At 47.9% G+C, this 115,343-nt stretch carries 103 protein-coding genes (2 of these 103 cut by a window edge); 28 read left to right on the top strand and 75 right to left on the bottom strand.

All coding sequences use genetic code 11. The features are described 5' to 3' along the window. The 3 genes in view from B160_RS0125545 to B160_RS0125535 are tightly spaced (at most 37 nt apart) and all read left to right on the top strand, a layout consistent with a single transcriptional unit that may run on beyond the window. Positions 1–272, top strand: partial view of an RNA polymerase sigma factor gene (locus B160_RS0125545; protein WP_026310028.1) — the 3' end only. 280 nt of this gene lie to the left of the window's left edge; only the last 272 of its 552 coding nucleotides appear in the window; the start codon falls outside the window, past its left edge; its stop codon occupies positions 270–272. A gap of 37 nt (positions 273–309) precedes the next feature. Further along, entirely contained in the window at positions 310–879 is a 570-nt protein-coding gene (locus tag B160_RS0125540) for a hypothetical protein (RefSeq protein ID WP_018630809.1), read from the top strand. Further along, the gene (locus B160_RS0125535; RefSeq protein ID WP_018630808.1) at positions 879–1,256 is read left to right on the top strand and encodes a hypothetical protein; all 378 of its coding nucleotides are present in this window, start codon (positions 879–881) and stop codon (positions 1,254–1,256) included. Before B160_RS0125540 ends, B160_RS0125535 begins: the two co-directional genes overlap by 1 nt. A gap of 146 nt (positions 1,257–1,402) precedes the next feature. On the opposite strand, the gene B160_RS0125525 is transcribed toward B160_RS0125535, so the two are convergent. Together B160_RS0125525 and B160_RS0125520 are read right to left on the bottom strand one after the other, a co-directional pair. Beyond that, complete coding sequence (locus tag B160_RS0125525; protein ID WP_018630806.1) at positions 1,403–2,155, bottom strand: MBL fold metallo-hydrolase; 753 nt, start codon at positions 2,153–2,155, stop codon at positions 1,403–1,405. 117 nt (positions 2,156–2,272) lie between these two features. Continuing rightward, entirely contained in the window at positions 2,273–4,135 is a 1,863-nt protein-coding gene (locus B160_RS0125520; RefSeq protein ID WP_018630805.1) for a beta-L-arabinofuranosidase domain-containing protein, read from the bottom strand. Positions 4,136–4,276: 141 nt separating this feature from the next. On the opposite strand from B160_RS0125520, the gene B160_RS0125515 reads away from it, so the two are divergent. Continuing rightward, the gene (locus tag B160_RS0125515) at positions 4,277–6,964 is read left to right on the top strand and encodes an alpha-L-rhamnosidase (RefSeq protein ID WP_018630804.1); all 2,688 of its coding nucleotides are present in this window, start codon (positions 4,277–4,279) and stop codon (positions 6,962–6,964) included. Here B160_RS0125515 and B160_RS0125510 read toward each other — a convergent pair. From B160_RS0125510 to B160_RS0125475, 9 genes are all read right to left on the bottom strand, one after another. Then, positions 6,939–9,521 (bottom strand): phosphoenolpyruvate carboxylase, encoded by a 2,583-nt coding sequence (locus tag B160_RS0125510; RefSeq protein WP_018630803.1) that lies wholly within the window; start codon positions 9,519–9,521, stop codon positions 6,939–6,941. The two genes, B160_RS0125515 and B160_RS0125510, sit on opposite strands and share 26 nt — an antisense overlap. Positions 9,522–9,813: 292 nt before the next feature. Beyond that, positions 9,814–10,365, bottom strand: a complete 552-nt coding sequence (gene rplQ / locus B160_RS32485) for a 50S ribosomal protein L17 (protein ID WP_018630802.1) — start codon at positions 10,363–10,365, stop codon at positions 9,814–9,816. A gap of 120 nt (positions 10,366–10,485) precedes the next feature. After that, entirely contained in the window at positions 10,486–11,487 is a 1,002-nt protein-coding gene (locus tag B160_RS0125500; protein ID WP_018630801.1) for a DNA-directed RNA polymerase subunit alpha, read from the bottom strand. 95 nt (positions 11,488–11,582) lie between these two features. Further along, entirely contained in the window at positions 11,583–12,188 is a 606-nt protein-coding gene (gene rpsD / locus B160_RS0125495; RefSeq protein ID WP_018630800.1) for a 30S ribosomal protein S4, read from the bottom strand. A 226-nt stretch (positions 12,189–12,414) separates the two neighbouring features. Next, entirely contained in the window at positions 12,415–12,816 is a 402-nt protein-coding gene (gene rpsK, locus B160_RS0125490) for a 30S ribosomal protein S11 (RefSeq protein WP_018630799.1), read from the bottom strand. A gap of 188 nt (positions 12,817–13,004) precedes the next feature. Next, a complete protein-coding gene (rpsM, locus tag B160_RS0125485) occupies positions 13,005–13,385 on the bottom strand; it encodes a 30S ribosomal protein S13 (protein WP_018630798.1) in 381 nt (126 codons plus the stop codon). Positions 13,386–13,464: 79 nt separating this feature from the next. After that, positions 13,465–13,581: a type B 50S ribosomal protein L36 gene (gene ykgO / locus B160_RS31255; RefSeq protein WP_071597075.1), complete on the bottom strand. Its 117-nt coding sequence runs from the start codon at positions 13,579–13,581 to the stop codon at positions 13,465–13,467. A 25-nt stretch (positions 13,582–13,606) separates the two neighbouring features. Beyond that, positions 13,607–13,828 carry a translation initiation factor IF-1 gene (gene infA / locus B160_RS0125480; protein ID WP_018630797.1) on the bottom strand — a complete coding sequence of 74 codons (222 nt, stop codon included), beginning with the start codon at positions 13,826–13,828 and terminating at the stop codon, positions 13,607–13,609. A 116-nt stretch (positions 13,829–13,944) separates the two neighbouring features. Beyond that, the gene (locus B160_RS0125475; protein WP_018630796.1) at positions 13,945–14,340 is read right to left on the bottom strand and encodes a hypothetical protein; all 396 of its coding nucleotides are present in this window, start codon (positions 14,338–14,340) and stop codon (positions 13,945–13,947) included. Positions 14,341–14,727: 387 nt separating this feature from the next. On the opposite strand from B160_RS0125475, the gene B160_RS0125465 reads away from it, so the two are divergent. Continuing rightward, positions 14,728–15,420 (top strand): hypothetical protein, encoded by a 693-nt coding sequence (locus B160_RS0125465; RefSeq protein ID WP_018630794.1) that lies wholly within the window; start codon positions 14,728–14,730, stop codon positions 15,418–15,420. A gap of 73 nt (positions 15,421–15,493) precedes the next feature. Beyond that, positions 15,494–15,985 carry a metallophosphoesterase family protein gene (locus tag B160_RS0125460; RefSeq protein ID WP_018630793.1) on the top strand — a complete coding sequence of 164 codons (492 nt, stop codon included), beginning with the start codon at positions 15,494–15,496 and terminating at the stop codon, positions 15,983–15,985. Positions 15,986–16,163: 178 nt separating this feature from the next. Here the strand turns inward: B160_RS0125460 and B160_RS0125455 are convergent, their stop codons facing one another. The 5 genes from B160_RS0125455 to B160_RS0125430 all read right to left on the bottom strand — a co-directional run bounded on the left by B160_RS0125455 (position 16,164) and on the right by B160_RS0125430 (position 21,029). Next, a complete protein-coding gene (locus B160_RS0125455) occupies positions 16,164–16,634 on the bottom strand; it encodes a hypothetical protein (RefSeq protein ID WP_018630792.1) in 471 nt (156 codons plus the stop codon). Between the two features lie 251 nt (positions 16,635–16,885). After that, positions 16,886–17,344 carry a hypothetical protein gene (locus B160_RS0125445; RefSeq protein WP_018630790.1) on the bottom strand — a complete coding sequence of 153 codons (459 nt, stop codon included), beginning with the start codon at positions 17,342–17,344 and terminating at the stop codon, positions 16,886–16,888. 43 nt (positions 17,345–17,387) lie between these two features. Next, entirely contained in the window at positions 17,388–19,361 is a 1,974-nt protein-coding gene (locus tag B160_RS0125440) for a methylmalonyl-CoA mutase family protein (protein WP_018630789.1), read from the bottom strand. Between the two features lie 119 nt (positions 19,362–19,480). Further along, positions 19,481–19,606, bottom strand: a complete 126-nt coding sequence (locus B160_RS32445; RefSeq protein WP_018630788.1) for a hypothetical protein — start codon at positions 19,604–19,606, stop codon at positions 19,481–19,483. Positions 19,607–19,622: 16 nt separating this feature from the next. Next, positions 19,623–21,029: a cobalamin-dependent protein gene (locus tag B160_RS0125430; RefSeq protein WP_018630787.1), complete on the bottom strand. Its 1,407-nt coding sequence runs from the start codon at positions 21,027–21,029 to the stop codon at positions 19,623–19,625. Between the two features lie 495 nt (positions 21,030–21,524). On the opposite strand from B160_RS0125430, the gene B160_RS0125425 reads away from it, so the two are divergent. Together B160_RS0125425 and rpiA are read left to right on the top strand one after the other, a co-directional pair. Continuing rightward, positions 21,525–22,715, top strand: coding sequence for an aspartate aminotransferase family protein (locus tag B160_RS0125425; RefSeq protein WP_018630786.1), 1,191 nt, complete (start codon positions 21,525–21,527; stop codon positions 22,713–22,715). Positions 22,716–22,767: 52 nt separating this feature from the next. Beyond that, the gene (rpiA, locus tag B160_RS30125) at positions 22,768–23,445 is read left to right on the top strand and encodes a ribose-5-phosphate isomerase RpiA (protein ID WP_018630785.1); all 678 of its coding nucleotides are present in this window, start codon (positions 22,768–22,770) and stop codon (positions 23,443–23,445) included. Positions 23,446–23,885: 440 nt separating this feature from the next. Here the strand turns inward: rpiA and B160_RS0125415 are convergent, their stop codons facing one another. Next, positions 23,886–26,351, bottom strand: coding sequence for a DUF5686 family protein (locus tag B160_RS0125415; RefSeq protein WP_245562282.1), 2,466 nt, complete (start codon positions 26,349–26,351; stop codon positions 23,886–23,888). Between the two features lie 164 nt (positions 26,352–26,515). On the opposite strand from B160_RS0125415, the gene B160_RS0125405 reads away from it, so the two are divergent. After that, positions 26,516–27,160 carry an MBL fold metallo-hydrolase gene (locus B160_RS0125405; protein ID WP_018630782.1) on the top strand — a complete coding sequence of 215 codons (645 nt, stop codon included), beginning with the start codon at positions 26,516–26,518 and terminating at the stop codon, positions 27,158–27,160. Positions 27,161–27,267: 107 nt separating this feature from the next. Here the strand turns inward: B160_RS0125405 and B160_RS0125400 are convergent, their stop codons facing one another. The 3 genes from B160_RS0125400 to B160_RS0125385 form a co-directional block, all read right to left on the bottom strand. Then, entirely contained in the window at positions 27,268–27,768 is a 501-nt protein-coding gene (locus B160_RS0125400) for an RNA polymerase sigma factor (RefSeq protein ID WP_018630781.1), read from the bottom strand. A 168-nt stretch (positions 27,769–27,936) separates the two neighbouring features. Next, positions 27,937–28,677: a tyrosine-protein phosphatase gene (locus tag B160_RS0125395; RefSeq protein WP_018630780.1), complete on the bottom strand. Its 741-nt coding sequence runs from the start codon at positions 28,675–28,677 to the stop codon at positions 27,937–27,939. A gap of 170 nt (positions 28,678–28,847) precedes the next feature. Beyond that, on the bottom strand, positions 28,848–30,113 hold the full coding sequence (locus B160_RS0125385) for a glycosyltransferase (protein WP_018630778.1): 1,266 nt from the start codon (positions 30,111–30,113) through the stop codon (positions 28,848–28,850). Positions 30,114–30,300: 187 nt separating this feature from the next. Here B160_RS0125385 and B160_RS0125380 point away from each other — a divergent pair, with 187 nt between their 5' ends. From B160_RS0125380 to B160_RS0125365, 3 genes are all read left to right on the top strand, one after another. Then, on the top strand, positions 30,301–31,653 hold the full coding sequence (locus B160_RS0125380; protein ID WP_018630777.1) for a hypothetical protein: 1,353 nt from the start codon (positions 30,301–30,303) through the stop codon (positions 31,651–31,653). A gap of 269 nt (positions 31,654–31,922) precedes the next feature. After that, complete coding sequence (locus tag B160_RS0125375; protein ID WP_018630776.1) at positions 31,923–32,606, top strand: HAD family hydrolase; 684 nt, start codon at positions 31,923–31,925, stop codon at positions 32,604–32,606. 776 nt (positions 32,607–33,382) lie between these two features. Continuing rightward, complete coding sequence (locus tag B160_RS0125365; RefSeq protein WP_026310026.1) at positions 33,383–34,600, top strand: glycosyltransferase; 1,218 nt, start codon at positions 33,383–33,385, stop codon at positions 34,598–34,600. A gap of 62 nt (positions 34,601–34,662) precedes the next feature. Here B160_RS0125365 and B160_RS0125360 read toward each other — a convergent pair whose 3' ends face one another. The 19 genes from B160_RS0125360 to B160_RS0125260 form a co-directional block, all read right to left on the bottom strand. Continuing rightward, positions 34,663–36,990 carry a DUF4838 domain-containing protein gene (locus tag B160_RS0125360; RefSeq protein ID WP_169540133.1) on the bottom strand — a complete coding sequence of 776 codons (2,328 nt, stop codon included), beginning with the start codon at positions 36,988–36,990 and terminating at the stop codon, positions 34,663–34,665. A gap of 71 nt (positions 36,991–37,061) precedes the next feature. Continuing rightward, the gene (asnB, locus tag B160_RS0125355; RefSeq protein WP_018630772.1) at positions 37,062–38,969 is read right to left on the bottom strand and encodes an asparagine synthase (glutamine-hydrolyzing); all 1,908 of its coding nucleotides are present in this window, start codon (positions 38,967–38,969) and stop codon (positions 37,062–37,064) included. Between the two features lie 60 nt (positions 38,970–39,029). Next, the gene (locus B160_RS0125350) at positions 39,030–40,010 is read right to left on the bottom strand and encodes a UDP-glucuronic acid decarboxylase family protein (RefSeq protein ID WP_018630771.1); all 981 of its coding nucleotides are present in this window, start codon (positions 40,008–40,010) and stop codon (positions 39,030–39,032) included. Positions 40,011–40,192: 182 nt separating this feature from the next. Then, complete coding sequence (locus B160_RS0125345) at positions 40,193–40,852, bottom strand: nucleotidyltransferase family protein (RefSeq protein ID WP_018630770.1); 660 nt, start codon at positions 40,850–40,852, stop codon at positions 40,193–40,195. Positions 40,853–40,855: 3 nt separating this feature from the next. Further along, positions 40,856–41,806, bottom strand: a complete 951-nt coding sequence (locus B160_RS0125340; protein WP_018630769.1) for an SDR family NAD(P)-dependent oxidoreductase — start codon at positions 41,804–41,806, stop codon at positions 40,856–40,858. Continuing rightward, positions 41,803–42,693, bottom strand: coding sequence for a glycosyltransferase family 2 protein (locus tag B160_RS30910; protein ID WP_018630768.1), 891 nt, complete (start codon positions 42,691–42,693; stop codon positions 41,803–41,805). The genes B160_RS0125340 and B160_RS30910 overlap by 4 nt, the downstream gene beginning before the upstream one ends. A gap of 6 nt (positions 42,694–42,699) precedes the next feature. Further along, positions 42,700–43,815, bottom strand: a complete 1,116-nt coding sequence (locus B160_RS0125330; RefSeq protein ID WP_018630767.1) for a glycosyltransferase family 4 protein — start codon at positions 43,813–43,815, stop codon at positions 42,700–42,702. Positions 43,816–43,911: 96 nt separating this feature from the next. After that, positions 43,912–44,823, bottom strand: coding sequence for a glycosyltransferase family 2 protein (locus B160_RS0125325; RefSeq protein WP_018630766.1), 912 nt, complete (start codon positions 44,821–44,823; stop codon positions 43,912–43,914). A gap of 99 nt (positions 44,824–44,922) precedes the next feature. Next, the gene (locus B160_RS0125320; protein WP_018630765.1) at positions 44,923–46,443 is read right to left on the bottom strand and encodes an oligosaccharide flippase family protein; all 1,521 of its coding nucleotides are present in this window, start codon (positions 46,441–46,443) and stop codon (positions 44,923–44,925) included. A gap of 302 nt (positions 46,444–46,745) precedes the next feature. Continuing rightward, positions 46,746–47,759, bottom strand: coding sequence for a Gfo/Idh/MocA family protein (locus B160_RS0125310; protein WP_026310025.1), 1,014 nt, complete (start codon positions 47,757–47,759; stop codon positions 46,746–46,748). Between the two features lie 80 nt (positions 47,760–47,839). Next, positions 47,840–48,415, bottom strand: coding sequence for an acyltransferase (locus B160_RS0125305; protein WP_018630762.1), 576 nt, complete (start codon positions 48,413–48,415; stop codon positions 47,840–47,842). A gap of 166 nt (positions 48,416–48,581) precedes the next feature. Continuing rightward, entirely contained in the window at positions 48,582–48,992 is a 411-nt protein-coding gene (locus tag B160_RS0125295; RefSeq protein WP_018630760.1) for a WxcM-like domain-containing protein, read from the bottom strand. Between the two features lie 107 nt (positions 48,993–49,099). Continuing rightward, positions 49,100–49,957 carry a glucose-1-phosphate thymidylyltransferase RfbA gene (gene rfbA / locus B160_RS0125290; RefSeq protein WP_018630759.1) on the bottom strand — a complete coding sequence of 286 codons (858 nt, stop codon included), beginning with the start codon at positions 49,955–49,957 and terminating at the stop codon, positions 49,100–49,102. A gap of 67 nt (positions 49,958–50,024) precedes the next feature. Continuing rightward, positions 50,025–50,384 carry a four helix bundle protein gene (locus tag B160_RS0125285; RefSeq protein WP_018630758.1) on the bottom strand — a complete coding sequence of 120 codons (360 nt, stop codon included), beginning with the start codon at positions 50,382–50,384 and terminating at the stop codon, positions 50,025–50,027. Between the two features lie 222 nt (positions 50,385–50,606). Further along, positions 50,607–51,674, bottom strand: a complete 1,068-nt coding sequence (gene rfbB, locus B160_RS0125280; protein ID WP_018630757.1) for a dTDP-glucose 4,6-dehydratase — start codon at positions 51,672–51,674, stop codon at positions 50,607–50,609. 199 nt (positions 51,675–51,873) lie between these two features. Further along, a complete protein-coding gene (locus B160_RS0125275) occupies positions 51,874–52,836 on the bottom strand; it encodes an SDR family oxidoreductase (protein ID WP_018630756.1) in 963 nt (320 codons plus the stop codon). 3 nt (positions 52,837–52,839) lie between these two features. Continuing rightward, entirely contained in the window at positions 52,840–55,215 is a 2,376-nt protein-coding gene (locus tag B160_RS0125270; protein ID WP_018630755.1) for a GumC family protein, read from the bottom strand. Between the two features lie 41 nt (positions 55,216–55,256). Beyond that, positions 55,257–56,099, bottom strand: coding sequence for a polysaccharide biosynthesis/export family protein (locus tag B160_RS30115; RefSeq protein ID WP_018630754.1), 843 nt, complete (start codon positions 56,097–56,099; stop codon positions 55,257–55,259). A gap of 9 nt (positions 56,100–56,108) precedes the next feature. Then, on the bottom strand, positions 56,109–56,603 hold the full coding sequence (locus B160_RS0125260; RefSeq protein WP_018630753.1) for a UpxY family transcription antiterminator: 495 nt from the start codon (positions 56,601–56,603) through the stop codon (positions 56,109–56,111). A gap of 173 nt (positions 56,604–56,776) precedes the next feature. Between B160_RS0125260 and B160_RS0125255 the strand changes: the two genes are divergently transcribed. After that, positions 56,777–57,958: an acyltransferase family protein gene (locus B160_RS0125255; protein ID WP_018630752.1), complete on the top strand. Its 1,182-nt coding sequence runs from the start codon at positions 56,777–56,779 to the stop codon at positions 57,956–57,958. Positions 57,959–58,362: 404 nt separating this feature from the next. On the opposite strand, the gene B160_RS0125250 is transcribed toward B160_RS0125255, so the two are convergent. Continuing rightward, entirely contained in the window at positions 58,363–58,935 is a 573-nt protein-coding gene (locus B160_RS0125250) for a 2'-5' RNA ligase family protein (RefSeq protein ID WP_018630751.1), read from the bottom strand. A gap of 728 nt (positions 58,936–59,663) precedes the next feature. Between B160_RS0125250 and B160_RS0125235 the strand changes: the two genes are divergently transcribed. The 3 genes from B160_RS0125235 to B160_RS0125225 all read left to right on the top strand — a co-directional run bounded on the left by B160_RS0125235 (position 59,664) and on the right by B160_RS0125225 (position 62,112). Further along, positions 59,664–60,365, top strand: a complete 702-nt coding sequence (locus B160_RS0125235) for a penicillin-binding transpeptidase domain-containing protein (RefSeq protein ID WP_425411200.1) — start codon at positions 59,664–59,666, stop codon at positions 60,363–60,365. Between the two features lie 140 nt (positions 60,366–60,505). After that, entirely contained in the window at positions 60,506–61,510 is a 1,005-nt protein-coding gene (locus tag B160_RS0125230) for a VWA domain-containing protein (protein WP_018630747.1), read from the top strand. Continuing rightward, the gene (locus B160_RS0125225; protein WP_018630746.1) at positions 61,507–62,112 is read left to right on the top strand and encodes a tetratricopeptide repeat protein; all 606 of its coding nucleotides are present in this window, start codon (positions 61,507–61,509) and stop codon (positions 62,110–62,112) included. Before B160_RS0125230 ends, B160_RS0125225 begins: the two co-directional genes overlap by 4 nt. 172 nt (positions 62,113–62,284) lie before the next feature. Here the strand turns inward: B160_RS0125225 and B160_RS0125220 are convergent, their stop codons facing one another. Then, positions 62,285–63,544 (bottom strand): DUF4861 domain-containing protein, encoded by a 1,260-nt coding sequence (locus tag B160_RS0125220; protein WP_018630745.1) that lies wholly within the window; start codon positions 63,542–63,544, stop codon positions 62,285–62,287. Between the two features lie 14 nt (positions 63,545–63,558). Then, positions 63,559–63,996: a nuclear transport factor 2 family protein gene (locus B160_RS0125215; RefSeq protein WP_018630744.1), complete on the bottom strand. Its 438-nt coding sequence runs from the start codon at positions 63,994–63,996 to the stop codon at positions 63,559–63,561. 643 nt (positions 63,997–64,639) lie between these two features. Here B160_RS0125215 and B160_RS30105 point away from each other — a divergent pair. Then, positions 64,640–65,215: a C40 family peptidase gene (locus tag B160_RS30105; protein ID WP_018630741.1), complete on the top strand. Its 576-nt coding sequence runs from the start codon at positions 64,640–64,642 to the stop codon at positions 65,213–65,215. A 78-nt stretch (positions 65,216–65,293) separates the two neighbouring features. Here B160_RS30105 and B160_RS0125195 read toward each other — a convergent pair whose 3' ends face one another. From B160_RS0125195 to B160_RS0125165, 6 genes are all read right to left on the bottom strand, one after another. Continuing rightward, a complete protein-coding gene (locus tag B160_RS0125195) occupies positions 65,294–65,539 on the bottom strand; it encodes a DUF6952 family protein (protein ID WP_018630740.1) in 246 nt (81 codons plus the stop codon). Further along, positions 65,520–65,834, bottom strand: coding sequence for a thioredoxin family protein (locus tag B160_RS0125190; protein WP_018630739.1), 315 nt, complete (start codon positions 65,832–65,834; stop codon positions 65,520–65,522). Before B160_RS0125190 ends, B160_RS0125195 begins: the two co-directional genes overlap by 20 nt. A 10-nt stretch (positions 65,835–65,844) precedes the next feature. After that, positions 65,845–66,480, bottom strand: coding sequence for a peroxiredoxin (locus B160_RS0125185; protein WP_018630738.1), 636 nt, complete (start codon positions 66,478–66,480; stop codon positions 65,845–65,847). Between the two features lie 857 nt (positions 66,481–67,337). Then, on the bottom strand, positions 67,338–67,997 hold the full coding sequence (locus B160_RS0125175) for a phosphatidylserine decarboxylase family protein (RefSeq protein WP_018630737.1): 660 nt from the start codon (positions 67,995–67,997) through the stop codon (positions 67,338–67,340). 776 nt (positions 67,998–68,773) lie between these two features. After that, positions 68,774–69,592, bottom strand: a complete 819-nt coding sequence (locus tag B160_RS0125170) for an energy transducer TonB (RefSeq protein ID WP_018630736.1) — start codon at positions 69,590–69,592, stop codon at positions 68,774–68,776. Positions 69,593–69,680: 88 nt separating this feature from the next. Further along, positions 69,681–70,256, bottom strand: coding sequence for an ExbD/TolR family protein (locus B160_RS0125165; protein WP_018630735.1), 576 nt, complete (start codon positions 70,254–70,256; stop codon positions 69,681–69,683). Between the two features lie 92 nt (positions 70,257–70,348). Here B160_RS0125165 and B160_RS0125160 point away from each other — a divergent pair, with 92 nt between their 5' ends. Continuing rightward, positions 70,349–70,918: a pentapeptide repeat-containing protein gene (locus B160_RS0125160; protein ID WP_018630734.1), complete on the top strand. Its 570-nt coding sequence runs from the start codon at positions 70,349–70,351 to the stop codon at positions 70,916–70,918. A gap of 51 nt (positions 70,919–70,969) precedes the next feature. On the opposite strand, the gene B160_RS0125155 is transcribed toward B160_RS0125160, so the two are convergent. The 7 genes from B160_RS0125155 to B160_RS0125120 form a co-directional block, all read right to left on the bottom strand. Next, entirely contained in the window at positions 70,970–72,919 is a 1,950-nt protein-coding gene (locus B160_RS0125155; RefSeq protein WP_018630733.1) for a M1 family metallopeptidase, read from the bottom strand. Positions 72,920–73,546: 627 nt separating this feature from the next. Then, complete coding sequence (locus B160_RS0125145; RefSeq protein WP_018630731.1) at positions 73,547–74,548, bottom strand: aldo/keto reductase; 1,002 nt, start codon at positions 74,546–74,548, stop codon at positions 73,547–73,549. A gap of 98 nt (positions 74,549–74,646) precedes the next feature. Then, entirely contained in the window at positions 74,647–75,885 is a 1,239-nt protein-coding gene (locus tag B160_RS0125140; RefSeq protein ID WP_245562280.1) for an MFS transporter, read from the bottom strand. Positions 75,886–75,962: 77 nt separating this feature from the next. After that, entirely contained in the window at positions 75,963–76,874 is a 912-nt protein-coding gene (locus B160_RS0125135; protein ID WP_018630729.1) for a helix-turn-helix domain-containing protein, read from the bottom strand. A gap of 132 nt (positions 76,875–77,006) precedes the next feature. Then, positions 77,007–77,765, bottom strand: coding sequence for a nucleotidyltransferase family protein (locus B160_RS0125130; protein WP_157558223.1), 759 nt, complete (start codon positions 77,763–77,765; stop codon positions 77,007–77,009). Between the two features lie 225 nt (positions 77,766–77,990). Continuing rightward, the gene (locus tag B160_RS0125125) at positions 77,991–79,466 is read right to left on the bottom strand and encodes a RapZ C-terminal domain-containing protein (protein ID WP_018630727.1); all 1,476 of its coding nucleotides are present in this window, start codon (positions 79,464–79,466) and stop codon (positions 77,991–77,993) included. A 58-nt stretch (positions 79,467–79,524) separates the two neighbouring features. Next, positions 79,525–80,601, bottom strand: a complete 1,077-nt coding sequence (locus B160_RS0125120) for a TPM domain-containing protein (protein ID WP_169540131.1) — start codon at positions 80,599–80,601, stop codon at positions 79,525–79,527. Between the two features lie 143 nt (positions 80,602–80,744). Between B160_RS0125120 and B160_RS0125115 the strand changes: the two genes are divergently transcribed. After that, positions 80,745–81,296 (top strand): gamma carbonic anhydrase family protein, encoded by a 552-nt coding sequence (locus tag B160_RS0125115; protein WP_018630725.1) that lies wholly within the window; start codon positions 80,745–80,747, stop codon positions 81,294–81,296. Positions 81,297–81,398: 102 nt separating this feature from the next. On the opposite strand, the gene rsgA is transcribed toward B160_RS0125115, so the two are convergent. Both rsgA and B160_RS0125105 read right to left on the bottom strand, forming a co-directional pair. Next, positions 81,399–82,328, bottom strand: coding sequence for a ribosome small subunit-dependent GTPase A (gene rsgA / locus B160_RS0125110; RefSeq protein WP_018630724.1), 930 nt, complete (start codon positions 82,326–82,328; stop codon positions 81,399–81,401). Positions 82,329–82,423: 95 nt separating this feature from the next. After that, on the bottom strand, positions 82,424–83,230 hold the full coding sequence (locus B160_RS0125105) for a 2,3,4,5-tetrahydropyridine-2,6-dicarboxylate N-succinyltransferase (RefSeq protein WP_026310022.1): 807 nt from the start codon (positions 83,228–83,230) through the stop codon (positions 82,424–82,426). A 164-nt stretch (positions 83,231–83,394) separates the two neighbouring features. Here B160_RS0125105 and B160_RS0125100 point away from each other — a divergent pair, with 164 nt between their 5' ends. The 3 genes from B160_RS0125100 to B160_RS0125090 all read left to right on the top strand — a co-directional run bounded on the left by B160_RS0125100 (position 83,395) and on the right by B160_RS0125090 (position 86,625). Beyond that, positions 83,395–84,564 (top strand): glycosyltransferase family 4 protein, encoded by a 1,170-nt coding sequence (locus B160_RS0125100; RefSeq protein WP_018630722.1) that lies wholly within the window; start codon positions 83,395–83,397, stop codon positions 84,562–84,564. Positions 84,565–84,572: 8 nt separating this feature from the next. Beyond that, on the top strand, positions 84,573–85,139 hold the full coding sequence (locus B160_RS0125095; RefSeq protein ID WP_018630721.1) for an L-threonylcarbamoyladenylate synthase: 567 nt from the start codon (positions 84,573–84,575) through the stop codon (positions 85,137–85,139). Between the two features lie 76 nt (positions 85,140–85,215). Further along, complete coding sequence (locus B160_RS0125090) at positions 85,216–86,625, top strand: CCA tRNA nucleotidyltransferase (protein WP_018630720.1); 1,410 nt, start codon at positions 85,216–85,218, stop codon at positions 86,623–86,625. Positions 86,626–87,160: 535 nt separating this feature from the next. Here B160_RS0125090 and B160_RS0125085 read toward each other — a convergent pair. From B160_RS0125085 to B160_RS0125040, 8 genes are all read right to left on the bottom strand, one after another. Further along, positions 87,161–88,300, bottom strand: a complete 1,140-nt coding sequence (locus tag B160_RS0125085) for a prolyl oligopeptidase family serine peptidase (RefSeq protein ID WP_018630719.1) — start codon at positions 88,298–88,300, stop codon at positions 87,161–87,163. A 372-nt stretch (positions 88,301–88,672) separates the two neighbouring features. After that, positions 88,673–90,208 (bottom strand): PQQ-dependent sugar dehydrogenase, encoded by a 1,536-nt coding sequence (locus tag B160_RS0125080; RefSeq protein WP_018630718.1) that lies wholly within the window; start codon positions 90,206–90,208, stop codon positions 88,673–88,675. Between the two features lie 109 nt (positions 90,209–90,317). Beyond that, positions 90,318–91,745, bottom strand: coding sequence for a Gfo/Idh/MocA family protein (locus tag B160_RS0125075; RefSeq protein WP_071597074.1), 1,428 nt, complete (start codon positions 91,743–91,745; stop codon positions 90,318–90,320). A gap of 253 nt (positions 91,746–91,998) precedes the next feature. Continuing rightward, positions 91,999–93,717 carry a RagB/SusD family nutrient uptake outer membrane protein gene (locus B160_RS0125065; RefSeq protein WP_040680489.1) on the bottom strand — a complete coding sequence of 573 codons (1,719 nt, stop codon included), beginning with the start codon at positions 93,715–93,717 and terminating at the stop codon, positions 91,999–92,001. Between the two features lie 18 nt (positions 93,718–93,735). Then, entirely contained in the window at positions 93,736–96,948 is a 3,213-nt protein-coding gene (locus tag B160_RS0125060) for a SusC/RagA family TonB-linked outer membrane protein (protein WP_018630714.1), read from the bottom strand. Positions 96,949–97,048: 100 nt separating this feature from the next. Further along, positions 97,049–97,831 carry a glucosamine-6-phosphate deaminase gene (locus B160_RS0125055; RefSeq protein ID WP_018630713.1) on the bottom strand — a complete coding sequence of 261 codons (783 nt, stop codon included), beginning with the start codon at positions 97,829–97,831 and terminating at the stop codon, positions 97,049–97,051. Between the two features lie 344 nt (positions 97,832–98,175). Further along, on the bottom strand, positions 98,176–99,336 hold the full coding sequence (locus B160_RS0125045) for an AraC family transcriptional regulator (protein ID WP_018630711.1): 1,161 nt from the start codon (positions 99,334–99,336) through the stop codon (positions 98,176–98,178). Positions 99,337–99,445: 109 nt separating this feature from the next. Next, positions 99,446–99,733: a hypothetical protein gene (locus B160_RS0125040; RefSeq protein WP_026310019.1), complete on the bottom strand. Its 288-nt coding sequence runs from the start codon at positions 99,731–99,733 to the stop codon at positions 99,446–99,448. Positions 99,734–99,885: 152 nt separating this feature from the next. Between B160_RS0125040 and B160_RS0125035 the strand changes: the two genes are divergently transcribed. After that, complete coding sequence (locus B160_RS0125035; RefSeq protein ID WP_018630709.1) at positions 99,886–100,791, top strand: DUF6528 family protein; 906 nt, start codon at positions 99,886–99,888, stop codon at positions 100,789–100,791. Between the two features lie 300 nt (positions 100,792–101,091). Here the strand turns inward: B160_RS0125035 and B160_RS0125030 are convergent, their stop codons facing one another. The 4 genes from B160_RS0125030 to B160_RS0125015 are packed head-to-tail and all read right to left on the bottom strand — an operon-like array spanning position 101,092 to position 105,936. Beyond that, complete coding sequence (locus tag B160_RS0125030) at positions 101,092–101,964, bottom strand: carbohydrate kinase family protein (RefSeq protein WP_018630708.1); 873 nt, start codon at positions 101,962–101,964, stop codon at positions 101,092–101,094. Positions 101,965–102,024: 60 nt separating this feature from the next. Continuing rightward, entirely contained in the window at positions 102,025–103,473 is a 1,449-nt protein-coding gene (locus B160_RS0125025; RefSeq protein WP_026310017.1) for an alpha-L-fucosidase, read from the bottom strand. Positions 103,474–103,482: 9 nt separating this feature from the next. Then, positions 103,483–104,925: an alpha-L-fucosidase gene (locus B160_RS0125020; RefSeq protein ID WP_040680485.1), complete on the bottom strand. Its 1,443-nt coding sequence runs from the start codon at positions 104,923–104,925 to the stop codon at positions 103,483–103,485. A 39-nt stretch (positions 104,926–104,964) separates the two neighbouring features. Next, entirely contained in the window at positions 104,965–105,936 is a 972-nt protein-coding gene (locus tag B160_RS0125015; RefSeq protein WP_018630705.1) for an aldo/keto reductase, read from the bottom strand. Between the two features lie 441 nt (positions 105,937–106,377). Here B160_RS0125015 and pyrH point away from each other — a divergent pair, with 441 nt between their 5' ends. The 3 genes from pyrH (at position 106,378) to B160_RS0124995 (ending at position 109,344) form a co-directional block, all read left to right on the top strand. Further along, positions 106,378–107,085 (top strand): UMP kinase, encoded by a 708-nt coding sequence (gene pyrH, locus B160_RS0125005; RefSeq protein ID WP_040680463.1) that lies wholly within the window; start codon positions 106,378–106,380, stop codon positions 107,083–107,085. A 93-nt stretch (positions 107,086–107,178) separates the two neighbouring features. Then, complete coding sequence (gene pdxH / locus B160_RS0125000) at positions 107,179–107,826, top strand: pyridoxamine 5'-phosphate oxidase (protein ID WP_026310014.1); 648 nt, start codon at positions 107,179–107,181, stop codon at positions 107,824–107,826. A 270-nt stretch (positions 107,827–108,096) separates the two neighbouring features. Next, on the top strand, positions 108,097–109,344 hold the full coding sequence (locus B160_RS0124995) for a PepSY-associated TM helix domain-containing protein (protein WP_018630701.1): 1,248 nt from the start codon (positions 108,097–108,099) through the stop codon (positions 109,342–109,344). Positions 109,345–109,425: 81 nt separating this feature from the next. Here the strand turns inward: B160_RS0124995 and B160_RS31250 are convergent, their stop codons facing one another. The 4 genes from B160_RS31250 to B160_RS0124970 form a co-directional block, all read right to left on the bottom strand. Then, positions 109,426–109,545 (bottom strand): 30S ribosomal protein THX, encoded by a 120-nt coding sequence (locus B160_RS31250; RefSeq protein ID WP_018630700.1) that lies wholly within the window; start codon positions 109,543–109,545, stop codon positions 109,426–109,428. 209 nt (positions 109,546–109,754) lie between these two features. Next, positions 109,755–110,024 (bottom strand): HU family DNA-binding protein, encoded by a 270-nt coding sequence (locus B160_RS0124980; protein WP_018630698.1) that lies wholly within the window; start codon positions 110,022–110,024, stop codon positions 109,755–109,757. Between the two features lie 301 nt (positions 110,025–110,325). Continuing rightward, positions 110,326–110,640, bottom strand: a complete 315-nt coding sequence (locus tag B160_RS0124975) for a DUF4286 family protein (protein ID WP_018630697.1) — start codon at positions 110,638–110,640, stop codon at positions 110,326–110,328. Beyond that, the gene (locus tag B160_RS0124970; RefSeq protein WP_018630696.1) at positions 110,640–111,410 is read right to left on the bottom strand and encodes an exodeoxyribonuclease III; all 771 of its coding nucleotides are present in this window, start codon (positions 111,408–111,410) and stop codon (positions 110,640–110,642) included. The genes B160_RS0124975 and B160_RS0124970 overlap by 1 nt, the downstream gene beginning before the upstream one ends. A 93-nt stretch (positions 111,411–111,503) precedes the next feature. Between B160_RS0124970 and B160_RS0124965 the strand changes: the two genes are divergently transcribed. Beyond that, positions 111,504–112,256: an LOG family protein gene (locus B160_RS0124965; RefSeq protein ID WP_018630695.1), complete on the top strand. Its 753-nt coding sequence runs from the start codon at positions 111,504–111,506 to the stop codon at positions 112,254–112,256. Between the two features lie 7 nt (positions 112,257–112,263). Here the strand turns inward: B160_RS0124965 and B160_RS0124960 are convergent, their stop codons facing one another. Both B160_RS0124960 and B160_RS30100 read right to left on the bottom strand, forming a co-directional pair. Beyond that, positions 112,264–113,814, bottom strand: coding sequence for an ArnT family glycosyltransferase (locus B160_RS0124960; protein WP_018630694.1), 1,551 nt, complete (start codon positions 113,812–113,814; stop codon positions 112,264–112,266). 9 nt (positions 113,815–113,823) lie between these two features. Beyond that, positions 113,824–114,483 (bottom strand): phosphatase PAP2 family protein, encoded by a 660-nt coding sequence (locus B160_RS30100; RefSeq protein WP_169540129.1) that lies wholly within the window; start codon positions 114,481–114,483, stop codon positions 113,824–113,826. 395 nt (positions 114,484–114,878) lie between these two features. Between B160_RS30100 and B160_RS0124950 the strand changes: the two genes are divergently transcribed. Then, positions 114,879–115,343 carry the 5' portion of a 3-keto-disaccharide hydrolase gene (locus B160_RS0124950; protein WP_018630692.1) on the top strand. Its footprint extends 345 nt past the window's final position, so the window shows 465 of its 810 coding nt (coding positions 1–465); the start codon lies at positions 114,879–114,881; its stop codon lies off the right edge, out of view.

Below are 115,343 nucleotides of genomic sequence, written 5' to 3'. Positions count from 1 at the left end.
AAAAAAGGGCCGCCGTTTCCTTTGGAAATGAGCAGGATCTGGCCGGTCAGATCCGCGCAGATCCCTATTTTGACGCAAAAAAGATCGAATGGAAACTGCAGCTGGCCATTCAGCGTTTACCGGAACAACAGCGCCTGATCTTTAATCTGCGGTACTTTGACGAAATGCCCTACCAGAAAATGAGCGAAATACTGGGTGTAACCGAAGGGGCGTTAAAGGCCAGCTATCATCATGCTGCAAAAAAAGTAGAAAATTATTTACGCAACAGTTAAACAAAAGGGCAAATTTCCGGTCTTAAAAATAAGGGAAATGAAACAGGATGCCGCATACAATATCTTAAACAGGATCCGGCAGGAACAAAAGACCAACCCGGGCTTTACGCTTCCGGAAGGGTATTTTGAAGCTTTTACGGACCGGCTGATGACAACGATTAAGGAAACATCCGCGGATGAGGCCCCGTTGCTGCCCCTGCTGGATGCTGCTCCCCGCAAAATGCCTTACAGCGTTCCCCTGCGCTATTTTACGCAGTTCAGGGTTGACCGGGGTATGGTCATCTCTTTTAAAAGAGGACTGACCATTGCCGCCAGCTTTATCCTGCTGGCCGTAACATCCATATTCCTGTTCACAAAAAAACCACAAACAACCGAAACAGCGTCGCTGCCGGCGGTTACCGCAGCCGTAAACCGGCTGACCAACGAGCAGCTGGAACGTTTCATGCAACCGGAAGAGCTTCCGTCGAAGGAAAAGCCGGCAGTCAGGCAAACGGTCAATGCCCAAAGTGCAGATATGACCAAGCTATTTAAAAACGTTCCGGATGCAGAACTGGCCAATTTCTTAAATGAAACGGCTGAAGGCAATGACGAAATATTTCTAAACTGATGAAACTGATTTTTATTTTCCTGTTATGCTGGAGCCCTCTCCCGGGCCTGACACAAACACAACCGGCGTCTGCACCGACCCGCATACACGATGTATTCCTCGATTACCTGACGGAAAAGATCAAGCTGACACCGGCCGAAAAAAAACAGCTGCGACCACTGGTGATCCGGTACCTGGGTGAATCAAAAAACATCAGTAAAACCAATAGAGATCCGCTGCTGCGCGAGCAAGAACGTATAAAACTGAAAATCAATTATCGCAAACGCTTTGTGCCGATCATCGGTGAGCCCAGGGCAACCCGCTTCTTTACAGAAGAGCAGTTTTTCAGGAGAAAAATCAGGGAAGAGCTGAAAAAAAGAAATGTTAAAAAAAACTAAAAATTATTCAAAAACAATGTTTAAACAATTATTTATGTACAAATATTTGTTTTGTAACAAAGGGGTACATATATTTGCATTGGTGTTTTTCATAGGTTAGCAACGGCCAGCTCTTTTTAGGGCAGGCCTTTTTTTATGACCTGCCTTTACAATATACGTTCACTTTTAGGATTAGCTGTGGGTTTACGGGTATCGTGATAAAACAATAACTGCCAGCCTTCGTTCTTTCCGGCATCCCACCATTTTGAACGCAACTCCATGGCCTTTTTGCCATCATGATCATATTTCGCCGCAAAGCGGTGCTTCATTTGCTGATACTGCGGGGCATCATCGGCTCCAAAAAACAGGATCTCCTCCTCCTCCTTTATCCAGAACACCTGGTGGAATTTTGAATGGGCGCCGGTCACCTGGTAGTGGATATAGCCGTCAATGGTCCCTTCATCCTCCCGGAGCAGCACTACTTTACCCGCAAGCACCGGTTCAATTTTGGCAATATCATACGATGCTCCGTCTTTTTCCCGGGCAAACTGCAGCTCCCTTTCCTGGATATAATACGTAGCGTTTTCAAAAGTAGGCTTGCCCGTAACCGGGTTCACCATTCCGCCAACGTGGTCCTTATGCAGATGGCTCATCAGCACTTTTGTTACATCGCCCGATTGGATCCCGTTCTCCGCAAGATGGGCTACGATCTGCATCTGCCCACCCGACTGTTGCTGAAAACCAATACCGGTGTCAAGCAATAATATATCTTTTGAGGTAATGATCAAAAAAGGCTGTATCTCCACCAGCAGACTCCCCTGCGACCGGGCGCTCATCTCATCTTCTGATAACCGGAACGGGATGAATTGTTTTGTTGCGTCCACCGTAAAGCTCCCTTCCGATAATGGTATTACTTTCATACTTATAATTTGTGTGGCTGTAAAATTATAGGAAATAAAGGAAGCCGGGATGCATCTTCATACCGGTGGTGCTTCTGAGGTCCTGCAACGTCATCGAACCCGGATCGGGGTTGCGTATTATTTTTCTTTGGAAACGTCTCTTATTTTCTGAAGCCATACCGTATAGGCAGAGCGTTCATCCCAGGTATTCCCGGCCGATGCAAAATCGATCAGTATCAGCTCGTCGGTTTGTGTTACCAGGCCATCCGTCTCCCGCATCATGGGCACGCGTATTTCCATCAGCACATTTTGCTGTGCAGCGCCTGCCGATATCTTAAAAGGGATCTTCTTGTCTTTAAAAACGGGTGTATAGAAATCAAAGAACGGTGCTAACTGGTAACGCCGGTCGGCAGCCAGCACCAGGGGGCCGTAAAGCAGCGCATAGCGGTAGGGGTCTTGTTTTAAAGTAAACAAACGTACCTGCATATCAAAAACGATCCGGATCACATCGCCCTTTTTCCAACGGCGTTCAACAGACGCATAGCTGCCCGCCCGGACACCGTCAACCGGCTCGCCGTTTACCGTAATCCGCGTTGCCCTGCTCCACTCCGGAATGCGCAAATGCACGGCAAATATCGAAGCCTGTTGCGGCGCCAGTCTGATCGTTACCGCATCCGATACCGGGTAATCTGTGCTCATCTCAAGCTCCAGCTTTCCCCGCTTGCGGTCCTTTAAAAGCAGGGTGCCCTTTAACGGCGTATACATATTTATCACGATGCCGTCCGCATGCTCCATAACCGCCTCCTTCACCGCCAGCATGATCCCCCGCGGGCCATTGGCAATACAACAGTTGGTGTTCATACCGCACTGCTGCTCCCCCAGGTATCTTCTGCCTTTCATGCCAATATACTTACCCCAGGTAGCGCCACCGGGCTTCATGGTGCCCAGCAGTGCATTGTAATAACTTTTCTCGATCTCTCCGGCCCATTTTGCATCTCCTGTTATCCGCAGCAGCTGCAGGCAAAGCTTTAACCAGGTTACCGTAACACAGGCTTCCATCGTATGTTTTACAGGGATTGACTGTGTAGCAGCACCGCCAAACCAGCACTCCATGCTGGCGCCCGACCCGGTGATCATGATCTCCGTTTCCCGGATATTACCGGCAGCCGCCACCACAGCATCCAGGTATGCTTTGTTTTTCGTAACCCGGTACAGCTCCAGCAATCCTTCATAACAGGACATCATTTCATACGCCTTCTGACCATTGTCCGGGCCATACCATACCCCGGGTACCGGAAAACGCGCACCCACCGGCACCTGCTCCTGCGCCTTGAGGATCAGCTGCGCCGAAGAAGGATCGTTCCAGGAGGCAACAATATAGTTTGCAAAATCGAGGTACGCTTCTTCTTTCGTGATCTTATAAAGCCGTACAACCGGCTCCAGGATAGAGGCCGCAGCCATTCCTTTATAATTCCCAAAACGGTACATGGGCACTCCGCTTTTCATCACTGCTGCAGAAACATAGTCGGCCAGTTTCTTCATCGCCACCAGCGTACGCCGGTCCTTTGTAAGATCATAATAATCCAGCAGTCCCAGCAAACAATACTTCATCCCCCATATATCCCATTGCTGCAGCCGGTACCCGGGAGCATAATTCCCAATGTATCCGTCCGGGGTCTGCGTATCCAGCAACCCGTCAACAGCATGTTTCAGTTTGGTCAATAAAAGGGAACTGCCGGTATAACGGTAAGCTGCTGCCGCAGAAGTAAACCATTTTCCCCAAAACTCGGTCTGCCACTGGGAACGCTCTTTCCGTTGCCGGAAGGGCGCCACCAGATAATCCTCATCTGTTTGCAGGATCCCGTTTGCGATACAGGCATCCAGCCTGCTGCCTATATAGCCCCCGATCTTCAGATCTGTATAACGCGGTGTGAAGAACACGTCCTGGGCAGCTGCTTTCAGGCACAGCAACAACAACAACATGGCAAGCTGTATTTTCATCTCATTCCGTTAATCGATTAAGATACTGAAAGCCTCCTGCAAAACCATCCTGCACCATCCTGAAAATATTATTTTAGGCAGAGAAGTGCTATTTTGTGGTACATATTCCCGTAATAAACGGAAAAAATCATCTTGCCGCGTATGAAACGCTTTTATTTTTTATTCCTCGCCTGGGTCATTGCCATCACTGCCGCCGCCGGCCCATCGACCGGCCCGGTCCGGCTCCAATGCGAGCATCTGACCAACCCGCTGGGCATCGACAATCCGCAACCGCGCTTTAGCTGGATCCTGGAGGATGCAGAAAACGGCGCTTTACAAAAGACCTACCAGGTAATTGTCAGCCGCGATGGCGGAGCGGAGGTTTGGAACTCGGGCATCAGCCCATCATCCGGCAACCTTGTAACATACGCAGGCCCCGCCCTGGAGCCCTTCACCCGGTACCGTTGGCAGGTGATCATTACCGGAAAAGACGGCCGGGCCTACCCCCGTTCCGCTCCGGCTTTTTTTGAAACAGGTATGATGCAACAGCAGCACTGGAAAGGCGGGTGGATCAGCGATGGGCACGATGTCAACCTGAAGCCGGCCCCCTATTTCAGGAAATCATTCTCGCTAACCAAACCGGTAAAAACAGCACGCGCTTATATTGCCGCTGCCGGTCTTTATGAGCTTTCGCTCAATGCAGAAAGGATTGGTGACCATCGGCTCGACCCCATGTACACCCGTTTTGACCGGCGAAACCTCTACCTCACCTACGACGTTGGCAAACAGCTGAAGCAGGGTCAGAATGTGATCGGTGTATTGCTGGGCAATGGCTGGTACAATCATCAGTCCACGGCTGTCTGGTACTTCGACAAGGCCCCGTGGCGCAACCGCCCCGCTTTTTGCCTCGACCTGCGGATCACCTATACAGATGGCACTACCGAAACCATATCTACTGACAGAACCTGGAAGACCGCTTTAAGCCCGGTGATCTTTAACAGCATTTACACCGGCGAGCATTATGATGCCCGGCTGGAAATACCCGGTTGGGACCAACCCGGTTTTAATGATGCAAAATGGGCTTTTGCTACGGACCGTGCAGCACCCTCACAACTCATAACCGCACAGGTGCTGCACCCCATACGCGCAACTGAAAAAATTGAAGCCCGTGATCTCAAAAAATTTAATGATACCAATTATGTCTTTGACCTCGGCAGAAATATTGCCGGCGTCAGTGAGATCCGTCTTTCCGGCACGGCCGGCACAGTTGTCAAACTGATCCATGCAGAACGGGTACACGCTTCCGGGCACACAGATCTTTCCAACATCAATGTTCATTACCGCCCTACGGACGACAGCGATCCTTTTCAGACCGATATTTTTATCCTGAAAGGCGGCGGAACCGAAACCTTCAGACCCCGGTTCAACTATAAAGGTTTCCAGTACGTGGAAGTAGTGAGCAGCCAACCCATACAGCTCGATAAATCCAGCCTGGCAGCTTATTTCATGCATAGCGATGTACCGGCCGCAGGAACTGTGGAAACAGCAGATCCGCTCATCAACAGGATCTGGCAGGCTACCAACAATTCCTATCTTTCCAACCTGTTCGGCTATCCGACCGATTGTCCCCAGCGGGAAAAAAATGGCTGGACGGGCGATGCCGTCATTGCACTGGAAACCGGTCTTTACAATTTTGATGGCATTACCGTATATGAGAAATGGCTGGCCGATCACCGGGATGAACAGCAGCCCAACGGCGTGCTTCCGGCGATCATTCCCACCAGCGGCTGGGGCTATCAATGGGCTAATGGTCCCGACTGGACCAGTACCATTGCCATCATTCCCTGGACACTTTACCAGTTTTACGGAGATACCAAACCCCTGGCGGATAACTATGATAATATAAAACGCTACGTAGACCACATTGCCGGTCTCTACCCTACGGGGCTGACCACCTGGGGGCTGGGGGATTGGGTGCCCGTAGAATCAAAAGCACCGGTGGAACTGACCTCTTCCCTTTACTACTATGCAGACGTAAATATCCTTGCAAAGACCGCCTGGCTTTTTAACCGGGAAAAGGATGCAGACCGGTATGGAAAACTGGCTGAAAAGATCAAAAATGCCATCAACCATAAATACCTCGATCCCGCAACCGGAATATACGGTACCGGTTTACAGACAGAGCTAAGCACCCCTGTTTATTGGGGAGTAGTGCCCGACAACCTCAAAGCCCGGGTGGTGGCCAATCTGGCAAAAAAAGTAATGGCCGACGGCGTTCAGCTCGATGTGGGCATTCTGGGCGCTAAAGCCGTCCTGAATGTATTGAGCGAAAACGGCTACGCGGATCTTGCTTACCGGCTGGCGGCACGCAAAACCTATCCATCCTGGGGATGGTGGATCGTTCACGGCGCTACCACACTCTATGAGAACTGGAAAGTGGATGCCAAAAATGATGCTTCGCTCAACCACATCATGTTTGGAGATATCGGGGCCTGGTTTTACAAGGCACTGGGCGGGATCTTCCCCGACCCGGACCAGCCGGGCTTCCGGAACATCCTTCTTAAGCCCAATTTTGTAACCGGCCTTCACGCGTTTAATGCCACTTATCGCAGTGCCCGTGGCCCCATCCGCTCCTCCTGGACACAAACAGGCAACCGTGCCCGCTATGAGTGCAGGATCCCGGCCAGCAGTACCGCAACCTTTTTTATCCCGGCATCCTGGCAGGCAACGGCCGGCGACCAGGTACCGGGTACTAAAAACAAAGATGGCAGCTACACGCTGCCATCCGGAACTTATTCATTTTCGTTAAGGAAGGCCAGGCCGGCTAAGCAGAATTCCGCCCGGCATTGATGATGCCGAAGGAGCAGCGCATTGCCAGCTTGCCAAAAGCTTCCCGCAGGCTCTCTTCCATATCATCGCCTCCTTCTCTCAGCTTTACCAGCGCATATTGCTGAACGGTAACCAGGGGCAGCACAATGCGCTCCCGCATGCGGATGGATAATTTATCAACCGGGTAATCGGCCATAAGGCTATCGTTGCCCGATAATTTGAACAGGTATTCCTTTGTTAACAGGAACTCATCGTAAATCATCTTCCACAACGGCCCGAATTGCTCATCCTTTTCGATATAAGCGGTAATCGGAAAATAAGATTTGCTCATGGCCATCTCACAGTTATCCAGCAGGGTCTTCAAATACAGCGACTCCTTATACAGGCATTTCAATTCATCAAACCGGCCAACGTATTCCATTTTTTTTAACGCCGTGCCCACCCCGTAAAAACCGGGTACATTTTGTTTGAGCTGGCTCCAGGCGCCGGAAAAAGGGATCGCCCGCAGATCGCCCAGCGTAAACGAGGTCTGGGAGGCGCCTCTTTTTGCCGGCCGGCTGCCGATATTGGTTTCGCTGTAAAAACGCAACGGGCTCATTTCATACAGGTAATTGGCCAGCTGCGGATGGTCCTTTAATTTTTTATAGGCATCAAATCCATAGGAGGACAGCTCCTGCATCAGCTCTTCTTTTTTTCCACTCAGCTGCGGGTAGCGATCCGTGAACAGCGAGTTGGACACACCGGCATTGATCAGCTGCTCCAGGTTGAACTGCGCCGATTCTATGATGCCGAAATTAGCGCTCACGGTCTGCCCCTGTATCGTCAGTTGAATTTCTTTATTGGATATATGGCTGCCCATGGACGCATAGAACTTATGTGTTTTACCACCGCCGCGGGAGGGGGGACCTCCCCGGCCATCGAAGAAGATGACATCAAATCCATACTGGCGGGTAATACGGGTCAGCTCTTCCTTTGCACGGTAGATCCTCCAGTTGGCCATCAGGTAGCCGCCGTCCTTGGTACCGTCGGAAAAGCCCAGCATAATGGTCTGCGTTTTCCCACGCCGGTTCAGGTGCTCCTTATACAACGGCAGAGAATAAAGATCTTTCATCACATCGCCGGCATTCTGAAGGTCTTCAATGGTTTCAAAAAGCGGTACAATATCCACTTTCATTTCTTCCGCACCGACGCCGTTCAGCCGGAACAGCCCCACCACTTCTATAATGTTCAGCACACTGGTAGCGTGGCTGATAATATACCGGTTACATCCTTCTTCACCATTTGAGCGCTGTATGGAACGGATGGCAGTAACCACTTCAACCGTATCGCGCACCACGTCGTCCTTGAAAATTGTCAGATCATCCGCCTGCTTCAGATCCAGCAATAGCTTTACTTTTTCTTTCTCTTCCAGGCTGTCATAATGCTCCGGCAGCAGGCCGGCGGAAGAAGCGGCGATCTGGGAAAACACTTTCTCATGGATGGAGCTGTCCTGCCGGACATCCAGCGATGCAAAATGCAATCCGAAGATCTGGATCTTATTGATCAGGTTCTGGATCTTGGGTACAAAGAGACCGTTGTGGTTATTGTTTACGATCTCCCTTATCTCCTCCAGCGTACCAATGATTTCCTGCACACGTATTTTTGACTCATACCCCGGAACAAAGACCTCCTCATACAATTTCCGTTCCAGGTCGATCAATTTCTCTTCCACACCCTGGAAAGTAAGTCTGCGGCGGAGCCGGCGTACATCCAGGTAATAGCATTTTAAGATGGCACCCCGCAGCGCACCCGCCACCTGCAAGGTTGTGTCTGTTGTTACAAAGGGATTTCCGTCGCGGTCACCGCCCGGCCAGAAGCCCATTTTTATCAGCGCATGTTTATCGGTTTCAATCTGCGGGAACTGGTTCTTTAGGGCTCCCACGATGCGGCCCGCTGCCGGATAAAATACATTTTCCAGGTACCAGATCAGGCTTACCGCCTCGTCATAGGGCGTTGGTTTTTTCTTTTTCAGGAACGGCGTTTTCCCCAATTGCTGCAGCAGCATATTAATTTCGCTGGCATCATTTTTTATGAGCGCACTGCTGAGGTCCCGGATAATGCCCAAAACGGATCCCGGATAAAACTGGGTGGGGTGGGCGGTAAGCACCAGCCGCACACAAAAGTCGCGGAGCACCTGTTCAAAATCTTCCTCCTTGTTGTTCTGGACCACCCCGGACATCAGCTGCTTCAGGGTACCCGCACCGCTCAGATCGTTGATCTCCCTGTATGATGCGTCCTCCAGGGCATCAAACAATACCACCTGCCGCTCTATATATTGCACCAGGCGGAACAGCAGGTCTATCTTTGCCTTTGCATTGGGGTAGGAAGTATGCCTGTTAAAGAAGTCCTCCACAATCTCAACAGGACTCAGGGATTTCTCATATCCTTCTTCACACATATTGGACAGCAGCGATAGCAGGATACCGGTCTTCTCAATGCGGTTAAACGGCAAAGAAGTAAATAAACTGTTGTACAACTGAAATCTTATTCCGACATCATTTCTGAAATGCTGAACCGATTGGCTGCTTACCACATCCATATGTTTCCTGTTTGACTTTTTTTGAATGACTCCGGGTTACTCCGCCCTGTAACCAAGGCCTGAGGGTTCGTCCGGTAATATTAAACAGCGTTGAAGATACTATTTTTCCGCTATACCATTTGCAATCATTAAGTTTTTAATCATTTCTTTATATAACGTCTAATATGTAATTGTATTGTTTATAATTTATCAAACATGCTTCCTTGAGTTGCGATCAATTCTCAAATCGTGGTCAGCAAAAAGCCCCGCCCGGATAAACAGGGCAGGGCTTCTTATACGTTCAAAAAAAGAATTAAGCTTCTTTGTTCTCTTCTTTTGTTGCCGTTTCCGCTGCGGGTGCTTCTTCAGTAACAGCAGGTGTTGCTGCTTCAGCCGGTGCTGCTTCCGCAACAGGAGCGGCCTCTTCAGCCTTTTTCTTTCCGCTGCCACCGCGGCGACGAGTACGTTTTCCGGCAGCCTTTTCATCGGTACCTTTACCGTACACTTCATTAAAGTCAACCAGCTCGATCATTGCTTTTTCAGCAGCATCACCAGGGCGGATCCCCAGCTTAATGATACGGGTATAACCACCGGGGCGGCCACCAACTTTTTCAGCAACAGATCCGAACAGTTCTTTAACGGCTTCTTTGTCCTGTAAATGACTGAACACGATCCGGCGCTGGTGCGTGGTATTTTCCTTGCTCTTGGTGATCAGGGGTTCCACGTACACACGCAGTGCCTTTGCTTTTGCAACCGTAGTTACAATACGCTTGTGCTCGATCAGCTGACAGGAAAGATTGCGCAATAAGGCATCCCTGTGCGATTTGGTACGGCTTAAATTTTTGATTTTGTCTCCGTGACGCATGACATTTAAATGTTTAAGGTTTCAGGTTCAACGTTTCAGGTTAAAACTCAATACCAGGTTAAAAAATTCGGTTACACCGTGTCAAGGAAATTGTAACCTACTATACAAATTTGAAAACTATTAATAATCGTCTTTATCGATTCCCAGTTTCTGAAGGTCCATTCCAAAGCCCAGGCCTCTTTCGATCAGCACCTGCTCTATCTCAGAAAGTGATTTCTGACCAAAATTCCGGAACTTCATCAGGTCTTCCTGCTCATACTGTACCAGTTCGCTCAGGGAGTTGATCTTGGCAGCTTTCAGACAGTTGAATGCGCGTACAGAAAGATCCAGGTCTTCCAGCGGGGTCTTCAGCACTTTACGCAATTGCAGTGTTTGCTCGTCTACCATATCCTCTTTCTTCTCTTCTTTATTATCAAACGTGATGTTCTCATCCGTAATGATCATCAGGTGTTGAATTAAGATCCGGCTGGCCTGCTTTACCGCCTCTTCCGGGTGAATGGTACCATCGGTATTTACTTCCATCAACAGCTTTTCATAGTCCGTACGTTGTTCCACACGGGTATTTTCAATGCTGTATTTTACGTTCTTAATGGGTGTAAAAATAGAGTCAATTGCGATGTAGCCAACGGGCGCATCTTTTACTTTGTTATCTTCTGCCGGAACATATCCGCGGCCTTTACCGATCGTCAGCTCAATATCCAGCTTGGAAGAAGAGTCCATAGTGCAGATCAGCAGATCCGGGTTCATGATCTGGAACGACTGCGTTCCTTCTGCGATCATACCGGCAGTGAATTCCGTCTGGTTTTTTACAGAGATAGAGATCTTTTCGTTGGCCACTTCATGATCAACGATCCGTTTGAAGCGCACTTGTTTTAAATTGAGGATGATCTCCACCACGTCTTCGCTGATCCCTTTCATGGTAGCAAACTCATGGTCTACTCCTTCTATTTTGATGCCTACAATAGCATATCCCTCTAAAGAATTCAACAAAACACGGCGCAGTGCATTACCAATGGTAACACCATACCCCGGCTCTAATGGACGAAACTCAAACTGAGCTTCAAAATCTGAAGCCTTCTGCAAAATGATTTTGTCAGGCTGGTGGAAATTTAAAATTGCCATTTTTTTCCTTTATTAAGTGAATGGTGAATAAATGAATGGTGAATAATGAATGGTGAATTGACAGTTCACTATCCGCTATTGACGATTCACTAAAATTACTTACTGTACAATTCAACAATCAGTTGTTCCTTAATGTTCTCAGGAACACTTTCCCTTTCGGGGTAGGTGATGAAAGTACCTTTGACTTCAGTTTCATTGAAATCGATCCACCCAAATTTTGGATTTTTAGGACGGACAACGCTTGTAATAGAAGAACGGTTCTTGCTGCTTTCCTTCAGGGTGATGATATCACCAGCTTTTAACTGATAAGAAGGAATGTTCACCACTTCACCATTTACTTCAATGTGTTTGTGGCTTACCAGCTGGCGGGCAGCCGGGCGGCTGGGTGCAATACCCATACGGAATACCGTGTTGTCTAAACGCGCTTCAAGTAATTTAATAAGGTTTTCACCGGTAATGCCTTTGCGGCGGTTGGCTTCTTCAAATGTTTTGCGGAATTGTTTTTCCAGCACACCATAAGTGTATTTTGCCTTTTGTTTTTCACGGAGCTGCAAAGCGTATTCACCCAATGTTTTACGCTTGCGTTTTTCGCCGTGCATACCGGGAGGGTTACTGTTTTTACCCAACCATTTACCATTACCTAAAATAGGTTCCCCGAAAATACGGGAGATCTTGGTCTTTGGACCATTGTAACGTGCCATAATTATACTTTCATTTAAGCTTTTTTAGAAACCGGTACAGCAATCAGTAAAAAGCTTTGGAAAAAATCAATTGTGTACCCTTTTTATAAAATGAAAAGCCAATTGGCTATCAATCATGCTGCAGCTTTCAGCTCTAAGCCTTTAGCTCTCAGCAAAAATTTTATTTAAAGAACTTCATACATGCCTGATGACAACATCAGACAAGAAACTAAAAACCTGAAATGCCTTATACTCTTCTCTTTTTAGGAGGACGGCATCCGTTGTGCGGTAAAGGCGTAACATCTTTGATCATTACGATCTCAATGCCCGACTGGGAAAGAGAGCGGATCGCGCCTTCCCTTCCGGCCCCGGGGCCCTTTACAAACACATCTACTCTTTTTAATCCTGCATCCAGTGCTACTTTAGCAGCATCTGCAGCGGCCATCTGGGCTGCATACGGCGTGTTCTTTTTGGAACCGCGGAACCCCATTTTACCGGCACTGCTCCAGGAGATCACCTGGCCGGTCTTGTTGGTCAAACTGATGATGATGTTGTTGAACGTTGCAGATACATGCGCATCTCCATATGCGTCCACCTTTACGATTCTTTTTTTTGCAGCGGCTTTTGCGCTGTTTTGTGCTTTTGCCATGTTCTAAAAGGTACTCTTTAAAAAATAAAAAAACGTTCTGCCAGGCAAAACGCCAAATCAACCCTCCTCCTGCACCGGGGACTCCGTAATTGATTTGGTATAACAGGTGCATATAAAAAGCGCTCAGCTCTCAGCAATAAGTCTTCAGTAAATAGCTGACTCCTTATAACTGAAAGCTGATAGCTTAATTATTTCTTAGCGGCCTTTTTCTTACCGGCTACTGTCTTACGCTTTCCTTTACGTGTACGGCTATTGGTTTTGGTGCGCTGACCACGTACCGGAAGCCCTTTCCGGTGGCGCAGGCCACGGTAGCAGGCGATATCCAGTAAACGCTTAATATTCATTTGCACCTCACTTCTGAGCTGCCCTTCCACCTTTAATTCTTCGGTAATGGTAGAACGGATCGCGTTCAGATCATCATCATTCCACTCGTTCACCTTTTTGCTGCGATCAATACTATTCTTGTCCAGAATATATTTTGCGGTAGAAGGACCGATCCCATAAATATAGGTCAGGCCAATTTCGCCCCTTTTGTTCTTTGGTAAGTCTACACCGGCAATACGTGCCATATTTTTTCGAATTTAAATTTCAAGAAACAAATAACAAATGCCAATTGGTCCTTGTATTTTGATTTTTGTTTTCTAATAATTATCCTTGTCTTTGTTTAAAACGGGGATTCTTTTTGTTAATTACATAAAGCTTCCCTTTGCGACGTACAATTTTACAGTCGGCGCTGCGTTTTTTAATGGATGCTCTTACTCTCATCTTTTTTTAATTTAAGGTTTTCAGCTTAATTTTTATAGCGGAAATTTATCCTGCCCCTGGTCAAATCATAAGGGGACATTTCCAACCCTACTTTATCTCCGGGCAAAATACGAATGTAGTGCATACGCATCTTACCGGAAATTGTTGCCAAAACCTCATGGCCGTTTTCCAGCTTTACCCTGAACATCGCATTAGACAAGGCTTCCAGGATGACTCCGTCTTGTTTTATTAAAGGTTGTTTTGACATACAAATTTTAGGGCTGCAAAGATAGGTAATATTTTATAATAAAAAAGCCTTATTCTGTCTAAATTTCAGAATAAAGCTATATCCCTGGCCCTCCGGAGATGCTCCAATAACAAAAATTAATGGAGCAGCGGGATCTTAGTCATTTGTAAATGAATATTTTGCAACTCACTCACGCTAATCGGTCGGTCAAAATGGCGGCGGTCTTCCCGGTACCACACTTCGCTTCGTGAAAAATTGTCGGGTGCCGGCACCAAAACCCGGAACGGACCTTTTCCGTATTTTACACCCCCGGCTGGTTCATGGTCCATTTTTTCAAATCCAAGCCGCATCAACTGCGCTTCATCCAGCGGAATACTCTGCACCTGGTCTAACGGGTACCAGAATTCCTGGATGCCGTTATCCACGCAAACCTCGCGTTCCTCATTACTTACTCTTACAACCGTCCCCTCACGGGATACCCCGTCTTCTGTAACAATAACCCAGTCCCCTGGTTTTAGTTCATTTAATTTCATATGCATTGGGATTTAAGCAAACAATGACCTTTTATCATTCTAAGATAGACAAAATAATGACAAACGCCATGGGAGGCATATCATTTTTTTCTTCCGGTATCTGCGTGCCTGACAACCTTGAACGCCTGACAAACCTTCAGCGACTTTTTTGCAGCAACCTGCATATCAAAATAAAAACCACCTAAGGAGTTTTTTCCCGCAACAGATGCCTGTGAACCCGAATACCGAAGCGGGGCCTTTACCCGCCTGCATTTACAGTCCGTAAACACACGTTTGTTACAAATGAGGCAAGATTTTAATGTTAACAAATCGCTAATGATCCTTTAAATTTTTGTTATCGACTGGCATGCTTCTTGCACAAAGGGGGCAAATGTAAAATTCGATCAAATGAAAAAAATCTTATTCAGTATCTTCTCCCTGGCAATTGCTGCAGGGGCAAACGCGCAAAGCGAAATCAAACCAAACCAAGGGGATGTAACGACCGAGTTCGGCCTTTCCGGCGGTGTGCTCAATTCCAACTTCGAATTAAACGAGCAAGGCAACCTGTTACGGTTCCGCTATTTCGCTAAAGAGACCCTGGCTTTCCGGTTAGGCTTTGGCCTGAGCAGCACTAAGAGCACCGACAATGTTTATGACACCGATGACGATTCACGCAAAGGAACCTACAAAACAGGTGAAACCGATTTTCTGCTGAACCTTGGTGTGGAAAAACATTTTACAGGAACGGAGCGCTTATCGCCCTATGTTGGCGGCGACCTTTTATTAAGCGTGGCCAATGAAAAAACAGAATTCAAAAACACAAGCATGAGTGGAAACGATTATGCTGACGGCAATTCAGGCAGCATAAAAGGTCCCGGCAGTGTTGGGTTTGGCGTAAGGGCCGTAGTAGGTGCAGACTACTACATTGCAAAACGTGTATATCTGGGTGCAGAAGCCGGCTTTGGTTTTTTAAGTACCAAGCTGGGTGAAACCAAGATCAAGATCAATGATGAACCAACGGTTACTGAAAAATCAGCAGGCAGTGGTTTCGAATTGGCGCCCAATGTGATCACCGGCGTTCGGATCGGTTTTGTATTCTAAGATCTCACAGATACAACTTACAAGGGGTCCCGCAAAAAGCGGGACCTTTTTATTCTTATTTTTATAACAAAAAATGGCGCAGCGGATCGGTCTGTTATCAGATACACATGGCTATTTGGATGAAGCGGTATTCCGCTACTTTAATGAATGTGATGAGCTATGGCACGCCGGCGATTTTGGCAACCGCGGGCTGGTGGAACAGCTGGAACGCTTTAAGCCCCTGCGCGGCGTTTATGGCAATATCGACGGTCAGGATATCCGTGCGGTATTTCCCGAAACACTGGTGTTCCTGTGCGAGGGCGTGAAAGTCATGATCCGCCACATTGGCGGCTATCCTCCGAAATACAATAAAGAAACAAAGCCGCTGCTCCTCAAAGAGCAGCCGCAACTTTTTATCAGCGGACATTCACACATACTCAAGATCATCTACGATGATCTGCTGCAATGCCTGCATATGAACCCCGGCGCCGCCGGAAAACAGGGATGGCAGAAAGTGCGTACCCTCATCCGGTTCACCATAGACGGGAATCATATCAAGGATTGTGAGGTGATCGAGTTGAAATAGCCGGTTAGCGCCTTCAATGGGGCGGTATGAAAAGAGGCCATATCCAATATGATACAGCCTCCGGTTTTATGAAGCATTCAACAGGGCAGAAAAATGATCTCAGCTCGCCGCTCAATTGTTAAGCGCTTCTATCTTATCGTCTCAGATCCCTGGTTTAACAACACCCTCGGATCGGTCCTTATTTTACTTTCAGCTGAACGGATTTGGAAAATACAGGCGACATATCTTTTACCACGCGCTGTGTTCCCTCTTCAATAGTGCCTCCGTTCACTTCTATTTTCCATGTTACGGTAAACGGTGTGCCTCCATTTTCAAACCCGCCAAAATCAACATTTCCGGAAAAAAAGTCACTGGCGGATTCAATGGTGATCGTCTTGCCTCCATTAAAGTCATCCGTACCGGTCGACACAATGGTTCCCGTTTTTTTTACCCCATTTACCATCCAGTCGATAAAACTTCCATTTTTATCCCCGGCGCCAACAGTTACCTCAAAATCATCGCCTTCCGCCTTATGAAATTCACTGGAAACCGTAAAGGTCAGTTTTGCCTTTTTATCATTAGAAGGAAATCCCGGCTTATCATCTTTGGAGCAGGAATGCAATAATGTCAGCAACAGGCCGGAAAACAATAATGTTTTAAACATTTTCATAGTCTATGTTTTTTTATAGATATTATGCCTACTCTGTACCGCAGTTTTCGGCGTCCCTGCCTCATAAGCTGCAGCAAAAATATCCAGCGTTGTTGCTGTTGCCAATACCCGTAAACCGGTATTTTCACAAACCCGATTCTCTGCTGCTTTTTATGCAGACGGCTGTTGCCGGGCTTCCTGTTTATGCTGGGGCATAAAAAAAGCCACTCCTGTAAGGAGCAGCTTCTCAAAATCAAAAATACTTTAACAAATCAGAACCATCCTCTTCCGGCCCCGATTTCCCGGAACGGCCAGGGGATCGCAGCCAGGATAATGATCAGCGCCAGCACATAAAACAGAACGGTCTTGCGATGCTTTTTCCGGTCGGAGATATTTTTCTTTGCAAACGATTTTCCGATGTGGATCAAAACCACCGCGATCAGCATCATGGTAATATGCTCCACTGCAAAAAAGCGAAGCGTGGCGTTCTGCATCACGGCAGACATTCCCTGGGCCTGTATGGTCTTTAAACCGAAGGCACCGGTAACCCATTGTATAAGCCCTATAAGGAATTCAATGTCCACGGCGATCATTAAAAACAGGCCGGCCTTGCGATGACCATTGGTAAATGGCCGGCTTCCTACCCCAATACTTTTAAAAATGGCGATCAGTAATAATAATAAAATAACCCAGCGCAAGAAACTGTGTAGATGCAGCAAACCCGTTTCCATATTTAATTTTTTAGATAGTGAATCCAGCGAAATTAAGAAAATATTACATATTGCGCCTGTACTGCCCGCCCACTTCGTATAAAGCATGCGTTATTTGGCCTAAAGAACAGCTTTTTACACAGTCCATCAGCACTTCAAAAAGATTATCGCCCGAAACTGCCGCCTGCTGCAGGTGCGAAAGCGCCTGGCTGCTTTGCACTTTATACAGTTCCCGGAAGTTGTTTACATTTTCGATCTGCTGTTCCTTTTCCGGCTCTGTGCTCCGGATCACTTCATTTGGCAGAATGGTTGGGCTGCCCTGTTTATTCAGAAAGGTGTTGACCCCGATCAGGGGCAAACTGCCGTCATTCTTCTTCATTTCATAATACAGGCTTTCTTCCTGTATCTTATTCCTTTGGTACATCCGTTCCATCGCCCCCAATACACCTCCGCGTTCGTTGATCCGGTCAAACTCCATGAGCACCGCCTCTTCCACCAGGTCCGTCAGCTCCTCGATGGCAAAGCTTCCCTGTGTAAAGTTTTCCGACCGTGCCGTTCCCAGTTCACGGTTTATGATCAGCTGGATGGCCATGGCCCGGCGTACGCTTTCTTCGGTTGGCGTGGTAATGGCTTCGTCGTAGGCATTTGTATGCAGCGAATTACAATTATCATAAATGGCATACAACGCCTGCAACGTAGTACGGATATCGTTAAAATCAATTTCCTGGGCGTGCAGGCTACGTCCTGATGTCTGGATATGGTATTTCAGCTTCTGCGAGCGTTCATTCCCTTTATAAATATTTTTGATGGCCTTGGCCCAGATCCGGCGCGCCACCCGGCCGATGACGCTGTATTCGGGGTCCATTCCGTTGCTGAAAAAGAAAGACAGGTTGGGTGCAAAATCATCAATATGCATGCCCCGGCTCAGGTAATACTCTACATAGGTGAACCCGTTTGCGAGCGTAAATGCCAGCTGGGTAACGGGGTTGGCCCCTGCTTCTGCTATGTGATACCCGCTGATGCTTACGCTGTAAAAATTCCTGACCTTGTTCTGTATAAAATAGGCCTGTACATCCCCCATCAGCTTTAGTGCAAACTCGGTAGAGAAAATACAGGTGTTCTGTGCCTGGTCTTCCTTTAATATATCCGCCTGTACCGTACCCCGCACTTTTGTCAATGTATCTGCTTTTATAGCAGCATAAACCTCCGCGTCCAGAACCTCATCTCCACTCAGGCCAAGCAGGCGAAGTCCCAGCCCGTTGTGCCCCTCCGGCAGACCCTGCGGAAACAGGGGGTTATGGTATTGCGGAACCGGCCTGTTCGCGAATTTCTTTATGCGAACGGCTTCTGCATGATCCCACAGGTTCTGCGCCGTAAGATACTTTTCACATTGCTGATCGATAGCTGCATTCAAGAAAAAGGCGAGCAGCACAGGTGCCGGTCCGTTAATGGTCATGGATACAGAAGTGGCAGCGCTGCACAGATCAAAACCGCTGTACAGCTTCTTGGCATCATCGACCGTTGCAATGCTGACCCCGCTGTTGCCGATTTTGCCATAAATATCCGGACGATGGTCCGGATCTTCCCCATAAAGTGTTACGCTGTCAAACGCGGTGCTCAGCCTTTTGGCAGGCGCATCCGCGCTTACATAATGGAACCGTTTGTTGGTACGCTCCGGGCAGCCTTCGCCGGCAAACATCCGGGTGGGGTCTTCACCCTCCCGTTTCAGGTCAAACACCCCGGAGGTAAACGGAAATTTACCCGGGATATTTTCCTGCAGCTGCCACTTTAAAAGGTCCCCCCAGTCCTGGTACCGGGGCAGCAATATTTTCCGGATCACGGTTCCGCTCAGTGAGGTAACCGTAAGCGGCAGCCGGAGCTTCCGGTCGCGAACCGTAAATTCAAAAGCATCTTCTTCATATTTTTTTTTCAGTTCAGGCCACTGATCCAGCAGCGCCCTGTATTCCGGATCCAGCTGCTTTTGCAGGGATTGACAGGTTGCTTCCAACACGGTCCTTATAGATTCATTCGGAGACATCAGATTATTTTCTGGTTTTAATTTTCTTATAAAATACTTTTACTTCGTTTTGCAACTGTGCTGCCGTGGGCAGTTTATTTTTCAGTTTCCTGCCAATGCTTTACCGGAAGTGTACTCACTTACTCCAATAGGCTGATTGATTGTTGCCCCAGGTACGGATCTGTATTCAGCTGGTATTGCAGCAGGGCTCTGCTCTCTTTTAAGGCGCTCAGCCATTTTTTATACGATCTTGTGATTGCATTCATAAATGCTACTTATAGGTTATTCATACAGGTTCATAACACCCTTTAGCTGGTATAATTTTGTAGCAATATCCGCCTGTTCTTTTACACGATCGTTATATCCGCGGATCGATTCCGAAATCTCCGACAGGTACCGTACCCTTTTACCCGGGATGATGGACCGTTCCAGTTGTACGGTGCTTTGAAAGGAGATCGTTTCCGCCAACGCGGTGCCGCATTTTTTGTTGAGGGTCCGGATCACTTTCAGAAACAGTTCATTGACGCCCGGATCATTAAATTTTGCCGCAACCGTTCCGGTTACCGGAAGATCTGCATCAACGGCATTCCATAACTGGTGATTTCTGCGGTACTGTTTTTTCACCTCCATCAGCGCGTCTGCTGCTCCTGCTTTGTCAGATTTATTCATACAGATCAGGTCTGCATAGTCCAGCATATTGATCTTCTCCAGTTGGGATGCCGCACCGTATTCGGGTGTCATCACATACATGCTTACATCCACATACTCCACAATAGAGGCGTCACTCTGTCCCACCCCCGCGCTTTCCAGAATGATCAGGTCAAATGCCGCCCGTTTACAAACGTCGATCGCTTTTTGCACCGATCCGCTTAAGGCCACATCATCGCCGCGGGTAGCCATGGAGCGCATATAGGCCCTGGGATGCGCAATGGCGTTCATCCGGATCCGGTCGCCCAGCAGCGCTCCTCCTGTTTTCTTCCGGGATGGGTCCACGGAGATCACCGCCACCGTTTTATCCGGGTAACTGTTTAGAAAGCGCCGCACCAGTTCGTCGGTTACCGACGATTTTCCCGCGCCACCTGTGCCTGTGATCCCCAAAACCGGAACGTTTACAGGGCCGGCCGGTTCCGGCAGATGAAGCCGGAAGGCATGCTCATTGCCCGTTTCGGCCAATGTAATGGCCCGGGCTATCAAACGGATCTCCTTTTGCTCACTTAAAGGCGGTTGCCCCGTCCAGTGATCCGGAGCTTCATTAAATGCCTGCATCGCACCGGGCGATGCCGCCATCGCTATAAGGTCATCGATCATCCCCTCCAGGCCAAGCTGTCTTCCGTCGTCAGGACTGTAGATCTTTGCAATTCCATACGCATGGAGCGCTTCGGTCTCCTGTGGCAGAATGGTGCCGCCGCCGCCGCCGAAGATCCTGATGTGCCCGCAACCTGCTTCATCGAGCAGGTCTTTCATGTATTTGAAGAACTCGATATGCCCCCCCTGGTAACTGGTAATGGCAATGGCATGCGCGTCCTCCTCAATGGCACATTCCACGATCTCCTGTACGCCCCGGTTGTGTCCCAGGTGAATGATCTCCACCCCCTTCGACTGCAAAATCCGGCGCATGATATTGATGGCGGCATCATGCCCGTCAAACAGCGAAGCAGCCGTCACCATCCGTAATGTATTCTTTCTCATATTTCCCGAACAATTGTTAGCAAAAATACGGCTTCGGGGGCACGGTTCCACGTTTAACGTTTAAAGTTTCACGCTAATTCCATTTTTATGCTCAACGCCCGGGCCGATGAATATGATTCAATTAGCCGGATATCGTTGAAGGTTATTTAGGGGGCGATGTTCCCTCCGGAAGTCCGAAGCATTCCTTTGGAGATACCGAACTCCGCTCGGAGAAAATTATGCGGCAGCTACACGATCCTGCTTTTAATATTGAAGTTGTTTAAACTTTTTGTTCATGATCTTCTTTTTATAAAGAAATGTCGTCCTGAACCTCAGCACGACATTCGTAAGGCAAATTGTGGTCTTTTATACTTTAAACTACCTGTTTTGTAAAAGTTTAAACAGCTTCATTTTATATTACCGAAGGAACATTCATTTCGATACGGCCACATTCTCAAACGCTCACATTTGCACATTCGCAAATTTTCGATTCAGAATCCCTGTAAATTTGCCCCAATGAATCAGCGGGAACTCTTTTTACAGCATGTAGGACAAACTTCTGCAGCGCCGCTGGCCCTTGAAATTTCGAAGGCCAGGGGTTGCAGTCTTTTTGATGTGAACGGTAAAGAATATATTGACCTTATTGGCGGCATCAGCGTTGCCAATACCGGGCACGGCCATCCGGAGGTGATCGCAGCCATCAAAAAACAGATCGAGGACTATCTTCATGTAATGGTTTACGGCGAGGTGGTCCAGAGTCCGCAGGTGCGGTATGCCAAGCTTCTTGCCGATCATTTACCGGCCGGGCTGAATTCGGTATACTTTACCAATTCCGGAGCAGAGGCCGTGGAAGGAGCCATGAAACTGGCCAAGAGATACACCGGCCGCACCCGGATCATTGCAGCCAAAAATTCGTACCACGGCTCTACCCAGGGAGCACTGAGTATCCTGGGCGATGAATACTGGCGCAATGCCTACCGCCCGCTGCTGCCGGACATCCTGCATATTGATTACAACAGTACCGGCTGGCTGCACCAGATCGATGCCTCGGTTGCCTGCGTTATCCTGGAAACCATACAGGCGGAGGGTGGTGTGATCGCCCCGGATAAAGAATGGCTGCAGGCTGTGCGGGAACAATGTACTGCAACCGGCGCCCTCCTGGTACTGGATGAGATACAGGCTGGTTTTGGAAGGACCGGGAAGCTATGGGGCTTTGAGCATTTTGATATTGTTCCGGATATCCTCTTACTGGGAAAAGCCCTGGGCGGGGGAATGCCCTTAGGTGCTTTTATCAGCGACCGGAAAATTATGATGTCACTGACAGAAAACCCCGTGCTGGGTCATATCACCACTTTTGGCGGACACCCGGTTTCCTGTGCCGCAGGATATGCCGCTCTGCAGGTTTTGCTGAAGGAAGCGCTCGCAGAAGCCGTTCCCAAAAAAGAACAGCTGTTCCGCTCCTTGCTGAACCATCCCAAGATCAAAGCGATCCGTTCCTTTGGACTTTGGATGGCAGTGGAGTTCGATTCTTTTGAAACCAACAAAAAGATCATCGACCGGCTGCTGGAAAATGAAGACCCGGGCGTATTTACCGACTGGTTCCTGTTTGCGGCATCCAGCTTTCGCATCTGCCCCCCTTTAACCATAACAGAAGAAGAAATAAAAAAGGCCTGCAGCCAGATCTCTAAGGTTTTGACAAGCTTATAGATCTTAACAAGACCTGTTAGGTTTATAAACCTGACAGGTATAAAAAACGATCATGAACGAACAGGAAAAAATAAACGCGGCTTTAAAAGCGGTATCGTTTGTCAGGGACGGACAAACAGTAGGATTGGGAACCGGATCTACGGCCTATTTTGCCATACAGGAGATCGGGAAAAGGGTCCGGGAAGGACTGCAGATCCGGGCCATTCCCACCTCTGAAGCAACCCGGCAGCTGGCAGAAGAATGGAATATCCCAATGGTCAACATCAACGAAATTCAAACGATCGATGTTACTATTGATGGAGCCGATGAATTCAACAGCCGGCTTCAGCTGATCAAGGGCGGTGGCGGTGCTTTACTGCGGGAAAAGATCGTAGCATCCATAACCGGAACACAGATCATCGTTGCCGATGCATCGAAACAGGTAGAAAAGTTAGGCGCTTTTAACGTTCCCGTTGAAGTGATCCCTTTTGCAGCCAATGCCGTTGCCCGAAAACTAAGCGCCCTCAATGGAGCGGCCACCCTCCGGGTTAAGAACGGAAATACGTACATCACGGACCAGGGCAATCATATCCTCGATGTCAGCTTCGGATTGATCGGTGAGCCGGAGATCCTGGCGAAAGAGCTGGACCATATCACCGGCGTTGTAGAGCACGGATTGTTTATTGATCTGGCCGATTATGTTATTGTTGGAAAGGGCGAAGAAGTGGAAATCCTTACAAAAAGAATATAACGTTTAAAGTTTGTGCCTCCACGTGCAAATTGAAAACTCAGAATGACAACCTGCTGTAAAGTGACTTTTAATACAATCTCTTTAGCGAAGCTGTAATTTCATAAGTGCCGTGGGCACGGCTCATCATGCCCCGGGCCCCTGGCGCTCTGTTGCACCTTTGGACTTATAAACGGGTTGAAACCCGTTCTTGCCGGATCTTCCGAGGCCATGCCTCTTTTGCTAAAATGATCGTTGAACCCCGCTTTTTACAGATGGCGGCTGCAGCGAAGCCCTAAGTAAAGACGATAAAAAGCCGGTACCTTTTAATGGTTATACGGATACTCCCGGATCGTTTTTAAACAGCTTCTTAGATCTAACGTCTATCCTCTTTTATAGTGTCAGTTGGATCCGGTTCCCTACTTGAGCCGGGACTTCAATTTCCACACGCTCAAATTCGCCCTTTACAAATTCAGCCGGATGCTTCCAAAAACACCAAATTTGTCGGTGGTGCTCCGGAGGGCGTCTTTCGGCAGCAACCGCCAGATAAAATCCACCCGGAGAAAATGAAGGATATTATCGATGCCCGTTCCTACTTCAAGATAGGTTTTTCCATCCAGCGACTGGAAGGTATGCCCTTCTTTAAAGTTCAATCCCTTATTGGCGTCCGATAAAGAACCCCAAAGCGCTTTAACGGTGTAAAACTGGCGAAATTTCAATGCGGGGATCGCCTTAAAAATACCATTGCCGATATTGTGCTCAAAATTAATACCGAGGAACTGGTCGTGGATGAACTCATACCGGTTCATCATATTGAATGCATACTTGTTGTAATAATACAGCTCGTTGCCCGGTGCTACATTTAAGAACGTATAAGGCAGGGCACCAAAGGTTTTGCCACCATAGGCCTGGTACGAAATGATGCCAAAGGGAGGCGTTTTTATATTATCGGATATACTTCCCTGTACCTTCGTATAATTGTAACGGCCGCCCAATAACCCGGAAACTCCTTTTGAGAGGGTTGCTTCCACAATCGGATAAGGGCTTCCCAGGCTGCTTCTGTAGAAATGCGATTCGATGAATTTTTCCTGAAAAGCATACCGCAGCCGTAATGAGATTTCCGTTGCTTTCAGCTGGTGGCTGCCGGTACCAAAGGAATCGGAAGGAACCAGGTTCTTCAGCGGCGTATAGGTCCGGGAGTTCAGTCCCAGCAGTGTCGAAAACCCACCGCGTGTTTCATTAAAAAAATCGAGCTGCCACTTTTCCAGGTTAATGAATTTCAGAGGTATATCGGGTTTGCGTATCGCAAATGCAAAAATATTATCCGAAGTGATCTCGCCAAAATAGACCTGTCCGAAGTCCAGGTCATTTTTATATCCAAGATACCAGTAGCGACGCGGGTCTTTTTTAGGAAGGTAAAACAGCTCGCCTTCCCCTTTTAGTTTCTTGTCCCCAAACCCGTAGGCCAGATAGGTATGCCAGCGGAATTTTTTATTAAAATGCTTATTGCTGGCAATATCAAACCGCGTCCGGAAACCCTCCCAGGCATTTCCGGTAAACCAGTTATAGGCCGACCCCAGCTCTATATTGCCGATATTGATGTACCCGGTAGCCAGAAACCCAACCTGCCGGGTGATCCTTTGAAAGGGTGCCGCATTTACGATGGTGTCCATCATTTTGATGATGCCTCTTTCTGTGGCCGTCAGCCCCTCGTGCCGGGCACTGTCCCAGTAGATCCGGTCTTTTTGTGCCGAACCTGCTTTTACAATAATTTCTTCCTGCGTTTTGTTGCGCAGCAGGCGGTTCCTTACGGTGGTATCATTTACCAGCACATGCTGATAGGTGCTGGTCTTGCGCCCGATGATCCCCGGCACCCGGTTATTGAAGGGAGAAAAATCAACCACCAGCTTGTCTTTTGAAATAAACCAGGTGCTGTCGTTGATCTTCTTATATTCCTGTATCAGGCTCAGCCGTTCCAGAAAATTGATATCCGCCTTTTTGTCCAACCGCAGGTTCATTTTCTGAATGGCAAAACTGCCGCCTTCTACCCAGCAATCTCCTTCAAAGGTATTCATCCCCTGGCGCCGTGGGATAAATACCAGGTGATAGTATTTTATTCCCCCGATGCGTTGCGTATCGCTTACATTGTATTTATAATAGAAATCCCCATTGCTGCTTACCGGGCTGATAAATTCTTTGTTAAATACGTTGATGAAATCATTGTATACGTTGATGACCTGGTCCATTCCGCCCAGGAATTTCACCATGCTTTCATTTTTAATGCCATTGGTGTTCACCCCTTTGATCTCCTCTCTTCTGCGCAGCGGCCGCTTTTGAAAATAATAATCCGAAAGGGATTCTGTAAGATAGGTGGGCAGCACTTTTATTCCTTCCGAGCTGTCCAGGTTCTTTTTGATGAGCTCATTCATTGGCCGGAACGGCTTTATATTGGCGATCTTCTGAATACTCCGGATATTCTTCAGGTCCATTTCGAGTTTATTGTACAGCTCATAATAAAAATTATCAAATCTCCGGAAACGGTCGTTTTCGGGTTTGTGCTTTACAATATTTTTCCAAAGCCAAAGCCCCAGGTCTATTTTTGCCTTTACCACCACACCGTCGTCATAGGTCCTCGGCTCCAGGTAAATGACCACCGGCTCCTTAAAAGCGCTTGTCAGCACCAATTGCGTTTCATAACCCACGTTGGATATCTCCAGGGTGTCGGAGGGCCACTGATCCGCAGCAAAATGAAAGTTTCCGGCAGAATCCGCTATAAATCCGGTGGTAGTGTTTTTAAACTGGAACGAAACGAACGGCACCGTTTCTTCACTATGCTTGTCCCTTACCACACCGGAAAGACGGTTCTGCGCCCATAGGTTCCCCTGCAGCCATACGATCCAGCACAATAATACCCATCGCTTCATGCGCATTCTCTCAAAGGGTTTTCAAAACTTTCAGTTATGTTCATCCGTATATTTGCTCGTTTAAAAGCGGCCGTTTTTTCCGGAAAGAGCAGTGCCGGTGCTTCATTTTTGTACTCATCACAGGGAGATCCGGAACGTTTCATGGCCTAAAAGTAAAATAAAGATTTGTTATGTTATCAATTCACCGCTTTGTCTTCAATCCCTTCCAGGAAAACACCTACATCCTTTATAACGAAACCGGGAAATGCCTCATTATTGACCCGGGATTTTCCAACGAAACGGAGCTGGAAGAATTTGTCCGGTTTATTGACGAAAAAAAACTGGAACCGGTTTACCTGCTCAATACCCATTGCCATATCGATCATATCCTGGGCAACCAGTTTGTATATGACACCTGGAAACTGCCGTTGCACATCCATAAAGGCGAGCAGGTGGTTTTACAGTCCGGACCCAAAGTAGCGGAAATGTACGGGTTCTCCCTGGAGGCCTATACCGGACCACTTGTTTTCCTGGAGGCCTCCGATACCATTTCCCTGGGCAGCGATACGATCACCCTTCTTTTCACACCGGGACATTCACCGGCCAGCCTGTCATTTTACCATAAAGAAAGCGGCATCCTCATCAGCGGCGATACGCTTTTCAGCGGAAGCATCGGGCGTACGGACCTGCCTGGGGGAGATTTTGCTACGCTGGAGCATTCGATCCGGACCCGGCTGTACACCCTTCCGGATGATACCAAGGTTTATTCCGGTCACGGACCTGGTACCAGTATCGGGTATGAAAGAAAACATAATCCGTTTGTAAATGAGGGATGAGTGAAGTTCCGGGTTTAACGTTTCAAGTCGGTCATGGTTTTGAGGGAAACTTCACATTTAAGTTCCAGAACCCAATTGTGAAACATTAAACCTCAAAGGTGCAACCTCTAATACCTCCGGATCTGCTCTTTTAGCAATTTACGGGCAAAGTGGATCCTGCTTTTAATCGTGCCCAGCGGTTCCTGCAGGTATTCAGCTATTTCCTGGTATTTGTATCCTTCAAAATAAAGACGGAAGGGTACTTTAAATGTTTCCGGCAGACCCTCAATGGCCGTATTGATCTCTTTTTCCCTTAGGGAGCTTTCTGCAGTATTGACCACAGAGACCTGGCTCATATTGATCAGATAATCTTCCGGCGTGCTGTCCAGTATGGTTTTACGCTTTACATTTCTACGGTAATCATTGATAAAAATGTTGCGCATGATCGTAAACAACCATGCTTTTATATTGGTTCCCGAATGGTATTTTTCCGAATTTGCCAGCGCTTTGTATAAGGTTTCCTGGTAAAGATCATTCGCTGATTCTGAATTCTTTGTAAGATTTACAGCGAAAGGCTTCAGAAAATCGGCATTGTCTACCAACAGTTCGTTAAATTCTTTATTTGCCATAACCCGCCTTTTTTGAAATTTGTCTAAATTAAAGCTTTACCCGGTAAGCGCAAAGCCACCCGACCAATTATAACAAAAAGTTTACCGTTTGATGGCAGCTGACATAGAGGCAGGGCGTTAAGCATTGAGATGTGAGAATCGAGATTGGAGCTGTCAGCTTTAGGCTATTTAGAGGCTGTTGTTCAATATACGGCCGTTTGTAAGCAGCTCCTGGAGCTTTACGGGGATTTCCAGCGTTTTCAGACGCTCCATATGTCCGGTGTGATGCAGATCGGTTCCCACAAGCGAATAAAAATCATGCTCCAGCAGGTACCGGGCTATTTCCTGCACACGGGCACCGTAACCACCGGTTACCGAAAGCAGGTTGAGCTGGAACAGTACTCCGTTGTCCTTTATTTCATGAAACAGGTCCCAGTTTTTATACAGGTACACGTACCGTTCGGGGTGGGCCAGTATGGGCTGGTATCCGGCCATCTGTACATCAAACAGGACATTTTTCATCGACATGGACTGATGCATAGTGGAAAATTCCGTCAGTACCAGGCTATCTTTAATGGTCAGGAGGCGCTCATTCTTTTGCAGCAGATCCAGCAGATGATCATCCAGAAAGTATTCCGCTGCCGCTTCGATCTCTATATCGATTTGATGCGCTGCCAGGGCTTTCCGGAGCCGGTCCAAACCCCGCCCGATGATCTCCGGGGTGTTTTTATACAGGTCCCAGAGCACATGCGGAGTCGTGATCAATTTGGAGTATCCCAGTTCTTTAAAGTTCCGGATCAGGGCAACCGAGGTTTCCATATCCGGCGAACCGTCATCAATTCCAGGGATCAAATGCGAATGCATATCGGTCTTTACCAAGGTGTAGTCGATTTTTGTTTTCCTGTTTTTTCTCGAAAAAAGACCGAACATATATTTTATGAAATTGCGGACAAATATAAATTTTAATCCCGAATCAGTCCTCCGTCAGCCGGAAAACCTGATCATAAGCAGAATATGTGCCGTCCGCCATCCTGTCACCCCGGGGCAAGCCGGGTATTAAAAAGGGGATCCGGAATGGTTCAGAAATAACCGCGGGCAGGTTATACATTGCTTTGATGCAGCGGAAGCTCCCGGAGTTGTTCTGAAAAAACAGGCCGGACTTCTTTATTGAAATGTGCATTCCTGTTCAATAACGAATAATACAAATTCCGGAAATCCGAGGCCAGTCTTGTTACTCCAAAACGTTCGGAAACAAAGCCGGCACTGTTCTTTCCCATCGACGCCCGCAAATCATCATCGTTCACGAGCGAAAGCAGATGGTTAAAAAGTGTTCGTTTGTCCTCAATCCCCGCCAAAAGCGCCGTTTCTCCTTTATGTACCACGTCCTTAACCCCGCCTACGTTTGTGGAAACGATCGGTTTATTGGCAGCCTGGGCCTCGATCAGGCTTACAGGCGTACCTTCATTAAGCGAAGTAAGGCAAACAATATCCAGACCGGCGTTCACTACATCCATATCCGATCTCCAGGACGTAAAGACCAGTGGCCGTTCATGAAACGCCTCCCCTTTCAGACAATAAGGAATATTCAGGGCCGCCGCTTTTGCCTGGATCTGTGGTCCTGATGTGCCGTCTCCCACAATAAACGCTCGTACCTTTTTAGTGGTGTTTTTAAGGACATAGGCCAGTGCCTCCAGGAACAGGTCATGATTTTTTACCGGAACCAGCCGCCCGGTAATGCCAATGGCGATCTCATCATCAGCCAATCCAAATTCTTCCCGGAATGCTTTTCTCTTTTCTTCCCTGCCCTCCATAAACCGCTCCAGCTCAAAACCCAGCGGGATCACATGAAATTTATTTTCTTTTGCTACCCGGTATTGCCGGGCCAGCTCCATCTTCTGTTCCGGGCTAATGGCAATCAATGCCGTGCTCTTTTTTGCCAGATAACGTTCGATATTCAAAAAAACCTGGGTTTTAGCCCTGTTAAAGTAGGAATGGAAAACATGTCCATGGTAAGTATGTACCACCACGGGAACTTTCATATGATGTGCCGCCAGCCGGCCTACGGCGCCTGGTTTTGCAGCATGCGTATGTACAATATCCGGCTTAAACGCTTTGATGATCTCGGTAAGCCGGTGGTATGCCTTATAATCTTTCCCTGGATGGATCGAACGTCCCATTTCCGGGACCAGCAGGGGTTTGATGCCCATTTTTTCGGCAATAAAACCCGCATCCTGCTCATGATATTCTTTTTCACCCACCACCAACAGGGTTTCAAAATCCGGTTCCAGGAACTTGGTAAGGTTCAGTACATTAAAAACCGGCCCTCCTGTGATCAGACGGTTGTGAATTCGCAGTATTTTTGGCATTTTGCAAAAAATTTACACCAGTATGGGATAAAACTTCAATTTTCATCATACAAAATAGCCCTGTTGTTATTGTAATTAACAGGGCTCTCCCGCACAAGGTAAGGAAGTTTTATGAAAACAATATGACAAATTGTATGGATACTGGGGAAACTCCTATTTTTACAGCTGACAAAAGTCTGATTTAAGAATGGTTCAAAATATAACACTACTGGATTATGCGATTCTTCCCTTTGTGTTATCGGTCATTTATATCATTGCTTTCCGGTTCCGCAACCGAAACTACCCGCCGGGCCATCCTTACCGGCCGTATTTCATTGCCGGTCTAACGTTGAAGATTTCCGGGGCTGTATTTATCGGGTTGGTATATGAATATTATTACGGAGGCGGAGATACCATGAACTATTTCCTTCATGCGAAGATCATCAACAGTGCTTTCGGGGATTCTCCGGTAAAATGGCTTAACCTGCTGCTTCACATTCCCAGCGAAAGTACTATCGGCTATTATGATTATATCAGCCGTATGTACTGGTACCAGGATCCTGCAAGCTACAGCGTGGTGGCGCTTACTGCCTTTTTTGGTTTACCTGTCGGCACGACCTACCTGCCTATTGCAACCATTTTTGCAGCCATTTCTTTTACCGGTATGTGGGCGCTGTTCCGGACTTTCGCCCGGATCTATCCTGGATTCGTAAAACCCATTGGCATTGCCGTTCTCTTTATTCCCAGTGTGGTGGTATGGGGCTCGGGAATTTTTAAGGATACGGTTTGTCTCTTTGGACTGGGCTGGCTCACTTATGGTGTTTTCCAGATCCTGATCCAGCGGAATTTTAAACCCGGGAATCTTCTGCTAACTTTATTGAGCTTTTGGCTGGTGGCCCGGGTGAAAATATATATCCTGCTGGCCTTTTTACCGGCCCTGCTGATCTGGGTGCTTTCGGTATATACTTCCAGGATGAAAAATGCCGCCGGACAGTTTCTTATTAAGTTAATCGTCTTATCAGCTGCATTTGCCGGGTCCTTTTATATAATGACATCCCTGGGTGAAGATACGCTGGGGCGCTATTCGTTAGACAACATTGAGCAGACAGCTCAAACAACCAGGGATTGGATCATGTATTCTTCAGCAGATGAAGGCTCAGCTTATGACCTAGGAAAGACGAATAGCATTGGAGATATGATCTTAAAATTCCCCCTGGCCGTAAACGTAACATTGTTTCGACCTTATCTGTGGGAATCGGGAAAACTTATTATTTTAACATCAGCTCTGGAAGCTTTTTTATTCCTGTTCCTTACACTAAAGGTGATAATTGTTTTAGGGATCCGAAAATGCTGGAAAACAATTATGTCCGATTCTACCATTCAGTTCTGTCTTATTTTCGCAGTAATTTTTGCTTTCGCTGTAGGTATCAGTTCCGGAAACTTTGGCGCCCTTTCCAGATATAAAATTCCGTGCCTCCCTTTCTATTCACTAGCAATACTATTGACTTATTACAAAAATACCCCCCATAGCAAGCCGTTATTGGGCTTTTTGCGAATATAAAAAAGCGACATAAATACCGGATCGGCAGCTGGAAAAAAACCGGCATCTTTTCCTTCTTTCCTGCATCTCAGAGACGTTTTTGTCCGGAAGCGATAAAGATGCAGTTTTTTCCAAATGGACCAGTTATACTATTTTTGAACTCAATTTATTATAAGTATTCCCGTGTCCTGTAAGTATGAATGAATTGCATATGCAAGAATATAAATTACCAACTCCGATACCGGATGTCAGCAACATAATCTATCCATTTGTAATCCTTTGTTCCACCTATGCATCCTACAAATAGCGGCTATATTGTAAGTGACATCTGCGACACACTTTTTTATTCCAATACTACTTTTGACTTCATTAGCTTTTGCATCCGGAAAAAAAAAGTACCCACTCTCAAAATAGCCTCCTACCGGTTATTCCTGTCAAAGACAAGTCCCTTTTTTTACTGCCTCGCTGTTCTGCAAAAGATACGAGGAAAAGACTACCTGAAAGCCAGAGCATTGAAGATATTCAAAGGCGTTCCCATTGAAAAGATGGAACAATGGACGGAGGAATTTTATACAGAAATACTTCGTCATTCAAAAATACAGGAGACGCATACACTCTTAAATCGGTTTGATCCCGAAAAGATCATCCTCGCTTCCTCCACCATTGAACCGGTTGCAAAGCTTATCTCCAAAAAGCTTCCAGCGGGCCGTTATGTAGCCACCAGCCTGGAAATAAAGGGAAATGTATATACCGGCAAAATCCGTAGAGAGATTAGCGCCAGAAAAATGAAGGCCATTGAGGAAATAACAGCCCCTTCCGAAATGATTCATATGGCCATAAGTGATAATCATACGGATCGGCAGCTATTGGAGACCGCAATCGAAAAGATTGCCATCTGTTACAAAAAAAGCGATATACTATTCTGGAAGAAGATACCTGGCATAACTATTTTAACCCTTTCAAGAAAGCATTGATGCAAAAGATACTGTTGGCACTTCCCATGGGATATTTCATAAAGACGCGTTTAAATACAAAAGCGGCGATCATCTTTCATGGCTACGCTGAATTTTTGCTGGGCATCTTGTTACTGATCTTTTTCCAAACACCCCTTAAAACGGCATTAACCCATTTCGCATTGGGCTATATTGCATTTATATCTCTATATGAAATTGGCTATATCTATAACGACTATATCGCCGTCCGCTTTGAAACCAATCCGCGAAAACGTCTTGAAAAATGGAAAGTGACAAACGGAGATGTTGCCATATTTATATTACTTCGGTTACTATTTTTTACAGGAATCTCCTTTTTCATCAATGCATGGGGCAATTTTATCTGGGTGGGATTCTATACATTTCTTGTCCTTACCTACGCCCTGCACAATCTTATGTCAACAAAGGCATTTAAAACATTTACATTCGCCAGCCTGGCGGTAATACGATTTTATGCGCCGATCTTCTTTTTTTTGAGGAGCGATCAACTCGGTTTAACCTTGCCGGGAATTCTGATCTTTTACGTTTTCTTCCGCACACTCACTTACATGGACAGCAAAAACCTGCTTACCATCAAAAACAGGGATACCGCCCCGTTTAAAAGCTGTTTTTATCTTATTTTTTTACCGTATTCTATTATTATTTATTTATTTACCAACAATCTGATTACATTATACATAAACGTTTACTTCTTGATATTCTGGCTATCCATCCAGCTTTTATTAAAATTAAAAAACCAAACCCAATAGAGTACCCAAATGGCTAAATCGTTATTTATCACTTATGATGGTCTTACTGACACTTTGGGGCAATCACAAATATTACCGTACCTAACAGGACTGGCTCATAGCGGTCATGCTATTACAATATTGAGCTGCGAAAAAAAAGACCGGCTTGCAAAAAGGAAAAATATTATTGAGGATATTTGCAATGCCGCCAACATCGAATGGCACTATATTACGTTTCATACCACTCCTCCCATTCTTGCAAAATATTATGATCTTTACCTGTTAACAAATCAAGCGATAAAGCTTCATAAAACAACGCGGTTCGACATTATTCACTGCCGCAGCTATCTGGCGGCAGGAATCGGAATGTTGCTAAAAAGAAGATTTGGCGTAAAGTTTCTATTTGATATGCGGGGGTTCTGGGTAGACGAGCGAGTGGACGGTGCAATATGGGACAGCCGCAAATGGGTCTATAGGGTCGCTTACAGAAGCTGGAAATTGAAAGAAGCCGAGTTCATCAAACAATCCGATCATATAATAAGTCTTACAGAAGCAGCGAAACGCGAAATTGAAACCTGGGATGCCTATAATAAAAATACACCTATTACGATTATACCCTGCTCAGCGGATATGCAACTGTTTACACAAAGAACACAAGCCGATCATAAAACAGCGAAAAAGCTATTGAATATCCCTGAAGATGCTTTTGTGGTCAGTTATCTCGGCTCCCTTGGAACCTGGTACCTGCTGGATGAAATGCTTTTGTTTTATAAAACCATTCGTGAAAAACGGAGCAATTCATTTTTCCTGGTACTTTCACCCGATGACCCATCAATTATATACAAGGCTGCATCAAAACTGAAACTGGACAAGACAAAAATCATCGTGCAATTCGCCAACCGGGAAGATGTTCCCAAACTTATCAAGGCCAGCGACGTCAGCCTCAGTTTTATTAAGCCGGCTTATTCAAAAATCGCCAGCTCACCCACCAAGCTGGGGGAGTTATTAGCGATGGGCATACCGGTGATCTGTAATAAAATAGGCGATGTGGAAAAGATCGTGACAGAAAGTGGGGGAGGTTTTATACTAAAGAATCTCGACGTTCCAACACTACAGGAAATAGCAGTAAAGATGGAAATATCTGATATCAAAACGATAAACAGGGACTTTGTCATTTCCTACTACAGCCTGGAACATGCACTTGAGCTATATAGAAACATCTATCAACAAATACGATCGCTGAAATGAGCAAATTGACGGCTTTCCAAACCAGATCGTAAACTCAAACCAGGTACACAAATGGAACTATTTTATTCCCCGTACTCAAATTTTTGCAAACTTGTAATATTGGGAATATTTTTAAATCCCCAGAGGGGGTGCCCGAAGTTTGCTTTCCACACCTTGCCCTGGTATTGCTGCGCAACCGGCACTCGATAAATATTTTTTGAACCGGTCGCCTCTCGTTTCAGGACTTTGCCATCCGGAGCTATTAGGTATCCCCTTCCATTCGTGCCTTCCGGATATTGGTCATAAAAAACAATCTCCTGTGTATGTTGAGGAACATAAAAGTACTGCACCGGATAGGCATAGTTATCAAAATCTTCGCTTCCCGGGTTCTTAAACAAGACAATTCCTGGGGTTTGCATCACAATACGGCTGCTTCCATAATTGGTTTCGAATTCATAAATCTTTCCTTTTTCTACCGGTATTTTAAATCTTTTCATGTTCCAGGTCCGACCCGATAATGTTTCTTCATAGTCGCTACTCTCCTTTTTGATCGTTTCTTTTACCAGTATTTTACCATTACAGATCATAAGAAACGGGGTTTCGGAAAGTCCTCCTGCATCTATATGGAGCATTCCTGAAAAAGGCGCTTTAAAATAAAAACGACATTGAAACCCTCCAAACCGCCAGGACTCTTTGGGTATTGGCTCCTTATACTTTACCTTGTCCATATCAAACTGAAAATCCGTAAGTGTATAGGGCCGGGCGGCCACGCTCAGATCCTTCTGGAACAACTGTTCAATTTCCTCCGGAGATATAGGTCTGGTGCCGTTTCCCGAAGGAACAATATTTCCTTTGTTCAGGGGGGCAATATAATCCTGCCCGATAAAAGCAGCCGTTTGTACCAGCATCAGATGATGAATGCTGTACAGGTAACGAAAGAGCCGGTCTTTGCTTTCCTGGGTGCCATCATGCTCATAATACAACTTCATAAAATGAACATAGGCTTTCAGCTCATTGATCCGTTTCCATTCAGCGCTTTTTTTTGCTACCAGCAAACCGGCCTCCTTTAGATCATTGAGGGAAAAACTCACTTCTGCCGCGCCCTGGGATTTCCTGCTCCAGCGGTCAAACATCCGCCGCATTGCCGGAGCTGCTTTTCCAAAACAGTCATCCAGGTATTGCCCATAAAGGCGCTCAAAGCGATCATGTACATCCCACTCCAGCTGTCCCGCCAACCACAATGCATGCCCCATCGGGCCTGCCGCATCCGTAGTTTCCAGATAAATTCCATCAATTTTGTTTTTAGTCCAGAAATCTAATTTTTCGGGAATGCTGTAAATATCAAATTGCGGCAATCCTTTGCTCCACTGTGTAATATTCCAGTAATCATAGATCCCCATGTTGCCGTTTATCTTGCTTGCCCAAACTTTCACCATTTCTTCCGGCTGATAGGCTTTTTGAAAGGCATAGGGGATAATGACCGGGTATACATTTTTCCTTAACTTAAAGGACGGAGCCAACGCATTGTAAGGGCCATCTCCATATGCATAAGCTGTGATCACTGTATGCAGATCATTTTCCGGGTAATCTTTTGCCACTTGATTCGCCAACCACCACCATTTATCGGCGTGATTTTTGATCCCGGCCATTCCGTGGGGTAATGGATCATCACTGCCGCCCCGGCCATCTTCCGGATCCACTCCCAAAGCCGTAAATTCCGTCTCCGATTTGGAATAGATATTTTTGATCCAGTTTTTATATGCCGCTACTGCAGCCGGTTGGTCAACCTTTATACGACCGTTGATCTTTCCGGATTCGTTCGTAAACCAATTGGGATGCGCATCCAGCAATGCCTTATTTTGCAAATAAAAAGCCTGGCCGGTATGTCCCACGCTCTGAAAATCGGCGTTAAAACGGTTACGCCGCTTCCAGTCATACCACTTTTTTTTATACAGGTTTTGAGGATCATACGGCTGTGGTGTACCAAAATCGAGCCCTCCCGTACCAAAAAAAGCACGGTTCCGAAAAGAAGGTTTTATCCACTTGCCGGCTAAGGACAGGCGCTTTAGAGCCTTCGGCGCCACAAACCAGTTGTCTCCCGGCCCATACCAGCGAAACCCCAGCAGGTCCAGATAAGTATAAATGGCATTCTCCAGACTATTTTGTGTTGTATATTTTATAGTAACGGATCCATTGTCTGCGGCAAGGTAAAACTCCTGGCCGGTCCTGCTTTCTAAAGGAACTTTCGAAATATTGATGATGCCCGCATTGTAGGGCTTCAATACATCATTTAGATCCTTTATCGCCTCATTGGCCGTGCCTTTATAGCGGGTGATCGTTTTACCGGATCGTCCCTGCCCTCCAACCTCGATCGGCAGAAAAGGTCCTGTACAAAAAAGAAGCAGAAGCAAAATATTGCATCCTGCCCCGTAAAACAATTTTATTGGGGATGGCCGTCTGGTCAAAATCCGGTGCGGCAGATTCACATCCATTTTTTATACCACATCTGGAACATTAATAAATACCATACCTTCAGGTGCTTTTCCTTTCTTCCGGCAAAAAAATCATTCTTCAGCCGATGAACAGCCTCCGGATCAAACAATCCGTGCATCTTCAATGAAGCATCCCCCAGGTATTCTTCCACCAATGGCCGCAGTTCCCCGGCCATCCAATCCCCCACCGGAATGCCGAAGCCCATCTTCGGACGGTCCATCAATCCTTTGGGCACATACTGATGCACGATCTCCCGCAGTATATACTTTTTAGTACCATTATGGTACTTATAGTCTGCCGGCAATTGCGCCGCCCACTCAATAATATCCTGGTCTAAAAACGGTTCCCGGCCCTCCAGGCTGGTGCTCATGGTGGCCCGGTCTACTTTTTGCAAAATATCGTCCGCCAGATAGGTCTGATAATCCACGGCCATCATATACGAAAGCGGGTCATAAAAAGCTTCTTCCAGTTCCCTGCTTTGATGCAGGGTAGGAAGTGTTGCCTGGAACGAATGGGAATTGAAGATCCGGGCGATCTCTTTATCGGAAAAAGCAATGCTGAGGTTCTTCAGCAATGCTGCAGTGGACGGATCATTCAACAGGTTTTTCAACTTGTCGTAGCGACTGTGAAAATTCGCTTTGTTCCTAAGCACAGGGATGCTGTCTGATGAGATCTTTTCCATCAGGCCGGCTGCCATTTTCCGCAACGGTGCCGGGATCCGCTGCAGCCTGCTTCCGTAGCGATTGATATAATCGTACCGGTTATAACCGGCAAAGATCTCGTCGCCTGCATCGGCAGAAAGCGCCACGGTTACTTTCTGCCGGGCCAGCCGGCTCACCAGAATGGTAGGGATGGCACTGCTGTCTGCAAAGGGTTCATCATAATAAAAGGGCAGCTCCGGGATGATGTCCATGGCTTCCTTTGCCGTACAATAATACTCGGTATGATCCGTACCCAGATGCGCCGCAATTTGTTTGGCAAAGGGTGCTTCGTTCAGCTTCTGATCAGTTGTGCCGATGGTAAAGGTCCGGATCTTCTTCGTGCTGTTCTTTTGCAACAGCGCAGTAACGCAGGTGCTGTCGAACCCGCCACTGAGAAATACGCCAACAGGAACATCCGCTACCATACGGTACTGAAAGGCTTTCTCAAGAATCCGTTCGGTTCCCGTGACCGCATCGGCCAGATCAATTTTTAATTTCGGTTTGTTATAGTGATCATATACATTCCAGTACTGCTCAGTAATGAGCGTCCTGTTCTTTATATTTAACCGCAAAAGGTGTCCCGCCCGCAACTTGAAGGTGTTTTTAAAAATAGAATAGGGAGCAGAAACATACCCATATTGCAGAAAAGAGGCTACTGCAGCCGGATCCAGGCTCTTTTTGTAAGCCGGATGGGCCATCAAGGCCTTTTGCTCTGATCCAAAAAGGAACAAGCCTTCCTGAAAGGAATAATAAAACGGCTTCACGCCCGCGCGATCACGGATGGCAACCAGCTCCTGTTTGTTCCGGTCATACAGTACCAGCGCAAACATACCATGCCATTTATGGATGGCAGCCGCTCCCCACTCCTTCCAGCTGTGCAGGATCACTTCCGTGTCGGATGTAGTCCGGAACCGGTGTCCTTTGTCAATCAGCTCCTCTTTTATTTCCCCGTAATTATAGATCTCCCCGTTAAAAACAATCACCAGGTCCTCATAAAACATAGGCTGATCCGCAGCATGGCTGAGGTCAATGATCGAAAGACGCCGATGCCCCAGGCCCACCTGGAAACCTTCCTGCTGGTCAAAAAACTCCGATTGTCCGTCGGGCCCCCGGTGAGGCATGGAAGCAGCCATATTAAAGATCGTTTCCCCGGAGCTTCTACAATTAAAATCCACAAAACCGGCAATACCGCACATAGGAAATGATAAATTTAAAATTCAGCATGTAAAATGAAAAGCGAGCATGTTTAATGCTCGTCATTTGCCACTTAAAAATTCTTTAGGCTGCCTGTACCATTCTTCCTGAGGAAGTTCTTTAAAATAATGATAGGTTTTCTCCAACCCTTCTTTTCTCGAAATGATGGGGGTCCAATTTAGCAATTTCTTCGCCAGCGTAATATCCGGCCGCCGCTGTTTGGGGTCATCAACGGGTAGCGGAAGGCTCACAATTTTTACTTTATTGCCGGTCAGCGCCAACACTTCTTCCGCAAAACGCTTCAGTGAAATTTCGTTCGGATTTCCAATATTTACAGGGCCGGTATAGTTGCTTAACAACAACCGGTAAATACCTTCTATTAAATCCGAGACAAAACAAAAGCTGCGTGTTTGAGACCCATCACCAAAGACGGTAATATCCTCTCCCCGCAATGCCTGCCCAATAAAGGCAGGCAAAGCACGACCATCGTTCAGCCGCATCCGGGGGCCGTATGTATTAAAGATCCGAACGATCCGGGTATCCACTTTATGAAAACTATGATAAGCCGTTGTGATGGATTCCATATAACGCTTGGCCTCATCATAAACTCCTCTCGGGCCTACAGGATTTACATTCCCCCAATATTCCTCTGTTTGCGGATGCACAAGCGGATCTCCATACACTTCGCTGGTGGAAGCCACCAGGATTCTTGCCCTTTTTTCTTTTGCCAGTCCCAGGCAATTATGTGTACCCATTGCGCCCACTTTCAGAGTCTGAATGGGGATTTTTAAATAGTCAATCGGACTTGCAGGCGATGCAAAGTGCAGAATATAATCCAGGGGGCCGGAAATATGGATATACTTGGTTACATCATGATGATAAAACTCAAAATCGGGATTTGGGAATAAATGTTCGAGGTTCTTCAGATCTCCGGTAATCAGGTTATCCATAGCAATGACCTTATACCCTTCACCTACAAACTTGTCACAAAGATGTGATCCGAGGAAACCGGCCGCACCGGTTATCAATACTTTTTTTTTCACAGATACAGAAGTATTTTCAATTAAGAGACACAAGAGAATAATTCAGACGGCACCTGGTTAAGACAGGGCCCATACACAGTTACTATACATATAACGCCCAATATGCATCTCTAGATATATTTTTTAAGGCATATTCCGGAGTAAGAATTATCGGTAACAGCCATTTGCTATAATGCTCCCGTCTATTTTAGCCGCTGCAGTTGTTCGACCGTATCTACAGCATACCATTCACTTGGATATGTGTTACTATAATAAAGTTCCTGCAATGTAATCAATTGCTGCCATACCTTATAAAAATTATCGCAACGGTCAACAAGCCTATTAATTTTAGCAGGATTTAAAACCTGTATTCCTGAACAATAAATATTCGACTTTTCCGCTCTCGTCAGCTTATTAATTATATTGTCTGCCCCAAAAATATAATCCCCGTCCAGTCCACTAACAGGGGTAACCGGAACAACCATACAAGCAGGTTCTCCCAGTTCATAATATTCATGCGCCAGCAGGTCAAAATTCAGTTCGATTACATTATCACAGGTCAGAACAAAAACCGGTTCATCCAGCTCTTTAAGCAGGGTATTGAACAGCCACCATGCATTATCCTTCCCTTCTGTATTAAAAATACCGGTTACGTTGTGCTCAATTACGTGCTGAGCCAGCAATGCTCCTTTGTAACCCACTGTAATGTAAATGTGCTCAATATGTTTCCGGATCTTATCAATTCCGTTTGCAATGAGTGTTGAACCTTTATACGGTATCATTGCCTTAGGAACGATATCCGTCAGAGGCATCATCCTCATCCCCCTTCCAGCGGCCATAATAACCGCATTTTTAATTTTCATAGATCATACCTTGGGTTGATTCACAATTATGTGCTGTAGTTCCTGTTTTGACAGCCTTGCTGCATTCAAAGAAGAAACTTCGTCTTTCAGATCATTTTCAAACTTCTTCCGATAATTGATATAAAAATAATTTTTCCCGTTCATCTCCAGTTCTTTCGTATGTGGAATTTCTATTCTGCCGATCAACACTTCGTCCAGCTTATCACCGGGCCGGCCATCGATTTGTTTCCAGGGAACTTTGTAATATTCAGACCAAACATCCAAAAAATCGCGGACCTGCGCCGATTTCATTTGCAGGGATAAAATACCCCCATGAAGCGTTTCAATATTCTCCATCGCTTCTATCACTAAGTCGGACGCCTCCTCTACCGAAAAAAAGAACCGTCGCATATGCGGGCCTGTGGACCCAATCATCCCCTCCTGCTCAGTCATACGCTTCCAGATGGGGAAAACAGATCCCGTTGACCAGGATATATTCCCAAAGCGGGTACAAACAAATCTTGTTTGAGATTTTGCATCCAACGCGCAAAACATTCTTTCCATAACTGCTTTTGAATGCCCATAAATATTCCCAACTGGAGGCGCGGCTTTATCAGTAGACACCCCAACAATTTTTTTTATGCCCTTTTCCATAGCAATGCGGGCAAGCAGCTGAGATCCGAGTATATTGACATCAATACATTCCATCGGATATTCTTCTGAAATATCGACAAACTTTGTGGCAGCTGCATGAATAATCATATCCGGCCGGTATTCATTCAGCACATCATTAATAGACTGACTGTTTGTAATATCCAATGGAGCAACCCGGCAACCTGTTTTTACCTGGGCCAGCTGATTGTTTCCATTGTTCCGGGCACCCAATATCACATTGTATTTATCTTTAAGCTTAATGGCGAGGTTTCGTCCCAGAAATCCCGACCCTCCGGTAATCAATACAGTTTCCTTTTTCATTTTAAACAATTATAAAGTGTGGCATAAAAACGCCTTGTTTGCAAAACACTAAAGTCAGCCATGACCGCTTTTTTTATTCGACCCAGCGCTGCTTTCTTTTGTTTCATCGCTCCTTTAACGGATGCTTCCATTAAAAAATAGCTGCAATTCAGCCTTCCGGAATAGCGCCCGAACTTTTCCCTCAGCAGCTTGTCCGATGCAATCTTTTCCTGCAATTGAACCCGTTGATATTCAAGGTTGTCATACACCCCGTTATTTACGGACCGGCCTTCATGCTCCCGTATGCCGCAGTTAACTTTATTGACCCTTCCGACACCATACTGCGCGATCACCTTAAACCATATTTCGTAATCCTCACTTCCGATCATCCTGGGATCTTCCGTAAACGCAATATTTTTATATATATCTTTATGCAGGAACCCGCCAATACACGAAATAAAATTTCCACTCGCCAGGGCTTTATATGGATTCTGCAAAGACGGGAACTTATAAGAATAAATATGCTTTTTGTTATTATCTACCAGCTCATATAACGTATGAAAAAATTTTATACCCGGGTTTTCCAAATGGAATTGATAGGCATCATGCAAACATTCCGGGTATATAAAATCATCCGAATCCAGAAATGTAACAAAATCTCCCGTTGCATTTTGAAGCCCCGTATTCCTGGAACGTGCTCTTTCATAGTTCCGGCTATGTTTGATGTAACGAATTCGCTTGTCACAAATATATTTCGAAATCACGGCTTCGGTATTGTCTGTTGAATGGTTATCTACAACGATGACTTCCCAATTACCATAAGACTGCGCCAGTACAGATTCAAGCGTCTCCCCAATCAGATCGGCTCTATTATATGTAGGAACAATAATACTAATAAGACAATTCATAAACGATCAATATTTCCGAGCATTGTCAATTAATTCCTGATAATGTTCCTGTACGTTATTAATAGAAAAATGAGCAGTGATCGACTGATATGCGTTATCTCCTGCTTCGTTCAAATTAATTGCCCCGGAGCCTGCATTATACAAAATTTCCGCAGCCCCCGCAACCGGCTCATTCTTATCAACTAAAAAACCGTTCCTTTTCTGCACTATATAGTCCGAGAAGTCCCCAACATCTTCGCAAACTATTGCCGGAGTATGGCAAAGAGCCGCTTCTTTCGCGACGCTATTGCTCGCCTCCGAATCTGACAAATGCAGCAACACATCGGCAGCCGTCAGGTAGTCAAGCACATTTGACTTCCTGCCCAGTAAGAATATCTTATCCTCAAGCTTTTGCAGTTTAATTTCTTCTTCCATTGCCTGTCTCAACGCACCATCCCCCAGACATATCATTTTTATGTCATACCCTTTTACAATACACCGATGTATCACCTCAAACATTTCCCTGTGTCTTTTTGCTTCCACAAACCGCGCAATAGAGATCACAAGCAACTTACAGGAATACTGTTCCTTTATAGCATTTACATTTCCAATATCCGGTATGCCATACAGATCAAAATCGTATCCGTAATTAATACGCTGTATTTTATCAGCAGGAACCCCTTCTTTATTGAGAAGAAAACGGTAAACCGCATCGCTGGGAGCCACAAATTTTTTAATAAATGTGTTAATGAACCGATTTAAAATAAATGCCTTGAAATAATTTTTGTTATAGTCCTCATCTGTATTATGCCGGAAGTAAAATGCTCTTGCCCTCAACTCCCGCCCGGCAAGGATCAATACAATTGCGCAGAGTTGCTGATGGACAAGCAGCAGATCAATCTTCTGCTCAGAACAGAGTTGCTTTAACATACGGGCACTATTCCGGATCCGCTTTATTGAAAACACCTCCCCCTGCCCGGTAGAAAAGGCTTCTATACCATATGTGCAAACTTTATCATGTAATGGACCCCAAGGAGTCAGCGTAAGCAATGTAACATTGTGCCGTTTTTCTTTAAGCATTTTCATTACAGACTGCTGTTCAACACTGATTTGGTTATAAGGAAAAAAAATAAGAATATTCATTACCCTCCTGTAAATATTAGTTTTTAAATTTCATGTTTACCTCCATTAACCCAACCCAATTCCGATTAATTGAAATGAAAAATATATGCCTCGCAATCAATTAACACTCTTTTTAGCAAAAAACAATTTTGTAAATTGCTTTATTGTATTCAAATCAAATCTTTTCTCGTTATAGATCATTCTAAAGAATTCACTAAAATTCTTCTCTTCTGCCGCCTTATAAATCTCAATATTGAATTTAGTTCGAGATTGTTCTTTTTTGTAGAACTCCATTTCCTGTTTGGTCAAAAATCCCTCCAGATAAGATAAAAGTTCTAGTTCCGCTATCCGATATTTTTCCTTATTTATTTCTGTCTCATACTGTCGACTCTCGCTATTCGGATTTATATTCCAAACCCCGACCTCTCGATTCTCCAATAAAACATCACCAAGGGTTGCCAACTTCAATAGTGATAATGAATCTGTATTTAAAGAATCAAAAGAGTAGAAATCACACTGTAATGCCACAACTCTTTTAAACAGAGCAGAAAGATGATAAAAATGATTGAACCTATGTCGGTATTTTATATAGGAAGAGCCCTTAATCAAATTAAGGCCCTTACTAATGCGCTTTTCAACATCACGATTGTGAATTTTTCCAAGATCAAAAAAATTCGAGTGGTACATTACTACCGATGGGCACTGCAACACATTCTTCACCGCCCTGCTAATAAACTCGCAGTCTGTAAAATAGTCATCCCCATCAAGATTAACAACCCACTCGCCTGTCGCATATTCCCGGAGTGATTTGTAATAATTTTTGACCCTACCGAGGTTGACCTTGTTGCGATAAAAATTCACCCTTGTATCATTGAGAAGATCCTTAATTTCGTGTTCCGTATCTTCCGTACTGCTATCATCCACAATATTAATTTCTAAATCTTCATAATTCATTTCTAAACAAGAAACAACCGCCTTACGAATATATTTCACCTGATTGTAAGTTGGAATCTGAATTGTTACCTTCATTGTCTAAAAGCAAAAAAATTTAGTTATATATAGACTTTCTGTGCCGTTTAAGCAGCAAAATCCGAAGCCTCATTATCAACCCTTATAAATTCGTTCTTTCTAAACTCTGAATAAGTAGCGTTTGAAGACATTAAGGATAACATGTCTGGTTTCTCTCATAACAAGGAAATAAACCATAAAGATTATAGGGAAAATAATCAAAATTCCTGAAACCGTTAAATTAGGAAAGTATTTTTCCTGCAAAAGCTTAGTGCCAAAAATTAATATTAAGGAAACTAATACCGGTAGAATAAAAATATTCTTAATCCAATACAAAAACTCACCCTTCAGGTATAGTCGATGAAATATGGGTAAGGATATGCTTAATAACAGCGTATTATAGATCATCCAACAGGCTCCAGCACCTACCGCACCGTATCGTCTCGTTAACAAGATTATAAGGGGTAAAATCACAATAACACTCAGCAAATTTTGATATAGTCCAAATTTGGTATTGCCTTTGGCCAATGTATAAAAATAGTATGTCGTAGCAATACAATTAAAAACATACCCGAGTGCGACAAACTTTAAAATTGGGGAAGTTTCATTTGCGAGTTCGAAATTCTTGGTCCATAATCGTAAAATATCATGAGAAAATGCAATAAGCGAAAAACCTATTGGTACTACAAATAATACTACCCATCTATTGGTCAGGTAATATAGTCGTTTAAGCTCATCTTCTTTATTCTGTGCTTCAAGAGCACTGAACTTCGGGTTTACAATTGTATGAATTGGGGATGCAACCATCATTAGTACGCCAGAAATTGCAAAAGCTATATTGTAAAAACCTACATATTTTAAAAGCAAGAATTTTGAAACCACAATTTTATCAATCTGGGAAATAAAAAATGTGATCACTGAAATCCCCGTCATACCAATTGCGAAGTCTTTGATTCGTCGTAGTTGCGTCCATGAGAATCTTTTTTTAACTCTCTCAGGATTAATAAACTTATATGCAAAATATCTTAATGCAATAGCCAGAAAAAAAGTTACTATGAGCTGCCAGAAAAAATAATAAATAATATCGGCCCGAACGTATTCTAATATAAAAATAACACCTACTGACTTTAATACTGAAAAAAACATATTTATGAAAGCAAATTCCACTTGGCGATGTAAACCAGCCAAAGCTCCCTCATAAACAGAAACTGGAAGTTGAAAAACAAAGAGAAGTCCCATTAAAATAATACTATAACTAATTATACTCGTATTCAAATTGTCAGCCCGGATCCAATGAACCGCTATTAAATTCGAAAACAGTCCAAGTAAAACCCCCGATGCTATTGCAACGGCCCAATTAACCACTTCTACACTGTACAAAAGGCTAGTCATTTTTCGAACATGAACATTTCGCGCAGATAAGATAGCTATTTCACGGTTAATTGAGGAACTAAGTCCCATTGTTAAAATTATAAGAGCCCCTGAAATTGTCGCATAAAAGGCTACTAAACCATAACTTTCAACACCTAAATATTTAATATAAATTGGCAACAGAAAAACGCCTAACATTGCACTAATTACTCGACAGACGAAAATAATCCCGGCCCTGTATCCTGTACTATTAAATAGCTTTTTAATCAACGTTTTGCATTTTTAATTTGTTCATTACACTGGTCGCAACATATAAATGTATGAACCCTTTCCAGGAAGATTGGATTCCAAAATATCCGGATATAAGAACAAAACAATTTACCCCGACAATAATAAAACTATTAGAAATTACACTGTATATATTTATTGCTTCACCCCAATATCCAGCTGACTTTAATCCATGTACAATAAAATGGTGCAGTACTATATAGAACATGCAGACAAGCCTCAATAATTCAAAATTTGACGCTCTTGTTTTCCCTTTCATCACCGTACTAAGATTTTGTCGCATTTTATATGGACCTATAGATCCTCCCTATAATATTCACCACTTTTAATCCATCTTCACCATTACTATCTCCTGTGTCGCCGTTCCTGATTCCCCGTATCATATATTGGATAAATCTTTGATGATTCATTTCGGCGTCTGTAAAACCTGTCCTGTTACCACTGCCTGATCGTATTTTTTTTATATCAGGGTTCGAATAGTTATTAACATGGCAGTACTCTATTCTGTCCATATATTGCCCGCTCACTTTTACCGATCCATTCTCCGCAATTATGGTAATGCTGCTCTCCAGGTTTTTGTCCCAAACCGAAGTGGTATAATTCAAACACCCCATCCCTCCTTTTACAAAGTCGAAGTGCACTATGCTCGTATCTTCAATTTCAATAGAGTCATCGTGGCTAAAATTGTTCATCCTTGCCCGGATATTCGTTATCCCGCCAAAGCACCAATACAGCAGGTCTACAAAATGGCTGAATTGCGTAAATAATACGCCGCCATCCAGCTCCGTGGTGCCATGCCAGTTCCCTTTTTTATAATATCGACCATCCCGGTTCCAGAAGCAATTCACCTGAACCATGAAAATTTTTCCCAATACCCCGCTATCCGTAATCTCTTTTAGCCAAAGACTTATCGGACTGAACCGGTTCTGCATCATTATATATACCTGCCGCTGTACATCAGCAGCCTTCACGATAATGGCTTCCGCATCGGCGCTATTTAAAGCCATCGGTTTTTCAATGAGCACATGCTTCTTTGCAGAAAGGCTTTTCAGGGCATGGGCCGCATGCAGACCGTTGGGTGTAGCAACTATTACCACATCCGTGCCGGCGCCCGTTGCTGATCCTAAAAAAAGGTCCAGGTCATTGTAAAACGGAACAGAAGACGATTCAACCGGGCCCCGAATATCAATTATGGCCGTCAGTTCGCAATCAGGATGTTCCCCGATCATCTTCGCATGCCGCCTACCCATATGTCCATACCCCACAACCGCAAATCTTATTTTATGATGACCAACCATTGGATCGAAGACGATAGATATTAGACGTTAGACATTAGATAATGGTTCAAAAAATAATAGGTGGTCGGCGCGCTCTTAATTCAACGCCTGATCACCTGCCCGCTTTTTAACTCATACCCCGCACCACTTTCCGGGCAAACGGCTTTCCCGGTGGCATCGAACTTCAGCTTGTGCCCGTACTCACTCATCCAGCCGGTTTGCCGGGCGGGGTTGCCAACGACCAGCGCATAGGCCGGTACATCTCTGGTCACCACGGCACCCGCACCTATAAAGGCGTATGCGCCAATCGTATGGCCGCACACAATGGTAGCATTTGCCCCAATGGTAGCGCCTTTTTTTACCAGGGTCTGTTTATACTCATGCTTCCGGCTGACCGCGCTGCGCGGATTGATGACGTTGGTGAATACCATACCGGGGCCCAGGAATACATCGTCTTCGCAGATAACCCCCTCATAAATGGATACATTGTTCTGCACCCGCACATTATTTCCCAATACCACCCTGGGCGACACGACCACGTTCTGCCCCAGGTTGCAATGTTCGCCGATAATGCATCCCGGCATGATATGGGAAAAATGCCAGATCCTGGTACCCGCACCGATGGCACAGCCTTCATCAATAATTGCAGAAGGGTGCGCGAAGAAGTTTACAGACATTTTTAGATTGCCAGATATTAGACGATAGACTTCAGACGCCAGCTGTCAGATAACCGGATATTGGATCGAGAACCATGTATCCGGTTGGATGTTATCTTTCCATTCCTGTGTCATCATTTCCACTCCCGGACTTTCGGGATTCAAACTTTCAAATTCCCAAACCAGCCTACGACTGAACGGGGTACCGGTGCTCATCATTGGTCGTTCCCACGGGGTGGTCTGCCATAACTACTATTTTTGAGTGCAGGTCCAATGCCTGTAAGCAAAAAATATGTCCCGGCGGTATATGCAGCACATCCAGCGAACCGGATCGCAATACAAAAACGGCCGCATCCTCCGCATCCAGTTCCGGTTGCTGCCAGTCACCGACGGATTTTACTTTTATCTGAAAGCTGCCGCTTACAACCGTAAACCACCGGTGCTCTGTCTCATGACCCATCCATCCCCGGATCAGCGAGGTATTGCTGTGCTCGATGGTATAGATCCGCCGCACAGGCTCCAGATCGAAACCATTATTAAATAGCAGCTGGCCCCGCTGGTCTGTGTGATTTCCTCCCTGTATCAATTGTGCTTTCATTATCAGATGCTTTCGATTTGAGGTTTAATGTCGTTGAAAGTAGTTGAGCGTTGTACACTATTAACCCACCATTAACCGCTATTCACCCACTATTAAACTATTTTCAACTACTTTATCTTCTTTAAATACTCCCCATAGCCACTTTTGGCCAGCTCATCAGCCAGCACATGCAGCTGCTCCCGGTTAATAAAGCCGTTGCGGTAGGCGATCTCTTCAATACAGCCGATCTTCAGCCCCTGCCGCTTCTCGATCACCCGCACAAACTCCGATGCATCCGTAAGCGAATCAAAAGTACCCGTATCCAGCCAGGCAGTGCCCCGGTCTAAAACAGACACCTGCAATAATCCTCTTTTTAAATATTCTTTATTTACATCCGTAATTTCATATTCGCCCCTTGGCGAAGGCCGGAGATCCCGGGCGATCTCCACTACCGTGTTGTCATAAAAATAAAGACCGGGTACCGCATAGTTGGACTTTGGTTCAATGGGTTTTTCTTCAATAGACTGTGCTATCCGGTTTTCATCAAACTCCACCACCCCATACCGCTCGGGGTCCGACACCTGGTAGGCAAATACATAGCCTCCTTCCACATCCGTAAGTTTCTTTAGCTGCGACCCCAGTCCCACTCCATGAAAAATGTTGTCGCCCAGCACAAGCGCCACTTTATCGGTTCCGATAAAATCAGCACCGATCACAAAGGCCTGTGCAAGACCATTGGGCGTTTCCTGTACCGCAAATTCAAAATGACAGCCGATCCGCTTTCCATCTCCCAGCAGACGTTTGAACCCTGCCTGATCTTCAGGAGTGGTGATGACCAGCACCTCACGGATCCCCGCCATCAACAGCACCGAAAGCGGGTAATAGATCATGGGTTTATCATAAATCGGCATCAACTGTTTGCTGATCGCTTTTGTAATGGGATATAGCCGCGTGCCGGAGCCGCCGGCGAGTATGATTCCTTTCATTTTTGTTAGACGTTAGACGATAGACAATAGATATTGGCAATGGGTTTAATATAGAATAGGCTGCATTCTACAATTCGTTCAATAACTTAACCTGAAAGCCTCGATTCATTTTCTGAATTTCATCAACCTGGATCAGTAAACGCTCAGTTATCTGATCGGTAAGCAGCATGACCCTGTTTGCAATGATGATATGTGTTTGCAATTCATAAGAAGATCCATTGGCAATTCCTAAAAAATGCAAAAATTCTTTGTTAGAGTTTCTCCCTGCTCCCTCAGATATATTTGCAGCTACGGATACGGCAGCACGCTTCATCTGGGTATTTAAACCATACAATTCATCTTTGGGAAAATTTATCAGGGCCTTGTAGACATCCACGCAAACATCAATTGATTTTTGCCAAATCTTCAATTCCTTAAAGTTGTGCATAATGATAGGTTTTAGATATTCAATTAGTTTCGTACGTTGGGAAATTTACCTGATTTTCATAGCTGACCCGTTTAGATTTCTGTCTTATCCATAACAATGGATCATTATAGTAAATGACCTCGAATCAAAAATATAAATTTCAGCCGATATAATCCGGGCCTACATCTAATGTCTAACATCTAACGTCTAATATCTAACATCTAATACCCGGCACCTGAGATCTTATTTCTTTTCATACTGCTGCTGGTAGTACTGTTGATAATCTCCGCTCGTAACATGCGCCAGCCACTCCTTATTCTCTAAATACCAATCGATCGTTTTTGAGAGGCCTTCCTCAAAGGTAACGGAGGGCGACCAGCCCAGTTCCTTACTGATCCGGGTGGCGTCAATGGCATAACGCAGGTCGTGGCCCGGACGATCTTTCACAAAAGTGATGAGCTGTGCGCTGGTGCCTTCCGGGCGCCTCAATTTCTCATCCATTTGCCTGCAAAGCAGGTTCACGAGGTCAATATTCTTCCATTCGTTAAAACCGCCCACATTGTATTTTCCACCCGTTACACCCTCATGAAACACCAGGTCTATAGCCCGGGCATGATCGATCACATAGAGCCAGTCGCGGGTATATTTTCCATCGCCGTAAACCGGCAGGGGCTTATTGTTGATGATATTGTGGATCATCAAGGGGATCAGCTTTTCCGGAAAATGATTGGGACCGTAATTATTGGAGCAGTTGGTGATCACCACCGGCAGTCCATATGTATCTGCATAGGCAGCCACAAAATGATCGGAAGACGCTTTGGAGGCAGAATAGGGCGAATGGGGATCATACTTTGTTTCTTCGGTAAAAAAACCGGTTTCTCCTAACGCGCCATATACCTCATCTGTGGATACATGATGAAAACGTCCCCTCCATGCCCCTTCTGAAGGACGGGGCGCCCACAGATCTTTGGCGGCGTTCAGCAGGTTTACCGTTCCGATCACATTGGTGTACACAAAATCCAGGGGCGAAGTGATCGAGCGGTCTACATGGCTCTCCGCCGCAAGGTGGATCACTCCATCCGGCTGGTATTTTTCAAATAGTGTTTGAACAGCTGCAGCGTCAACGATATTGGCTTTTTCAAAAATATAATTGGGGCTGTTTTCGATGTCTTTGAGGTTCTCAAGATTACCCGCGTAAGTAAGCGCATCAAGGTTAACGATCGTATAGTGCGGGTATTTTTTTACAAACAAACGCACCACATGCGATCCGATAAAACCGGCCCCGCCGGTAATGATGATTGTTTTATTCAAGGTGTCGGATATTGGATGTTAGATATTAGACGTTAGATGTTAGACATTAGATATGGGACCTGATGCCTGGGAAGTCTGAAATTTTAAATCATGTGTTGAGTATCAGGTATGAAACCGGATCCGACCTGAAAACCTGCCCCATCTGAATGTCCGCAATCACGTCATTTGAACGGGGCTCCGGTCAGGCCTGCTTTAAACCTTAAGCCAAAAATTTCTCATTGACCCGGTACCAGTCCAATGTACGCTTCAGTCCCTCCTGTACCGTAACAAGGGGTTGATAACCCAGCAATGCTCCGGCCTTGGAGATATCCGCAAGACTGTGCACTACATCGCCTGTTCTTGAAGGACCAAATTCCGGAGTCAATACCGTGCCGGCATTTGCGCTGAGAAGGTTAAATAATTCCAGGAGGCTGGTTTGCTCACCACAGGCGATATTGTACACCTGGTTTACAGCCTCTTTCTTATCGGTAAACAGCGCCCGTACATTGGCCTCCACCGCATTGGCCACAAATGTAAAATCGCGGCTGTGTGCTCCATCGCCATTGATCACCGGGGCTTCATTATGCAACAGGGCTTTTATAAACAAAGGAATGACCGCCGCATACGGTCCTTTCGGGTTCTGCCGCGGACCGAAGATATTAAAATACCGAAGCCCGATCAATTCCAGACCGTATAACGATGCGTAAACTCCCGCATACAGCTCATTGACATATTTGGTTACGGCATATGGGGAAAGAGGTCTTCCGATGTTCTCCTCCTTTTTGGGCAGCGCCGGATGATCGCCATACGTGGAAGAACTGGCTGCATACACTACCCGCCTGACGCCCGATTCCTTAGCCGCAGTAAATACATTCAGGGTACCTGTAATGTTCACCGCGTTGGTCGTAAGAGGATCCGCAATAGAGCGGGGAACCGAACCCAATGCTGCCTGGTGCGAGATCGCGTCCATTCCTTCACAGGCTTTTACGCAGGTTTCATAATCTCTTATATCCCCCTCCATCCATTCAAACCGCTCATCTTCAAAAAAACTGCTCAGATTTTCCGTCGAACCCGTTGAAAGATTGTCCAGTACCCGGACTCCCCGCACCCTTTGATCTTCCAACAGCCGTTCAACGAGGTTGGAGCCGATAAATCCGGCTCCCCCCGTGATCAATACCTTCATACACTAACTCTTTTTACGCCACCCGGAGCCCTTAAGAAATCGCTTCTTTTTTTTCCCCTCGGTAAAGGCATCATCCTGATAATAATCGTTCCCGTTCTTTTCCCCGTATCCGTACCCGTAACCATAGCCATAGTTGCCATAGTACCCGCCACCGGTAGGCATCTTGGTATCATTCAGCACAATGGAAAGATTGGGCATCTTTTTGTTCTCATACATTTCATTGATAAGGTTCAGCTGCTTTTTAAACGTATGCCCCTGACGGGTCACATACAAGGTACAATCCGCATATTTGGCCAATGTCAGCGCATCGCTTACCATCCCGATGGGCGCTGTATCAATGATGATATAATCAAACTTATTTTTCAGCTGTGCAAACAGCAGGTCGGTCTTTTCGCTCAATAGCAGCTCCGCGGGGTTCGGCGGAATGGGGCCACAGGGCAGTACATACATATTTTCCTCTCCCGCCACCGGAATGATGAGGCTATCCAGATCCACATCCCCGATCATATAGTTGCTGATGCCCTGCCGTTTCTGCATCTCCAGCCCGCTCAGTACTTTGGGCTTCCGCAGGTCAAATTCGAGCACGATCGTTTTTCTTTCGGTAAGCCCGTAAACAGCTGCCATATTGGTGCTGATAAATGATTTTCCTTCTCCTCCGAATGAGGAAGTTACGAGGATCACCACTTTATCCCGCTTCCCGATGATATACTGGAGATTGGATCTCAGCAGCCGGAACTGCTCCGCGATCAGGGTACGCTTGGTCTTGCTTACCACCAATGTCTGGTCTGATTTGGAATGGCCGATTTCGCCCAGTATCGGGGCATTGGTCGCCCGTTCGATATCTGAGCGGGTATTTACCCGGTCGTTGAATGCTTCCTTCAGCACAATGAACAACCCGGGAATGGCCAGACCAAAAAGCAAGGCAGCCAGTTTAACCGTTTTGGGACTGGGCTTTACCGGCACCAGGTGGGGCTCTGCTTTTTCAATGACCTTGGTATTGGAGATCGTACTGGCGCGTTTTATGGCAGCCTCTTCCCGTTTTTCTCCCAGCACTTTTGCCAGCGCCAGCTTGGAGGTCAGATCCCTTTCAATTTCCGCCTGCTCGGTAATTTTCGCCGGCATCTGCAAGGCGCCTCCGGTGCTCTTCGATCTCTCCGCCGAAACAAGTCCCAGGTTTTTCTTATAACTGCTTTTCAGGGCCTCTACACTCGTGAGGGTCCCCTTTCGCAATGTTTCGATGCTTTCATCCAGTTGCCTTATCTGCGGATTGTCGACCGGTACATTCCGGTCGATCAATTGCTTTCGTTGTAACTGTGCTTCGCCCAGTTTTGTCAGTTGCTCGCTCAATCCGGGATCCTTAATTCCCAGTGCCGTAGGAGCCAGTGCCCCGGCGCCGCCTTTTGAAAGGCTGCTTTCCAGCACGTCCAGCGTGCTCAGCGCCATGCGCTGTTCCTGGCCGGCTACATCCTGCTCCTGGGCCCGTTGCAGCAGTGCGGTGATCTGTAAGGAAGCATCCACAAGATTGTTCTTCTGCTGGTAGGTCACCAGCTTCCGCTGCAGGCTGTCGATATCGTGCTGTACGATCTCTAAGCGGTTATTGATAAAGTCGATGGTCAGATCCATCGAAGTATTGCCCTGTTCCACCTTCCAGATGGTATATTCCTTCATCAGCGTGTTGACCACATCTGAAGACAGGTACGGGTTTGTGGAATGGTATTCTACCAATAAGATCCCGGTATTGGCCAGCTTAGGCTGTACATTTAAAGACTGGATCATACCGGCGGCCACAATATCTTCATGATGATACGTTATCGAAAACTCAGCGCCGGGCTCCGGCTGTCCTCCATCTTTTACCAGTTTAAAAACACCATTTCCGGTTTGGAACAGCTGGTCAAATTGATACAGGGTACTTTTTTTGTCGACCCGGAACTGGCTGGAGTTTACAAAATCAATGTCTACAGAAAACGACAGTGCGGAATCGGTCAGTTGTACAGGAACAAAGGCAAAAGAAGCCCGTTTATAGGCATTCATATTTTTCACCTTCCCCTTTTTTATATAGCCTACCTGCAGCCCCAGCTTTTTCACCACACGGGTCATCAGCGGACGCGATTTCAGCACTTCCACCTCGTTCAGCAAATTGGTGGTTTTGCTCTTACCGGCAATCAGCTCTTCCACTTTATCCCCTTTCGACTCCTCGGTAGTGATCAGCATATTCCCAATTGAGCTGTATTGCTCCTGCGTATAACGCAGGTACAACCAGGCTGCAAAGAAGGACACAACCAGGCAGAGAATAACAAAAGGCAGGAAACGGATATATTTATAAAGGAGTTCCCTTGCACTAAGGCCGCTCGAAGTTTCTCTTTTCTCAATGGATTGCATAGCTGAGATTACAATATTTTATAAAGACCGGATGACCAACGTTACTTTCTTGTAATGGAAATGATGATGGAAGCAATTACGGCCGCAGTGGAAACAATGGAGGTCGCAAACGTAAAACGACTTAAGGTTCTTGCTTCATCCTTTGCTTTGGCCTTATCATCTATGGGATCTATCAGCAGGATGTCATTTTGCCGCAGATAATAATAGGGCGAAGCAAATACATTTTCCGAAGACAGGTCCACAATGCCCATTTCCCGCTTGCCATCCTGCTCGCGGATCACTTTTACCCTGTCTTTCTGTCCCCATTCGGTAATGCCGCCCGACATAGAGATCGCTTCAAAAATATTCACTTTCTCCGTGGGAATATTCAATACCTGCGGACTGTTGAACTCCCCGACTGTAATGATCTTGTAGGTTTGAAACCGGATGAGCACTGTGGGATTTTTCAGCAGCTCTACCGGAGTGGTCAGCCTTTTTTTGATCTCTGCTTCCAGCTGCTTTTTTGAAAGCCCCTCGGCATGGATCTTTCCCAGACGCGGAAAATCAATATTTCCCGCTCCGTCTACAAGATAACCGCCCGTCGTACTGGTATTGTTGGCAGTAGTGCTGGTACCGGTAGTCGCACCACCTCCGGGCAATGGCTGATTGTACAGCAAATCCGGATTTTTATTCGTCTGGGGATCCAGCGGATCGGGGAAATAGTCGCTGTAAACCTGGATGGCCAGCTGGTCATTTTTCTGGATGATCAATTCGGGGAAATCCGTCTGCTTGCTGATCGACTCGTTGGTAGCGCCTTCCAGGTATTTTGGCATTTTTTGTTGTGAGACACAGGATACAGCCAACAACACAGCAGCAAGTGCGGATGTATATTGAATCAGTTTCATAAAGTTGATTTAATTGTTGATCAGTTTTGATTTATCAAATAAGGCGATCAGATTATAGTTCAGACTTTCAATGGCCACTTCTACCTTATTATTTTTTAAATCGATGATCCGGCCTTCTTCTTCTACCAGCAGGCCCTGATTGATCATAACCCGCTGGTCCTTCCGCAGAATAAACGGCACCAGCTCCACATTTTCAAATTCGTTTAAAAATTTCCGGATCCGGACCACTTCAAAATCCCTTACAATTGCGGGCTTTCCTTCTATATATACAAAATTAATGACCCCCGGAGTTTCCCTTACTTTCTGCATTTCCTTCATACTGATATGAACAAACAAATAGGAAGGCAACAGCGGCACCCATACCGTTTTGATCCGGTCGCTCCATCTACGCCTCACTTTGTTTAAAGGACAATAGGTAATAATATCCCTGTCGGTAAGTAGTTTTGATACTTTTTTCTCCCAGCGGGGCTTAGTATAGATTGCATACCAGTTTTGCTCTTTCATTTCTTTACACGGCTTCGCCACCTCAGTCACATTCCTTTATGAAAATATGACCTGACAAAATGCGACAGGAACAGTCCTGCAAATATAACAGTAACAACGTTTATATAGAAAATTCTCTGTTGCTTGTCTTTCAGAAGGTCTAAATTTGTACTTTACCATATTATTTCCTGAAAATGAAGATCCGATACCGATCGCTTGACGTTTTCCGGGGCGCTACTGTTTGCCTGATGATCCTGGTTAATAATCCTGGCAGCTGGGCCCATATTTACGGTCCGCTGGAACATGCCCCCTGGCATGGGCTGACCCCGACCGACCTGGTTTTCCCGTTTTTTTTATTTGCGGTCGGGAATGCCATGTCCTTTGTCATTCCCCGTCTGCAGCAAGCCGGCCCGCCGTTGTTCTGGAAAAAAGTGGTCAAAAGGACCCTCATGATATTCGGCATCGGCCTTTTCCTGAACTGGTACCCCTTTGTTCGCTGGCATGAAGGCACCCTGGAATTTATCCGGTGGACCACCGGACCTGAAAGAGGAGTCCGGATCTTTGGAGTACTGCAGCGCATTGCAGTCTGTTACTTCTTTGCCTCTGTTATCGTGTATTATCTGAAACCCAGAACGGCAGCGCTTCTTTCGGTGATCCTCCTCCTTGCCTATTGGGCCATTTGCCTCATCGGGAACCCGGCTGACCCGTATAGTTTGGCCGGCTGGTTTGGCACCGAAAACATCGACAAAGTGATCCTGCATACCGCCCATATGTATAAAGGAGAGGGGGTGGCCTTTGACCCCGAAGGTATTGCCAGCACATTGCCCGCCATCGTACAGGTGGTATTTGGGTATTTTGTGGGAACATATATAAGAAGCAGCAGCTCCGGAGCACCTGAAGGCCTGGATAAAAACAATCCGGCAAATCCCATGTTCAAAATGCTGACAGGCCTTTTTGTAGCAGGCGTAGCACTCCTGCTTACCGGTTTTTGCTGGGATATGGTATTCCCGATCAATAAAAAAATATGGACCAGCTCTTATACCATTTATACAACGGGACTGGCAGTCATTACGATCGCTACGATGATCTATTTTATTGAAATAAAGGGAAAAACAGGATTCCTGGGCAATTTTTTCGAGGTTTTTGGAAAAAACCCCCTTTTTATCTTCGCATTGAGCGCCTTTTTACCCAAAACTGCGGCGCTTTTTAAAACAGAGGGGGGCATTACCCCCTGGAACTGGCTTTACAGAAAGGTTTTGATCCACACCCCGGGAGTAAAAGAGAACGGGTCGCTGCTGTATGCGCTCTGCGTGATCATTTTTATGTGGGCCATCTGCTACTGGCTGGACAAAAAGAAGATCTATATCAAGGTATAAAGGGGCGCATTCCTAATTGTCGCACTCCCATAAACGCAATGTCATCCTGAGTTTTCAATTTGCGTCGCAAAATCAATGAAGCCATGACAAATCCGCCTGGGGCCATCCGGAACCATGTCGCCTTGAATTTATTTCAGGGTCTATTCCTGTTTCAGGGTCTGTTAAATGGCGGCATGCATAGATGCTGAAATAAATTCAGCATGAACTTGGTATGCTCCGGTCTAAAGTTCCAGGTTCGGATAAAGGCTGATCGTTCACTTCTCCATTAAAGATCCACCCGCATCCCGTTTGACCCCATTGACCCGGGAAGACACAGTAACCAGACAGTCTGCATTTCCTCATCTTCAAGTTCTCAAATCAGGCACCAAAGCCGACAATGAACAGTGATCCCCGAAAGTGCAATATCAATCGGTTATCAATTGATTCTCAAACAAAAAATGCCGCAAGATCTGCCAGGACCGGTAACCCGGTGCCTGTTTTAGCAAACGCATTCCGTTGACAACAAACCGGCTCTGAAAGGGCTCTTTTTCGAAATACGGCCATATCCGTTCAAACTGCCAGGGCAACAGGTTCCGCGCCAGTGAGATCCGCGGCAAAGGATTGAACCGCTCTCCGGTCCATGGCATCCTGACCTGCGCGATCTTATCAATAACCCCGCTCACCCACCCGGTTTCCGCAATCTGTATGCAGATCTCCTTTTCCTCCAGGTGCCCGTATCCCTTTAAATGAATTTTAAACGGCATGGCACCCAACGCGATCCGGTTTAACTGATCGATCACTGCATCTTCCGCTGTATCGTACACAAAAAAACTCGCCAGGTAAACAAAAGGACTGCCTTCGGCGATCGGCGTCCCCGGGAAAAAGGCATCAAGCCGCGTCCTTGCCGCTGCAATCTTACGCTTCGTTGCAGGAGGTGGATCCAGAATTAAACGGTACCCGTTCAAAACATCGCGTTGATAGGTTATAATATCCTGCATAATAGGAACTTATAGTATACGGCAGCAATTCAGGTGCCAGAAATCATCAAACCCGGCGGGCATATAAAAATTTTCCGGGTTTTATATATTCTACCGCAGCGATAGTGCCCGCCTGCAAAACGAAATGCAAACTTTTATGCATTCAGCCCGGCCCATCGGAAAATACATTGGAATCGTTTAAACTTTTCGGATCGCTGCTAACAGGCCGCCCCGATGGGGCCCTATGCTGCTTCGCCGATCCGGGTTACCGGCACAATGCCCTGACAGGACCGGCCCGTAAGAGCCGTCCGCGGGTAAAAAACCGGTCATACGACTTCCGGGAGGCCTTATCAAAAGTCGTTTTAAAACGTACTGTCTTTCTGAACTTCCGCCCGGGCGGGCGATCTTTCAGAATCTATTGACAGATCCTTTTTTTTGATGCAGAAATAAGTTGCCAATGACCAATAAAAGCCTTTTGAATACAGCCCCGACATATTGAAAAAGTTTAAACAACTTTTCATTGTATTTTTGCGGCGAACTAAATCATTTGGGTAGCAAGTATTATGGGCTTTACTAAAATATTAAAAAAAAGACAACACTCTTCGTTTGGACGGGTAACAGGTGCCTCCGGATTTTTTTGGGGATGCCTGGTAATGGTGTTCAGCGTTTCCTGTACGCAAAACAATGTAAAACAGGATGATTCATTAAAAAAATACTTTGATGAAAACCGGCTCACCGGAACCTTTGCCCTGCTGAATAATGGCACCGGCGAATTTACCGTGTACAACCTGGCCCGTTACCGGGATAGCGCCTACCTGCCCGCAAGTACCTTTAAGATTGTTAACGCATTGATCGGTCTTCAAACGGGGGTCATCTCCGGCGACAGCATGATCATTCCCTGGGATGGCGTTCAGCGGCCGGTTGCCGCGTGGAATAAGGATCTGAATATGTACCAGGCCTTCCGCGTTTCTGCCGTTCCTTATTACCAGGAAGTGGCCCGCAGGATCGGTAAAGAAAAAATGCAGTTCTGGCTGGACTCGCTTCATTACGGCGCCGGCAAAAAAGACACCCTCTTTAAGATCCGGTCGGCGATCGATACTTTCTGGCTGGACAATACGGTCAAACTGACCCCGGATGAAAACCTGGGGCTCGTAAAAAAATTATATTTTAATGAGCTGCCCTTTTTTAAACTCTATCAGCAAAAGGTGAAGAACGCGATGCTGTTTGAGGACAACTCCAATTATAAACTGGCTTATAAAACCGGATGGGGCACAACCGAAAAAGGACACCCGCTCGGCTGGATCGTTGGCTGGGTTGAGGAAAACCGCCATCCCTATTTCTTTGTGCTGAACGTTGAATCCTCCGATCCGGGGTATGATATGACCACCGTAAGATTGAAAATGCTAAAGGATATCTTAAAACAACTCGGTTTCTTCGAAGGAAAAATGTAATCCGGCAAAGTTATTGTTCCGTTGACACTGTTGCCGGAAGGTCAGAAGCCGATGTCAACGGAAAATGGCGATAAAAGGAATCATTTACAAAAGGGCGAAATGCCACGCTGAATCCGTTTCAGGGGCTATTGGACGATAACATGAACTTTGAATTTCAATACATCTATTTTATCTGGCTGAGCGCAGGAGTGCTGCTCTTCCTGCTGCTGTTTGCAGCTGTAAAACGATGGAAAAAAAGAACGATCCATAAGATCGGTGAGCCCGCGCTGGTAAAATCAATGATCCGCGGCTACAGCCCCTTCCGGTTCAATCTAAAGTTCTTTCTCCTATGTCTCGCCTTTTTAATGGGCGTATTCTGTACCATGAGCCTGCGCAAGCCGGGAGGCGATGACGGCATCAGGAGAAAAGGGATTGATGTGGTATTTGCCCTGGATCTTAGCAAAAGTATGCTGGCGCAGGATGTAAAACCCAGCCGCCTGTTATTTGCCAAACAATTCATCAGCAAAATGATGGATGCCATGCCCAACAACCGTGTGGGCCTGGTGTGGTTTGCCGGCAAGGCGTATATCCAAATGCCCATCAGCGCAGATCATAGCTCGGCGCAGATGTATGTCAATGACGCCTCCCCGGATGTAGTCCCCGTAAAAGGAACCGTTATCGGCGATGCTCTGGAAGAAAGTCTGAAGTCCTTTGGAGAGCGGGAAGCAAAATTCAAGGCAGTGATCCTTATTTCTGACGGCGAGGATCACGATGAAAAGGCACTGGAACTCTCAAAAGAAATGCAGAAACGGGGCCTGATGGTAAATACGGTCGGTATCGGCTCTCCGGAAGGTACTTTTATCCCCGATGATTCTACGGGAGGCAATAAGCTGGACCCGCAGACAGGTCAGCCGATCATTTCAAAACTCAATCAGAAAGAACTGCAGCAAATAGCCGGCAACACCAACGGTGTTTATGTACACCTGAAAGATATAGATGAAGCGGTCAAAAAAATCAACAATCAACTGGCACAGATCGATAAAAAGGTAACGGGCGATACCAATCTGATGAGTTTCTCCTATTACTTTTGGGTATTTGCCGCGGCGATGATATTGTTCCTGGTGATTGAGCAACTCCTGCCGGAGGGTAAAAAAATAAAAGAATGAAGCATCACCTCATACTCCTGCTAAATTTTATTGCCGTTCCGCTGCTGGCCCAGGATGGAGGGGGTTTTATAAAACAGGGAAACGAGCTTTACAGGGAGGGCCGCATGGACGATGCCGTAAACGCCTACAGCAAGGCTGTCGATGGTCCGCATAAATACGTTGCGTTGCTGAATAAAGGCAACGCCCTGTACCGTTTAAAAAAATACGACGACGCCGTAAAGACCTACCAGCAGGCCGCCGCATCCGGCAACACCGATTCCGGGCTGCGCTCCGCAGCCTTCTATAATGCCGGGGTTGTACACTCCAATCAAAACAAACTGGAAGAAAGTATTGAAGCCTATAAGAACGCGCTGCGCTTAAACAGCAGCGATACAAAAGCACGCGAAAATCTTCAGAAAGCATTGCTGGAAAGGAAAAAACAAAGCGGTGGTGGCGGCGGACAGGATAAAAAAGACGCATCCAAAAAGCCGGAAAAATCCCGGCTGAATCAGCACCAGGCTCAAAACCAGCTGGACAAACTGGAGAATAAAGAAAAAAACACCCAGCAACGTATCTCGGAAGACAAGTCGCAGTACGGAATCAGCAACGAGAAAGACTGGTGATCTTTTTTTGTCTCACGTTTGAGGTTTAAAGTTCCAGGTCAAATCTCTTACCCGAATGCTAAAGGCGGAATGCATGCTCCATGCTTAAAATTTCAATCTGCCAGCTCACAGATTGGATCCGTTTTATTCCCGAAGACCTATTGCCCATTTCCACATTCTCAAATTTCCCCCGCTACCGGACTACCACTGGTTTTGCAAATTTTTCGGCCCCGGCGGACAGCATCTTTTCAAACCCCTGTTGCGTGGCAAAAACCCGATCGGTCATTTCCCAGCCAACATAATAGCGGTACACAACCGGCCGGCCGGGGGCCGGTTTCATATTCAGCGTAAACACGTTGGTCACGTCTGTATTGGATATTGCAACATGATCAAAGGCTTGCAGGTTTTTGGCCGGGGTTAAAATACCCAGGCCAAGCTGATCCTTATTCTCGCTTTGCCGGCCGTAAGTGTACAAGCCTGCTATACCGGACCGGTTTAATTTATGATCCTGTTTGCTGTAAAAATCAATGGTACCCGTTACGAGGGAAGCTTTTTCCGGTAGGTTGCTGAACCATACTTTATTTTCAAAAAAATACTGCCCGCCCCAGATGCTGATCTGCTCTGTAACGGTAACAGGTGGTGCATCCGGAAGGTATCTCCAGTTGCGGTACACCAGCTCAAATATGGAACGTATCGGCCCGCTGGCGACCTGTTTATAGATCAGCTGCTCCACATTGCGCCCGAACCGGATCAATGTGTCCTTTTCATTTACCCTTAGCTTTAATGCCAGGGCTCCTGCTCCCAGCGACCCTCCTACCTTCAGTATATCCATGCCCCAGGCAGACAAGTTGTGGTAACTGGTGCCCGGATTGGCGCCCACATCGTCCAAAACCATATCGGGCACCCGCTTTCCCCAAATATCATTGGCGTTCCTTATATCAAAATACTTACGAAAACCCACCTTATCATTTTCCCAGGCAGGGCCTTCGGTTAAATAAGGCGGCAATTTTTGTTTGGAAAAATCCGTTGGCAGATTATCGTAAGGCATGGTATCCGTGAGCACGTTGGCACCAAAGCCACCATCCGGCAACAGATGCTTTTGCCTTACATAGCTCCGTACCACCGCCTTTATCGCAGCCGGGCGGTCACTTGCTGCGATCGAAAGAATGCGTTTTTGTTTGGGTGCCAGGTTCAGCAGCAATACGGCTTCATCCCATGCCCCGTCCCCATCCAGATCATCAAACTGAACCAGCTGCGGCACTTTTTTATCCGTCACCATCAGATACGGGTGATCGCTTAAAGCCGGCAGTTTGCGTTTCAGCCAGGCTTTTTTCAATACGACCAGCTCATCTTTCCGTTCTATTGAAGACGGGTTGACAATGGTAATGGTTTTTGTTTGCGCAAATACCCCTGCTCCAACAGCAAGGGCTATTGTAAGAAAAAATCCTTTCATCCGTTGACCTGTTTTTATTGAGCCTTTACTGCCTGACGGGCGATCAGCGTCCATTGGTTGCCTGCTTTTGTCCAAACCGTCATTATTTTTAACGTGGTATGGCCCGGTTGTTTATGATCATAGGTATCTGCATCCAGCAGATGGCGCACAATAGCCGTATTGTTTACAAAGTAGATGGACTGATCCGTGATGTTGATCTTTGTAAAATCACTGGCGCCGGTTTTGAACGACTCAAGAAATTCGGCCTTGTTCTGTACTTTTCCGCTGGAATGCCCGTAGGTCAGTTTATCAGCTGCGATCGCGGTCAGCGCCGGTATATCACTGTCCAGCATAGCTTTTGTCAGTTTTTTAACCGCTGTTTCCACCTGCCGGGTATTTTTTCCCTGTGCCCGTAAGCCGGCAACGGGAAAACAGGACAGCAGTAGCAGGAATGCAAAAAATCGTAGACGCATAATAATCACTATTTAGCCAGCAAATATACCCTATAATTGTTCAAAACGGTTGAATCAAATCGAAAGGCTCAGAACATTTTTAAGCTTGTCATCGGTAATGCAGAACCTGGAATTTGCTTTTCCTGTATGGAAACGGAACGACACAAAAAATCCGGGGAATATATGAGCCTGTTTAAAATTCATTCAATGGCTTTATTTGTGCTATCTGCGTTCCAACACCTCAGAAGCTGTTTAAAAACGATCCGGGAGCATCCTTATCGTCACAAAAGGTACCGGCTTTTTATGGCCGCTACTTGGGGCTTCGCTGTAGCCGTCATCTATAAAAAGCGGGGTTCAACGATCATTTTAGCAAAGAGGCATGGCCTCGAAAGATCCGGCAAGAACGGGCTTCTACCCGTTTATAAGTCCAAAGGAGTAACAGAGCGCCATGGGCCCGGGGCATAATGATCCGTGCCCACGGCACTTATGAAATTACGGCTTCGTTAAAGCCGTGCTAAGGCGCGGCTTTAACGACAACAACGCACCGGATGGCGCTTATAAGGAGCATCAAAATTTTGTTTTCAAACCGCTAAGAATGATGAAAAATTAAAAGGCACATAACCCTGGCAGGTGCCCCGGCACTATAATTGCGGCTACCGGTTACATGATGAAGCTTTTTCCCCTGCTCTGTATGACCGTACTGGCTCTGGCTTCCTGTAGTTCTTCAAAAAAGAGCAACAGGTCCAATGTATTGAGCACGCCCCCGGCGCCCGTAAAAGCGGGAACCACACCCGCCGGGGACGAAGCAGACGCCACACCAGCCAAAACAGCCATATCCATGGACCGGCCACTGAACATCGATCGTAAAGAATTCATCAGCTATGCAAAGACATTTTTAGGTACTCCTTATAAATATGGATCTGCGGACCCGGAAAAGGGGTTCGACTGCTCGGGGTTCCTCTACTATATTTTCCGGCATTACAATGTAAAGCCGCCGCGGAGCTCCTACAACTACGAGCATGTGGGCCGGGAGGTAAGCATTCTAAAGGCACAGCCCGGCGACCTGATCCTGTTCCGGGGAGAGAACAGCCGGAGGATCGGGCACATCGGCATCATCACCTCCGCCAATGATGCATTGCAGTTCATTCACGCAGCCGGAACCGGCACCGGTGTGATCATCAGCTCCTTTGCAGGCTATTATAAAAAGCAATTCGTAAAAGTCATCCGGGTACTCCGGTAAAATCCGCTTAGGGAAGAATTATATAAAAAAGCGCCCTGCTATAAACAGGGCGCCACCGTAATATCCGCCAGTATCTTACTACAGATCGATCGATCCCAGCACTTTCTTTGAGAAGCTATTCAATGCTTCTGATTCCCGCATGCCGTTCTTCACCAATTCGTGCACTTCAATAGCTCCGCAAAGATTGGTGATCAGCTCCCCTGCCACATCGATTTCTTCGTCCTTCACATTCATCTCGCAAAATGCTTCCAGCACATCTACCGTAGCCCGCAATTTTTCGGGCGGGGCTGCCTGATACAGTTTTCTAATTATGGGTAATTTCATTGAATAATTCGTTTAAAGATGCAGCCTGGTTGGTCTGCACCTGGTTTAATAACCGGCCGTTCTTAAATGCGGCAAAAGTGGGCAGGTTGTCTACCTTAGCCAGTTTACGCGATTCCGGCAACTTTTCCGCGTCCACGTAAACAAAAGCGACCTGTTCGTTTTCGCCTGCCAGTTTTTTAAATTTAGGTTTCATGATCCGGCAATTACCGCACCATCCGGCGCCATACTGCACCATTACCGTTTCATGGTCTGCAACCAATTGCTGCAGGTTATCTTCACTTAATTCTACGTACATTTTTTTTTATTTAATTCTCACTAAAATAGGCTGCAACTCCCTCCCGGTCCGCATTCATGGCCTTCTTACCCTCTTCCCAGTTAGCCGGGCACACTTCACCATGTTTTTGCACATGGGTATAGGCATCGATCAAACGCAGGTATTCCTGAACATTCCTGCCCAGCGGCATGTCATTTACGCTTTCATGAAACACCTTCCCTTCTTCATCAATCAGGTAAGTTGCCCTGTAACTTACATTCGATCCGCCCAGCTTTACTTCGCCTGTTTCTTCATTTACATCATAATCCGCGTCGAGGATCCCCAACTCGCCGGCCAGGTAGCGGTGTGTATCTGCAAGAATAGGATAGGTAACCCCTTCAATGCCTCCGTTGTCCTTGGGGGTATTCAACCATGCAAAATGCACTTCAGCCGTATCGCAGGAAGCGCCAATGATGAGGGTATTGCGTTTTTCAAACTCCCCCATGGCCTCCTGAAATGCATGTAACTCTGTGGGGCATACGAAGGTGAAATCTTTCGGATACCAGAATAACAATACTTTTTTATTATTTTTTACGGCCTCCTGATACACATCGATCTTTAAAAGATCTCCCATATCGGACATGGCATCAATGGCCACTCCCGGAAATTTTTTCCCTACTAACGACATATGCTTTTATTTTAAAAATTTATGAAATATACTTCTATGCTTTTCAATTGCGGTGCAAAGGTACCACAAAAAGAGGGGCGGTTCAAGTGATAGTTTCTATATGAATATAGATAAAATCTATTTTATGTGATTTATCATAGATATTGAAGATATGCAATCACCTGGTATTATTTGTACGATCCGGGCAGGAACATCCGGTTTTCAGGGTTCGTTCTTCCGGATGCTCTTTGCTGCGCAAAAATCAATGAGGTGATGACAAGCACGTTTTATAAAAACCCAGTATTAATTCTGTTAAAATGTGTACTTGTTTAATGGTTTGAGGCATACGGACCCTGATCTGCGTCGCGGGTTTGTATCAAAAGCATTCGTGGTCCTGCTGTGCCGATATCAACCGGGATCGTTTCAGCATTGAAAGGCCCGGTCTGCCGTATCAGCCTGACATTGCCGCTGAGAAACTGTTTAAAAACGATCCGGGAGCATCCTCATCGCCTCAAGAAGGTGCTGGCTTTTATCGCCTCTACTTAGGGCCTCGCTGTAGCGGCCATCTGTAAAAGCGAGGTTCAGCGATCATTTTAGCAAAAGAGGCATGGCCTCGAAAGATCCGGCAAGAACGGGTTTCAACCCGTTTATACGTCCAAAAGAACAACAGAGCGCCATGGGCCCGGGGCATAATGATCCGTGCCGATGGCACTTATGAAATTACGGCCTCTTTAAAGCCGTGCTTTAGCACGGCTTTAAAGACAACAACGCGCCGGATGGCGCTTATAAGGAGCATCAAAAGTTGTTTTTAAACAGCTTCTCAGAAAAGCATAATGGATCTTCAATGTATTATGAAATCTGTCAGCCGGATGTTCCTTTTACCAATGGGCAACCACAGTTACGCCGCCAACAGCCACATCCCCGATCTTTACATTGATCGTAGCATCCAACGGCAGGAGCAGGTCTACCCGGGAACCGAATTTAATGAACCCCATTTCCCCTGTTTGCTTCACCTGGCTGCCCACCTGGTTGTAGTTCACAATTCTTTTGGCCAGGGCACCGGCAATCTGTTTGGTCAGCACTTCCTTCCCGCTGCTGTGCCGGTACACATTGGAATGCCGTTCATTTTCGGTGGACGATTTCGGGTGCCAGGCCACCAGGTATTTACCCTTATGGTACTGGTCGTACACGATCTCACCGTCTACCGGGTTGCGGTTCACATGCACATTCAGCGGGCTCATAAAAATGGATACCTGTATTCTGCGGTCGTCAAAATATTCATCTGCCTGTACTTCTTCGATCACCACCACCTTGCCGTCGCAAGGCGCAATTACGGCAGTGCTGTCGATCGTATACTTCCGGTCGGGGATACGAAAGAATGAAATGATCAACCCAAACACCACCGCCAAAGCGATCTCCAGGATCCAGAAAATGGCGGGGTATGCATGGTACAGGAAATAGTACAGCACAAAACTTATTATTAAGAACAAAATGGTACTGATGGTGATGGTAGCTTTCCCTTCCCTGTGTAATGTCATTTGCTTTTGTTTAGGCCGCAAAATTACGCAAAACCAGCGGAAGTTTTATAACCGCGTCTGCATCAGGCGCATTCCAGGTTGTCGCACTCCCATAAACGCAATGTCATCCTGAGTTTTCAATTTGCGTTGCAAAATCAATGGAGTCATAACAAATCTGCTTATGGTCATCCGGAACCATGTCACCCTAAATTTATTTCAGGGTCTATTCCTGTTTCAGAATCTGCCTAAATCATGCATAGATGCCGAATAGATGCTGAAACAAGTTGCCAATGACAAGAATAATTTGGTATGTACCCCTGTATCAGGCAGCGCGCATCTATTAAACATTGGGTTCCGATCGCTCATTTAAAGTAAAACAGCATCTACCGTACCTATCCGCATATGCTTCCACAGAGCTGCATCGGATCATTTTAAGCCCGGACGGTTATTCGGGATCTTATGCCACAGGGTGCCGGCATTTTTAAACAAAGCACCGTTTACTTATATTTATAAATCAATACAGGATGAACGTCTTCCGAAGATCAGCCCTTTTCAGAACGAGTTACAGTGTCAACTTCTTCCAGGACGTGTCATTTTCCAGGACGCGTCAATCTGTGACAGTTTTTTTGTACCCATTTTAAAATTGGCACAAAAATCCTGTTACAAACATCCGTAAAGGACCGGACCTGAATCGTCCCGGGGATGATCCGGCACCTATTGATAACCAATGCTTTTGATGCCGTCCGCTGCCGCAGACGGCATCAAAAGCAGCAATTTTGTTCCGCGCTCTTAAAGCACTACTGATCCAGTACCTGGAAGGTGATGGGTTGTCTTTTATAAGCCTTTACGGGGTTCCCGTTCTGAATGGCCGCTTTCCACTTGCCCGATCTCCTGATCACCCGGATGGCTTCCGCTCCCATTCCAAACCCCGGATCCTTTATGATCTTAATATCGCTTACCGTTCCGGTTATATCCACCACAAATTGGACGATCACCTGGTAACTGCCCGGGGCAGCACCGTTGTCGATCGGCGTTTCTCCCCGGAGGTTTGTTGTCAAAAACCGCCCCCAGTCGCCCGGGTAACTGGCCTCTATCTCAACCCTTTCAAAAATCACCGGTTCTTTGTCTTTCGGTCTTACTTCCATTATGCCCTTGCTGTCCGGATCTCCCGGCGGGGGTATGGCCACATTGCCCAGCTTTTCCCCGTCAATATGTTCCAGCCCGATCTTTACATCTACCAGCTCATCCTGTGAAGGCGGCGGTGTTACCACTTTTTCATCCGGGACGATCCTCGGAACCACGAATTTTTCCGTTTCGATCTTTTTGGGTTCCTGTTGCTGCGGCGGCGGTGGCGCCGGCAGCTCTATTTTCTCCGGTTCTTTGATGTTGGTAAGATCGACGACCGTTGTTATAATAGGAACCGGCGCCTGTTTGGATGTTGTGCCTTTCAGCGCCGAGGCGCCCATAAACGTCGCAATGATCAGCCCCGTTGCGCCCAGTGCTTTTAACAGCCGCCGGTTATAAGTGCTGCGCAGTTCGTAAGCCCCATAAGCCTTGTTCCGGCCGTCGAACAGAATGTCCAGGAACGGAGCAGAAAGGATTTTTGTTGTTTCCATAATTTATGTTTTCGTTATTAAAAGAGCATAGCAGTTCCTGTTCCTGAAACAAGCTTCAGAAACCAGGCATTCTTTCTTAAAAATGTGATCAGGGAATGTATTTCAGGTCATCCGCATCCGGTGCTACCAATGCATACCGGGCAATTTTGTTGATCACCATTTCATCCAGTACATGGACCACCGTTCTGTAATCGGCGTTTTTTCCAGGTTTGATCATCACCATCAGCCTGCCTTGCCGGCAGTCGGAAACCGGCCGCTTTTCAGACAGCGCCCTGGCCTCACAGGCCGGGTCCGGGGTATACCGGGCAATCACTTCCTTCTTTTTTTGCATCAGCGCCGCCCGCAACGTCCCCGGCGCTAAAGAGTGCAGGTTCGACCCATCCGGCTTCAGCCGATCTTCATAGCAGGCAACGGCCCCGTTATTGCCGATGAGAATGGTAAAGGAACCGGATGCCGCAACGGGTGCCGGCGGACCGTCCTTGGGCATAAACAGATCCATAGTAGCCGGATCGCTCATGGTGCTGGTGTATATAAAAAAAGTGATCAGCAAAAACCCGAGATCCACCATTGGCGTCATGTCTATTCTCAGACGGGCATGCGCGGAAAGCACGCCCCTATTGCGTTTGCGGCCGATTGGCAATGTGGCCGCCCCGATGCTGTCCATTGTGCTTGTGTTTTCCTATTAGACCGCCCCGTATGACAATTCCATAAAATTCACAGGGGCTTTTTTTGAAAGGCTATCTTTGAATAAAAACGATGAGCCATTATTTTGAAGAGCTTGTTTATGAAAAGCAGGACTACACACAAAAAATAATGCCCAAAGGCGATTATGAAGCCTGCCGCTTCAGCCGTTGTGATTTCTCCGGCGCCGATCTGTCTGTGATCAACTTTATCGATTGTTCTTTTGAAGACTGTAACCTGAGCGGTGCCCACGTGCAAAAAACATCGTTCCGGGATGCGGTATTGAAGCATTGCAAGCTTGTTGGCGTACACTTTGAAGATGCGCACAGTTTTTTATTTTCACCCCGGTTCGAAAACTGCGTGCTCACGCTTAGTTCTTTTTATGGCGTAGTACTGAAGCACACTTCATTTCATCAGTGCCTCATGCAGGAAGTGGACCTTACGGATGCCGATTGCAGCAAGGTCGTATTCGACAACTGCGATTTTTCGGGCGCCCGTTTTGAAAATACCAACCTCGAAAAAGCAGACCTCACCAGCTCGTTCCACTACCTGATCGACCCGGAAAAGAATAATATCCGCAAGGCAATATTCAGCCTGCCGCAGCTTGCAGGCCTGTTGTATCGATATGATATTGTCGTCAAATAATGGCTGTTCCTTTACCGGGCATTCCAATGGTCGCATCAGCCACCGGTTTTCTCACTGCCCGGACCAGGTATTGTTGGCGCGATCCCAGTCAAGCAATTGCTTATCCGGATCAACCGTTACTTCTGTGATCTGTGTGGTGGTGGGCACTTCAAAGGTATACGTACCGCCCCGCTGCCATATTTCTACCGGCAGGTTGTAGACCTGCTGTTTACCATTGCTTTCTTTTACCAGCACCGTTGCCGGCATGGGCATTTGTTCCAGGTTCTCTATTGTAATAGCTGCACCATTTGCAGGCACACTGTTTTTGTATTTGACGCTTTGAACCCCCTGATCGATCCTCCAGTTGTGCAATACCCAACCCCGCCAGAACCAGGAAAGATCCTCCCCGCTTACATTCTCCATAGTACGGAAAAAATCCCAGGGCGTGGGATGCTTGAACGCCCAGCGCCGGATGTATTCCCGGAAAGCAGCATCAAAGCGTTTTTCTCCCAACACTACATTTCTTAACGACTGCAGCATCAGGGAGGGTTTAAAGTAAGCAGCATTTCCGAGATTGGCCTGCTGCACCACATCCGGCCGGGTCAGCAAAACATCGCCCTTATCACTAAAGACCGATTTGATCGTCTCTTCGGCTTTGGGATCATCAAAGTAACTTTGTTTCTTAAATTCACCGTTGTTAAATGCGGCACTGGACAGGCTGTTGATGTAGGTATTGAAACCTTCATCCATCCAGGCATACCGGCGTTCATTGCTGCCCACGATCATGGGAAACCAGGTATGCCCGAATTCGTGATCGGTCACACCCCATAGATCCTTCCCTTTTGATTTATAGCTGCAAAATACGATGCCCGGATACTCCATTCCGCCAACAATGCCGGCTACATTTGTTGCGGCCGGATACGGAAATTCAAACAGCTGCTTCGAATAGAATTCAATAGCACCTTTTACCATTTCGGTGCTGCGCTGCCAGCCATCCGGCCCTGTGCTTTCAACAGGGTAGGCGCTCAGCGCCATCGATCTTCTGCCACCCGGAAGGTCTATCTTAGCACCATCCAGTATAAATGCCCGGGAGGCGCCCCAGGCCACATCCCGGGTATTCTGAATTTTAAACCGCCAGGTGCTGGTTCCTTTTTTTGCGCTGATGCCCCCCTTACCAATTTCTTCCGCGCTCCGGATCACCACTGTTTTATCGCTGAGCTTTGCCGCTGCATAGCGTTTTGCTTCTTCCGGGGTAAAGCATTCCCGCGGATTCAGCAGTTCGCCGGACCCTACCACGATCATATCGGCAGGTGCGGTAACACTAAAATTGATATCACCATATTCCAGGTAAAACTCGCCCTGTCCCAGGTAAGGAAGCACATCCCAGCCCCGGATATCGTCATACACCGCCATGCGCGGGAACCACTGGGCAATTTCATACACCCATCCATTGCTGGTATTCAGCCTTCCCATGCGGTCGCTGCCATATTCGGGGACCACGAACTTATAGTCCAGGGTCAGTTTCAATTTGCCGCCCGATGCTTTCAGCGGGCTGCCCAGCCAAACCTGTGTGCGGGTATCGGTGGTCGTATATTCAGGGGTATATTTTTTTCCATCCTCTTCTACCGTTATGGACCGGATCACATCGCCTTCCGTAAACATCGCATTGGCCCAGCGCCCTCCGGATGCGGTTGTGGTAGCAGTTGCGCGGGAATCTTTACGATAGCTGTTCTGATCCATCTGCAGCCACAGGAACTTCAGTGCATCGGGGCTATTGTTGGTATAAACGATCTCCACCTTTGCCGAAACGGTATGACCGGTGGTATCCAATGTGCTTTCAATCGTGTAATCGGCGCGGTTTTGCCAGTATTTAGGTCCCGGTTCTCCGGAAGCGCTTCTGTATTCATTTCCGGCCGAGGGGTAGAAAAAAGGGGCAAATGCCTCGGTATGATTGTACTTTGACTGAGCTCCAACAGAAACGGATACGATCGCAAAAATGGCCAGCAGACTGCTCTTCTTCATATTTAAACATTTACCGGATGAAAAATTGCAAAATAATCATTCTTTTGCCGTTTGAACCGGTAAAATATGACGGGCTGCAATAAGCGCGTACGGAAGGTTAAAAACCGCCACGCAAATGATGCCTGTTGTTTCCCTGCTACAAAATATGATCGATATGCTGCTTTTTCAGCTGGCAAGCAAAAGGAAGCAGCGTAAGAAAAATGAATAAACGCATTGTTTTAAGCTTTTCAATAAAGACGCCGGGCAATTGCTCCGCTGCAACAGGGCAGCGAAAAATTAACGTTTCTTTTAGGTCTCGTCCCTGCGATGATGACCGGTAAGCTGCGGCTATATCAAAAGCGGGCATTGTCTTGCCGAAGGGGTCCGTCTCAAAAGTTATCTCAGAATGACAACATGCTATAAAGTAACTTTTAATACAATCTCTTTAACGAAGCTGTAATTTCATAAGTGCCATCGGCACGGATGCCTCTTTTGCTAAAATGATCGTTGAACCCCGCTTTTTACAGATGACGGCTGCAGCGAAGCCCAAAGTAGCGGCGATAAAAAGCCCGTACCCTTTTTGTGACGATGAGGATGCTCCCGGATCGTTTCTAAACAGCTTCTTAGAGACGGAAATGCCCGTCCGGCTTACCGGTTCACCAGCTTCATGGCGCCTTCGCTGTACCGGGCGCCTGTATGCGGATATTTTCTGACAAGGGCTTCTATCTGTTCCAGCTCTGCACCGGTCAGCACCAGGTCCACCGCACGGGCATTCTCTTCGAGGTATTTTCTCTTCTTTGTTCCGGGTATCGGGATCAGGTCGGTGCCCTGGGCCAATACCCATGCCAGCGCCAGCTGCGCCGGAGTGCAATCCTTGTTTTTTGCAAGCGCGGCAAACTCCCGTATCAGCTGGTTGTTGTTATCGGCAACATCCTCCTGGTAGCGGGGCAGGGTCTTTCTAAAATCATTGTCTGCCAGTGCCCCCGTGTCCAGGGTATTGGTCACCAGCCCCCTTGCCAGCGGGGAATACGGCACCAGGCTGATGCCCAGCTCACGAACCGTATCAAGGACCGTTCCTTCCACATCCCTTGTCAACAGGGAATATTCACTTTGCAACGCGGCAATCGGATGCACCGCATGCGCTTTGCGGATGGAAGCCGCAGAGGCCTCACTTAAACCCAGGTAACGGACCTTTCCCTGCTTTACCAGGCCCGCCATGGCGCCTACCATTTCTTCCACGGGCACATTGGGATCTATGCGATGCGCATAATACAGATCAATGGTATCGATCTTTAATCGCTGCAAACTCTTATCCACAGCCTGCTGCATCCATTCGGGCCGGCCGTCGAAATAGGTATGTATTCCATTACTGGTTCCGGCCGTATCCTCCTTAAAGCGAAATCCGAATTTGGTGGCAATAAAAACCTTATCCCTGTTGGGCACCAGCACTTTGGAGATCAGTTCTTCATTGACCCCATTGGCATACACATCAGCCGTATCCCAAAAGTTTATGCCCAGATCCAGCGCTTTATGCAAAGTAGCAATGCTTTCTGTATCGTCAACCGGACCATAAGCAAAGCTCATGCCCATACATCCAAGGCCAATGGCCGAGAGGCTTTCTCCTGTTCTTCCTAATTTTCTGTATTTCATGTTTTTGATTTTAGAGGTGCGGAGTGAAATGTTGTTGAGTGAGATGTTTTTAGCGAGCGGTTGCGTCCGGCACCGGAGCAACAAAATCAATACCCCGTTTAAGCCGGTTCCGGTTCCTTTTTGAGCAGCAACTGTAGGACCAGAAAGGCGATGGCCCCCATCATCAGGTAACCATAGCCCAGGCCCTGCTGGGTTTTCGGGTGCAATAATCCTACCACCGTGTAGCTGGCAACAGCCGTGATGATAAAATTGGCACCGCCGCTTAAACCACTGGCGAGGCCCGCCATCTGCGGGAACCGCCCCAGGCAATAGGCAAAATAATTATTAAAAATAAAACCCACACATACGTGGATTAAAAATGCGCATGCCAGCAGTGTATAAAGATTCTGCATCCAGGCTGCACTCAGGATCATCCCCAGGGTAAACAACAGCTGCAGGGCATTGCTCCTTCTGAGCTTTGGCAGGAAGGACTTGCTTAAACTGGCTTTGCCGAGGAAACCGCCACACATCCAGGCCAGGCCCATTACCAGGGCACCATAGCCCGCCACAATTGAGGAGTAGTGCATTTCGTGCTCAATGATGAATGCACCCGCCAGCCCAAAGATCATGGTTGTGCCGTAACAAAGCCCGCAGATCAGCAACCCGTATGCAAACATCCTGCTGCGCATCATGAACCGGTAGTCCTTTATTACAGAGGCCCATTTAAACCTGCGGTACACCGGAACCGTTTCGCCTGAAAAGGCCCATTCCAGTATCAGCATCAACATGCCGTAGATAGCCAGCACATAAAAATTGGCCTGCCAGTTAAAATATTGCTGCAGGTATCCCCCGATAAAGGGCGCTATGACCGGTGCAGACGACCATACGATGGACATCAGGCTCAGGTAGTGTTTCCGCTCTTCGCCCTCATACACATCCACAAAAAAAGCCCGCTTTGCCACAATGATAAAACCGGTGGTGATACCCTGCACGATGCGCATGGCATAGATCCATTCGATCTGCTTTGTAAAGATGATGACAAAATTACTGGCGATAAAAACCGCCAGGGAAACCAGTGTTAAACGAAACCGTCCATAACTGTCGATAAGACTTCCGGTAATAAATTGCGCCAGCCCATAACTTACCAGGAACAAGCTCAGCGTCAGCTGAATGGCGCCTTCCGTCTGGTGCAGGCCCTGTGCCATATGGGGCATGGAGGGAATGTAAATATCCGTTATCAGGCCGGAGAGGGGGATCAGTAAAAATGAGATCAGCGTGGCGGCCTTTTTATTCTTTTCCTGCAGCCGTCTTACACCGGATTGCTGTTGACGGGCGATCATTGATTGTGTCGGGATCATACTATTTTTTTCCACCGCAAAAATAATCACCCCCTTTTTCCGGCAGGTTACGCCAATCAAACCAATACTTACAAAAGTCAAACAATTGATTTTCGTCGGCCCGCAGGGCTCTGCCCTGTTTTTTTCTTATAAAAGTTGGTAAAGTGTGCGGGGTATTCAAATCCGAGGCTATAGGCGATCTCCGAAATATTCCAGTCCGAATGCCGCAAAAGTGCTTCAGCCTCTTTCAGGACCCGGTCTGCTATATGCGTGGATGTGGTTTTGCCGGTCACCTCTTTCACGGAACGGTTGAGATGATTTACGTGTACGGACAATTGCCGGGCATAACTTTGCGGAGTGCGCAATTGCAGCACGAGGTCGGGCGCATCAATGGGAAACTGGCGTTCCAGCAACTCGAGGAAGAGATGGGCGATCCGGGCCCCGGCGTTCACGGGTTTTTCAAATTTATCAGTAGCGCACCATTTCATAGCCTCATGGATGACGAGGTGCAGGTAATTGCGCAGCACACTGAATTTGTGCGCATAGTCGGAATGCATCTCCTGTAGCATCTTCCGGAAGATATTGCTGATCTCTTCCTGCTGCTGCTCGTTTAAGAAATAAACAGGGCGGGCGCCTGCCTTAAACAGGGGCGAATCCTGCAGGCTGAGGATCCGCTCATCGTGCTGTATAAAATCCTCGGTAAACAGACAAAACCACCCTGCCTGTTCTTCCGATTCCGCTTCCCAGGAATAAGGTACCAGGGGATTGGAGAACATCAGGGCCGGACGATCGATATGGATCCACTGGTTGGCATAATACAATTTACCGGTACCGATGATATAAGAAACCTTGTAGTAGTCGCGGCGGGAATAACTGGTATGCGGCGAACAGAATGATCTTGGAAATATATTGAAATGTCCCAGGCCCAGGCCTACATTCTGCAACGATAATTTCGAGGTATTGTGATTGATCCTTTTGTAAAACTCCTCAATGGTTTCCGGCTTTTCCATAATCCAAAGTTACAGAAATCAAACAAATCAAGCCAAAAGGCGTATTGCACAAACAAGGATCCACCCTTCCCGAAACGGCTGATGCAGGAACCAAGGACCCGGACTTCACATTGTGAAGAGCCCGGCAGTATTTTACGGGAACATTTTTTCCGCTACAGCCACGCTCTCCGGTTTACCCACGTCTACCCAGCGGTCGCCGGCATGTTCCATTCCCTTGATGGTATGCGTTTTGGCCAGGTGCAGGTACAGGTCGATGAGCGAAAATTTGCCGGTAAAAGGAATATGATCAAAGACCTCATAATTAAACGCCACTACGCAATCATACGCCCGTTGGCGTGTTGTTGAGGTTGCCCTTGAAATCCGTTCTTCGCCGGTAGCGATATTGCGCCAGCCGCAAAGCGTGTTTTCCGCATCAAATAGCAGGTAGCGGGATGTTTTCCGCTCGCTTACCGCCATTGAGATCAATGCATCGTTCTCCTTATGAAACCGTGTCAGCGCATGGATGTCCAGATCCGTAAGAATATCTGCATTACAGGTAAGAAAGGGCTCGCCGGGGGTCAACAGCGGCCTTGCCTTCAGCAGGCCGCCACCGGTTTCCAGCACGGCATCGGTTTCATCGCTGATCAGCACTTCGCTTCCCCAGCCCCTGCTCTTTTCGATCGCATCAATGATCTGATCCGCAAAATGATGTACGTTTACAATAACCCGGGTAATACCATATTGCTGCAGGTATTCAATATTCCGTTGCAGCAGGCTTCTCCCGTTGATCACCGCCAACGCTTTTGGATGTTGATCGGTCCAGGGTTTGAATCTTGTACCGAGGCCCGCGCAGAAAATGAGCGCCTGGCGGGGCCGGCTGTTTATAGTCAATGGTCCATGGTCCATAGTCATGTTTATTTTAACAATTATACAGGATCCTTTAAACGGATCATCCTCCCTGCTGCGGGTGTATAACATTTTTCTGATATGCCAGGGCGGGAACCGGAGCAGCCCGCCCGCAGCGACGCGTTGCCCCAGGAATCAAAATGTTATGCGATCCGTGCTACTGAGCACTCTATTCTCTTTGTTATATCTTTTGCTTCACTGCCTGTGGCATTCAGTTCCGCGGGTCATTGATCATGAGCTACTGGTGGAGTTCTCCCAATTCTTCGCGTCCTGCACCCAGTGATTCAGCTCCACTTTTACTTTGAACTTATTTTTCAGGTGCCGGGCCAGCGCATCGGCAGCATATACACTGCGGTGCTGGCCCCCGGTGCATCCGAAGCTCACCATCAGGCTGCTGAACCCGCGCTGGATAAAATCAGCTACCGTAATATCCACCACATCAAAAACGCTGTGCAGAAACTCCGGCATCTTTGTTTGCTGCTCCAGGTATTGGATCACCTCCTTATCGCGACCGGTTTTCGTCTTCATGTTCTCGATCCTCCCGGGGTTTAAGATGCCCCGGCAATCAAACACAAAGCCCCCGCCATCCCGATGGCTATCGGGATCATCCGCAACGGGGAGGCCTTTTTTAAAGGAAAAGCTGGATATTTTAACAACCAGCGGAGTTTCCGGCGTTGCCTGTATGGGTGTGAACTGTCCGATGACCTCCCCGGTGATGCATAGCTGCAGCACTTTGTCAAATTCCGGCACTGAAATACCCATTGCACTTTTTTGCAGAAAGGACCGCAGGTTCCTTAATGCCAGCGGAATGCTGGTTAAGAAATGGGCCTTGCGCTCAAATAATCCCCGGAACCCGTAAGCGCCCAGCACCTGCAACAAACGGATCAGCACATAGCCGTTATACTGACTTACAAATGCGGTACGGTTTAACGGCTTATCCAGCAGGGGTTCCAGTGCATCCATATACTCCACGAGCAGCCGCTCCTTCCAACCTTCCGATAAGTTGGCTCTTGCCTGCCACAGCAAAGAAGCCACATCATATTGAGGTGCACCTTTCATCCCCCCCTGGTAATCGATAAAATGCACCGAGCCGTCTTCCATTACCTGGATATTGCGGCTCTGGAAATCGCGCATCATAAAAAATTTATGATCCGTATGGGTCAGGTAGGTACTCAATGCTTCAAAGTCATCGATCAGCGCCTGTTTATCGTAGGGTTTCCTCAGCGCATCCAGGAAATAATATTTAAAATACAGCAGGTCGGCCATGATGGCCTGTTTGCCAAACTCCTTATTGGTAAGACATTTATCATAGTCCAACCCTTTATCGCCCAGCACCTGTACCTGTGCCAGCCCCGCGAGGCTGTTCCGGAAGAGCGTATATACCGCAGCCGCTTCTCCCTGCTCCTCCAAATGGTTGATCAGCGAAACATTGCCATAATCGCTCTGAAGGTAATACATCCGGTCGGCGCTTATTGCCAGGATGTTGGCTACGGGTAACTGCTGTTTCTGAAAATGGTCTGAAAAATAAAAGAAGGATTCATTTTCTTTTATATTGGCGCCATAGGTTCCGATAACCGACTGTTCCTGCTTCCAGATGCGAAAATAGCGACGTTCACTGCCTGCCTGCTGCAGCACGTCGATGGCATCCGGAGCATGACCGCTCCATTGAAGGTACAACCTGGTTATATTGTCTAATTTATCCTGCATGCGGCAAAAATAGGAGGGTTTGGGATTTGTTGTGTCTTTTTCTTATCTGGTCTGCTGCCTACCAGCTTCCGCTGGCACCTCCACCGCCGCTGCTGCCTCCGCCGCCGGAAAAGCTGCTGTGGGAAGACGATGAGGACCAGGAGGATGAACCCGAAGAACTCCAGCCGCTCCTGCTGCCGGAAGTACCCCGCCCGCCGCCTTTGATGCCGGCGACAGCCGCAAAAATAAAAGCCGCGATAAAGGCCAGCACAAACAACGCGACCATCCCGATCACCATAACATCCGGACCAAAAAACATCCCCGTTATCCAGAAGGCGCCGATCAGCGCCATCAGCACCAGGCAGATCATGCGGGCCGCACGGTACCGTACCAGCGCAAAGCCTCCAAAGGCGGGAAAGGGGGCCAGCATGATCAACCCGATCAGCAGGCCCAGGTTCCACCGCAGCAATGCCGCCAGCAGTACGCCTCCCAGTATCAGACAGGCGGCCCTGCCCGGTTTCAGCTTCCGGAGGCCCACCAACACCCCGCTTATTAAGGACAGGAACAATACCCATAAAAGCGCCCTGCCATCTTTTGTCAAATGGGAATTACCGCTGTTGCCGTATTTCAATTCCGCTACCTCCTGATCGGAAACACTCCCGTTGAGCAAGGCCCCGATCGTTGTCACTGCTTCTTTCAGTCCCGCTCCATATTCGTCGTCCTTAAAATAAGGCTTCATTTTTTTGTTGATGATGCCGCCGGCAACAAGATCGGTAATGGTTCCTTCCAATCCATATCCTACCTCTATCCGCATTTTCCGGTCGTTCTTTGCCACCAGGATCAGCACCCCGTCGTTCCGTTCTTTTGAGCCGATCCCGTTCTTCCGGAACAGTTCAGTGGCATAGTCTTCCACAGACAGGGCGCCCGTTGTGGGGATCATCACCACCACAACCTGCCGTCCGGTATGTTGTTCAATTGTGTACAGCTGCTCATTCAGGTCCTTTATATCGGCCGGCGACAGGGTACCGGTCCTGTCGGTGGTCCGTGTGCTGATCTTTAAAACATCCTGTGCCTGTCCCATGGTCAGGAAGAACAGGGCCAGCAGGAATAAACCTGTTTTTCCAACGCCCTTCGGACCATACATTTTTATTTGCATGCAAATATTTTTTTTGACGGTTGCTGTTCCATCCGGTTTGCTGACAATGGACCATCGCATACAGCATGCTAAAGTTAGCTATGAAGCCCCTTTTTAATGCAGGCAGCTTCATTTTTTTTGTACCTTAGCCCTAAAGGTTTTTTATGGCAGTAATACTTCCTGTTGAAGACAAGTATCCACAGTTAGGCAATAATTGTTTTGTGGCGCCCAATGCTACCATCGTCGGAGACGTGGTTGCGGGGGAAGCCTGCAGCTTCTGGTTCAATACCGTGGTACGGGGCGATGTGAATTTTATCCGCATCGGCAACAAGGTAAATGTGCAGGACGGGGTCATCATCCATTGCACCTATCAGAAATGCGGCACCACCATCGGGCACAATGTTTCCATAGGCCACAATGCCATTGTACACGGATGCACCATCCACGACAATGTATTGGTGGGCATGGGTGCCATCATTATGGACAATGCGGTGGTTCACAGTAACACCATTATCGCAGCAGGTGCGGTGGTGCTGGAAAATACCATTTGCAGCCCGGGCAGTATCTATGCCGGCACACCGGCAAAAAAGGTAAAAGATATCTCGCAGGAGCTGCTCAGTGGTGAGATCGACCGGATCGCTAACAATTATGTCCGGTATTCCGGTTGGTTCAAAGATGCCAATGAGGCAGACCTCCATTTCAAAAAAGAGCAATAGATCACCGGCAATAAGCCGCTGAAGATACGGCTATTTCCCGGCATCTCCTCCGGAAGACACCGCGGGAAAAGAAAGTCGGGACATTGAACGGTTTTTGACCGCTTAATAGCCTTTTTGTTCGTCCAGGCTGTCCAGGATATTCAGATAGCTGATATACCGTTTTTCATCGATATCCCCGTCGGCCACGGCCTGCTTCACGGCGCATTTTGGTTCGTTTACATGCATGCAGTTATTATAGCGGCAATCTTTAAGCCGTTCCCGCATTTCGGGGAAATAGTGCGACAGCTCCTCCCGGTCGAGGTTAGTGATCGCCAGTTCCCGGATGCCCGGTGTATCAATGATCCGGCCTCCTCCGGGCAGGTCATACATCGTAGCAAAAGTGGTGGTGTGCATTCCCTTTCCGCTCCAGCCGCTGACATCCTGCGTTTTGATCCCTTCCCCCGGCAGCAGGCTATTGATCAGCGACGACTTTCCCACCCCGCTGTGCCCGCTGATCAGGGTGGTTTTATCCTGGAGCAACCGGTCCAGCTCCTCCAGGCCCTGTTTTTTTTGTACACTGACGGAATCAACCCGGTACCCCAGCGAGCGGTATATTGCGGACAGCTCTTCATAAATGCCCAGCTCCTTCTCCCGGTAAATATCTGTTTTATTGAACAGGAGGATGGCGGGCACATGATACATTTCGCAAACCACAAGAAAACGGTCAATGAATCCCCGGGAGGTGCGCGGCTCTTTCAGGGTAGCGATCAAAACAGACTGATCAAGGTTGGCGGCAATAATATGCTGCTGGTATTTTACACGCGGCGACTGCCGGTTAATATAATTGCTGCGCGGAAAGATCTCGTCAATGACGGCCGTGCCTTCAGCTCCTTCTTCGGTTTCTATATTCACCCAGTCGCCCACCGCAAGAGGGTTTGTGCTCGTAATGTCCTCAATTCTGAAGACACCTTTGATCCGTGCATTCAGAAATTCTCCGGCTTCGCTTTTAACGGTGTACCAACTTCCGGTCGATTTATAGACTAAGGCTTTCAAAGTTTCAGGTTTAAGCCCGCCCGGATGACCCGGTAGGACTGGGTTTAAGGGTCAACATTGACATTGCACCTTAAACGTTGAACTCCAAACAAAAATCATACACTGATCTTAAAATCGCGCAGTGCGTCATTCAGGCTCGTTTTCAGGTCTGTACTTGCCTTGCGTTTTCCGATGATCAATGCGCAATTCACATGATATTCCCCCGCAGGGAATTTTTTTGCATACGATCCGGGGATCACCACGCTCCGTGCCGGAACCCGTCCCTTTCCTTCTATGGGAATGGATCCGCTTACATCGATGATCTTGGTGCTCTGGGTCAGTACTACGTTGGCACCCAGGACCGCTTCTTTTTCAACGATCACGCCTTCCACAACAATGGAGCGGCTTCCGAGAAAGCAGCCGTCTTCAATGATCACCGGGCTTGCCTGCAGCGGTTCCAGCACACCGCCAATGCCCACACCACCGCTCAGGTGCACATTTTTACCGATCTGCGCGCAGCTGCCCACGGTGGCCCAGGTATCCACCATAGTTCCTTCACCTACATATGCCCCAATGTTCACATAGGAGGGCATCAGCACCACATTGGGTGCCAGGTAAGCGCCGTAGCGCGCCACTGCGTGCGGCACGGCACGTACCCCGATATCCTTGTAATTTTTCTTCAGCAGCATTTTATCATAGAACTCAAAGGGCGGCAGATCCCAGGTTTGCATCTTCTGGATACCAAAATACATCAGGATGGCCTGCTTTACCCACTCATTCACTTTCCATTTTTTGCCATCGGGCTCCGCAACACGCAGTTCCCCTTTATCCAATGCCGCAATTACTCCATGAATGGCATCGGTGTACTTACTGTCTTTCAATAAATCCCTGTTGGCCCAGGCCTCGGTAATCAAGTCTTGCATAATCTTTTTTTGTACGGGCAAAGATAGCGTTTTGAGGAACGTTTAAAGTTCCACTTTTAAAGTTTAAGGTCCGCAACCGGTTCCGGCCCCGATGTTGAATCTTCTTTCGAAAGCCCGGGGCTCTCATTCCCACATTCCCAAATTTTCAAATTCTCACATTAAAAATGACGTTCTTTGCATTCATGAATATAGGGTTCGACGCTAAAAGGGCATATCACAACAATACGGGACTCGGTTTTTTCAGCAGGGTATTGATCCGCCTGCTGGCCGGTCATTACCCGGAGCACGCGTATTACCTGTTCAATCCCAAACCCGGAAAATCCTTTCACCCGGAACAACCGAATATTCATGAAATACGGCCATCAAAGGCCTTGCACCGCGTTTTCAGTGCCGCCTGGCGAAGCCGCTGGGTAACCCGCGACCTTGTCCGGATGGGGATCGACCTGTACCACGGGCTGAGCCACGAGATCCCTGCCGGCATCCCCCAAACCGGGATCCCTTCGGTGGTAACCATACACGATCTGTTCCCGGAGATCTATCCGGAGCAGTACAAGCCCATTGATGTAAAGATCTATCGTGCAAAATTGCGTTATGCCTGCCGGCATGCTACCCGCATCATGGCCATCAGCGAAGAAACCAGGGGCCATATCATAAAGACCTATGATATCCCCGCTGAAAAAGTACGGGTGATCTATCAGAGCTGTGCTCCTGCATTTATGGTGATGGAATCCGAAGAAAAAAAGGAAGCCGTGCGGAAAAAATACGCCCTGCCGGAAGCCTTTTTCTTACATGTAGGAACGATCATTGAGCGCAAGAACCTGCTGAATATCTGCAAGGCCATGAACCAGATCCGCAATGAGATCCCCATTCCCCTGGTGGTTGTGGGCAACGACGGCGGGTTCAAAGATAAAGTGGCCGCTTACCTGAAGGAAGTACAATTGGAGGACCGCGTTTACTTTTTATCCGAACAACTGGCCCTGGCCGGAAAACGGCCCTTCGTGGAAACAGAGGACCTGCCGGCTTTGTACCAGCTGGCCACCGCCATGATCTATCCTTCTTATTTTGAAGGGTTCGGGATGCCGATCGTCGAGGCCATGGCCGGTGGAGTGCCCGTGATCACCGCTACCACATCCTGCCTTCCGGAAATTGCAGGCAACGCCGCCTGGCTGGCAGACCCCGACAGTCCGGAAGAAATGGCCAACGGTTTCCGGAAGATCTATACCGATGCGATCTTTGCCGCAACGCTCCGTCAGCAGGGGCTGGAGAACGCAAAACGGTTCCTCCCCGAAGTATATGCAGGCCATGTGATGAAACTTTATCAATCTATTTTATAAGAACAACGATGCACTCTTTTGAACAAGACATAAAAAAAAGTGTTGCCGTGCTCGAAGCCGGGGGCGTGCTCCTTTACCCTACAGATACCGTATGGGGCCTGGGCTGCGATGCCACCGATGCGGACGCCGTTTCAAAGATCTATAACATAAAACAAAGAAGCGACAGCAAAGCCATGATCGTGCTGGTGACCGGAGAGCGGGATGTAATACAATACACCGCATCGGTAGACCTCAGCCTGTTTGATTACCTGGAAACCGCCACGCGGCCTACAACCGTCATTTATGAGCACGGGATCGGGTTTGCGGAAAACCTGACCGCAGCCGACGGAAGTATTGCCATACGCATCTGCAGGGATGAATTCTGCAGGGCCCTGATCAAACGCTTTGGCAAACCCATTGTTTCCACTTCGGCAAATATTTCGGGGGTGCCTGCCCCTGCTCATTTCAGCGCCATCGCGGATGCGATCAAAAAACAGGCGGACTTTGTGGTAGAACACCGGCGCGATGATCAGACACCGCACCTGCCCTCCTCCATCATCCGCTGGAAAGACGGGGAAGTGGAAGTGATCCGGTGAAGATCCTGTCTGATCAAATCTCAAATCCCAAATTACAAATCCCAATTCTCAAACCTGCACTATATTTGCCGGTCAGATGGATATTCAATTAAGCGCCCAGGAGCTGGAAATGATCAATAAAGTAGCCGCTGCCACCCAGGAACTCGGTGTGGAGAGCTATTTGGTGGGAGGATTCGTACGTGACAAGCTCTTAAACCGGCCCACCAGCGACGCGGATATTGTTACCGTAGGAGACGGCATTGAACTGGCAAAAGCAGTGGCCGCCAAATGCATCCCCTTGCCCCAGGTAAACTATTTTAAAAATTTCGGGACCGCGCACATTCACACTGCCGGCTTTGATGTGGAATTTGTGGGCGCACGTAAAGAAAGTTACCAACGCAACAGCCGCAAGCCGCAGGTAAGCCCCGGCACCCTCGAAGACGACCAGAACCGCCGTGATTTTACCATCAATGCCATGGCCATCAGTCTGAACAAAGCAAACTACGGACAATTGGTAGACCCGTTCAACGGCCGGCAGCATCTGCAGGACAAAACGATCATCACGCCGCTGGATCCGGATCAGACATTCAGCGACGACCCGTTGCGCATGATGCGGGCGATCCGCTTTGCCACGCAGCTCAATTTTACCATTGAGGCCGGCACCCTGGCTTCCATCGCAAAGAATAAGGACCGTATCCGGATCATTTCCCAGGAGCGCATTACCGATGAGCTGAATAAAATCATCCTAGCCTCCAGGCCTTCTGCCGGCTTCGACCTGCTTTACAAAACCGGTCTGCTCAAAATCATTTTTCCAAAAATGGTAGACCTGGCCGGCGCGGAATTCAAGGAAGGGATCGGGCATAAAGATAATTTTTACCATACCCTGCAGGTGCTGGACAATATCAGCACCAACACCAACGATCTATGGCTGCGATGGGCTGCTATCCTGCACGATATTGCCAAACCGGCCACCAAACGCTTTGAAGAAGGGGCCGGATGGACCTTTCACGGGCACGAAGTGGTGGGCGGCCGTATGGTTCCCAGGCTTTTTGCCCAAATGAAATTGCCGCAAAATGAAAAAATGCGGCTTGTTAAAAAACTGGTGGAGCTGCACCTGAGGCCGATCAGCCTTTCCAAAGAGGACATTACCGACTCCGCTATCCGGCGGTTGCTCTTTGATGCGGGCGAGGATTTTGAAGCCCTGATGCTGCTTTGTGAGGCAGATATTACCAGTAAAAACAAAAAAAAGGTCCAGCGTTTTTTAGACAATTTCAAGCTGGTACGGGAGCGTTGCAGGGAAGTAGAGGAAAAGGACCAGATCCGGAACTGGCAACCGCCGGTGGATGGACTGGAAATTATGCGGCTGTTTAACCTGACCCCCTCAAAGACCGTCGGCATTTTGAAAGACGCCCTAAAAGACGCCATACTGGACGGGGAAATTCCCAATACAAAAGAAGCCGCGCTGGAGTTCCTGAACAAGAAGGCAAAGGAAACAGGCATTTTGTAAAAACAGGCGGCGGCGATGCCGCTTCGGCGGGTATTCCAGGTCCTGCAGATACGCAAAGCGGGTCAGGTGGTGGTTTGTTTTTGACTGCTACTGCGTTAAATTTTTCGCGAAAGCACTCGGGATGCCTTGTTCCGCTCCAAAATAGCTTCATAATAAGTTCCATCAATAAAATTTAAACAGGCCCTTAGAAGCTGTTAAAAAACAAAGTTTTGATGCTCCTTATAAGCGCCATCCGGCGTGTTGTTGTCTTTAAAGCCGCGCTTTAGCACGGCTTTAAAGAGGCTGTAACTTCATAAGTGCCATGGGCATGGATCATTATGCCCCGAGCCCATGGCTCTCTGTTGCTCTTTTGGACGTATAAACGGGTTAAAACCCGTTCTTGCCGGACCTTTCGAGGCCATGCCTCTTTTGTAAAAACGATCGTTGAACCCCGCTTTTACAGATGGTGGCTACTGCGAAGCCACAAGAGAGGCGATAAAAAGCCGGTACCTTTTGTGATGATAAGGATGCTCCTGGATCGTTTTTAAAAAGATTCTTATTTCTTTAGAAAATAATCGAAAAAGAGATAGGCCACTTCATTGGATGCATCGTTCGGATCGTGTTTAGGCCGGTTTGTCATGGCTACCCGGTTGGCATACCCCAACAGGCGATTTACCTGTACCAGGTGGTTAAGCGCCGTCCATCGTTCCGGAGGGTCCGAAGACCCACCCGATACCAGGAAGGGGCGCGGCGCCATCAGGGCCATCACCTCATGCAGATCATATCCTTCTTTGATCAATTTTGGATAAAGGCCCTTTGCATCCGCTGTATTTCCCTTTTTTCGCCAGGTATCTTTCCAGGGCGGCGGGTAGTAACCCAGGTACCAGGGCTCCCAATAGTTTACCGCGCTGCCTTTGGTTTCATCAAATACCACCCCGGGGTCCGACCATACCGCACAGGCAAATTTATCGAACAGGCAGGATGCAAACAGGGCCCATTTGCCTCCGAATGAATGCCCCATGATCCCGATCCGCCGGTCATCCACATAGGACAATCCTGCCAAAAGATACCAGGCATTCGCGGCAGTATAAGCCAGCATCGACAAGGGTGCTACCGTTGCGTTCTCTAAAGAAGGATAATAAACCGAGTACGTACCCGCTTTTGAGGCCTCAGTGGTACCCAACGACAAGGTAACATAGCCCCTTCTGGCCAGCTGAAGGGCAAAATCACGGTGAGGCTTTCCCGCGCCGATCGCTGTTTCCGGCTCATAAAACGTTGTGATCACAGCTGGTAGTTTTCCCTTGGTACGGGGTACGCACAGGTAGGCAATGGTTTTTTCTGCGGGGGTCCAGCTAAACCGGATCCGGTACTGTATAAACCCTTCCCTTGAGGTGGTATCCAGCACTTCCATCTCCTGCTTTTTTATAAATGGCGGCCAGTGGCCCATCATTTGATTCCATGTGTCTGCTATTTCGGCCCGCCGTTCCTTCCATGCCTTTTTGGTCAAGACCGTATCCCCGTTATAAAACCGCAACAGCGGCCGGTAGGAACCAAGATCATCCTTAAAGGCGGCCGGTGGCGTAAAATACCGGGAAATACGATCCCATACCGCACTCTTTGTTAACCGCTGGCCATTAGCGGTACCCATTAGAACCGCCATTAACAGGCCTGAAAGAAGCAGGTTTTTATTTTTCATACCGGGTCTTTTTGGTTATCGTTATACCGATTGGATATCCGCAACATACCAATTCCATTGGCCTAAACGGCTATCATACTGATAGCGTCAGCATTTGCCATTAACGTATTATCAGATAAAGGCCAGATCTCCGTGTGCACGCCGTTCATCTCTGTAACCAGGCGTATCCAACGGACGCTTCCGGCCGCAGCCCGGCGATAATTCCGGTACCCGTTGTGTGGTTACCGGTGCGCTGCACCTTTCTCCATCTGCTATTTCCGTTTACTCATAAGATCACGCTGCGCTGCAGCTTCCAATAACAGGAATGAGCCTGGCGCGTAGCGATTACCATCGGGACGGCAAGACAAAATAAAGACTTTTGAAACAGCCCTGCTACCCGCTCTTTTTCATGATCCTGCGTTCCTGCACGGCAGCTTCTGTGATGGAATCGCTGTTGTTATTGCCCCAACCCTTTCTTATAAAATTCAGTACGGCAGCCGCTTCCTCATTATTCAGAAATTTAAATGACGGCATCCGGTTGGGATTGTTCTTTGTGTTCTTTCCAAACAAAAACACATCGATCAGCTGCTGTGGCTGATCCAGCAAAGGCGTGGTCCGCAGTGAAGGAAACGTACCCGGACTGCCGGATCCGTCTTCTTTATGACAGCTTGCACAGTACACCCGGTACAGCCCCATGGCATTTTCCCTGCTTACCTTTGTTTCGGGCGCTTTCCCCCGCAGCACTTTGGCAGTAATCCGGTCCACCTTAGTAATACGGATGATCTTATCATCATCTGCCGCAGGTTTACTATAGGGGTTCCAGTCGTGATTGCTTGTAGACAGGTAAATGTCTCCCTCCGGCGATACACAAACAGCCCTCAGCCTGCCATACATTTTATCCAGGTAGATCTTTTCTTTCACAATGGAATGGCCGTCCTTTGAAAGACGGAGCACGCGGAGATTCCGGTCTTTTAGGGACACCAGCAGCAGGCTGTTCCGCCACTCAGGGATCTTTGGATCATTATAAAACGCCATTCCCGAAGGCGCGATGGTAGGCGTCCAGGCCAGTAATGGGGCAATGGCATCGGTGCTGTCTGCAAATGCTTTTTCATCCGTAAGGTCGGCATTCCCTTCAATGACGGACCATCCAAAGTTGCCGTCCTTGCGGATCAGGTTTACTTCATCATCAATTGCATCCCCATGCTCCGATGTGTACAGCCGGGCACTATCTGAAAACGTAAGTCCCTGTATATTCCTGAACCCTTTGGCCCAAACCGGGCTCCCGGGCACCGGGTTGTCTGCCGGAATGCTGCCATCCAGGTTAAAGCGCAGTATCTTTCCCTTAAGATCTGCTGTGTTCTGAGCACTGCCCTGCTGCGCCCCATCGCCGGTTGCCCAATACAGTTTATGATCCGGCGATATTGCTACCCTGCTGCCATAATGCCCCCGGAAACCGGATACGGCAGCAATTATTTTAGGATCAACAAGCGTATCTTTCTGAACCAGGTAGCGTACCAGCTTTAAACCAATGCTATCCTTTATGGCAAACGTGTAGGCTGCAAATAAGTAGGACCGGCCGGTTGCAGGGTCCGGCGCGGAGGCTGCCATACCCAGGAGGCCCGCTGTGGTCTTACCTGCAACATCTGTAATATGAAGCAATAATTTACGCTTTCCGCTGACGGGATCCCACCGGTAAATGCGTCCTTCCTGTTCAGTATACCAGAGCGTATTATCAGGCCCCCACATAAGCTCCCAGGGCACCTTATTATTTGTTGAAACTTCCTGCACGCCCAGAACGGATGAATCCAATACAATATTAAACAGGGGCAGCGGATCGGGCTGTACCTGCCGGCATTGAAAAAGGACACAACTGGTTATCACAGCTACTATTCCTGTTATTATTTTAATACCTGCCGATCTTTTTTTCATTTTTAATCCGGTTCGTATGTTGTAAAATTTTCCTGCAGCCGGCGATCCCTGCGTGTGCGTTGTACCGGTGACCCGGGCTTATCGTTAACAAAACGGGTTCAACAGATCATTATCCATTTAACTTCCAGGGTTCGCGGTACGCATACGACAGCAATTTATTCGCTTCTTCGGAATTCGCAAATCTTTCGTTGACGGCATCCCACTCCAGTCTTTTTTTTGTCTGCATCGCTATCGTACCCAAATGCGCCATTGTTGTGGAACGATGGCCTGTTTCCAGCGTGGCCCATGGCTCTTTACGCGACTTTACACAATCCAGAAAGTTGCGGATCAGGCGGAAGGCGCTGTTCTTATAGCTGCCGTCTGTTAACAACGTGTCGTCCTTACCCAATGCATACTCTTCCGGCTGCATCAATGATTTCCAGGTCTGGAATTGCCCGGGCTGGGCAGGCACCATCTTATAATCATCCTCTCCCGTATATAAGGTTCCTTTTGTGCCCCTGAATTCAAGAAAACCCTGCGGCTCAAATTTGCCGGTACTCGCTTCAAGGATCGTTGCCGTAACTAAAACACCGGATTGAAACTCATAGGTTACATGCATGGTATCCGGGATGGTGCGATCATCATCCAGCACATACTTGCCCCCGTGTGCACTAACGGCCACCGGCGCTTCTTCACCGATCAGCCACCGGATCAGATCCAGGTAATGAATCCCATTGTTCGATAACTGGTTGGCATAATCATCCCACCAGCGGAACATATAAGGGGCAATATTGTACTGATAAGGCCGGTAGGCTCTTGGCCCCAGCCACTGGTTCCAGTCAAAATCCGCAGGCGGGTCTTCAGGCTTCATCTTCCCGATGCCATTCGGGAACATATTGCTTACATGGCTGCAGGTAGCAAACGTTACTTTCCCGATTTTTCCTTCCGGTATCTCTTTGGCCAGCTTTTGAAATGTAGGCGCGCCCCGCCGGTTCAGTCCCACCGTAACCACCTGTTTGCTGTTCTTTCCGGCATTTACCATGGCCCTTCCTTCCTGAATTGTTTTGGATAAAGGCTTTTCGACATACACATCTTTCCCGGCTTTAATGGCCTCTACGGTCTGTAATGCATGCCAGTGATCGGGCGTGGCTATACATACGGCATCAATGCTTTTATCATCCAGCACGTGGCGATAATCGGTAAACTGTTTCACCGGTCCGGGAAAGCGCTCGCCCATCCTGGGGATCTGGCGCGGCATCGCCTTTATATAGCGGGGATCCACCCTGGCATAGCTCCGCGTAGTATACGGTTTGTATACATCGCACAAGGCGGCCACCTCACAGTCCGGCTGCTCCATAAATAAATGTAACAACTGGGTGCCGCGGTTGCCTACACCGATGAAGCCGGTGCGTACCCGGTCATTCGCCCCGATAATTCTTCGCCCGGAATCGATCAATGGCGCGGCGGATGTTGTGGTGCCCATGCCTGACACGGTGAGGCCGGCTAAAGCCAATGAAGATCTTTTGATAAAATTTCTTCTCGTCGGTTGTACTGCCATACAATTATTCTTAGTTGGAATTCATTTAATGTCTTTTTACAAAAGATACCGGACCTGAAACCTGCAGAGCGAACGCATAAATAGTAGGGATGTGATTGTTCAGCAATTTTTCAACTTAAATTGCCGCAGATGCACAGATTTGCCGGCGCGCATTCATTACAGCAAAATTTCAAAAAATCAACCTCCCAATGCGGGATCAGCGGCCCAAAAAAATATGCCGGAACTTTAAACCTTAAACATTGAGCTTTCCCCATCACCATCCCGGGTTTTGTTTCAGATTGTCATTCAATAAAATTTCACTTTCCGGAATGGAGTTCAGGTAGTCCCTGTCCAATTTGAACCCATAGCCCGAAGGCAGGGATTTCTGGAACGGATCCAGGAAGCCCGCCCCATCTACCGGGAAGGGATTTTTTGCAACCTGTGAAGCCTTGAAGCCTTTTGGCCGCGTACCCACGATCAACTCGTCTGCCGCGGCCCAGCGGGCAATATCATTCCACCGGAAACCCTCTGCAGCCAGCTCCACCCTGCGCTCGCGCCGTATCTCGTTGATCACCGGCGACAGATCCGGAAACTCCCAGTTGGGATCCGTGGCAATATCGGATAATACCAGATTGGGCATGCCTACCCGGTCGCGCAGGAGCTTAATGGATTTATTGATATCGGTCTGTATAAGCGTACCCAGTTCGGCCTTCGCTTCTGCATAGTTCAGCAGCACCTCGGCATACCGGTAGATGATGCCGGGCGACTCTTCGTATTGCTGCACATGATAAACCAGGTTGGGGTTGTACCCTTTCTGGATGATGTAGCCGCTGGGGGCATTATAATCGGCGGCCGTATTGAGCTGTGCATAAGCCCCACTCCAGTTTTCCGTACTGCCATTCGCCTGAATTTTCCAGACCTGGTCCGGTGTGGCGATCGTTTGATAAAACCGGGGATCGCGGTTCTCAGCCTCTAATGCGAGCGTGTTGTATCCATGAAACAGCCCGTTGCCGGCAATGGGGCGACCGTCCGTACACAGGTAGGCATCCGCCAGTTGCTTGGTAATGGTGCGGTTGGTAGGTGTCCGCATCCGGTAAAAACGATCATTTGTAAAATCCGCATCTCCCCCTGTTAAGTTATTATCATACTTCCTCCAGAACATCATTTCACTATTGGTGGCATAGTCCATCAGGGCAAACAGGTTTTTGTAATCGGATTGGGGGTTACCGGTACTGTACACGTTGTACACATTTCCATCCATCACCGCTCCGGCCGCTTCGGCTGCCTTTGTAAAATAGGCATCCGGGTTGGCATTCTCCACACCAAAGTCGGTGCCGGCATGGTACTTCTCCCAGGTTCCTTCGTACAGTGCTACACGGCTCTGGATCAGTAACGCGATCCAGCGGTTGATCCGCCCGGCACCCGAGGTTTTATCGGCCGTCAGGTACAGGGCAGCAGAATCCAGTTGATCGATAATAAAGTCGGCCACAGCATTTCGCGGATCCCTTGGGTTCTGCAGCTCGGGCGCGTCAACACTCAGCTCTTTGGTAACGATCTGGATAGCGCCGTAGCTCTGCAGCAATTTAAAATAGATCAACGCCCGGAAGAAATACGCTTCGCCCAGGTATTGCTGGTACTGGTCTATCGTGTATTTTTTTTCCACCCTGTGGTAATTATCGAAGAAGAAATTGATCCGCCGTACATCTGTAAAGCTGATGGTTCCGGAAGTGGTAACGGTTCGTGTACCCTGAAGCCGTTGATTGGGCGTATTGGTCACCTGGTTGTCGCTTTCGTAATCGCTTCCATGATTGGCATATTTGGGGAAATTGCCGGAATTGTAGAAGGTGTTGATGTAGGTACGCATCTGGTCGGGCGTTTCAAAAAACACATCCGATGTGGTGGCATCCAGCGGCCTGCGGTCAAGGAAATTTTTATTACAGGCGCTGAGCAATAAGATTACCGGTACAATTATGATGATGCAATACTTTTTCATGATATTCATAATTAAATATTAGAAAGTAAGATTCAATCCAAATGAAAGTGAGCTGGTTTGCGGATAGATCATGCCCGCTGTCTGGTAGCCCCCGAAGCTCCGGTCCGATGCGATCATTGTTTCCGGGTCAAACGCTTTGGGTACGCTGGTGATCAGCACTAAATTTTCTCCCGAAAAATACACGCGGAGGTTACTGATCTTAAACCTGCGCATCCAATCCGCCGGCAATGTATAACCCAGCTGAACGTTCCGGAGCCTGAGGTAGGAGGCGTTCAGCAGGTAGCGGCTCTGAACCTGGCGGTTCTTGTTCGTTTCCGCCGTAAAATAGGGCTTTGCCAGGTATGCGTCGGTATTGGGGCCCAGGATATTCGTCTCATCAGCCGGGCGCCAATAGTCCAGGTTGGGCGAGTTCTTAAAAACAGCTGACCCGCCCCAGGCGGTGGTCAGTCCCCAGAATACCGGCGAGTCCGTACCCGGGTAATAATCCTGTTTTCCCACGCCCTGCCAGAACATCGAAAAATCAAACTGCCGCCAGTTCACGCCTCCGGTGATACCGATATTGTACCGCGGCTGATTGTTGCCGATCACCACCAGGTCGCCATGATTACCCAGTGTTCGCTGGCCATCGTTAATGACGCCATCACCATTGATATCCTTATACTTCATATCACCCGGGCCCCAGGCATTCCAGTATTTGGATTGGTCCGCCATGGGCTCACCCTCGCTCTGGATCAATCCATCGCTGACAAAGCCCCAGATCTCGCCCACCTCTTTACCGATATACCAGGTATCCACAATCCCTTTATCGTTGCGGTACTGGAGGATTTCCGAACGGTTATCACCGAAGCTCACACTGGCATTATATCCAAACCGGGGCGACAACTGATCCTTCCATGACAACACCAGTTCAAACCCTTTGGTCGACAGCTTTGCATTGTTGGTGCGCGGAACGGCCGCGCCGATCTGGTAAGGCAACGTAGCAGAGGGCCCCACCATATCATCGGTTATCCGTTTGTACCAGTCGAAGGTCAGGTTCAGCCGGTTATTCAAAAACCCGGCATCGACCCCTGCATTAAACGAGGTAATGGTTTCCCAGGTCAGGTCGGCACTGTAAAGCAGGGGAACATCGGCATAGGGCGGCCGCTCCCCGTCAATGATCCAGTTCAGCTGGCTGCCCGTAGGTATGGTGGCCAGGTACCGGTAATTACTTGCATTGTGCCCGCCGCCATCAATGATGTTCTGGTTGCCCAGGGCTCCGTACGAGGCGCGGAGTTTAAGCACATTTACATATTTTTTGACCGGTTCCCAAAAACGCTCTTTGGATATGGCGTATCCGACAGCTCCTGCCGGGAAAAAACCCCAGCGTTTTCCCGGTGCAAACCGCGAAGATCCATTATACCGGGCGCTGAACTCAATGAGGTATTTTTCATCGAAGTTGTAGTTGAGCCGGCCGAAGACGCCCTGTGTGGCCCAATGATAGAGCTGGTCTGTTACCACCCGCTCACCCAATGAGGTACTGATCGAAGGCACATCCAGGTTGATGAGGTTGCCTCCCGATCCGCTCAGCCCGGTATAGTAGCGGTACTCCTGCTCGTAACCGGCCAGCGCTTTCACATAATGCCGGTTCAGTTTTTTTTCATAGGAGGTCGTCCCGTTGATGAGGGTATAGATGTTCTGGGAAAAAGCCGACGCATAACCGGCAACCGGTTTGCCGATATTGCCAAACTGGCCTGTACCCAGTTCAACAGGTACCGGCCGCGGGTTAGACGTGCTCCGGTAGCCCTGGTTGTTGTAATTGTAGGAGAATAAGGTCTTCCAGCCTTTAACGGGCTCCAGTTCACCGCCCAGTGTGATGAAAAAATCATTCGTATAACCATTATCCCGTCCGGTGCCCTGCAGGTACCGTACCAGCGGGCTTTGCACCGTGCCATTGATATTATAAAACGGCATCATGGGGGCAAAGGTCAGCAGCCCGTTAAAGAAGTGCTCGCGCCCGACGGTTGTATAGCCGATGGGGTAATCCGTTTTCCCGGAGGCATACTTTACACTGGAGTTGAATTTGAGCCAGGAGGTTATGGTGGCATTATAGTTCCCGATGAAATTATAGCGTTTATAGCTGTCATTACCCCACTCGTAGAGCCCGTTTTCGTTCACATACCCACCGCCAAGATAGTACTGGTTCCGCTCGTTACCCCCGGATATATTGATATTGTGTTTTTGACTGAAGGAATGATCCCGCATCAGGAGGTGCGGCCAGTCGTTATTGGCGTTCCCGTCCCTGCGGCCGCCAAATAAATTGTCAATCGGTTTATCCGGGTTATACTCATACGGGTAGGAGCCATTTATATAATCCTGGATGCGTTTCATTTGCTCCTCGCTGTATACCGCAGTGGCTTTGGCATTTGCAGCCGCCTGGTTGTATGCCGTAGCCCAGGTGTACGAGTCGACAAAGCTGGGTAACCGGACGGGGCTGCTCCACGACAGGTTGTTGGTGTACTGGATATTGACGCCGCCCGTTCTGCTTCCCTTTTTGGTGGTGATCAGGATCACCCCGAAAGGAGCCCTGGATCCATAAATCGCAGATGCCGAAGCATCTTTCAACACCGAAACGCTTTCGATGGATTCCGGATCTACGTTATTGATATTCATTTCCACCCCATCCACCAGGATCAACGGTGAAGCATTCCCTTCAATGGAGCCCATGCCCCGGATGTTCCAGTTACTGGCCGAGCCCGGCTCGCCGCCCCGCATATTCATCGAAATCGTAAGGTTGGGTGAGGCGCCTTTGATCAGGTCGCCGATATTGTTGGCCGCGCGGTCTTTTAACCGCTCACCGGAAATTACGTCAACGGCACCGGTGAGGTTGCTTTTTTTCTGCGTTCCATACCCTACCACCACCACTTCATCCATGGAACTTTTCGATAATTTCATAACCACATCCACCGTTGCGGATGCGCCGGCCTCCATCCGCACCGTATCCATTCCAACATAGGTAAATACCAGGACCGACCCCGAGCCCGCCTTAATGGAATACCGGCCATCCTTATCCGAAACGGTGTTATCAGCAGTGCCCTCTGCTTTTACCGTAACGCCTTCTAAAGGAGCATTGTTCGCCTCCTGTGTAATGGTACCGGTGATGGTTTTTGTTTGTGCATGCAGCCGGGTAACGGTTGCGCCTGCAAGCAAAAAATAAAGAAGCAGGCTTAAAGACAGCAGGTTTCTTTTTTTCATTTGTAACAAGTTTTTCGTTTAGAATGCGTTCGTGTTTTGTTCTTTCCCAGAAGTAATACGGCCGTCGGTTCATTGTTTGACCGCCCCGCCGCTTAAAAGGTCAGCCCGATTGGAGCAACCGCTCATCCAGCAACCGGGCGCTTTCTTCGTCTAAAAACATGGATACATTTGGGTGCGTTCTTAAAACAGTGGATGGATATAACGGGCTTATGGCCTGGTAAAACGTATTATATACAGCTTCCGCTTTTAAAGCAGCAGGAACCATACAGTACAAAAAAGTCCCTTTCATCAATGCCGGAATGGTGAGCGTTAGCGCCGTTGCCGGCACATCCGTTAAAACCTTAAAACAGCCATCGTTCACCTGCTGCTGCCGGCAAACGCCGTCCAGCGCCACTACTTTTACGGTTTCCGTGTCTTCAAAATCCGCTACCGGAGGGTCATTAAAAGCCAGGTGCCCGTTTTCACCAATACCGAGGCAAACGATATCCGTAGGGTGTGCATTGATCAGTGCGGTATAACGGTCGCATTCGCGCTCCGGATCCGGGGCATTACCGTTCAGATAATGGATCGCCCGCAAGGGCACGCGATCAAACAGCCGGTGTTTCAGAAAATTTCCAAATCCCTGCGGCGCATCCGCCGGCAGTCCCACATACTCATCCATCTGGAAAGCATTGATGCGCGTCCAGTCGATATCCTGCTGCAACAGGGCATCCAGGAACTCGTTCTGAGAGGGTGCTGCTGCAAAAATGATATTCACCGCATCCTGTTGCTGTAACAACCGGCCGGCCTGCAGGGCAACGGCTATTGCAGCTGCCCCGCCCATTGCATGACGTGTGGGATACTTTTTTATATGCACCTTTCTTCTTACCTCATCCATTTCCATTTCTTATTTAATTCATTAAATACGCACTACAGAACCCGCACGGGCACTATGTATGCCGGCAAAACAGTTCTGTTTTTAATATTTTATTTAATCGAAATTTTCCGGAACCAGGATCGTCATCCCGTCCGCGGTTTGTACTTTGTTTTAAATATAGAGGCCCACAGGTCCAAATCCATTCTTATAGAAGGCATCCTCCTCTGCATCGGGGTATTTCATGCAACCATTCCAACGCTTATTTGTAAAAGCGCAATCGCTTTCCCAGGCATCACTCATGTTAAAATTAGACTACCTGTTCTTTAACGCTTAAGCGGATCCCGCAATCCTTGTTTCAAAAAACGCAGAATTTATTTAACGGGGGCAAATTTCTTCTGGTAGTCGGTGGGCGTATGGCCCTTCATCTTCTTAAAGATGCGTGAAAGATTCCTTGAATCATTGAAACCGGATCGAATGGCCAGGTCCAGCAGGGACAATTCCGGCCGGGCCAATAAAAGATCCGCAAAATAGTCGATCCGAAGTTTTAGTATGAACTGGTAAAGAGAGATGTCCATTTCCTTTTTAAACTTGGTTTCAAGACTTCTTCTTGAAAGCGGCACCTTACGTGTGAGCGTTTCGATCGAAATAGGTGTGGTAAAAGAGGTTTCAATATAATGGAGCACTTCCCGGATATATTCATTGGCCACATTATATTTTTCTGTGGATTTCCTTAAATCAAAACGCACCGGGTTCACCACGATATTGCGGGGGGCCGTACGTTCTTCTGTAACCAACTGCTGCAGGACCCGCCCGGTTTCATACCCGCCCTTCTCCACGTCCAACTCTATAGAAGAAATGGGGGGATCCGACAAATTACAGATCAGTTCATCATTATCCACGCCCAGCAGGGAGATGTCTTCCGGAATGGCAATGCTATTGAGCTTACAGGTAAGGGAAACCTGCAGGGCAAAATGATCATCGCAGGCAAAAAGCGCCACAGGCTTTGGAAGCGAAAGCAGCCACTGGTCCAGCTTTTCATGACTGCTACCCCATTCCTCGCCATTCAGGGCCTCGGTTTCAAAATAATAAAAATCCCCTCCATTTATTTCTACCTCCTCCTTATATCCTTCTGCACGTTCCATAGACCAGACCACTCCTTTATTTCCGTAAAATGCAAAGTTGCGGTAACGGCGTTGCAGGAAGAACCGGGCGGCGATCCTGCCGGTACCCCTGTAGTCACCCGTAAGGTTCGAAAAACAGGAACTCCTCCCCTGATAATTCTGTACAATTACAGGAACCTGCAGGCACTTAAGAAAGCTGGTGCCCGCCTCATCTCCCTGTGCAATGATGGCATCGGCTTTCCACTCCCTTGCCCATTTTAATATGCCTTCCTCTCCGTGCAGTGTTTTGTAATACGAGGGCAGCCGGTAAAACAGCCAGGGGCCATGATCTTTGGAATACTGCACCAGGCCCCGCAGCAGGCGTCTGCAGAACTTACTGGAATGGTCTATTAATAATAATACCCTGATCAATTTGCTATAAATAATTTTTTGAGACGGACGGGGAACGATGCAAAAACTTTTCAACAGGAGTCCGGGGCTTGCTTTACAGACTCCGTACCGGTGCGTACGGGCGGGAGCATCAGCACCAAAGCCGTATGAACGACTCCAGCTCCTCCTCCAGTGATTGAGCGGGCATGGAAGCACCGGCGCGGCGGTACCAGTAACCGGCGTTCCATTCATCGCCTTCTACCCGGTGCAGGTAAGCATGCAACCGGTCAAAATCCGGTCGGCCTTCGTGGTCCTGCGCCACCTGGTGTGCCGTTTCCCAATTCCCCTTTGCTGCATGCCAAAGCCCCAGCTGCAGCGGACCCAGGCGGGCTGGCGGCGCCTCCGCGATCAACGACTCCTTAAATTCCTTATACGACATTTCATTTGATTTTGACCGTTCAAAAATACCCGCTTTGCAGCCTTTAGGCAAGCGCAAAACACGGGGATCCGATCCCGCCGAAAATTTGACCCGGAACCGAAGATACCCTAACTTTAGCGTTTTATCCAGACATAAAATATCCACAGTCATTTATGATCATCAAAACGATACGCTCCGTTTACTTCCCGCTTGTTCTTTTCCTGTTGATTGCCGCCTGTGCTTCCAAAACAACAACCGGTCCGGGAAGCGCAGATCTTGTTGTGTGCGGAGACGATAAGGTGTTGCTGCTGAACAGCCGGCAATCGGAAACAACGCCCGCTATTAACTGGCGCTGGCAGGTAAGCGAGGCCCAGGACCTGCCTGCTGCCTACCGGAAATGGATGGTACCCCTGGACGAATGCAAGCCGGCAATGAACCGCTCCAAACTCCTGCTGACCTCATCCGGCGGCGGGGTGCTGCTGCTGGACATCAAAACAAAAAAATCGCTGTTCTACGCCCACGTACCAATGGCGCACTCGGCGGAGATCCTGCCCGGCAACCGGGTGGTGGTAGCACTTTCGACGCATCCCAAAGGCAACAGCATTGAATTATACGACCTGGACAAACCGGAGCAACGGCTATTCAGAGACTCCCTGTACTCCGGCCATGGAGTGGTCTGGAACTCAAAATACAAGCGCCTCTTTGCCTTGGGCTTTGATGAGCTGAGGGCTTATTCGCTAAAAGACTGGGAAGGCCCGGCGCCACAGCTCCGGCTGGAACAAAGCTGGAAAATTCCTTCTGAAGGGGGGCACGACCTGACCGCAGTTGACGACGAAACCATGGTCGTTACTACCCATCACAATGTTTATACTTTTAAGATTGCCACAATGGATTTCGAAGTGTTTGCGCCCCTGAAAGGCCGGGAGAATATTAAGTCCGCCAACTACAACCGCCAAAAGCAGCAGCTCCTGTTTACCCAGGCTGAAGAAAGCTGGTGGACGCATCATATTTATATGCACAACCCGGACAGGACCATTACGATCCCGGATATAAAACTCTATAAGGTCCGCTTTTTCTGAGAAGCTGTTTAAAACCGATCCGGGAGAATCCGTATAACCATTAAAACGTATCAGCTTTTTATCGCCGCTACTTAGAGAATCGCTGTAGCCGTCATCTATAAAAGCGGGGTTCAACGATCATTTTAGCAAAAAGAGCCATGGGCCCGGGGCATAATGATCCGTGCCGATGGCACTTATGAAATTACGGCTTCGTTAAAGCCGTGCTAAAGCGCGGCTTTTGGGTCGGCCCCAATAATGCCCACTCTACAGGAGCTTTCAAATTCTCAAATTATCTGATCGTTGAAAACTGATACCGGACGTTTATATTGCGGCAGGATCGTATTCCGGACAGGCTCCTTTTTGTGTGGCGATAAACGAACCCAGCCGGCAGGCAAAGTCCAACGCTTCTTCAGGACTGCTGTCTTTGCTTAATCGGGATAAAAAACCGGCAAGGAATGCATCGCCGCTGCCTACCGTATCCGCCACATTCACCTTGATGCCCGGATGCTCATAAAAAGCACCTGCTGTATAATAAGCCGCGCCATCCGCGCCCCTTGTAATCATGATATCCCGGATCGAAAACCGTTTTCCCAGCGCTTCGGCCTGCTCCTGCATGGATCCGGTAAATGCATACCAGCCGCTCAGCAGCTCCAGTTCCTGCTCGTTCAGCTTCAGCACCGTGGCCTCGTTCAGCAACGCTTCGATCACCGCTCTTGTAAAATGCGGCGGCCGCAGATTGATGTCCATTATTTTCGTGGTGGCCCGGGACAATAATGTAAACAGGGTGCTGCGCGAGTGCTCGTTACGGGCAGCAAGACTTCCGAAGATGAACAGTTCCGCAGCCGCAACCTTTTCCGGAGCGCCTTCGGCGATATCAATAAAATCCCAGGCCACGGGAAATACAATATCATACTGTACTTCATCATTCCTGCCCGGTGTGGCCAGCACTTTTCCGGTAGGGTGAACGTTATCGGTCTGTATCAGGGAAGTCTTTACACGGTGCTCTTGCAGGAAACGGATCAGCCGGTCGCCATCGGCATCCTTTCCTTTTTTTGACAGCACGCCTGCAGGCATACCCAACTGGTTCAGGTGGTAAGCTACATTCATGGGTGCCCCGCCCGGTTGTGCTCCGCCTGGCAGCACATCCCAAAGAATTTCACCAAAGCAAATAGCTGTATAGGATTGTTCCTTCATAAAAAAATCGCTGTTTTACATTGAAGATGCAAAGTTCATACCAGCGCCCCGATACGGCAATTAATACAGGGCCAGGTTGGAGATCAGCGGGGTCCCTTTTGCACCGGTGATGCGTACCCTGATGGCTGAAGTAACAACCGGGTCGATCTTTAAAATACGTTTGTACCCGATGGTGGTACCGGTGGCAATCTCCTTCCAATTACCACCTTCCTGTGCTTCCACTACAAAGCTGCGTACACGCTGCCCCAGGGCAATGTATTCCTGCAGCAGCACATAGCTGATCTTTTTTGCTGCCGGCAGCCACACTTCTATGTCGGCTGTTGTGATGCCGTCATCGGTTGCCCAGTAGGTGTCCCTGTTTCCGTCGGTGATCTTTGCACCGCTGAATGCGGCTGCGTTGCCACGGGTATTGCTGGCCACTACTTTTGCATGCTTTGCAAGATTATGGCTCAGCCGTTCGTCAAGTAATTTTTTAAACCCTTTCAGGGAAGCCACATCCGTCGGATGAAAAACCCCGTTGCGGTCGGGTGGAATATTCAGCAGCAGGTTGGATCCCCGCCCTACGGAAGTCAGGTAAATGTCAAACAGCTGCTCCGGGGTTTTTACCTTACCATCTTCCGATGCATGATAAAACCATCCGGGACGAATGGAAACATCCACTTCTGCCGGGATCCATTTTGTGCCGTCTTCCGACCCGGTATTCAGCAACGCGGTGATCCCGGCCTTGCCCGCGTACAGCGTGTCCGGGTTAATGCTGTTCCAGTTGGTTTCGCCGGCCATACCCCGCTCATTGCCCACCCAGCGTATATCCGGTCCGGCATCGCTGAAGAACAATACATCCGGCTGCATGCTGCGCACCAGCTTTAAGGTCGCGGGCCAGTCGTAATACGTGGCCCCATTGATCTTCCTTTTTTCTTTTTTTCCTCCATAATAGCCATCGCCTCCGTTGGCTCCATCGAACCACATTTCAAAGATGGGACCATAGTTGGTGAACAACTCTTTCAGCTGGTTCCGGTAATACATGATGTAGGAAGGGCTTCCGTAATCGGCACGGTTCCGGTCCCAGGGCGACAGGTACACGCCGAATTTCAGCCCGGCTTTCCGCGCCGCGTCGCTGGCTTCTTTTACCACATCTCCCTTCCCGTTCTTCCAGGGGCTGTTCTTTACAGAATGTTCGGTGTATTTGCTGGGCCAGAGGGTAAAACCGTCGTGGTGCTTGGTGGTAAGGATCATGGCTTTGAAGCCGGTTTCTTTCAACACAGCCGCCCACTGGCCGGCATCTACTTTCGAAGGGTTAAAGATCTTCGGGTCTTCATCACCAAAACCCCATTCCTTATCCGTGAACGTATTGGTGGTAAAATGGATGAATGCATAGGTTTCCAGCTGGTGCCAGGCTAGCTGGCGGGCAGACGGTATGGGATATACCGGTGCCGGAGGCTTTGTTTGCTGCGCCATGATCCCGGCAGCAAAACCGATACACAAAAATGAACACAATACAATTTTCTTCATATACATTTTTTATTCCGTTGTAAAAGAAAAAGCGAGCGCTGCTGCATTTTTTATGGCCCTCAATTTAGAAGGCACCTGCAGCACTACCTTATTGCCTGAAACCGTCCATTTGACCTTCTCCCCGGTTGCCACAGACCGTACCACTGATCTCTTGCGGGGCAGGCTGCCCTCCCACTCAACAGTCCCGGGCATTGCTCCTTCTTTGATCAAAGTAATCGCATAGTGCTGCTTATTATCTTTCGAACGCGTAAAGTAGGTATTGCCGCTTTTATCCTGTTCCGCCGGTCTGGTGTTGTAGATCGCCGACCCGTTCGCCTTTAGCCATTTGCCAATGTCGTGAAGCCGGGTCACGGCATCCTCCGTGAGCGTACCATCCGGCCGGGGACCCACACCCAGTAACAGGCTGCCCCCCTTGGCAACAATTTCCACCAGCGTGTGGATCACCTGTGATGCGGGCTTCAGCCGGTCGCCGGGCACATATCCCCAGGCACCACCCAGGGTCATACAGCTTTCCCAGGGGTTATCGATCTTATGATCCGGCACCCGTTGCTCCGGTGTCTGATAGTTCTCATAGGGGCCATGCACCGTACGGTCTACCATCAGGATACCGGGTTGCGCTTCCCGGGCCATGGCTGCGATCTTCGGCATATCAATATCCTGCCCTGATTCGGGGATCCGGGCACCCCAGGCACGCACTTCATCTGTGATGGTGGATATCGGACGCACCCAGCCCCCGTCCAGCCAGAGAATGTCCATCCGCCCGTAGTTGTGCATCAGCTCACTGATCTGGTTATAGGTAAAGTCCTTATACTTCTGCCAGCGCCAGGGAAATTTTTTAATATCATAATTCACATTCCTGTCCGGCGTTGCATACATCGGCCACCAGTAGTTCTCATTATGCCAGTCCGGCTTGGAGAAGTACGCCCCGATCATAAATCCCTGTTTCCGGAACGCATCAAATACGTACTTTGCCACATCTGCCTTAGGGTTATTTGCAAAGGGTCCGTTAGTGATCTTAAAATCGGATTGTTTGGTGTCAAACATATTGAAGCCGTCGTGATGCTTGGTGGTAAAGACAAGGTAGCGCATGCCCGCTGCCTTTGCCGCCGCTGCCCATTGATCCGGGTCAAATTTTACCGGGTTAAAATCTTTCTTCAATCCCCAATACCATTGTTTATAGGCCGCATAAGGGATGGTACTGTCCCGGCCGATCCAGTCTTCAGAGCAAATGGACCAGGACTCCACGATACCGGGTACCGCATACAGCCCCCAGTGAATGATCATTCCAAACTTCTGATCCTGCCACTGATCCAGCTTTTGTTTTACCAGTGGGTCGGTTGGCCATTCGTAAAGGGTCGACTGCTGATGCATACCCTGTTCCTGGCCATTGGCAGCGATCATCAGGCAGAGCATGATCGCCAGCCCCGCAGCTTTTTTTATTTTCTTTTTCATATCAGCAATCTTATTGATCATTTGCAGGATATCGTTCATTTATGCTGCCAGCCACTTTTCAATTTGTGCCAGATCCGTTTCCGGCAGCTTTAATTGTAAGGCCCCGGCATTTTCCACAGCCTGCCCGGCATTCCTGGCGCCCGCAAGGGCCGCAGCAACAGCCGGCTGATGCACCGTCCATGCCAGCACCAGTTGTGCCACAGAAGCCCGGTGCCCGGCGGCCATTTCTGCCAGGTGGTCTGTAAGCACGGCAACCTTGTTCATATCAAACTGTTTAAAATAATCGCTCCGGTGATCGTCTTCTGCAAAGCGGGAGGCTGCATTGTATTTTCCGGTGAGCAATCCCCGTTCCATAGGACTGTATGCGATAACGGACAACCCGTTCTCAAGCGCATAGGGCATCACATCTTTTTCTATATTCCGCTTCAGCATGCTGTAAGGCACCTGGTCAGACGCCAGCTTTACGGTTTGCTCCGCCTCCGCCAGTTGCGCGCCGTTGTAATTACATACGCCGATGGCCTTTACCTTCCCCTCCGCCTGCATCTTCTGCATGGCCTCCATTGTTTCGCTGATGGGTGTTGTACTGTCTGGCCAGTGCAGCTGTATCAGGTCGATATAGTCGGTTTGCAGGCGCTTCAGGCTGGCCTCTACTTCCTTAATCGCATTATCATATCCTCCATACCGGTACACTTTTCTTGATACACCCGCAGGATCCCTGCGCTCAAAAGCAAAATCGCCTTTTTCCTGGTCCCATACCATACCGAATTTTGTAAGGATCTGGAGCGTGCTGCGGTCGTACCCTTTGATCGCCTTTCCGACCAGCTCTTCGCTGTAGCCCATTCCGTAGATGGGCGCCGTATCGATCGAGGTGATGCCGTTGTCAATGGACGCTTTGATGGCCGCAAGCGAATCCGCCTCTTCATTACCACCCCACATTGCCCCGCCAATGGCCCAGGCCCCCAGGGTAATAGGCGTTATAGAAACATCTGTTGTACCAATCCTGTTTTTCATGTTCTTTTCAGATCTGTTAAAAAAAAAATTAAAAAAACTGTCCGGGTGAAGGTACAATCATTCTCAGAGAAATAGGATGTAAACAACCGGGAGGATGCATTCTTTTTTCGCTTTTTTGCAGCCTTTTTTAGCGTAATGCGTAGCGGCTTCAAACAGCAGCGACCGTACTGCATGAAAAAACATTTATCTACACAAACGGAAACCCTGCGATCTTCCCGATCGGTAAGAACAGGGATCAGGGCCGGCGGTCCCGGCTTGCCGTTGCTGGTGTTTCTACTTGCAACGCTTCGTTTTTCGCTTAAACTGACGGTTATTGTGCCCTCCGGCGCCACCTCAGGATTCAGAATGTTATGCATCCCCCGGAAATAACCCATAAGAAATGTTGTCTGAAACAGTATCTTCGTTGCGTCAAATAATCACCTTCATTCAAAAAGAATATTCATGCCTAAGTATAAGAGGATTTTGTTGAAACTTTCGGGAGAGTCATTAATGGGAGACAAAAATTTTGGAATGGACTCCGAGGTTATTTCGCAATATGCCCGCGAAATCAAATCCGTAACAGACCTGGGTGTTGAAGTAGCGCTGGTGATTGGGGGCGGAAATATTTACCGGGGAATGAACGAAGCAGAAACCGGTATTGAACGTGCCCATGGCGACTATATGGGCATGCTGGCCACCGTGATCAACGGAATGGCGCTGCAGGCCGGACTGGAAAAGATCGGTCTGTTCACCCGGCTGCAAAGTGCTATAAAAATGGAGCAGATCGCCGAGCCCTATATCCGCCGCCGGGCCATCCGTCACCTGGAAAAAGGACGCGTGGTGATCTTTGGTGCAGGTACCGGAAATCCCTACTTTACTACCGATACGGCGGGCTCACTGCGGGCGATCGAGATCAGCGCGGACGTGATCCTGAAAGGAACCCGCGTAGACGGTGTTTATACCGCCGATCCGGAGAAGGATCCGACCGCTACCAAATACGACGAGGTGACCTACCAGGAATGCCTGACAAAGAACCTCCGCATTATGGACATGACGGCATTTACCCTTTGCATGGAAAACAGCCTGCCCATCATTGTATTTGACATGAACCGGCCGGGAGACCTTAAACGGCTGGTGGAAGGGGAAAAGATCGGTACGCTGATCCATTAGCAGGCGGCCGGTCCCGAGCACCGGATGTCAGCCGCCCCGTATTCATTTACCCGTCGGGGATCCATCTTTACCCCTATATTCATTTATGCGATCATGAACCAGGAAATTGCCGATATCCGGATCAACTATTCAAAAAAAAGCCTGTCGGAAACCGATGTGGCGGCAGACCCCATCAGCCAGTTCAACAGCTGGTGGCAGGAAGCCATAAAAAGCCAGCTTTCAGAAGTAAACGCCATGACACTGGCTACTGCTGATGCCAATGGTATCCCCGATGCGAGGATCGTTTTATTGAAGGGTATTTCCGATAAGGGTTTTGTTTTTTTTACGAACTACCAGAGCCGGAAGGGAAAAGAGCTGGAAGAGAACCCGAATGCCTGCCTGGTCTTTTTCTGGAAGGAGCTGGAGCGGCAGGTACGGGTAACCGGAACGGTTTCCAAAGTTTCAAAAGAAGAGAGCGACCGGTATTTTTACTCACGGCCGGCAGGAAGCCAGATCGGCGCCGTTGCCTCTCCCCAAAGTGCCGTGATCCCCAACCGGGAGTTCCTGGACCAGCAAACCCGAGACCTTACCGACGGCATTGCTTCCGGCCGGAAGATCTTAAGACCCGATCACTGGGGGGGCTACCTGGTAACCCCCACTGCCATTGAATTCTGGCAGGGAAGGCCCAGCCGCCTGCACGATCGTTTGCGTTATACAGCGCAAGAGGATGGCCGATGGAAGATGGAGCGGCTGGCTCCATAGGCGCGTTCGGGGCGCGACGATAATCAACCGGGCACCTCTGACCCTGTTCCGGTAGCGGGGCTGCCACAGGCCGTTTTAGGGTGACGGGGAGATCACTTTAGACCGCTTCCGAGCTTCGCATATGCGTCCAGTTGGTTTTAAGAATTTAATGATCAAAGGCAAAGCTGCTGCGGCTGATTTCCGATCCACCGGAAAAATTCCCGATCTCGTAAACAAAACTCCGGATTAAGAAAAGAAATTGCGGTATTGTAACCGATTTTTGTTTTGATTATGGATACAGATAAAGCTTCCGTGCCCCGCCCAAAGGGAAGCCGGAACGGGAAGAAAGCACCAGGTATTTTAAAGAAATGGGCCTCGCGGCTGCATTTATGGCTGGGAATGATCATCGGCATACTGGTGTTCATCATTTCCATTACCGGCTGCCTGTATGTATTTAAAGATGAGATCGAGAACCAGCTCCGCAAACAGGCCATTTTTCACGGGGAGCCTTCCATCGAAAGCAAAACCATCCTTCCGCTACGGGTGCTGGAAGCAAAAGTTCAGGAGCAATGTCATGAAAAATACAATGTACACTGGGTGGACGTGCCGATGGATAAAAAACGTTCCTACCAGTTCTACTATTACGAAACCGATCCCGGCGCATGGAATTATTTTGATGAATACATCATCTATAAAACCGCTTATGTAAACCCCTTTACCGGAAAAGTGCTGGCCGTTTACGACGAAAAGAACGGCTTTTTCAATATCGTCAAGATCATTCACTGGAGTTTCCTGCTAAACAGCGGCTGGGGGAAATATGTGGTGGGTATTCCCGTTCTTATTTTTCTGGTCATGCTCATCACCGGGATCATTCTCTGGTGGCCCAAAAACAAAAAAGCCCGGAAGCAGCGCTTCTGGTTCCAGTGGAAGAATGTACGCGCCTGGCGCCGGAAAAACTATGACCTCCACAGCATCCTGGGATTCTATGCCTCTTTTATTGCCCTGATCGTTGCCATCACCGGCCTGTTCTATGCATTCACTTTTGTGCAGAATGCCATTTATTTCAGCTTCTCCGGCGGCAAAACCACCATGCCCGACTTTTCGGGTATCGTAACCACGGCGCCGGACAGCCTGCGCAATGAACAGACCCTGGACAAGATCGGCCGGCAGGTAGAAGCCCTGTACCCGACCGCGTTCGGCTACTCCGTAGACCTGGGAAATGAACACCTGGACAGCCACGAACATCCGAATTTTTCTGTGTACGTAAAACAACTGGGGTACTCCTACCACATCATGCACCAGCTGATCTTTGACGAAAACTCCGGTGCGCTTTTAAAAAACTATAATCACAGGGAAAAAAATCTTGGCGAAAAAGCCATTGGGGCCAATTATGACGTGCATGTAGGTGCAATCCTGGGGCTGCCAACAAAGATCATTGCTTTTATTGCCAGCCTGATCTGCGCCTCCCTTCCCGTAACAGGGTTCCTGGTGTGGTATGGCAGAAGGCGGAAAAAGAAAAAGCCCAAACCAATTGTCTGAGCAGATCACTACGGGTCCATAGCCTATAGATCATGGTTCATAGCATGCCTATGATCCACGATCTACAAACCATCGATCCTGCTAAGCCTCTTCTTTTTTCTTTGCGGGGGCTTTTGCCGTTTTAGGATTGGCCGGGCGGCTTTTGCCGAATGAACCCTTAAAGCGTTTTCCTTTTGCTGTTTTTTTATCTCCTCTTCCCATGGTTTAAATTTTTGCAAATGTACGGTTTCCTGGCTTTTGGCCTTACATTTTTATGGAACGCAGCGATCCGGGAAAGCGGAGGCTGCGCGCGCTGATGAAGCGCTGTGTCCTTGCCATTTTACATGGCAGGCCGTTTCGATTTAACCGTAAGGTCATAAAAAATGCCCCGCAATTTGACTTACGGGGCATCCATTCTTTTCAGCAAGCCGTCAGATCTTAGAAGCGAGCTCTTTACCAGCTTTAAAGCGGGCAACTTTTTTCGCTTTAATTTTAATTACAGCGCCGGTTTGAGGGTTGCGGCCGTTACGGGCAGCCCTTTTGGTTACAGAAAATGTTCCAAAGCCTACCAGGGTAACTTTATCGCCTTTCTTCAATGTTTTTGTCACCGCTTCTACAAAAGAATCTAAAGCTGTGTTTGCCTGTGTTTTTGTGATACCGGCGTCTCCGGATATCTTGTCGATCAATTCTGCTTTGTTCATAATAAATTATTTAATGAGTGTTTTTTATAACAAAACAAAATTAGAGGGTTTTTAATCACAGTAGCAAAAAACTTTACAACTTTTTCATTTATTTAATTACCACGAAAACCCGCTCCTGACAAGACTTCCAGCAAAAAAACCTTTCCGGAAACAACAGGCCCTGAATGTACAATTCCTTCCAAACCCTTTACAGAAAGGCGTTTCAGGCTTCCATCGCCTGAAATCCCCACTGAATAAGGCTTTCAGGGAATATACAACTTATTTCAAACATTCCGCCACCCCTCTAAAATGTTATGCACATTCAATTCACAACCTCCAAAGCCGAATCAAAACTATAGCAATCCGTTCCCCAGGTGGTCTTCATTTGCGCGTTCAATGCTGTATAGTGCTCCCCGGCGAACCGTTGGTAATCCGCTGCGGACCGGGCATAAAACTGTACGGCATAGGTAAGATCCCCGTCGTGTTCCTGACCCATTAATTTCAGGATCATTGCATCGTAAAAGCATTCCGTAGCCAGAAATGAGGGGATGTACACTTTTTTTAGCCAGACCAGCCAGCTTTCGTGCACCTCCGAAGTTACTTTAGTGGTAATATTCCATACGTAAGCCGGTTTCATCAGATCTTCAGTTTTAGGTAAACAGGGCAGTGGTCACTATGCTTTACATCCGGGTAGATCTCCGCATCCGCCACCATTTTCTTTAATGCATCGCTAACGGTGATGTAGTCGATACGCCATCCTTTATTGTTCAGCCGTACCGAGGGAAACCGCTGGCTCCACCAGCTGTACCGGTGCGGCACATCCGGGTGCACCATCCGGAACGTATCGTTAAACCCGTTCTTCAGAAACCTGGTCATCCATTCCCGCTCCTCCGGAAGAAACCCTGACGATTTTTTGTTCCCCTTCGGATCGTGAATATCGATCGCTTCGTGCGCAATATTGTAGTCGCCGCAAAGCACCAGCTTCGGATGCGTATTGCGCAAGCCGTCCAGGTAAGTATAAAGCTCATCCAGCCACATATATTTAAATGCCTGCCGCAGATCACCGCTGGTGCCGCTTGGGAAATAGGCATTGATCAGGCGCAGATCCCCGAAATCCAACTGCAGCACCCTCCCCTCCTCATCGCTGGTTTGATGGCCGGTCCCATAAAAAACATTGTCGGGCCTGATCTTTGTAAACACCGCCACACCACTGTAGCCTTTTTTCTGGGCAGAGAACCAGTGATCCTCATACCCAAGTTCCTGCAACAGCCGGGTGTCTATATCTTCCCGGGTTGCTTTTGTTTCCTGCACGCAAATAACATCGGCCGGATCGGTCTTTAACCAATCCAGAAAACCTTTTTTTATTGCCGCACGGATCCCATTGACATTATAGCTTATAATACGCATAGAGTACAGTTGATTAAACAAAACAAAAATAAAAGGATTTCGCTATTAAAAAATTATATATAGATTATATTCGTATCCCTGATAAAAGAGCATATGAACGCAAAGGAAAAGAGCAGGAGGATCAAGCGGATCATTCCGGCAAAAGAGCACGTTTATTTAGACGGACCCAAAAGCAGGACCTATGAACTGGGTTTTGCCTTTCATGTATTGTGGCAATTTTTAAAAGGATTCCGGACCCTCCATTTTGTAGGCCCCTGCATTACCGTTTTCGGATCTGCCCGCTTTAGCGAAGATCATATTTTTTATAAACAGGCGGAAGAATTTGGAAAAAGGATTGCGGAACTCGGCTTCACCACCATGACGGGGGGCGGGCCGGGCATTATGGAGGCCGCAAACAGGGGTGCTTTTGAAAACGGAGGCGAATCCATTGGCTGTAATATTAAGCTGCCCTTTGAGCAGCATTACAACAAGTACCTGACCGCAGCAGTGACTTTCGAGCACTTCTTTGTTCGTAAAGTATTGCTGGTCAAGTACAGTTACGCTTTTATCATCATGCCCGGGGGGTTTGGCACCATGGATGAATTTTTTGAAACCGTAACGCTGATCCAGACCAAGACCATTACACAGTTCCCTATCGTATTGTTTGGAACAGCGTTTTATAAGGAACTGATGCTGGCTATAGAAGGCATGGCAGCTAAAGGGACCATCTCTAAAGAAGACCTGAACCTGGTACTGCTGACGGACGACATGGACGAAGCCATGCACCACATCAGCCAGTACATCACTACAAACTATAAAATAATAAAGAAAAAATGGCGGATGCCCTGGCTGTTTGAAAAACGATAGCGGCTCCTTAATCCGTTACGCCGGAAGGCCCGATACCGTCCTTATAATGCCGTAGCCGGGTGATGTAAAAATACCGCACCACCTGCCCCATCCGGACCTGAGGAATGGTCTCCGTTCCTTCCACCCTATCAAAACTGCGGATCAGCCGGTCCCCGGGCTTCCTGTAATAATTGGACACCGTAATATAGTACGCATCGGCCCCCGCTTTCAACCCGGGGCGCTGCCGGTTGAGCCAGGCAAACTGGTGGATATCCCTTAAAGGGCCAATCGCCATAAAGGGATAATGGTACTTTCCGGAAAGATACCAGTTCATATGGGCGGCAGGAAACCAGTAATCGGAAAGAATAAAAGCAGACGGCTTCATCACTCCACGGGCAATATCCCGGCGATAGACCGCATCAAAATGGCGGGCAAAGGCTTTCCATCCGGTGAAATCCAGCGTCAGGTCGCCCTTTCCTGTTCTTAAAGCCTCCTTCGGATGAAAAGCAACCGGCAAAAAGAATGAAGCCGCCGTAATCAGGAGCACACCGGCAACAGTGAGCGCACCGGCCCATTTTACCACCCGGGGCCACAGTACCTTTTCCCGGTAACGGTGTGCGATATAGACGGCACCAAAAAACGACAATAATACGCAGGACGGTCCCGTCCAATGGGGAAGCACCTCCCGGAACCAGGAAAAGAACCATACAAGCAGCAGCAGGGGAGCGATAAAGCAAAATAACAGCAGCAGCCGTTTCCGCGGCAGCAACCTGTTTTTACAGCAGCAGACCGCTCCGGCAAAACCCAGGATATAGCAAATGGGATTATTATAGGCCATTTCACCCAATACCTCCCGCAAAAAGCGATCTGCGCGCACCGGAAAATGGTGGATGGCAACCCGGTCTGCATGGTACCCGATTCCGGCACCCCCGTTGTTCAGGTTCCAAAACACAATAGGAGCGGCAATAACGGCTGTAACCAGCAGCGACAGATACATGCCCGGTTCTTTAAACCAGGCGCTCCGGCAACAGAGCATATAGCAGCCCAGCCCGGCCCATAATAAGACGCCGCTCACTTTGCTCATAACCGCCAGACCACCCGCCAGGCCAAAAAGCAGCCATAACCCGTGGCGCCGGCGCCGCTCTGTGCAGGCATCCAGGTGCAGCACCAGCAGTATTCCGGACAACCAGAACAATAACAAAGGGGCATCCGGCATGATCATAAACCCGCTGATCATGCTGCCGTAAACCGATGCGGTAAAAAGCAGCGCCGCTATCCAGCCCGTATAAGCATCGCCCAGCTTCCGGCCGATCATAAACATCAGCCATATCTGCATACCACCGATCGCAATAAAGCCCGAACGCAGAAATACCTCGTGCCGCAGCAGCAGGTTTGCCGAAAAACATTTGATGACCAGGGCAGTCAACGGAGGATGATCAAAATAGTTCCACTGCAGCTGTTGTGCGTATGTGAGATAATACACTTCGTCATTCCCCAGCTGTAAAACTGCAGATAACAGCAGCTTACTGAAAACAACACCCGCAATAAGATACCCCACCTTTTTCTGAAAGGGCTTCATAAAGACCATTTAAGCCGGCACACCGTCTCCGCCGGGCAACGTCCTTCTTTTTCTGAGCCAGAAGGGGCATTGTACAAATGCATATACGATAACGGCGGTAGTTCCCCCGATCAGCATTCCGGCAAACACATCCGGCAAAAAATGCTGCCCCAGATAGATCCGCGAGTACCCGGCCATGCAGGCCAGAAAAAAGAGCAGCAACCGGACCCCGAGGTGCCGGATATGCAAACAACACAGCAGCGCCAGCGCAAAGGCAGACGTTGTATGCCCGGATGGAAAACTGTTATAACCTGAATGCGTAACGCCCTCAATAAAATGATGGTAGGTTTCCGTTCCCAATGCCGCCATGGGTCTTGGCAAATGCACTGCTTTTTTTAACAGCTGCGCGATGAGGCCGGAGACCAGGAAGGCCAGCAAGATGCGGAATGCCAGTAAGCGGTTGTTGAGAAAAAAAAGGAATAATACCAGGAAGAGGGAGAATAACCCGTCGCCGATATAGGTATAGACCGTAAAAAAATCATCCAGCGCCTTGCAGTGAAAAAAATTCAGCCAGAAAAAACTATGCTCTTTGCGTATCAGTATGCTGGGGAAGGCCACTCCAATGATAAACAGCAACAGGAAGCCGGCAAATGTCCTGTTCTGATCGATAAGACTCCGGAAGTACTGCATATGCGGGGTATTTGCCGTCAAATCTATCCCTCCAATATTGCCTCTGTATGAATTCCGGAAACTTAACAAATTGGTAAAGCGTTGCCTGCCGCATCGCACCAACTGAATGCGGAAAGCGCACAGGATCTGCACATGGCAACATCCGGGCAGACGCATTTAAATATATACAAGAGCGGTCAGCCCGGCCCTGTGAAACGTATTTTTTGGAGCCTGCGAGGTGCAAAGGCGGTAAGCTGTTATCGATGATATATAAACCCTTCCAGCTTTCCCCAGCTTCCCGGCTATTTTGGAGATGGAATGCGTCTGCCCTGGTTTCCGCACAAAGAAACGGATGGAACTCGCAGTAAAATAGTACCTTTAAACGCCCGATATCTTTTAAAAAAAATTTAGTCTCTATGCGGATCCTTTTCGTGGTTCTCTTCTCAGTTGTCGCTTTCTGTTCCAATGCACAGGAAAAATTTCCGCGGAAATGGGTGCAGTTGTTTAACGGAAAAGACCTTTCCGGATGGACACCCAAGATCACCGGCTATGCCTATGGTGATAATTTCGGGAATACCTTCCGGGTGGTCGATAAAAAGATAACCGTTAACTATGACCATTATAAAACCTTTGATGACCGCTTTGGTCATCTGTTCTATAAAACGCCCTTCTCCTATTACCTGCTGGCTGTTGAATACCGTTTTGTAGGCAAACAAAATACCGGCGCGCCGGGCTGGGCTTACAAGAACAGCGGCGTTATGATCCATTGCCAGCCACCGGCCACCATGGGCAAGGACCAGGATTTTCCTATTTCGATCGAAGTACAATTGCTGGGGGGCGACAGTACGGGAGAAAGAACCACCTGTAATTTATGCACTCCC

This window comes from Niabella aurantiaca DSM 17617 (genome assembly GCF_000374125.1).
Taxonomy (GTDB): Bacteria; Bacteroidota; Bacteroidia; order Chitinophagales; family Chitinophagaceae; genus Niabella; species Niabella aurantiaca.
Note: the sequence above shows the minus strand (reverse complement) of the source record. Positions and strands in the feature narration are given on the sequence as shown.

Bases quoted from the DNA above. Each gene is read 5' to 3' on its own strand.
- B160_RS0125540 (WP_018630809.1), top strand. From the start codon at position 310: ATGAAACAGGATGCCGCATACAATATCTTAAACAGGATCCGGCAGGAA.
- B160_RS0125535 (WP_018630808.1), top strand. From the start codon at position 879: ATGAAACTGATTTTTATTTTCCTGTTATGCTGGAGCCCTCTCCCGGGC.
- B160_RS0125525 (WP_018630806.1), bottom strand. From the start codon at position 2,155: ATGAAAGTAATACCATTATCGGAAGGGAGCTTTACGGTGGACGCAACA.
- B160_RS0125520 (WP_018630805.1), bottom strand. From the start codon at position 4,135: ATGAAAATACAGCTTGCCATGTTGTTGTTGTTGCTGTGCCTGAAAGCA.
- B160_RS0125515 (WP_018630804.1), top strand. From the start codon at position 4,277: ATGAAACGCTTTTATTTTTTATTCCTCGCCTGGGTCATTGCCATCACT.
- B160_RS0125510 (WP_018630803.1), bottom strand. From the start codon at position 9,521: ATGGATGTGGTAAGCAGCCAATCGGTTCAGCATTTCAGAAATGATGTC.
- rplQ (WP_018630802.1), bottom strand. From the start codon at position 10,365: ATGCGTCACGGAGACAAAATCAAAAATTTAAGCCGTACCAAATCGCAC.
- B160_RS0125500 (WP_018630801.1), bottom strand. From the start codon at position 11,487: ATGGCAATTTTAAATTTCCACCAGCCTGACAAAATCATTTTGCAGAAG.
- rpsD (WP_018630800.1), bottom strand. From the start codon at position 12,188: ATGGCACGTTACAATGGTCCAAAGACCAAGATCTCCCGTATTTTCGGG.
- rpsK (WP_018630799.1), bottom strand. From the start codon at position 12,816: ATGGCAAAAGCACAAAACAGCGCAAAAGCCGCTGCAAAAAAAAGAATC.
- rpsM (WP_018630798.1), bottom strand. From the start codon at position 13,385: ATGGCACGTATTGCCGGTGTAGACTTACCAAAGAACAAAAGGGGCGAA.
- ykgO (WP_071597075.1), bottom strand. From the start codon at position 13,581: ATGAGAGTAAGAGCATCCATTAAAAAACGCAGCGCCGACTGTAAAATT.
- infA (WP_018630797.1), bottom strand. From the start codon at position 13,828: ATGTCAAAACAACCTTTAATAAAACAAGACGGAGTCATCCTGGAAGCC.
- B160_RS0125475 (WP_018630796.1), bottom strand. From the start codon at position 14,340: ATGAAATTAAATGAACTAAAACCAGGGGACTGGGTTATTGTTACAGAA.
- B160_RS0125465 (WP_018630794.1), top strand. From the start codon at position 14,728: ATGAAAAAAATCTTATTCAGTATCTTCTCCCTGGCAATTGCTGCAGGG.
- B160_RS0125460 (WP_018630793.1), top strand. From the start codon at position 15,494: ATGGCGCAGCGGATCGGTCTGTTATCAGATACACATGGCTATTTGGAT.
- B160_RS0125455 (WP_018630792.1), bottom strand. From the start codon at position 16,634: ATGAAAATGTTTAAAACATTATTGTTTTCCGGCCTGTTGCTGACATTA.
- B160_RS0125445 (WP_018630790.1), bottom strand. From the start codon at position 17,344: ATGGAAACGGGTTTGCTGCATCTACACAGTTTCTTGCGCTGGGTTATT.
- B160_RS0125440 (WP_018630789.1), bottom strand. From the start codon at position 19,361: ATGTCTCCGAATGAATCTATAAGGACCGTGTTGGAAGCAACCTGTCAA.
- B160_RS32445 (WP_018630788.1), bottom strand. From the start codon at position 19,606: ATGAATGCAATCACAAGATCGTATAAAAAATGGCTGAGCGCCTTAAAA.
- B160_RS0125430 (WP_018630787.1), bottom strand. From the start codon at position 21,029: ATGAGAAAGAATACATTACGGATGGTGACGGCTGCTTCGCTGTTTGAC.
- B160_RS0125425 (WP_018630786.1), top strand. From the start codon at position 21,525: ATGAATCAGCGGGAACTCTTTTTACAGCATGTAGGACAAACTTCTGCA.
- rpiA (WP_018630785.1), top strand. From the start codon at position 22,768: ATGAACGAACAGGAAAAAATAAACGCGGCTTTAAAAGCGGTATCGTTT.
- B160_RS0125415 (WP_245562282.1), bottom strand. From the start codon at position 26,351: ATGCGCATGAAGCGATGGGTATTATTGTGCTGGATCGTATGGCTGCAG.
- B160_RS0125405 (WP_018630782.1), top strand. From the start codon at position 26,516: ATGTTATCAATTCACCGCTTTGTCTTCAATCCCTTCCAGGAAAACACC.
- B160_RS0125400 (WP_018630781.1), bottom strand. From the start codon at position 27,768: ATGGCAAATAAAGAATTTAACGAACTGTTGGTAGACAATGCCGATTTT.
- B160_RS0125395 (WP_018630780.1), bottom strand. From the start codon at position 28,677: ATGTTCGGTCTTTTTTCGAGAAAAAACAGGAAAACAAAAATCGACTAC.
- B160_RS0125385 (WP_018630778.1), bottom strand. From the start codon at position 30,113: ATGCCAAAAATACTGCGAATTCACAACCGTCTGATCACAGGAGGGCCG.
- B160_RS0125380 (WP_018630777.1), top strand. From the start codon at position 30,301: ATGGTTCAAAATATAACACTACTGGATTATGCGATTCTTCCCTTTGTG.
- B160_RS0125375 (WP_018630776.1), top strand. From the start codon at position 31,923: ATGCATCCTACAAATAGCGGCTATATTGTAAGTGACATCTGCGACACA.
- B160_RS0125365 (WP_026310026.1), top strand. From the start codon at position 33,383: ATGGCTAAATCGTTATTTATCACTTATGATGGTCTTACTGACACTTTG.
- asnB (WP_018630772.1), bottom strand. From the start codon at position 38,969: ATGTGCGGTATTGCCGGTTTTGTGGATTTTAATTGTAGAAGCTCCGGG.
- B160_RS0125345 (WP_018630770.1), bottom strand. From the start codon at position 40,852: ATGAAAATTAAAAATGCGGTTATTATGGCCGCTGGAAGGGGGATGAGG.
- B160_RS0125340 (WP_018630769.1), bottom strand. From the start codon at position 41,806: ATGAAAAAGGAAACTGTATTGATTACCGGAGGGTCGGGATTTCTGGGA.
- B160_RS30910 (WP_018630768.1), bottom strand. From the start codon at position 42,693: ATGAATTGTCTTATTAGTATTATTGTTCCTACATATAATAGAGCCGAT.
- B160_RS0125330 (WP_018630767.1), bottom strand. From the start codon at position 43,815: ATGAATATTCTTATTTTTTTTCCTTATAACCAAATCAGTGTTGAACAG.
- B160_RS0125325 (WP_018630766.1), bottom strand. From the start codon at position 44,823: ATGAAGGTAACAATTCAGATTCCAACTTACAATCAGGTGAAATATATT.
- B160_RS0125310 (WP_026310025.1), bottom strand. From the start codon at position 47,759: ATGGTTGGTCATCATAAAATAAGATTTGCGGTTGTGGGGTATGGACAT.
- B160_RS0125305 (WP_018630762.1), bottom strand. From the start codon at position 48,415: ATGTCTGTAAACTTCTTCGCGCACCCTTCTGCAATTATTGATGAAGGC.
- B160_RS0125295 (WP_018630760.1), bottom strand. From the start codon at position 48,992: ATGAAAGCACAATTGATACAGGGAGGAAATCACACAGACCAGCGGGGC.
- rfbA (WP_018630759.1), bottom strand. From the start codon at position 49,957: ATGAAAGGAATCATACTCGCCGGCGGCTCCGGCACGCGGCTATATCCC.
- B160_RS0125285 (WP_018630758.1), bottom strand. From the start codon at position 50,384: ATGCACAACTTTAAGGAATTGAAGATTTGGCAAAAATCAATTGATGTT.
- B160_RS0125275 (WP_018630756.1), bottom strand. From the start codon at position 52,836: ATGAAGGTATTGATCACGGGGGGAGCCGGATTTATCGGCTCCAACCTC.
- B160_RS0125270 (WP_018630755.1), bottom strand. From the start codon at position 55,215: ATGCAATCCATTGAGAAAAGAGAAACTTCGAGCGGCCTTAGTGCAAGG.
- B160_RS30115 (WP_018630754.1), bottom strand. From the start codon at position 56,099: ATGAAACTGATTCAATATACATCCGCACTTGCTGCTGTGTTGTTGGCT.
- B160_RS0125260 (WP_018630753.1), bottom strand. From the start codon at position 56,603: ATGAAAGAGCAAAACTGGTATGCAATCTATACTAAGCCCCGCTGGGAG.
- B160_RS0125255 (WP_018630752.1), top strand. From the start codon at position 56,777: ATGAAGATCCGATACCGATCGCTTGACGTTTTCCGGGGCGCTACTGTT.
- B160_RS0125250 (WP_018630751.1), bottom strand. From the start codon at position 58,935: ATGCAGGATATTATAACCTATCAACGCGATGTTTTGAACGGGTACCGT.
- B160_RS0125230 (WP_018630747.1), top strand. From the start codon at position 60,506: ATGAACTTTGAATTTCAATACATCTATTTTATCTGGCTGAGCGCAGGA.
- B160_RS0125225 (WP_018630746.1), top strand. From the start codon at position 61,507: ATGAAGCATCACCTCATACTCCTGCTAAATTTTATTGCCGTTCCGCTG.
- B160_RS0125220 (WP_018630745.1), bottom strand. From the start codon at position 63,544: ATGAAAGGATTTTTTCTTACAATAGCCCTTGCTGTTGGAGCAGGGGTA.
- B160_RS0125215 (WP_018630744.1), bottom strand. From the start codon at position 63,996: ATGCGTCTACGATTTTTTGCATTCCTGCTACTGCTGTCCTGTTTTCCC.
- B160_RS30105 (WP_018630741.1), top strand. From the start codon at position 64,640: ATGATGAAGCTTTTTCCCCTGCTCTGTATGACCGTACTGGCTCTGGCT.
- B160_RS0125195 (WP_018630740.1), bottom strand. From the start codon at position 65,539: ATGAAATTACCCATAATTAGAAAACTGTATCAGGCAGCCCCGCCCGAA.
- B160_RS0125190 (WP_018630739.1), bottom strand. From the start codon at position 65,834: ATGTACGTAGAATTAAGTGAAGATAACCTGCAGCAATTGGTTGCAGAC.
- B160_RS0125185 (WP_018630738.1), bottom strand. From the start codon at position 66,480: ATGTCGTTAGTAGGGAAAAAATTTCCGGGAGTGGCCATTGATGCCATG.
- B160_RS0125175 (WP_018630737.1), bottom strand. From the start codon at position 67,997: ATGACATTACACAGGGAAGGGAAAGCTACCATCACCATCAGTACCATT.
- B160_RS0125170 (WP_018630736.1), bottom strand. From the start codon at position 69,592: ATGGAAACAACAAAAATCCTTTCTGCTCCGTTCCTGGACATTCTGTTC.
- B160_RS0125165 (WP_018630735.1), bottom strand. From the start codon at position 70,256: ATGGACAGCATCGGGGCGGCCACATTGCCAATCGGCCGCAAACGCAAT.
- B160_RS0125160 (WP_018630734.1), top strand. From the start codon at position 70,349: ATGAGCCATTATTTTGAAGAGCTTGTTTATGAAAAGCAGGACTACACA.
- B160_RS0125155 (WP_018630733.1), bottom strand. From the start codon at position 72,919: ATGAAGAAGAGCAGTCTGCTGGCCATTTTTGCGATCGTATCCGTTTCT.
- B160_RS0125145 (WP_018630731.1), bottom strand. From the start codon at position 74,548: ATGAAATACAGAAAATTAGGAAGAACAGGAGAAAGCCTCTCGGCCATT.
- B160_RS0125140 (WP_245562280.1), bottom strand. From the start codon at position 75,885: ATGATCCCGACACAATCAATGATCGCCCGTCAACAGCAATCCGGTGTA.
- B160_RS0125135 (WP_018630729.1), bottom strand. From the start codon at position 76,874: ATGGAAAAGCCGGAAACCATTGAGGAGTTTTACAAAAGGATCAATCAC.
- B160_RS0125130 (WP_157558223.1), bottom strand. From the start codon at position 77,765: ATGACTATGGACCATGGACCATTGACTATAAACAGCCGGCCCCGCCAG.
- B160_RS0125125 (WP_018630727.1), bottom strand. From the start codon at position 79,466: ATGCAGGATAAATTAGACAATATAACCAGGTTGTACCTTCAATGGAGC.
- B160_RS0125120 (WP_169540131.1), bottom strand. From the start codon at position 80,601: ATGCAAATAAAAATGTATGGTCCGAAGGGCGTTGGAAAAACAGGTTTA.
- B160_RS0125115 (WP_018630725.1), top strand. From the start codon at position 80,745: ATGGCAGTAATACTTCCTGTTGAAGACAAGTATCCACAGTTAGGCAAT.
- B160_RS0125105 (WP_026310022.1), bottom strand. From the start codon at position 83,230: ATGCAAGACTTGATTACCGAGGCCTGGGCCAACAGGGATTTATTGAAA.
- B160_RS0125100 (WP_018630722.1), top strand. From the start codon at position 83,395: ATGACGTTCTTTGCATTCATGAATATAGGGTTCGACGCTAAAAGGGCA.
- B160_RS0125095 (WP_018630721.1), top strand. From the start codon at position 84,573: ATGCACTCTTTTGAACAAGACATAAAAAAAAGTGTTGCCGTGCTCGAA.
- B160_RS0125090 (WP_018630720.1), top strand. From the start codon at position 85,216: ATGGATATTCAATTAAGCGCCCAGGAGCTGGAAATGATCAATAAAGTA.
- B160_RS0125085 (WP_018630719.1), bottom strand. From the start codon at position 88,300: ATGAAAAATAAAAACCTGCTTCTTTCAGGCCTGTTAATGGCGGTTCTA.
- B160_RS0125080 (WP_018630718.1), bottom strand. From the start codon at position 90,208: ATGAAAAAAAGATCGGCAGGTATTAAAATAATAACAGGAATAGTAGCT.
- B160_RS0125075 (WP_071597074.1), bottom strand. From the start codon at position 91,745: ATGGCAGTACAACCGACGAGAAGAAATTTTATCAAAAGATCTTCATTG.
- B160_RS0125065 (WP_040680489.1), bottom strand. From the start codon at position 93,717: ATGAAAAAGTATTGCATCATCATAATTGTACCGGTAATCTTATTGCTC.
- B160_RS0125060 (WP_018630714.1), bottom strand. From the start codon at position 96,948: ATGAAAAAAAGAAACCTGCTGTCTTTAAGCCTGCTTCTTTATTTTTTG.
- B160_RS0125055 (WP_018630713.1), bottom strand. From the start codon at position 97,831: ATGGAAATGGATGAGGTAAGAAGAAAGGTGCATATAAAAAAGTATCCC.
- B160_RS0125040 (WP_026310019.1), bottom strand. From the start codon at position 99,733: ATGTCGTATAAGGAATTTAAGGAGTCGTTGATCGCGGAGGCGCCGCCA.
- B160_RS0125035 (WP_018630709.1), top strand. From the start codon at position 99,886: ATGATCATCAAAACGATACGCTCCGTTTACTTCCCGCTTGTTCTTTTC.
- B160_RS0125030 (WP_018630708.1), bottom strand. From the start codon at position 101,964: ATGAAGGAACAATCCTATACAGCTATTTGCTTTGGTGAAATTCTTTGG.
- B160_RS0125025 (WP_026310017.1), bottom strand. From the start codon at position 103,473: ATGAAGAAAATTGTATTGTGTTCATTTTTGTGTATCGGTTTTGCTGCC.
- B160_RS0125020 (WP_040680485.1), bottom strand. From the start codon at position 104,925: ATGAAAAAGAAAATAAAAAAAGCTGCGGGGCTGGCGATCATGCTCTGC.
- B160_RS0125015 (WP_018630705.1), bottom strand. From the start codon at position 105,936: ATGAAAAACAGGATTGGTACAACAGATGTTTCTATAACGCCTATTACC.
- pyrH (WP_040680463.1), top strand. From the start codon at position 106,378: ATGCCTAAGTATAAGAGGATTTTGTTGAAACTTTCGGGAGAGTCATTA.
- pdxH (WP_026310014.1), top strand. From the start codon at position 107,179: ATGAACCAGGAAATTGCCGATATCCGGATCAACTATTCAAAAAAAAGC.
- B160_RS0124995 (WP_018630701.1), top strand. From the start codon at position 108,097: ATGGATACAGATAAAGCTTCCGTGCCCCGCCCAAAGGGAAGCCGGAAC.
- B160_RS31250 (WP_018630700.1), bottom strand. From the start codon at position 109,545: ATGGGAAGAGGAGATAAAAAAACAGCAAAAGGAAAACGCTTTAAGGGT.
- B160_RS0124980 (WP_018630698.1), bottom strand. From the start codon at position 110,024: ATGAACAAAGCAGAATTGATCGACAAGATATCCGGAGACGCCGGTATC.
- B160_RS0124975 (WP_018630697.1), bottom strand. From the start codon at position 110,640: ATGAAACCGGCTTACGTATGGAATATTACCACTAAAGTAACTTCGGAG.
- B160_RS0124970 (WP_018630696.1), bottom strand. From the start codon at position 111,410: ATGCGTATTATAAGCTATAATGTCAATGGGATCCGTGCGGCAATAAAA.
- B160_RS0124965 (WP_018630695.1), top strand. From the start codon at position 111,504: ATGAACGCAAAGGAAAAGAGCAGGAGGATCAAGCGGATCATTCCGGCA.
- B160_RS0124960 (WP_018630694.1), bottom strand. From the start codon at position 113,814: ATGAAGCCCTTTCAGAAAAAGGTGGGGTATCTTATTGCGGGTGTTGTT.
- B160_RS30100 (WP_169540129.1), bottom strand. From the start codon at position 114,483: ATGCAGTACTTCCGGAGTCTTATCGATCAGAACAGGACATTTGCCGGC.